Annotated in this window: 99 protein-coding genes, 2 pseudogenes and 1 riboswitch (1 of these 102 cut by a window edge); of the genes and pseudogenes, 58 read left to right on the top strand and 43 right to left on the bottom strand. The window is 72.9% G+C overall.

Features of this window, described 5'->3' with window-relative positions; translation table 11 throughout:
- A protein-coding gene (locus DCW30_RS16980) for an MDR family MFS transporter (RefSeq protein WP_079250247.1) crosses the window boundary here: on the bottom strand, window positions 1-250 show its 5' portion. 1,127 nt of this gene lie to the left of the window's left edge; only the first 250 of its 1,377 coding nucleotides appear in the window; the start codon lies at window positions 248-250; its stop codon lies off the left edge, out of view.
- 101 nt (window positions 251-351) lie between these two features.
- On the opposite strand from DCW30_RS16980, the gene DCW30_RS16975 reads away from it, so the two are divergent.
- From DCW30_RS16975 to DCW30_RS16955, 5 genes are read left to right on the top strand one after another with little or no spacing between them, the layout of a single operon-like run.
- The gene (locus tag DCW30_RS16975) at window positions 352-5,538 is read left to right on the top strand and encodes a non-ribosomal peptide synthetase (RefSeq protein ID WP_079250246.1); all 5,187 of its coding nucleotides are present in this window, start codon (window positions 352-354) and stop codon (window positions 5,536-5,538) included.
- Between the two features lie 3 nt (window positions 5,539-5,541).
- Window positions 5,542-10,593 carry a MupA/Atu3671 family FMN-dependent luciferase-like monooxygenase gene (locus tag DCW30_RS16970; RefSeq protein ID WP_079250245.1) on the top strand — a complete coding sequence of 1,684 codons (5,052 nt, stop codon included), beginning with the start codon at window positions 5,542-5,544 and terminating at the stop codon, window positions 10,591-10,593.
- A gap of 14 nt (window positions 10,594-10,607) precedes the next feature.
- Window positions 10,608-13,748, top strand: a complete 3,141-nt coding sequence (locus DCW30_RS16965; protein ID WP_205576634.1) for a type I polyketide synthase — start codon at window positions 10,608-10,610, stop codon at window positions 13,746-13,748.
- Window positions 13,745-16,363, top strand: coding sequence for a MupA/Atu3671 family FMN-dependent luciferase-like monooxygenase (locus DCW30_RS16960; RefSeq protein ID WP_076687637.1), 2,619 nt, complete (start codon window positions 13,745-13,747; stop codon window positions 16,361-16,363). Before DCW30_RS16965 ends, DCW30_RS16960 begins: the two co-directional genes overlap by 4 nt.
- Window positions 16,364-16,374: 11 nt before the next feature.
- On the top strand, window positions 16,375-21,057 hold the full coding sequence (locus tag DCW30_RS16955) for a non-ribosomal peptide synthetase (protein WP_076687636.1): 4,683 nt from the start codon (window positions 16,375-16,377) through the stop codon (window positions 21,055-21,057).
- A 55-nt stretch (window positions 21,058-21,112) separates the two neighbouring features.
- On the opposite strand, the gene DCW30_RS16950 is transcribed toward DCW30_RS16955, so the two are convergent.
- Together DCW30_RS16950 and DCW30_RS16945 are read right to left on the bottom strand one after the other, a co-directional pair.
- A complete protein-coding gene (locus tag DCW30_RS16950; RefSeq protein ID WP_062768910.1) occupies window positions 21,113-21,907 on the bottom strand; it encodes a thioesterase II family protein in 795 nt (264 codons plus the stop codon).
- Window position 21,908: 1 nt separating this feature from the next.
- Entirely contained in the window at window positions 21,909-22,112 is a 204-nt protein-coding gene (locus DCW30_RS16945; RefSeq protein ID WP_062769137.1) for an MbtH family protein, read from the bottom strand.
- Window positions 22,113-22,338: 226 nt separating this feature from the next.
- On the opposite strand from DCW30_RS16945, the gene DCW30_RS16940 reads away from it, so the two are divergent.
- From DCW30_RS16940 to DCW30_RS16915, 6 genes are all read left to right on the top strand, one after another.
- A complete protein-coding gene (locus DCW30_RS16940; RefSeq protein ID WP_076687635.1) occupies window positions 22,339-23,442 on the top strand; it encodes a DUF6421 family protein in 1,104 nt (367 codons plus the stop codon).
- Between the two features lie 3 nt (window positions 23,443-23,445).
- Window positions 23,446-23,955, top strand: a complete 510-nt coding sequence (locus DCW30_RS16935) for a flavin reductase family protein (RefSeq protein WP_241743531.1) — start codon at window positions 23,446-23,448, stop codon at window positions 23,953-23,955.
- A 70-nt stretch (window positions 23,956-24,025) separates the two neighbouring features.
- Window positions 24,026-25,246: a cytochrome P450 gene (locus DCW30_RS16930; RefSeq protein WP_079250437.1), complete on the top strand. Its 1,221-nt coding sequence runs from the start codon at window positions 24,026-24,028 to the stop codon at window positions 25,244-25,246.
- A gap of 106 nt (window positions 25,247-25,352) precedes the next feature.
- On the top strand, window positions 25,353-25,877 hold the full coding sequence (locus DCW30_RS16925; RefSeq protein ID WP_079250243.1) for a response regulator: 525 nt from the start codon (window positions 25,353-25,355) through the stop codon (window positions 25,875-25,877).
- A gap of 150 nt (window positions 25,878-26,027) precedes the next feature.
- Entirely contained in the window at window positions 26,028-27,071 is a 1,044-nt protein-coding gene (locus tag DCW30_RS16920) for an aldo/keto reductase (protein WP_076687633.1), read from the top strand.
- Window positions 27,072-27,660: 589 nt separating this feature from the next.
- Complete coding sequence (locus DCW30_RS16915; RefSeq protein WP_076687632.1) at window positions 27,661-28,335, top strand: hypothetical protein; 675 nt, start codon at window positions 27,661-27,663, stop codon at window positions 28,333-28,335.
- Window positions 28,336-28,437: 102 nt separating this feature from the next.
- On the opposite strand, the gene DCW30_RS16910 is transcribed toward DCW30_RS16915, so the two are convergent.
- The gene (locus DCW30_RS16910; protein WP_103557550.1) at window positions 28,438-28,911 is read right to left on the bottom strand and encodes a GNAT family N-acetyltransferase; all 474 of its coding nucleotides are present in this window, start codon (window positions 28,909-28,911) and stop codon (window positions 28,438-28,440) included.
- 315 nt (window positions 28,912-29,226) lie between these two features.
- Between DCW30_RS16910 and DCW30_RS16905 the strand changes: the two genes are divergently transcribed.
- Window positions 29,227-29,649 (top strand): hypothetical protein, encoded by a 423-nt coding sequence (locus tag DCW30_RS16905; RefSeq protein ID WP_076687631.1) that lies wholly within the window; start codon window positions 29,227-29,229, stop codon window positions 29,647-29,649.
- Window positions 29,650-29,654: 5 nt separating this feature from the next.
- On the opposite strand, the gene DCW30_RS16900 is transcribed toward DCW30_RS16905, so the two are convergent.
- The 3 genes from DCW30_RS16900 to DCW30_RS16890 all read right to left on the bottom strand — a co-directional run bounded on the left by DCW30_RS16900 (window position 29,655) and on the right by DCW30_RS16890 (window position 33,413).
- Window positions 29,655-31,481, bottom strand: a complete 1,827-nt coding sequence (locus DCW30_RS16900; protein WP_103557680.1) for an ATP-binding cassette domain-containing protein — start codon at window positions 31,479-31,481, stop codon at window positions 29,655-29,657.
- A 391-nt stretch (window positions 31,482-31,872) separates the two neighbouring features.
- On the bottom strand, window positions 31,873-32,157 hold the full coding sequence (gene tatA / locus DCW30_RS16895; protein ID WP_076687629.1) for a Sec-independent protein translocase subunit TatA: 285 nt from the start codon (window positions 32,155-32,157) through the stop codon (window positions 31,873-31,875).
- A 233-nt stretch (window positions 32,158-32,390) separates the two neighbouring features.
- On the bottom strand, window positions 32,391-33,413 hold the full coding sequence (locus DCW30_RS16890) for a sporulation protein (RefSeq protein WP_076689690.1): 1,023 nt from the start codon (window positions 33,411-33,413) through the stop codon (window positions 32,391-32,393).
- A 399-nt stretch (window positions 33,414-33,812) separates the two neighbouring features.
- Between DCW30_RS16890 and DCW30_RS16885 the strand changes: the two genes are divergently transcribed.
- From DCW30_RS16885 to DCW30_RS16845, 9 genes and pseudogenes are all read left to right on the top strand, one after another.
- The gene (locus DCW30_RS16885) at window positions 33,813-35,174 is read left to right on the top strand and encodes a hemolysin family protein (RefSeq protein WP_076687628.1); all 1,362 of its coding nucleotides are present in this window, start codon (window positions 33,813-33,815) and stop codon (window positions 35,172-35,174) included.
- Window positions 35,171-36,193 carry a hemolysin family protein gene (locus DCW30_RS16880; RefSeq protein ID WP_076687627.1) on the top strand — a complete coding sequence of 341 codons (1,023 nt, stop codon included), beginning with the start codon at window positions 35,171-35,173 and terminating at the stop codon, window positions 36,191-36,193. Before DCW30_RS16885 ends, DCW30_RS16880 begins: the two co-directional genes overlap by 4 nt.
- Before the next feature lie 358 nt (window positions 36,194-36,551).
- Window positions 36,552-37,721 (top strand): annotated as a pseudogene (locus tag DCW30_RS16875) (acyltransferase family protein).
- Window positions 37,718-38,161 (top strand): GNAT family N-acetyltransferase, encoded by a 444-nt coding sequence (locus DCW30_RS16870; RefSeq protein ID WP_076687626.1) that lies wholly within the window; start codon window positions 37,718-37,720, stop codon window positions 38,159-38,161. The pseudogene DCW30_RS16875 and the gene DCW30_RS16870 overlap by 4 nt, the downstream one beginning before the upstream one ends.
- A 113-nt stretch (window positions 38,162-38,274) precedes the next feature.
- The gene (locus DCW30_RS16865; RefSeq protein WP_076689688.1) at window positions 38,275-38,928 is read left to right on the top strand and encodes a hypothetical protein; all 654 of its coding nucleotides are present in this window, start codon (window positions 38,275-38,277) and stop codon (window positions 38,926-38,928) included.
- A 152-nt stretch (window positions 38,929-39,080) separates the two neighbouring features.
- The gene (locus DCW30_RS16860; protein ID WP_076687625.1) at window positions 39,081-39,980 is read left to right on the top strand and encodes an aldo/keto reductase; all 900 of its coding nucleotides are present in this window, start codon (window positions 39,081-39,083) and stop codon (window positions 39,978-39,980) included.
- A gap of 175 nt (window positions 39,981-40,155) precedes the next feature.
- The gene (locus DCW30_RS16855) at window positions 40,156-41,457 is read left to right on the top strand and encodes a PP2C family protein-serine/threonine phosphatase (RefSeq protein WP_079250242.1); all 1,302 of its coding nucleotides are present in this window, start codon (window positions 40,156-40,158) and stop codon (window positions 41,455-41,457) included.
- A 162-nt stretch (window positions 41,458-41,619) separates the two neighbouring features.
- Window positions 41,620-43,161, top strand: coding sequence for a sensor histidine kinase (locus tag DCW30_RS16850; RefSeq protein ID WP_205576688.1), 1,542 nt, complete (start codon window positions 41,620-41,622; stop codon window positions 43,159-43,161).
- Window positions 43,158-43,607, top strand: coding sequence for a response regulator (locus DCW30_RS16845; RefSeq protein WP_062768946.1), 450 nt, complete (start codon window positions 43,158-43,160; stop codon window positions 43,605-43,607). Before DCW30_RS16850 ends, DCW30_RS16845 begins: the two co-directional genes overlap by 4 nt.
- A gap of 3 nt (window positions 43,608-43,610) precedes the next feature.
- Here DCW30_RS16845 and DCW30_RS16840 read toward each other — a convergent pair whose 3' ends face one another.
- Complete coding sequence (locus DCW30_RS16840) at window positions 43,611-44,372, bottom strand: DeoR/GlpR family DNA-binding transcription regulator (RefSeq protein WP_076687624.1); 762 nt, start codon at window positions 44,370-44,372, stop codon at window positions 43,611-43,613.
- Window positions 44,373-44,645: 273 nt separating this feature from the next.
- Between DCW30_RS16840 and DCW30_RS16835 the strand changes: the two genes are divergently transcribed.
- The 8 genes from DCW30_RS16835 (at window position 44,646) to DCW30_RS16800 (ending at window position 52,917) form a co-directional block, all read left to right on the top strand.
- Window positions 44,646-45,464 (top strand): endo alpha-1,4 polygalactosaminidase, encoded by an 819-nt coding sequence (locus DCW30_RS16835; RefSeq protein WP_076687623.1) that lies wholly within the window; start codon window positions 44,646-44,648, stop codon window positions 45,462-45,464.
- A gap of 120 nt (window positions 45,465-45,584) precedes the next feature.
- Window positions 45,585-46,913, top strand: coding sequence for an ABC transporter substrate-binding protein (locus tag DCW30_RS16830; RefSeq protein WP_076687622.1), 1,329 nt, complete (start codon window positions 45,585-45,587; stop codon window positions 46,911-46,913).
- 9 nt (window positions 46,914-46,922) lie between these two features.
- Window positions 46,923-47,873: a carbohydrate ABC transporter permease gene (locus tag DCW30_RS16825; RefSeq protein WP_076687621.1), complete on the top strand. Its 951-nt coding sequence runs from the start codon at window positions 46,923-46,925 to the stop codon at window positions 47,871-47,873.
- Window positions 47,870-48,757: a carbohydrate ABC transporter permease gene (locus DCW30_RS16820; RefSeq protein ID WP_076687620.1), complete on the top strand. Its 888-nt coding sequence runs from the start codon at window positions 47,870-47,872 to the stop codon at window positions 48,755-48,757. The genes DCW30_RS16825 and DCW30_RS16820 overlap by 4 nt, the downstream gene beginning before the upstream one ends.
- A 34-nt stretch (window positions 48,758-48,791) precedes the next feature.
- Window positions 48,792-49,745: a carbohydrate kinase family protein gene (locus tag DCW30_RS16815; RefSeq protein ID WP_076687619.1), complete on the top strand. Its 954-nt coding sequence runs from the start codon at window positions 48,792-48,794 to the stop codon at window positions 49,743-49,745.
- Complete coding sequence (gene melA / locus DCW30_RS16810) at window positions 49,742-51,052, top strand: alpha-glucosidase/alpha-galactosidase (RefSeq protein ID WP_076687618.1); 1,311 nt, start codon at window positions 49,742-49,744, stop codon at window positions 51,050-51,052. The genes DCW30_RS16815 and melA overlap by 4 nt, the downstream gene beginning before the upstream one ends.
- A gap of 62 nt (window positions 51,053-51,114) precedes the next feature.
- Window positions 51,115-51,993, top strand: coding sequence for an SIS domain-containing protein (locus tag DCW30_RS16805; protein ID WP_076687617.1), 879 nt, complete (start codon window positions 51,115-51,117; stop codon window positions 51,991-51,993).
- 75 nt (window positions 51,994-52,068) lie between these two features.
- The gene (locus DCW30_RS16800) at window positions 52,069-52,917 is read left to right on the top strand and encodes a class II fructose-bisphosphate aldolase (RefSeq protein WP_076687616.1); all 849 of its coding nucleotides are present in this window, start codon (window positions 52,069-52,071) and stop codon (window positions 52,915-52,917) included.
- A gap of 4 nt (window positions 52,918-52,921) precedes the next feature.
- Here DCW30_RS16800 and DCW30_RS16795 read toward each other — a convergent pair whose 3' ends face one another.
- The 4 genes from DCW30_RS16795 to DCW30_RS16780 all read right to left on the bottom strand — a co-directional run bounded on the left by DCW30_RS16795 (window position 52,922) and on the right by DCW30_RS16780 (window position 58,466).
- Window positions 52,922-55,096 carry an iron ABC transporter permease gene (locus tag DCW30_RS16795; RefSeq protein ID WP_257788631.1) on the bottom strand — a complete coding sequence of 725 codons (2,175 nt, stop codon included), beginning with the start codon at window positions 55,094-55,096 and terminating at the stop codon, window positions 52,922-52,924.
- The gene (locus DCW30_RS16790) at window positions 55,027-56,007 is read right to left on the bottom strand and encodes an ABC transporter substrate-binding protein (RefSeq protein ID WP_062768979.1); all 981 of its coding nucleotides are present in this window, start codon (window positions 56,005-56,007) and stop codon (window positions 55,027-55,029) included. The genes DCW30_RS16795 and DCW30_RS16790 overlap by 70 nt, the downstream gene beginning before the upstream one ends.
- Entirely contained in the window at window positions 56,004-56,867 is an 864-nt protein-coding gene (locus DCW30_RS16785) for an ABC transporter ATP-binding protein (RefSeq protein ID WP_076687614.1), read from the bottom strand. The genes DCW30_RS16790 and DCW30_RS16785 overlap by 4 nt, the downstream gene beginning before the upstream one ends.
- An 81-nt stretch (window positions 56,868-56,948) precedes the next feature.
- Complete coding sequence (locus DCW30_RS16780; protein ID WP_076687613.1) at window positions 56,949-58,466, bottom strand: monooxygenase; 1,518 nt, start codon at window positions 58,464-58,466, stop codon at window positions 56,949-56,951.
- Between the two features lie 71 nt (window positions 58,467-58,537).
- On the opposite strand from DCW30_RS16780, the gene DCW30_RS16775 reads away from it, so the two are divergent.
- Window positions 58,538-59,215, top strand: coding sequence for a TetR/AcrR family transcriptional regulator (locus DCW30_RS16775; RefSeq protein ID WP_076687612.1), 678 nt, complete (start codon window positions 58,538-58,540; stop codon window positions 59,213-59,215).
- Between the two features lie 99 nt (window positions 59,216-59,314).
- Here DCW30_RS16775 and DCW30_RS16770 read toward each other — a convergent pair whose 3' ends face one another.
- Window positions 59,315-60,328: a YihY/virulence factor BrkB family protein gene (locus DCW30_RS16770; protein ID WP_062768993.1), complete on the bottom strand. Its 1,014-nt coding sequence runs from the start codon at window positions 60,326-60,328 to the stop codon at window positions 59,315-59,317.
- Window positions 60,329-60,428: 100 nt separating this feature from the next.
- Between DCW30_RS16770 and DCW30_RS16765 the strand changes: the two genes are divergently transcribed.
- Window positions 60,429-61,022, top strand: coding sequence for a helix-turn-helix domain-containing protein (locus tag DCW30_RS16765; protein ID WP_076687611.1), 594 nt, complete (start codon window positions 60,429-60,431; stop codon window positions 61,020-61,022).
- Between the two features lie 130 nt (window positions 61,023-61,152).
- Window positions 61,153-62,046 (top strand): class I SAM-dependent methyltransferase, encoded by an 894-nt coding sequence (locus DCW30_RS16760; protein WP_076687610.1) that lies wholly within the window; start codon window positions 61,153-61,155, stop codon window positions 62,044-62,046.
- A gap of 18 nt (window positions 62,047-62,064) precedes the next feature.
- Here DCW30_RS16760 and DCW30_RS16755 read toward each other — a convergent pair whose 3' ends face one another.
- Both DCW30_RS16755 and DCW30_RS16750 read right to left on the bottom strand, forming a co-directional pair.
- Window positions 62,065-62,742, bottom strand: a complete 678-nt coding sequence (locus DCW30_RS16755; RefSeq protein WP_076687609.1) for a class I SAM-dependent DNA methyltransferase — start codon at window positions 62,740-62,742, stop codon at window positions 62,065-62,067.
- A gap of 34 nt (window positions 62,743-62,776) precedes the next feature.
- Entirely contained in the window at window positions 62,777-63,085 is a 309-nt protein-coding gene (locus tag DCW30_RS16750; RefSeq protein WP_076687608.1) for a hypothetical protein, read from the bottom strand.
- Between the two features lie 735 nt (window positions 63,086-63,820).
- Here DCW30_RS16750 and DCW30_RS16745 point away from each other — a divergent pair.
- The 3 genes from DCW30_RS16745 to helR all read left to right on the top strand — a co-directional run bounded on the left by DCW30_RS16745 (window position 63,821) and on the right by helR (window position 68,548).
- A complete protein-coding gene (locus DCW30_RS16745) occupies window positions 63,821-65,059 on the top strand; it encodes a cation:proton antiporter (RefSeq protein ID WP_076687606.1) in 1,239 nt (412 codons plus the stop codon).
- A gap of 65 nt (window positions 65,060-65,124) precedes the next feature.
- Complete coding sequence (locus tag DCW30_RS16740) at window positions 65,125-66,180, top strand: PucR family transcriptional regulator (RefSeq protein WP_076687605.1); 1,056 nt, start codon at window positions 65,125-65,127, stop codon at window positions 66,178-66,180.
- Window positions 66,181-66,355: 175 nt separating this feature from the next.
- Window positions 66,356-68,548 carry an RNA polymerase recycling motor ATPase HelR gene (gene helR, locus DCW30_RS16735; protein WP_076687604.1) on the top strand — a complete coding sequence of 731 codons (2,193 nt, stop codon included), beginning with the start codon at window positions 66,356-66,358 and terminating at the stop codon, window positions 68,546-68,548.
- A gap of 21 nt (window positions 68,549-68,569) precedes the next feature.
- On the opposite strand, the gene DCW30_RS16730 is transcribed toward helR, so the two are convergent.
- From DCW30_RS16730 to DCW30_RS16705, 6 genes are all read right to left on the bottom strand, one after another.
- A complete protein-coding gene (locus DCW30_RS16730) occupies window positions 68,570-69,175 on the bottom strand; it encodes a hypothetical protein (protein ID WP_123985635.1) in 606 nt (201 codons plus the stop codon).
- A 242-nt stretch (window positions 69,176-69,417) separates the two neighbouring features.
- On the bottom strand, window positions 69,418-70,023 hold the full coding sequence (locus DCW30_RS16725; RefSeq protein ID WP_062769022.1) for a flavodoxin family protein: 606 nt from the start codon (window positions 70,021-70,023) through the stop codon (window positions 69,418-69,420).
- The gene (locus DCW30_RS16720) at window positions 70,004-70,957 is read right to left on the bottom strand and encodes a cytochrome c oxidase assembly protein (protein ID WP_079250241.1); all 954 of its coding nucleotides are present in this window, start codon (window positions 70,955-70,957) and stop codon (window positions 70,004-70,006) included. The genes DCW30_RS16725 and DCW30_RS16720 overlap by 20 nt, the downstream gene beginning before the upstream one ends.
- Window positions 70,954-71,520, bottom strand: coding sequence for a DUF2243 domain-containing protein (locus tag DCW30_RS16715; protein WP_076687602.1), 567 nt, complete (start codon window positions 71,518-71,520; stop codon window positions 70,954-70,956). The genes DCW30_RS16720 and DCW30_RS16715 overlap by 4 nt, the downstream gene beginning before the upstream one ends.
- 417 nt (window positions 71,521-71,937) lie before the next feature.
- Window positions 71,938-72,885 (bottom strand): non-homologous end joining protein Ku, encoded by a 948-nt coding sequence (gene ku, locus DCW30_RS16710; RefSeq protein ID WP_076687601.1) that lies wholly within the window; start codon window positions 72,883-72,885, stop codon window positions 71,938-71,940.
- A 93-nt stretch (window positions 72,886-72,978) separates the two neighbouring features.
- Window positions 72,979-73,983 carry an erythromycin esterase family protein gene (locus tag DCW30_RS16705; protein ID WP_076687600.1) on the bottom strand — a complete coding sequence of 335 codons (1,005 nt, stop codon included), beginning with the start codon at window positions 73,981-73,983 and terminating at the stop codon, window positions 72,979-72,981.
- Between the two features lie 69 nt (window positions 73,984-74,052).
- On the opposite strand from DCW30_RS16705, the gene DCW30_RS16700 reads away from it, so the two are divergent.
- The 4 genes from DCW30_RS16700 to thpR all read left to right on the top strand — a co-directional run bounded on the left by DCW30_RS16700 (window position 74,053) and on the right by thpR (window position 77,546).
- Window positions 74,053-74,787, top strand: a complete 735-nt coding sequence (locus DCW30_RS16700) for a TioE family transcriptional regulator (RefSeq protein WP_076687599.1) — start codon at window positions 74,053-74,055, stop codon at window positions 74,785-74,787.
- A 427-nt stretch (window positions 74,788-75,214) separates the two neighbouring features.
- Complete coding sequence (locus tag DCW30_RS16695; RefSeq protein WP_062769037.1) at window positions 75,215-75,715, top strand: transglycosylase SLT domain-containing protein; 501 nt, start codon at window positions 75,215-75,217, stop codon at window positions 75,713-75,715.
- Window positions 75,716-75,792: 77 nt separating this feature from the next.
- Window positions 75,793-76,920 (top strand): LCP family protein, encoded by a 1,128-nt coding sequence (locus tag DCW30_RS16690; RefSeq protein WP_076687598.1) that lies wholly within the window; start codon window positions 75,793-75,795, stop codon window positions 76,918-76,920.
- A gap of 26 nt (window positions 76,921-76,946) precedes the next feature.
- Entirely contained in the window at window positions 76,947-77,546 is a 600-nt protein-coding gene (gene thpR, locus DCW30_RS16685; RefSeq protein ID WP_418347324.1) for an RNA 2',3'-cyclic phosphodiesterase, read from the top strand.
- A 41-nt stretch (window positions 77,547-77,587) separates the two neighbouring features.
- Here thpR and DCW30_RS16680 read toward each other — a convergent pair whose 3' ends face one another.
- Window positions 77,588-78,550, bottom strand: a complete 963-nt coding sequence (locus tag DCW30_RS16680) for an alpha/beta hydrolase family protein (protein WP_076689682.1) — start codon at window positions 78,548-78,550, stop codon at window positions 77,588-77,590.
- 233 nt (window positions 78,551-78,783) lie between these two features.
- On the opposite strand from DCW30_RS16680, the gene DCW30_RS16675 reads away from it, so the two are divergent.
- The 9 genes and pseudogenes from DCW30_RS16675 to DCW30_RS16635 all read left to right on the top strand — a co-directional run bounded on the left by DCW30_RS16675 (window position 78,784) and on the right by DCW30_RS16635 (window position 87,018).
- Window positions 78,784-79,398 carry a TetR/AcrR family transcriptional regulator gene (locus DCW30_RS16675; protein ID WP_076687596.1) on the top strand — a complete coding sequence of 205 codons (615 nt, stop codon included), beginning with the start codon at window positions 78,784-78,786 and terminating at the stop codon, window positions 79,396-79,398.
- A gap of 207 nt (window positions 79,399-79,605) precedes the next feature.
- Window positions 79,606-80,835: an acyl-CoA dehydrogenase family protein gene (locus tag DCW30_RS16670; RefSeq protein ID WP_076687595.1), complete on the top strand. Its 1,230-nt coding sequence runs from the start codon at window positions 79,606-79,608 to the stop codon at window positions 80,833-80,835.
- Window positions 80,836-81,007: 172 nt separating this feature from the next.
- Window positions 81,008-81,999: pseudogene (locus tag DCW30_RS16665) on the top strand (zinc-binding dehydrogenase).
- A 182-nt stretch (window positions 82,000-82,181) separates the two neighbouring features.
- On the top strand, window positions 82,182-82,265 hold the full coding sequence (locus tag DCW30_RS38225) for a putative leader peptide (protein ID WP_373569081.1): 84 nt from the start codon (window positions 82,182-82,184) through the stop codon (window positions 82,263-82,265).
- 294 nt (window positions 82,266-82,559) lie between these two features.
- On the top strand, window positions 82,560-83,585 hold the full coding sequence (locus DCW30_RS16660) for an ABC transporter substrate-binding protein (RefSeq protein ID WP_076687594.1): 1,026 nt from the start codon (window positions 82,560-82,562) through the stop codon (window positions 83,583-83,585).
- A 3-nt stretch (window positions 83,586-83,588) separates the two neighbouring features.
- Window positions 83,589-84,500: an ABC transporter ATP-binding protein gene (locus DCW30_RS16655; RefSeq protein ID WP_079250240.1), complete on the top strand. Its 912-nt coding sequence runs from the start codon at window positions 83,589-83,591 to the stop codon at window positions 84,498-84,500.
- Window positions 84,497-85,471, top strand: a complete 975-nt coding sequence (locus DCW30_RS16645; protein ID WP_079250239.1) for an ABC transporter permease — start codon at window positions 84,497-84,499, stop codon at window positions 85,469-85,471. The genes DCW30_RS16655 and DCW30_RS16645 overlap by 4 nt, the downstream gene beginning before the upstream one ends.
- An 88-nt stretch (window positions 85,472-85,559) precedes the next feature.
- Window positions 85,560-86,462, top strand: a complete 903-nt coding sequence (locus tag DCW30_RS16640; protein WP_076687593.1) for a TauD/TfdA dioxygenase family protein — start codon at window positions 85,560-85,562, stop codon at window positions 86,460-86,462.
- Between the two features lie 94 nt (window positions 86,463-86,556).
- Window positions 86,557-87,018: an RrF2 family transcriptional regulator gene (locus DCW30_RS16635; protein ID WP_076687592.1), complete on the top strand. Its 462-nt coding sequence runs from the start codon at window positions 86,557-86,559 to the stop codon at window positions 87,016-87,018.
- On the opposite strand, the gene DCW30_RS16630 is transcribed toward DCW30_RS16635, so the two are convergent.
- The 3 genes from DCW30_RS16630 to DCW30_RS16620 all read right to left on the bottom strand — a co-directional run bounded on the left by DCW30_RS16630 (window position 87,008) and on the right by DCW30_RS16620 (window position 90,440).
- On the bottom strand, window positions 87,008-87,421 hold the full coding sequence (locus DCW30_RS16630; RefSeq protein WP_205576633.1) for a hypothetical protein: 414 nt from the start codon (window positions 87,419-87,421) through the stop codon (window positions 87,008-87,010). The genes DCW30_RS16635 and DCW30_RS16630 overlap by 11 nt on opposite strands.
- Before the next feature lie 181 nt (window positions 87,422-87,602).
- On the bottom strand, window positions 87,603-89,222 hold the full coding sequence (locus DCW30_RS16625) for a VWA domain-containing protein (protein ID WP_076687589.1): 1,620 nt from the start codon (window positions 89,220-89,222) through the stop codon (window positions 87,603-87,605).
- Between the two features lie 18 nt (window positions 89,223-89,240).
- On the bottom strand, window positions 89,241-90,440 hold the full coding sequence (locus tag DCW30_RS16620) for an AAA family ATPase (RefSeq protein ID WP_076687588.1): 1,200 nt from the start codon (window positions 90,438-90,440) through the stop codon (window positions 89,241-89,243).
- A 121-nt stretch (window positions 90,441-90,561) separates the two neighbouring features.
- On the opposite strand from DCW30_RS16620, the gene DCW30_RS16615 reads away from it, so the two are divergent.
- Window positions 90,562-91,608, top strand: a complete 1,047-nt coding sequence (locus DCW30_RS16615; protein ID WP_076687587.1) for an ADP-ribosylation family protein — start codon at window positions 90,562-90,564, stop codon at window positions 91,606-91,608.
- Here the strand turns inward: DCW30_RS16615 and DCW30_RS16610 are convergent.
- Complete coding sequence (locus DCW30_RS16610; protein WP_076687586.1) at window positions 91,571-92,671, bottom strand: CU044_5270 family protein; 1,101 nt, start codon at window positions 92,669-92,671, stop codon at window positions 91,571-91,573. The two genes, DCW30_RS16615 and DCW30_RS16610, sit on opposite strands and share 38 nt — an antisense overlap.
- Window positions 92,668-93,447 carry an RNA polymerase sigma factor gene (locus tag DCW30_RS16605; protein ID WP_076687585.1) on the bottom strand — a complete coding sequence of 260 codons (780 nt, stop codon included), beginning with the start codon at window positions 93,445-93,447 and terminating at the stop codon, window positions 92,668-92,670. Before DCW30_RS16605 ends, DCW30_RS16610 begins: the two co-directional genes overlap by 4 nt.
- A 204-nt stretch (window positions 93,448-93,651) precedes the next feature.
- Between DCW30_RS16605 and malX the strand changes: the two genes are divergently transcribed.
- The 6 genes from malX to DCW30_RS16575 all read left to right on the top strand — a co-directional run bounded on the left by malX (window position 93,652) and on the right by DCW30_RS16575 (window position 98,110).
- Complete coding sequence (malX, locus tag DCW30_RS16600; protein WP_076687584.1) at window positions 93,652-95,304, top strand: maltose/glucose-specific PTS transporter subunit IIBC; 1,653 nt, start codon at window positions 93,652-93,654, stop codon at window positions 95,302-95,304.
- Between the two features lie 3 nt (window positions 95,305-95,307).
- Entirely contained in the window at window positions 95,308-96,510 is a 1,203-nt protein-coding gene (locus DCW30_RS16595; protein WP_076687583.1) for a MalY/PatB family protein, read from the top strand.
- Window positions 96,511-96,655: 145 nt separating this feature from the next.
- The gene (locus tag DCW30_RS16590; RefSeq protein ID WP_079250238.1) at window positions 96,656-97,264 is read left to right on the top strand and encodes an MSMEG_1061 family FMN-dependent PPOX-type flavoprotein; all 609 of its coding nucleotides are present in this window, start codon (window positions 96,656-96,658) and stop codon (window positions 97,262-97,264) included.
- A 50-nt stretch (window positions 97,265-97,314) separates the two neighbouring features.
- A complete protein-coding gene (locus DCW30_RS16585; protein ID WP_062783887.1) occupies window positions 97,315-97,494 on the top strand; it encodes a DUF6480 family protein in 180 nt (59 codons plus the stop codon).
- 47 nt (window positions 97,495-97,541) lie between these two features.
- Window positions 97,542-97,769 carry a hypervirulence associated TUDOR domain-containing protein gene (locus DCW30_RS16580; RefSeq protein WP_076687582.1) on the top strand — a complete coding sequence of 76 codons (228 nt, stop codon included), beginning with the start codon at window positions 97,542-97,544 and terminating at the stop codon, window positions 97,767-97,769.
- Window positions 97,766-98,110, top strand: a complete 345-nt coding sequence (locus DCW30_RS16575; protein WP_076687581.1) for a DUF3140 domain-containing protein — start codon at window positions 97,766-97,768, stop codon at window positions 98,108-98,110. The genes DCW30_RS16580 and DCW30_RS16575 overlap by 4 nt, the downstream gene beginning before the upstream one ends.
- An 18-nt stretch (window positions 98,111-98,128) precedes the next feature.
- On the opposite strand, the gene DCW30_RS16570 is transcribed toward DCW30_RS16575, so the two are convergent.
- From DCW30_RS16570 to DCW30_RS16550, 5 genes are all read right to left on the bottom strand, one after another.
- Window positions 98,129-98,908, bottom strand: a complete 780-nt coding sequence (locus DCW30_RS16570; RefSeq protein WP_076687580.1) for an NAD(P)-binding domain-containing protein — start codon at window positions 98,906-98,908, stop codon at window positions 98,129-98,131.
- 146 nt (window positions 98,909-99,054) lie between these two features.
- The gene (locus DCW30_RS16565; protein ID WP_418347323.1) at window positions 99,055-100,245 is read right to left on the bottom strand and encodes a S1 family peptidase; all 1,191 of its coding nucleotides are present in this window, start codon (window positions 100,243-100,245) and stop codon (window positions 99,055-99,057) included.
- 228 nt (window positions 100,246-100,473) lie between these two features.
- On the bottom strand, window positions 100,474-100,815 hold the full coding sequence (locus DCW30_RS16560) for a peptidoglycan-binding domain-containing protein (protein WP_076687579.1): 342 nt from the start codon (window positions 100,813-100,815) through the stop codon (window positions 100,474-100,476).
- 34 nt (window positions 100,816-100,849) lie between these two features.
- Window positions 100,850-101,308, bottom strand: coding sequence for a hypothetical protein (locus DCW30_RS16555; protein ID WP_076687578.1), 459 nt, complete (start codon window positions 101,306-101,308; stop codon window positions 100,850-100,852).
- A 61-nt stretch (window positions 101,309-101,369) separates the two neighbouring features.
- Entirely contained in the window at window positions 101,370-101,807 is a 438-nt protein-coding gene (locus DCW30_RS16550) for a hypothetical protein (protein ID WP_123985634.1), read from the bottom strand.
- Window positions 101,808-102,006: 199 nt separating this feature from the next.
- Here DCW30_RS16550 and DCW30_RS16545 point away from each other — a divergent pair, with 199 nt between their 5' ends.
- Window positions 102,007-103,047 (top strand): RICIN domain-containing protein, encoded by a 1,041-nt coding sequence (locus tag DCW30_RS16545; protein ID WP_076687576.1) that lies wholly within the window; start codon window positions 102,007-102,009, stop codon window positions 103,045-103,047.
- A gap of 480 nt (window positions 103,048-103,527) precedes the next feature.
- On the opposite strand, the gene cpt is transcribed toward DCW30_RS16545, so the two are convergent.
- The 5 genes from cpt to DCW30_RS16520 form a co-directional block, all read right to left on the bottom strand.
- Window positions 103,528-104,076, bottom strand: a complete 549-nt coding sequence (gene cpt, locus DCW30_RS16540; RefSeq protein ID WP_076687575.1) for a chloramphenicol phosphotransferase CPT — start codon at window positions 104,074-104,076, stop codon at window positions 103,528-103,530.
- A gap of 54 nt (window positions 104,077-104,130) precedes the next feature.
- Window positions 104,131-104,643, bottom strand: coding sequence for a copper chaperone PCu(A)C (locus DCW30_RS16535; RefSeq protein WP_076687574.1), 513 nt, complete (start codon window positions 104,641-104,643; stop codon window positions 104,131-104,133).
- Window positions 104,640-106,913, bottom strand: coding sequence for a heavy metal translocating P-type ATPase (locus tag DCW30_RS16530; RefSeq protein ID WP_076687573.1), 2,274 nt, complete (start codon window positions 106,911-106,913; stop codon window positions 104,640-104,642). Before DCW30_RS16530 ends, DCW30_RS16535 begins: the two co-directional genes overlap by 4 nt.
- Window positions 106,910-107,113 carry a hypothetical protein gene (locus DCW30_RS16525; protein ID WP_076687572.1) on the bottom strand — a complete coding sequence of 68 codons (204 nt, stop codon included), beginning with the start codon at window positions 107,111-107,113 and terminating at the stop codon, window positions 106,910-106,912. The genes DCW30_RS16530 and DCW30_RS16525 overlap by 4 nt, the downstream gene beginning before the upstream one ends.
- A gap of 159 nt (window positions 107,114-107,272) precedes the next feature.
- Window positions 107,273-107,761, bottom strand: a complete 489-nt coding sequence (locus DCW30_RS16520) for an RrF2 family transcriptional regulator (protein WP_076687571.1) — start codon at window positions 107,759-107,761, stop codon at window positions 107,273-107,275.
- A gap of 113 nt (window positions 107,762-107,874) precedes the next feature.
- Between DCW30_RS16520 and DCW30_RS16515 the strand changes: the two genes are divergently transcribed.
- A complete protein-coding gene (locus DCW30_RS16515) occupies window positions 107,875-108,615 on the top strand; it encodes an SDR family oxidoreductase (RefSeq protein ID WP_076687570.1) in 741 nt (246 codons plus the stop codon).
- Between the two features lie 13 nt (window positions 108,616-108,628).
- On the opposite strand, the gene DCW30_RS16510 is transcribed toward DCW30_RS16515, so the two are convergent.
- From DCW30_RS16510 to DCW30_RS16485, 6 genes are all read right to left on the bottom strand, one after another.
- Window positions 108,629-109,468: an ATP-binding cassette domain-containing protein gene (locus DCW30_RS16510; RefSeq protein ID WP_129299901.1), complete on the bottom strand. Its 840-nt coding sequence runs from the start codon at window positions 109,466-109,468 to the stop codon at window positions 108,629-108,631.
- Window positions 109,465-110,214: a cobalt ECF transporter T component CbiQ gene (cbiQ, locus tag DCW30_RS16505; protein ID WP_076687568.1), complete on the bottom strand. Its 750-nt coding sequence runs from the start codon at window positions 110,212-110,214 to the stop codon at window positions 109,465-109,467. Before cbiQ ends, DCW30_RS16510 begins: the two co-directional genes overlap by 4 nt.
- A 6-nt stretch (window positions 110,215-110,220) precedes the next feature.
- On the bottom strand, window positions 110,221-110,643 hold the full coding sequence (locus DCW30_RS16500; RefSeq protein ID WP_076687567.1) for an energy-coupling factor ABC transporter substrate-binding protein: 423 nt from the start codon (window positions 110,641-110,643) through the stop codon (window positions 110,221-110,223).
- Entirely contained in the window at window positions 110,640-111,458 is an 819-nt protein-coding gene (locus DCW30_RS16495; RefSeq protein WP_237283471.1) for an energy-coupling factor ABC transporter permease, read from the bottom strand. Before DCW30_RS16495 ends, DCW30_RS16500 begins: the two co-directional genes overlap by 4 nt.
- Before the next feature lie 30 nt (window positions 111,459-111,488).
- Window positions 111,489-111,672: riboswitch (cobalamin riboswitch) on the bottom strand.
- A gap of 60 nt (window positions 111,673-111,732) precedes the next feature.
- Window positions 111,733-111,879, bottom strand: a complete 147-nt coding sequence (locus DCW30_RS37050) for a hypothetical protein (RefSeq protein WP_205576632.1) — start codon at window positions 111,877-111,879, stop codon at window positions 111,733-111,735.
- Between the two features lie 258 nt (window positions 111,880-112,137).
- A complete protein-coding gene (locus tag DCW30_RS16485; protein WP_237283470.1) occupies window positions 112,138-113,385 on the bottom strand; it encodes an FUSC family protein in 1,248 nt (415 codons plus the stop codon).
- A gap of 269 nt (window positions 113,386-113,654) precedes the next feature.
- Between DCW30_RS16485 and DCW30_RS16480 the strand changes: the two genes are divergently transcribed.
- A complete protein-coding gene (locus DCW30_RS16480) occupies window positions 113,655-113,828 on the top strand; it encodes a CsbD family protein (protein WP_076687566.1) in 174 nt (57 codons plus the stop codon).
- Window positions 113,829-113,851 lie beyond the last annotated feature (23 nt).

Below are 113,851 nucleotides of genomic sequence, written 5' to 3'. Positions count from 1 at the left end.
CCGACCAGGCAATTCCGCACAACAGTGAGGCGCCCAGGAAAAGCGCCATGGCCGTCAGCCACATGGTGCGGGCGCCAAAACGGTCGACGGCCCATCCGGTGACCGGGATAACCGTGGCGATTCCCAGTAGATATCCCGTGATAATCCACTGGATCGTGTCAATCGGAGTGTTGAATTCCGAACGAATATCGTTCAGGGCCAGCGACACGATAGTCGCGTCCAGCGCCGCCGCGAACGTACCCGCGGCCATGAGAGCGCCCAGGACAAGGAGCGGCCGGTCTAGTCGTGTTTCCTCTTGTTCGGAAGTGTCCGCACTGGTCACACGCGTCCTCCTGGGTCGGATGTACGGCAATGGAGTTGGTACTCCGCCCCGTCTCGCCCGAGATCATGCATTGTTCACGCCAGGAAGTCCAGATCTTGATCTTGCGAAGTCGCCCTGAAAACATCTGCGTTCAAACACCGGCTGCTTCATCACCCCACGATCGGACGGATGTTATGTATCGGGCTCAACTGCCCACTCTTGCGGGGCTTTTCGAGAAACACGCCGATTTCGCACCAGAACGGACGGCTCTCGCCTTCGACACCCAGGAGTGGACTTACGCGGAGCTCGATGTCCGCGCGAATCGACTGGCCGCATATCTGCTCGACCGGGGAGTCCGTGCGGGTGCTTTCGTCGGGGTCTGCACCGACCGGCGGTCCGACATGGTGATGGCCACCCTCGCCGCGCTGAAGTGCGGCGCGGTCGTCGTGCCGCTGGATGTGTCGTACCCGGCGGAGCGGCTCGCCTGGATGGCCGAGGACGCCGGGCTCGACCTCGTCGTCACCCGCCGGCCGCACGACAAGCTGCTGCCCCTGGAGAGCACCCCCGTGGTGCGCCTGGACGACGACTCCGAACAGATCGCGGCGTGCGGCGCGGAGCGGCCCGGCCTGCAGTCGGCGGCGCAGCCCGCCTGCATGATGTACACCTCCGGTTCCACGGGCCGCCCCAAGGGAGTGCTCACCACCCAGAAGGCCGTCATCAGGCTGGTCGTGGACACCTGCTACCTGCGCCTCGGCCCCGAGGACCGGGTCGGCTTCGGCGGCAACCTCTCCTTCGACGCCAGCGTCCTGGAGATCTGGATGGGGCTGCTCAACGGCGCCGCCCTGGTGGCCATCGACCGGGAGGTGATGATCTCCCCGCGCCATCTGCGGCAGTTCGTCGAGGAGCGGCGGCTCAGCACGGTGTTCGTCACCACGTCCCTGTTCAACGAGGTGATCCGCAACGAACCCGCGGCCTTCGCCACCGTGCCCCAGCTCGTGATCGGCGGCGAGGCGGCCGACCCCGGCAGCGTCCGGGCCGCCCGTGAGCACCTGCCGCCGGGCGGCCGGCTGCTCAGCGGCTACGGCCCCACCGAGGCGAGCACCTTCTCCGCCGTCTACGACACGGCCGCGCTGCCGCCCGACGCCGACGCCGTCCCCATCGGCGCCGCCATCGACCAGACGCTGCTCTACGTGCTCGACGAGCAGCTCCGGCCGGTGCCCGACGGCACGCCGGGCGAGCTGTACATCGGCGGCGCCGGTGTCTCGTACGGCTACTGGCGCCGTCCCGACCGCACCGCGGGGTCCTTCCTTCCGGACCCCTTCGCGGGCGGCGGGGCGCGGATGTACCGCAGCGGGGACCGGGTGACCCGACGCCCCGACGGCGTCATGGAGTTCGGCGGCCGTCTCGACGGCCAGGTGAAGATCCGCGGCTTCCGGATCGAGCTGGGCGAGGTCGAGGAGGCCCTGCGCGCCCACCCCGACGTGGTCGCGGCCGTCGCCGCGGTGCGCGAGGACCGGCCCGGCGACAAGCGCCTCGTGGGCTATGTGGTGCCCGCGGGCGACGCGGCCGGTCAGGGCAGTGAACTGACGTCGGGCGTACGGGAGTTCGTCCGCGACCGGCTGCCCGCCCAGCTGGTGCCGAGCGCCCTGGTCGTCCTCGACCGCGTGCCGCTGACCCCCAACGGCAAGGCCGACCGCGCCGCGCTGCCCGCCCCCGTCGGCCATGCCGCGGCGGACGGCCCGCGGGCCGAGCGCGACTCCACCGAGGACTCGATCGCCGGGATCTGGGCCGACGCCCTGGGCGTCGACGACGTCGCCACCGACCGGAACTTCTTCGACCTGGGCGGCCACTCCCTGATCGCCACCCAGGTCGTCGCGCGCATCCGCGCCGTCCACGGCGTTGACCTTCCGATGCGGCTGATGTTCGAGGGGCGTACGGTGGCCCAGCTCGCCGAGGCGGTGCGCGCGGCGGACTCCGCGCCCGGGGACCATGCCGAGTTGCCGGCCGTGCCCCGGCGGGACGATCCGACGCGGGGCCTGCCCTCCTTCGGCGAGGAGCAGTTCCTCTTCCTCGACGAGCTGAAGCCCGGCAACACCGCGTACAACAACGCTTTCGCCTACCGGCTGCGCGGCCCTTTGGACATCGAGGCGCTGCGCCGCGCGGTGACCGCCCTCGCGGCACGCCACGACGCGCTGCGCACCTCCTTCGACAGCACCGGTGAGTCGCGGCTCGCGCTCGTGGCCGAGAAGGCGGACCTCGAACTGCGGACCGCCCCCGCGCACCGCCCGGACGACGAGGCGGGGCTGCGGAGCACGCTCGACGAGGAGGCCTACCGCCCCTTCGACCTGAGCGCCGCGCCCCTGCTGCGGGTCCTGCTGGTGCCGCTGGGCGACGAGGACCACGTACTCCAGCTCACCGTGCACGAGATCATCGCCGACGCCGCGTCGCTGCGCGTCCTCTTCGAGGACCTGAGCGCGCTGTACGCCGGACGTGCACTGCCCTCCGAGCCGCCGATCGGCTACCGCGACTTCGCGCAATGGCAGCGCGGGCGACTCGATGGCGCGGGGGCCACCGAGGGGCTCACGGACCAACTCGGCTACTGGCGTACGCGGTTGGCGGGCGCTCCCGAGGTGCTGCCGCTGCCCACCGACCGGCCCCGCCCCGCGGTGCAGTCCTTCCACGGCGCCACCCACCACTTCACCCTGCCCGCCGAGCTGGTCACCGGCCTGGACGAACTGGCGAGGGAGCACGAGGCCAGCCTGTTCATGGTGCTGCTCAGCGGTGTCAAGGCGGTGCTGCACCGCTACACCGGCCTCGACGACCTGGTCATCGGCTCACCGGTGGCGGGACGGCTGCGGCCGGAGCTCGACCGGGTGGTCGGCTTCCTGGTCAACACCCTGGCGCTGCGCACCTCGCTGGCGGGCGACCCGGCCTTCACCGAACTCCTCGGCCGGGTGCGGGAGACCTCGCTGTCCGCCTTCACCCACCAGGAGGTGCCCTTCGAGCGGCTCACCGCGGAGCTCGCGCCCTCCCGCAGCTCGAGCCACAGCCCGCTGGTCCAGGTGCTCTTCTCGCTGCACACCATGCCCGGCGAGGGGCTGTCGCTGCCCGGGGTGGAGCGCGAGCCGCTGCCGTCGGACTTCTGCGCCACTCAGTTCGACCTGACGTTCACGCTGGAGCGGCGGCCCGACGGCACCATCGCGGGCTCCGTCATCTACAGCACCGACCTCTTCGACGAGGGCACCGTCGACCGGCTGACCGGACACCTGACCACCCTGGTGCGCGGCGCGGTCGCCGCACCGCAGACCCCGCTCTCCGCACTGCCGCTGCTGACCGCCCCGGAGCAGGAGGGGCTGCGGCAGCTCAACGACACCGCCGCCCGGCAGGCGCCCGACGCCCCGCGGCTGCTGCACGAGACGGTCGAGGAGCAGGCCCGGCGCACCCCCGACGCCACCGCGCTCGTCCATGAGGGCGATCGGCTGAGCTACGCCGAACTCAACGCGCGCGCCAACCGCCTCGCCCGCCATCTGCGGGAGCGCGGCGTCGGCCCTGAGCGGATCGTCGCCCTGTCGCTCGAACGCGGCCTGGACGTGCCCGTCGCGATCCTCGCCACGCTCAAGGCCGGCGGCGCCTACCTCCCGGTGGACCCCACCTACCCCGAGGAACGGCGGGAGTTCATGCTGTCGCACTCCGAGGCGGCCGTGGTGCTCTCCGGGAGGCTGCCGGACACCCGGGAGCACTCCGCCGAGGACCTGCACACCCCCGTCGACCCGCGGAACCCCGCGTACCTCATCTACACCTCGGGCTCCACGGGACGGCCCAAGGGCGTCCTCGTGCCGCACGCCGGAGTGGTCAACCTCATCACCGACCCGCACTACGACGCGCTGGTGCCCCGCGGCTGCCGGGCCGCGGTCTGGGCGAGCTTCAGCTTCGACGCCTCGGTCTACGCGATGTTCCCCGCCCTCGCCCGCGGCGCCGAGGTGCACCTGGCCCCCGAGCGGGCCCGCACCACGCCCGAGGACCATCTGGACTGGCTGGCCGAGCACCGCGTCGAGAGCACGTTCCTGGCCCCGTACATGGTCCCCGAGGCCGCCCGCCGCCCCCAGCCCGACCTGCGCGGCGTCAGCGTCGGCGCCGAGGCGGTCTCCGTCGACGCCTGCCGGCGGCTCGCCGAACGGCTCCGCGCCGACTGCCTCGTCGTCAACGCCTACGGGCCGACCGAGGCGAGCGTCAGCGCCAGCATGTACGCCGTACCCGTCCCGCTGCCGGACGAGCTGTCCGCCGCGGAGAGCCTGCCGATCGGCCGGGCCCTGCGGAACGTACGGCTGCACGTGCTCGACGCGGCGGGTTCGCCCGTGCCCGCCGGCGTCACCGGAGAGCTGTGGATCGCCGGTGACGGACTGGCCCGCGGCTACCTCGGGGACCCGGCGCAGACCGCGGACCGCTTCCGCCCCGACCCGCTGGGGCCGCCGGGGACACGGATGTACCGCACCGGCGACCTCGCCTACCGCAGGGCCGACGGGGAGCTGGTCTTCGCCGGCCGCGCCGACCAGCAGATCAAGCTGAACGGCCTGCGGGTGGAACCCGGCGAGATCGAGGCGGTGGCCGAACGCCACCGCGCGGTCAGCGCCGCCCACGTCACGGTGCGCGAAGGCGGTCTCGTCGGCTACCTGGAGGTGCCCGACGCGGACGGCTTCGACCTCGACGAGGTGCGCGCCTTTCTGACGGCCGCGCTGCCGCGGTCCCTGGTGCCCGGCCGCCTCGTGGTCCTGCCCGAGCTGCCGCTGTCGCCCAACGGCAAGCTCGACGCCGCCCGGCTGCCCGCACCCGGCGCGCCGGACACCGCCCGTGGCCGCGCCCCGCGCACCGACACCGAGCGGCTGATCGCCGACCTCCTCGGGGAACTCCTGGACATCGGCGAACTGACCGTGCGGGACAGGTTCTTCGACCTGGGCGGCGACTCCCTGAAGGCGGCCCGGCTCGCCCGCAGGCTCGCCAAGGCCCGCGCGCTGCCCGTACCCACCCTGCTCCCGCTGGTGCTGCAACAGGGCACGCTCGGCGACCTGGCGGCAGCCGTGGACGCCGCCCTGGTCGCCGCCGCCGGAGCCGTCTCCGTCACGGGGGCCCCCGCCGTCGCGGGGCCCCGAAGACCCCTTTCCGGTGCCGCGCCGCTGCGCCCCGCGGCGCGCCGCACCCTGGCCGAGCTGCTCGACGAAGACCGAGCAGAGGAGAACTGACGCATGCCGGAAACACGCAGTGCCCGAATGTCCTTCTCCCAGGAACGCTTCTGGTTCCTGGCGCGGATGGCGCCCGACGCCGCGCCCCCCTTGGTGCATGTCGCGGTCCGGCTGCGCGGCGCGCTGGACGAGGCCGCGCTGACCTCGGCGATCGCGGCCGTGGTGGCCCGCCACGAGGCGCTCCGCACCCGGTTCGCCGAGGTCTCGGGCAGCGCCTTCCAGGTGGTGGAGGACGCCGCCGACGTCACTCTGGAGCACCTGGAGTCCACCGCGGCCGAGCTGCCCGCGCTGCTGCGCGAGGTGGCCGCCCGCCCCTTCGACCTGGGCCGTGCGCCGCTGCTGCGGGCGGTGCTCGTCAGGATCGGCGCCGACGACCACGTACTGCTCATCGCCGTGCACCACATCGTCGCCGACGGCGCGTCGATGGAGCTGATCGCCGAGGAGGTGAGCACGCTCTACGGCGGCGGCCGGCTCCCCGACGAGCCCGCCCTGCACTACGCCGACTACGCGACGTGGCAGCGCGAGCAGCTCACGGACGAGGCCCTGGACGAGGGGCTCGGCTTCTGGCGCGAGCACCTCGCGGGCGTCCCCGAACTCCTCGAACTGCCCGCCGACCACACCCGCCCGGCCGTGCAGCGCTACACGGGCGCCACCCACCGCTTCGAGCTGGGCGAGGAACTGGCCTCGGCCGTCGAGCGGTTCGGCGCGGAGCGCGGGGCCACCCCGTTCATGACCATGCTCGCCGGGTTCCTCGCGTTCGTGCACCGCGCCACCGGGCGCGAGGACCTGATCGTGGGCACCCCGGTCACCGACCGGCCCGACCCGGAGCTCGAGCGGGTGGTGGGCTCCTTCACCAACACCCTGCCCCTCCGCGGCCGGGTGGACGGCGCCTGGTCGTTCGGCGAACTCGTCGAACGCGTGGGCGCGGACGCCCTCGCCTGCTACCCGTACGCCGACGTGCCCTTCGAGAAGCTGGTCGACGACCTCCAGCCGTCCCGGCAGCTCAGCCACTCCCCCATCGTCCAGCTGATGTTCGCCTGGTACGAGAGCGAGGGGCGCACCCTGCGGCTGCCCGGCCTCGACGTCGAGCAGGTGCCGCTGGACCTCGGCACGGTCCCGCTCGACCTGATCCTCACGGTGGAGCGGCACGCCGCGGGCGCCACCGGGGTCATCGAGTACAACACCGACCTGTTCGACGCCGCCACCATCGAGCGGTACGCGGACCAGCTCACCACCCTGCTGACCACCGCCGTCGAGCGGCCCGGCACGCCCATCGCCCGGCTGCCGCTGGCCACCGCCGCCGACGCCGAGGCCGTCCGGCGCCTCAACGACACCGCGCGGGACTTCCCCCGCGCCGAGCTGGTGCACGAGCGGATCGCCGAGCAGGCCCGGCGCACCCCGGACGCCACCGCCGTGGCGCACGGCGACGTCCGGCTCAGCTACGCCGAACTCGACGCCCGCGCCGACCGGCTCGCCAGGTCGCTGGCCGCCCGGGGCGCGGGACCCGAGCAGCTGGTCGCCGTCGAGATGCGGCGCACCGAGGAGCTGCCGGTCGCGCTGCTCGCGGTGCTCAAGACGGGCGCCGGCTACGTGCCGGTGGACCCCGACTACCCCGAGCGGCGCAGACAGCAGATGCTGTCCGACTCCGGGGCCGCGATCGTGCTGACCGGCGTGGCCGCGCCGGACGCGGACGACGACGCCGGGCAGGGCCCCGTGGCCTCAGCCGTGCTGCCGGAGAACCCCGCATACGTCATCTACACCTCCGGCTCCACCGGCACCCCCAAGGGCGTCACGGTGCCGCACCGCGCCCTGACCAACTTCCTGTACGCGATGGACGAGCACATCACCGCGGCCGAGGGCTCGGTGTGGCTGGCGACGACCAGCGTCTCCTTCGACATCGCCGGGCTCGAACTGCTCTGGACGCTGGCGCGCGGCGTCACCGTCGTCATCCAGGGCGAGGAGCGGGCGGCGCCGCGCCCCGCGGTGGACTTCAGCCTGTTCTACTTCGCCAGCGCGGAGGGCGAGCAGGGCCCCGAGCCCTACCGGCTGCTCCTCGAGGGCGCCAGGTTCGCCGACGAGCACGGCTTCGCCGGGGTGTGGACGCCCGAGCGGCACTTCAACCCCTTCGGCGGGCTGTACCCCAACCCGTCCGTGACCGGCGCCGCCGTCGCCGCGGTGACCTCGCGGATCGCCGTGCGCGCGGGCAGCGTGGTGCTGCCGCTCCAGGACCCGCTGCGGGTGGCCGAGGAGTGGGCGGTGGTGGACGGTGTCTCCGGCGGCCGGGCGGAGGTGTCCTTCGCCTCCGGCTGGCTGGCCGACGACTTCGTGCTCGCCCCCGACCGGCACGCCGACCGCAAGCGGCACCTCATGGAGGGCATGGAGACCGTGCGCGCCCTGTGGCGCGGCGAGAAGGTCGAGCGGGTCAACGGGGCGGGGGCCGCCATCCAGGTGGCGTCGCATCCGCGCCCGGCCCGGGGCGGACTGCCCGTCTGGCTCACCTCGTCCGGCGACGTGGCCACCTTCGAGGCGGCGGGCCGCGCGGGCGTCAACCTCCTCACGCATCTGCTCGGCCAGAGCCTGGAGGAGCTGGCCGAGAAGGTGGCCCGCTACCGCGCGGCCTGGGAGGAAGCCGGCCATCCCGGCAGGGGCCGGGTCGCGCTGATGGTGCACACGGCCGTCGGCGAGGACGCCCGAGCGGTGCGCGAGCGGGCCCAGAAGCCCTTCGTCGGCTATCTGCGCAGCTCGCTGGGGCTGGTGAAGCGGCTGCTCAGCGGCGAGGACGCGGCGGACATCGAGGCCCTCGCGCAGGAGGAGCTGGATGTGCTCCTGGAGCGCTCCTACGACCGCTTCGCCGACGAGGCGGGCCTCATCGGCTCCCCCGCGTCCTGCGGGCCGATGGTCGAGCGGATCGCGGGCTCGGGGGTCGACGAGATCGCCTGCCTCATCGACTTCGGCATCGACCCCGAGCAGGTCCTCGCCTCCCTGCCCCAGCTCGACCGGCTGCGCGCCCAGTGGGCGACCGCCGTCGGCGCGCGGGGCCCGCAGGAGGACCAGTCGGTCCTGGCCCAGCTCGCCCGGCACGGCGCCACACACCTCCAGTGCACGCCGTCCCTCGCGCTCGCGCTGGCCGAGACGGACGCGGGCCTCGCGACCCTCGGGAAGCTGGAGCAGCTGGTGATCGGCGGGGAGGCCTTCCCCGCCGCCCTCGCGGGACGGCTCACCGAGGCGCTGACGGGCCGCGTGCTCAACATGTACGGGCCCACCGAGACCACCATCTGGTCCAGCACCCACCCCGTGGCCGGGGACGGGCCGCCGCCGATCGGGCGGCCCGTGGCCAACACCCGCTTCCACCTGGTGGACACGCGGGGCGAGCCGGTGCCCGTCGGCACCCCCGGTGAACTCCTCATCGGCGGCGACAGCGTGGTGCGCGGCTACTGGGGCCGTCCGGAGCTGACCGCCGAGCGCTTCGTGCCCGACCCGTTCGGGCCGCCCGGCGGCCGCCTGTACCGCACGGGCGACCTCGCCGTGCTGCGCCCCGACGGGACCCTGGAGTACCGCGGACGCCTCGACGACCAGGTCAAGCTGCGCGGCCGGCGCATCGAACTCGGGGAGATCGAGGCGCACATCGAGGCCTTCCCCGGCGTGGACCGCGCCGTCGTCGGCGTGGTCGGCGAGGGTGACCGCGCGGCGCTCGCCGGGTGGATACGGCCCCGGGGCGCCGCGCTCACCGCCGCGGACGGCGACGACCCCGAGCTGATCCCGCTGCCGCTCGGCGGCGTGGTCGCCACCGGGGACCACCGGGCCGCCGCCGAGATCCACAAGGAGATCTTCGAGGACGGCGACTACCTCGGTGACGGCTTCCTGCGGCTGTGGGACGGCATGACCGTGCTCGACGCGGGCGCCAACGTGGGCGGCGCCACGCTGTGGGTGCACCGCAGCTGCCGCCCCGCGCGGATCGTCTCCGTCGAGCCGATCCCGCCGACCTTCGACCGGCTGAGCCGCACCGTGCGGGCCAACGGCATCGACGCCGTCCTGGTCAACGCGGGCCTCTCCGACGCCCCGGGCACCGCGGAGTTCATCTACTACCCGGCGCTGACCGGGCTCTCCGGCCGCTACGCCGCCCCCGAGGCCGACCGCAGGCGGGCGGCGGCGCTCATGCCCGGGGCCGACGCGGCGGACGTCGAGGACTTCCTCGCCGACCAGTACCGCAACGAGCGGTTCACCTGCCGGCTCACCACCCTGCACGAGGTGATCGCCGAACAGCGGCTCGCCGACGTGGACCTGCTGAAGGTCGACGTGGAGCGCGCCGAACTCGACGTGCTCGCCGGGCTCGACGACGCCGACTGGTCGCGGGTGCGGCAGGTGGCCGTGGAGATCGAGGGCGACGACCGGCGCGATGAGGTCCTCGCCGTGCTGGAGAAGAACGGCTTCGAGACCGCGTCCCGGACCATCCTCGACGAGCTGGAGGTGGGGATCGTCTACGGCCGCAGGCCCGGCCTCGCGGACAGCGGCCTGCCCGCCGCCACCCCGGTCGGCGACCCGCCCGACCCGGACCGGCTCCGCGAGCACCTGGCGCGCGCCCTGCCCGGCTACATGGTGCCCGAGCACCTCACCACCGTGACCGCCTTCCCGCTCACACCGAACGGCAAGGTGGACCGCAGGGCGCTGGCCGTTGCGCCCGCGCGGCAGGAGACCGCGCGGGAGGCCGTCGCCGAGGTGCCGCCCCGCAACGAGCTGGAGCAGCGCCTGGCCGCCGTGTGGTGTGCGGTGCTCGGCGTCGAGCGGATCGGCGTGCACGAGAACTTCTTCGACGCGGGAGGCAACTCCCTGCTGCTCATCCGGGTGCACGCGCGCCTCGCCGGTCTCGGCGCCGGGGTCACCCCGCCGCGCCTGGTGGAGCTCTTCGCGTACCCGACGATCGCCGCGCTCGCCGCCCACCTGGGCGAGGCGGGCGGGGCACAGGACGAACGCCCGGCTCCGGCGGGCGACGAGCGGGACCAGCGGCGCAGCGCGCGGAGCCGGTTCCACCGGCGCAGGAAGGGCGGGGACAGATGACTGACGGGGGAGACATGGGAGAGATGACGGACCGGGCGGACGCGGTGGGCACCGACACCACGGACGCGACGGACACCGAGGACCTGATCGCGATCGTGGGCATGGCCGGGCGCTTCCCCGGCAGTGACAGCGTCCCCGCGTTCTGGCGCCGGGCCGTGGCGGGCGCCGAGGCGCTCGTGGAGTACGGCCGCGACGAGCTGATCGCCGCGGGCGAGGACCCCGCGCTCGTCGACGACCCGGACTACGTGCGGTCGGGCATGCCGCTGGAGGGCCACGACCGGTTCGACGCCAAGGCGTTCGGCTACACGCCGCGCGAGGCCCGTCTGATGGACCCGCAGGTCCGTGTCTTCCTGGAGTGCGCCTGGGAGGCGCTGGAGGACGCGGGCTGCGACCCGGACCGCTACCGCGAGCGCGCCGCCGTGTTCGGGGCGGCGGGCATGACCCGCTACCTGTGGCTGAACGCCGTGCCCGCCCTGGGCAGTTCGCTCAACACGCTCGAAGGGCGCATCCTCAACGACAAGGACTTCCTCGCCACCGCCGCCAGTTACCGCCTCGGTCTGCGCGGGCCCGCGGTCAGCGTGCAGACCGCCTGCTCCGCGTCGCTGGTCGCCGTCCACCTGGCCGTGCAGAGCCTGCTCTCGCACGAGAGCGACATCGCGCTCGCGGGCGGCTCCACCATCGAACTGCCCCACCGCGTCGGCTATCTGTACAAGGAAGGCGGCATCGGCTCCCCCGACGGGCACTGCCGCCCCTTCGACCACCGCTCCGAGGGCACCGTCGGCGGCAGCGGCGCGGGCGCGGTGCTGCTCCAGCGCTACGACGACGCCGTGGCCGAGGGCCGCCGAGTGTACGCGGTGATCCGCGGCTCGGCCATCAACAACGACGGCGCGGCCAAGGTCGGCTTCACCGCGCCCAGCGTCGAGGGCCAGGCCGGCGCCGTCCGCGACGCGCTGGCGCTGGGCGATGTCGCGCCCCACACCGTCGGGTACGTCGAGACGCACGGCACCGGCACCCGGATCGGCGACCCGATCGAGATCGAGGCCCTGCGCAGCGCCTACGGCGTGCCCGCGGGCACGCCCGCCGACGGCGGGGTCTGGGCGGGCCGGCGGGTCGCGCTCGGCTCGGCGAAGGCCACCATCGGCCATCTGGACGCGGCGGCGGGCGTGGCCGGACTGATCCGCGCGGCGCTGGCCGTACGGGACGGCGTCATCCCGCCGAGCCCGTACTTCGAGAAGCCCAACCCGCTCCTGGAGCTGGAGGACTCCCCCTTCTACGTGCCGACCGAGAGCACGGTGTGGCCGGCCGGGGACACGCCCCGGCGGGCCGGGGTCAGCTCCTTCGGCGTCGGCGGCACCAACGCCCACGTCGTCGTCGAACAGGCCCCCGCCCCGGCCGCCGGCACCCCGACGCCGCGCGGGCGCGAGCTGCTCGTCCTCTCCGCGGTCGACGAGGACGCCCTCGAACGCTGGCGGCTGCGCGTCGCCGACGCGTTCGACGAACCGGGAGCGGCCCCCGTGCACCTGGCGGACGTGGCCCACACCCTGGCCACCGGGCGGCGGCTGCTTCCGCACCGGCTCGCCGTGGTCGCCGCCGACGCCGAGGAGGCCGGGGCGCTGTTGCGGGACGTGGACACCCGCCGCATCAGGGTGGCCGGTGAGCCGCCGTCGCCGGTGTTCCTCTTCCCCGGCCAGGGCGCGCAGCGGCCGGGCATGGCCGCGGGCCTGCACCAGGTGGCCCCGCGCTTCCACGAGGAGTTGGACACCTGCCTCGAACTGCTGCGCGGCGAGGGCGTGGAGCTGCGGGACCTGATGCTCGACCCGGCCGCCGACGCGGACGCCCTGAACAGCACCGACAAGGCCCAGCCCGCGCTGTTCGCGTTCTCCTACGCGCTGGCCCGGCAGTGGCAGGAGTGGGGCCTCACCCCGCGGGCGATGGCAGGACACAGCATCGGCGAGTACGTCGCCGCTTGCCTCGCCGGTGTCTTCGACCTGCCGGAGGCGCTGCGGCTGGTGGCCGCCCGCGGTCGGCTGATGGCCGCGCTGCCGCAGGGGAGCATGCTCGCCGTGGCGCTGCCCGAGGACGAGGCGGCGGCGCAGGCGCGGGCCGCGCACGTGGACCTCGCCGCGGTCAACGGGCCGCGCCAGTGCGTCCTCTCGGGGACGCGGGAGGCCATCGAGGAGCTGCGCGGCAACCTCGCCGCCCGGGGCGTGCAGTGCAGGCTGCTGCACACCTCGCACGCCTTCCACTCGGCGATGCTGGACCCGATGCTGGCCGCGTTCGAGCGTGAGGTGCGCGCCGTGCGCCTGCGTGAGCCCTCGCTGCCGTTCGTCTCCTGTCTGACGGGGCAGCCGATCAGCGCCGCGCAGGCGTGCGACCCGGGGTACTGGTCGGCGCAGGCGCGCGGCACGGTCCGCTTCGGCGCCGGGGTGGACCTCCTGGCCGCCCGGCAGGACACACTCTTCGTGGAGGTCGGCGCGGGCAAGGGCATGTCGGAGCTGGCCCGCAGGCATCTGCGCTCGCTGCGGCACGCGCCCATCGCCTCGCTCCCGCTGACCGGCGCCGTGTCGCCGGACGCCCAATTGCTCGGCGCGCTCGGCCAGGCGTGGGAGGCCGGCGCCGAGATCGACTGGGCCGCGTACTACGACGGGGAGCGGCGCGGCCACGCCGAACTGCCCGGCTACCCCTTCGCCAGGGACCGCTACTGGCTGGACGCGCCTGCCCGCGGGCAGGCGCCGGCCGTGGCCGCCGACACCGCGGAGGCCGCCCCGGCTCCGCTGGAGACGTCCGCGCCCGCCGGGCCCGGCAGCCGCACCGAGGAGATCGTGCGGGCCGCCTTCGTCGAGGCCTTCGGCGTCGACGACATTGCCCTCGACGACGACTTCTTCGGCCTCGGCGGCACCTCGCTGCTCGCGGCGGAACTCGTGCACCGGCTGCGCAAGCAGCTGAACAGCGACTTCCCCGTGCGCTACCTCTTCGAGGCGCCGCAGGTCTGCGAACTGGCCGCGCTCATCGACGGCGGCGGCCAGGGCGCCGCGCACGCCGGTCCCCCCGGGCCCGACGAGCTCGACGAACTGCTGGCCCAGCTGGAAGGGCTCCCGGAGGACGACCTCATCGGGCTGCTCGGCACCGGTGGCACGGAAGGAGTGACGGCATGACCCCGCCCGGACACGAGGACGCCAAGAGCGCGCTGCGGGACCGGCTCGCCGCCCTCTCCCCCGCGCAGCGGGCCGCGCTCACCGAGCGGCTGCGCACCCGTGCCGCCGCCGACGCGCCGCCCCGGCGCCCGCTGCGGTTCAGCCTCTTCTACTTCGCCAACACCGCGGGGGACAAGGAGCAGCCGTACCGCTTCCTGATGGAGACGGCCCGCCAGGCCGACCGGCTCGGCTTCGCCGCGGTGTGGACGCCCGAGCGGCACTTCCACGACTTCGGCGGCATCTACCCCAACCCCTCCGTCCTGGGCGCCGCGCTGGCGTCCGCCACACAGAACGTGCAGATCCGGGCCGGAAGCCTGGTGCTGCCGCTGCACCACCCGGTGCGGGTGGTCGAGGACTGGTCGGTCATCGACAACCTCTCCGGCGGCCGGGCCGGCATCTCCTTCGCGACCGGCTGGCACGGCACCGACTTCGTCATCGACCCGGAGAAGTACGCGGACCGCCGCCAGTACACCTGGGACACCATCCCGGTGGTGCAGAAGCTGTGGCGCGGCGAGGAGGTGTCGTTCCCGGGCCCCGAGGGCGCGGAGATCACCCCCACCCTCTATCCCCGTCCGGTGACCCGTGAACTCCCCTTCTGGATCACCGCGTCCGGCAACGCCGACACCTACGCGCAGGCGGGCAGGCTCGGCGCGAACATCCTGACCGGGCTCATCGGCACCGAGACCGAGCGACTGGCCGCCAACATCGCGCTGTACCGGAAGGAGCGCGCCGCCCACGGCCACGATCCCGACGCCGGGGTGGTCAGCGTCATGCTCCACACCTATCTGGAGGAGGACGCGACCGCCGCGCGCGAGCGCTGCCGTGAACCGCTGCGCGAGTATCTGCGGGGCTATCTGGGCCAGCAGAGCGACATGATCGGCGGTTCCGGCGCGGACGCGGGCGGCGCCGACATCGAGGCGCAGCTCGACTTCGCCTACGAGCGCTACGCCCACCAGACCGCGCTGATCGGCTCGCCGCGGACCGTGCGCCCGCTGCTCGACCGCCTCGCGGAGATCGGCGTCGACGAGGCGGCCTGCCTGGTGGACTTCGGCGTGCCGCTGGAGCGGGCGCAGCGGAGCATCGACCTGCTCGCGGGTGTGCAGGAGGCCTATGCGGGCCGGCCCGCCGCCGGCGCCGCCTCCCTCGTCGCCCCGTCCGTCACCTCCCCGGTCACCACCGCCCCGCTCGGCATCGACCAGGAGCGGATGCACCGGATGCAGAAGGCGCTGCCGCCGGGGCCCGCCAACTACGTGACCACCGGGCTGCGCATCCGCGGCCCGCTCGGTCCTGAACTGCTCGAAGAGGCGCTGCGCACGGTGGTCGCCCGGCACGAGGTGCTGCGCACCGCGTTCGGCGAGTCGCCGAGCGGTGAGCCCTTCCAGCGGATCGGGGCGCCCGGTGAGTTCCCCGTGCGCCTGGAGCGGCACGACGTCACCGATGTGCCCCCGGCCGAGCGGGTGCGCGCGGCGCGTGCCGTGCGCACCGAACTGGCCCGGCGGCCCTTCCCCGACGACCTGCCCCCGGTGCGGCTCGCGCTGATCACGCTGGGCGACGAGGAGTTCCAGCTCGCGGCGGTCAAGAACCACATGGTCACCGACTGGGTGTCGTTCACGGTCTTCCTGAAGGAGCTGTTCACCGTCTACGGGGCGCTGCTGCGAGGCCGCTCCCCCGACCTGCCGCCTCCCGTGCCCTACCGCGTCTTCGCCGAGCAGGAGCGCGCCCGGCTGCGCGACGGGCTCCTGGACGACCAACTGGCGTACTGGGACAAGCAGCTCGCGGGCGCCCCCGACCCGGCGACCTTCCCCCTGAAGAAGTCCCTCGAAGGTCGACGCCCGGCGGCGCCGACCTTCGAGGGCCACCGCGCCTGGATGCTGTTCCCCGACGAGACCACCGCCCGGCTCAACGCGCTCAGCAGGGCCGCGCGCGTCACGCCGTTCATGACGGCCTACACCGCGCTCGCCGCGTCGCTGGGCCGGACGACGGGCGAGAGCGACCTGGTGCTCGGTTCCCCGACCGCCAACCGCGACCGCACGCCGGACAACCTGCTCGGGCTGCTGCTCCGGCCGATGCTGCTGCGCACGCGGCTGCGCCCGGAGCAGACGTTCCGCGACGCCCTCGCCGACGTGCGCGGGACGGTGTCGGGCGCGCTGTCCCACGCGGAGGCGCCCTACCAGTCGCTGATCGACCGGCTGGCCCCGCACCGCGACATCTCCTGGACCCCGCTGTTCCGGCTCCGCTATCTCTTCCTGCCCTGGAACGACCCGTTCGAGATGTCCGGGCTCCAGCTCAACCCGATCGACACCGACCCGCAGACCTCCCTGTACGACAGCACGCTGACGCTGTGGGACAGCAGGCTCGGCGCGTTCGGGCGGTTCGAGTACGCCACGGACCTCTTCGACCACGAGACGGTCGTCGAGGGCATCGAGACGTTCGCCACCATGCTCGCCGCGGCCGTGGCGGACCCGGACATCCGCATCGGTGACCTCCCCATCGCCTCTTCCACCCGCTACCACGTCGACGTGGACCAGTTGGAGGCCCACCTCGGCTCCGAGGGCCCCCCGCAGGACCGTCGATGAGGAAGGACTCCATGGACACGCAGTCCACACCGTCCGGGTCCGCGCCCGGGGGCGTCGCGGAGGCGGACGTCAGGGCCGCCGCGGTCAGCGCCTGGGAGAAGGAGCTGGGCACGACCAGGCTCGCCGAGGACGCCGACTTCTTCGAGCTGGGCGGCGACTCGGTCGGCGGCGCACGGCTCATGGCCGACCTGCGCGGCAGGTTCGGCCAGGAGCTGCCGCTGACGCTGCTCTTCTTCCACCCCGAGCTGGACGAGTTCGGCGACGCCCTGGTCGAGGCCGTGGCGAAGCTGCCCGCGCCGACCGCTCACGCGGCGGAGGCGGAGGCGGAGGCCGTGCCGGAGGAACTGCCGCTCTCCCCCGAGCAGGAGGCCCAGTGGGTCGCCGAGCAGGTGACCCCGGGCAACCTCGCCTATACCGAGCTGCTCTCGCTGCGCCTGAGCGGCCCGCTGGACGCCGCACGGCTCCAGTCGGCCCTCGACCGGCTCGTGGAGCGGCACGAGGCGCTGCGCACCTGCTTCCCCGCCGGCCCCGACGGCCGCCCGTCCCAGGTGATCCGGCCCGCGGACGCGGCGCCCCCGCTGACGCTGACGCGGTGTGACGCCGGGGACGAGGACGAGGTGCGCGTCTACGCCCTCGACCGTCTCGCCGAGCCCTTCGACCTGGCCGGCGGTCCGCTGCTGCGCCCGCACCTCGTGCGGCTCTCCCCCACCGACCACGTCTTCCTGCTGTACTCCCACCACATCGTCGCCGACGGGCCGACGATGGAGGTGCTCTGCGCGGAGCTGGCCGACTTCTACGCGGACCGCGAGCCGCCCGGCGCGGCCCCTTCGTACGCGCGGTACACCCTCCAGCAGCAGAGTGTCGACCTGGACGCGCAACTCGCGTACTGGCGCGACCGGTTGGCGGGGGCCGTGGATCTGGAGCTGCCGCTCGACCGGCCGCGGACCGAGGTGCGCGACACCGCCGGGCGCAGGTTCCGCTTCTCCGTGCCGGGCGGTGTGCGGGACGGCCTCGACGCCCTGGCGCGCGAGCAGCGGGCGACGCGCTTCACCGTGCTGATGGCCGCGTTCCAGGTGCTGCTCGGCCGCTGGGCGGGGAGCGAGGACGTGGTGGTCGGCTCGCCGGTGACCTCGCGGTCGCGGCCCGGCCTCGAACGGATGGTGGGCGCGCTGGTCAACATGGTCCCCTTCCGCGGCGGCCTCGGCGGCGACCCCACCTTCCGCGAGCTGCTGGACCGCACCCGGCAGGCCGGGTTCGGCGCGATGGCGCACAGCGACGTGCCGTTCGGCCGGGTCCTCGGCGCACTGGACATCCAGCGGGACGGCTCACGGCCCCCGCTGTTCACCACCACGCTCGTCTCCCAGCCGACACCGCCCGCCATCCGCGCCGACCTGGGCGAGGTCACGGGTGTCTACTTCCCGGTGCCGCGCCGGCACGCCACGTACGACTTCAGTCTGTACGTGTGGGAGGCGCCCGACGAGCTGCTCGTGGACGTCGAGTACGCCACGGCCCTCTTCGACGAGGCGACGGTGCGCCGCTTCGCGGACCGGTTCGGCACCCTGCTCCACACGGTGGCGACCGCGCCCGACCGCGCCCTCTCCGCCCTCGACACCGTCCCCGAGGCAGAGCTGCGGCAGGTCCTGCACGACTGGAACGACACCGCGGCGGACCTCGGTCCCGACCTCTGCGTCCACGAGCTGTTCGAGGAGCAGGCCAGGGCGACACCCGACCGCACCGCCGTCATCAGCGCCGGCCGCGGGATCAGCTACGCCGAACTGGACGCCGGGGCCGAGGCGCTGGCCGCCGAGCTGCGCGACCTCGGCGCGGGCCCGGAGACCGTGGTCGCGGTCTGCCTCGAACGCTCGGCGCGGCTCCTGGTCACCCTGCTCGCCGTGCTGAAGACGGGCGGCGCCTATCTGCCGCTCGGGCCCGACTGGCCCCGGCAGCGCCGCGAGTTCATGACGTCCGACGCGGGCGCGGCGCTCCTGGTGGACAGCGCGGGCGCCCGGCGCCTCGACGGCCACCGGGCGGCGCCGGGAGAGGGCCGCCCCCGCCCCGGCAACCTCGCCTACGTCCTGTACACCTCGGGCTCCACCGGTACGCCCAAGGGCGTCATGGTCTCCCACCGCGCCGTCGTCAACCGGCTGCGCTGGATGCGGCGGGACTGCGGTCTCGACGCCTCGGACGTGGTCCTCCAGAACGCCGTGCCCACCTTCGACTACGCGGTCTGGGAGATGTTCGGTCCGCTGCACATGGGCGCGACGGTGGTGCTGCCCAGCGCGGAGGGGCACCGCGACTTCAGCGAGCTGACCCTGTTGATCACCGAACACGGTGTCACCGTGGCGCACTTCGTCCCCTCGCTGCTCCGGCACTTCGTCGAGGAGCCGGAGGCGGCGCGGTGCACCGGGCTGCGGGTGCTGTTCAGCGGCGGCGAGACGCTCGACCCGGCGCTGGCCGCGCGGGCGCAACAAGTGCTCCCGAACGCCCGGCTGTTCAACGCCTACGGGCCGACCGAGGCGGCCGTGGACGTCACGTGCTGGCCGGTGCCCCCGCGGCCCGCGTCCGTGGCCATCGGCGGGCCCGTGGCGAACACCACCTGCTACGTCCTGGACGAGCGGATGCGCCCCCAGCCGATCGGCGTCCCCGGCGAGCTGTACCTCGGCGGCGTCCAGCTGGCCCGCGGCTACCGCGGGCGGCCCGGCACGACCGCCGAGCGGTTCGTCCCCGACCCGTTCGGCGCGGCCGGCGGGCGGCTCTACCGCACCGGCGACCGGGCGCGCTGGCGGCCCGACGGCGCGCTGGAGTACGTGGACCGCGTCGACCGGCAGGTCAAGATCCGCGGCGTCCGGGTGGAGCCGGGCGAGGCGGAGACCGCGCTGCTGGCCCACCCCGCGGTCCGCGAGGCGGCGGTCGTGACGGCCGAGGGCAACGGCGGGCCGCGGCTCGTCGCCTACTACAGCGGCAGTCCGGCGGGCGGCGAGCGGGAGCTGCGGGACCATCTCGCGGCGCGGCTGCCCGAGTTCGCGGTGCCCGCCGCGTACGTGGAGCTGCCCGGCGGGCTGCCGGCGCTCCCCAGCGGCAAGCTGGACCGGAAGGCCCTGCCCGCACCGGAGCGGCCGCGCCCCGCCGCGGTGGACGCCGCGGGCGCGACACCGCCGCTCGGGGCGCGCGAGCTGATGCTCGCGGCCACCTGGGCGGAGGTGCTCGGCGTCGACCGCGTACACCGCGAGGACAGCTTCTTCGAGCTGGGCGGCGACTCCATCCTCGGCATCCAGATGGTCGCGCGGGCGCGCCGGGCGGGCGTCGAGGTGACGGTCCCCGAGCTGTTCCGGCATCCGACGCTGGCCGCGCTCGCGGCCACGGCCGCCGCCCAACAGGACGGCGGGAGCGGTCCGGCGCCCGTGCCCGCGGGCAGCCGCAGCCGCTTCCCACTGACGCCGCTGCAGCGCGAGATGCTGCGCGAGGCGGCGCTGGCCCCCGGACGCGGCGCGTACATCGTGCCCGCCGAACTGCACATCGAGGGAGACCTGGACCCGGCGGCGATGCGCACCGCCTTCCGCCGCCTGGTCGAACGCAACCCGGTGCTGCGCACCTCGGTCACACTGCACAAACTCCCCGAGCGGTGCGAGCAGACGGTGCATTCCGCGGCCGAGCCGTCCTTCCGGTACGAGGACTGGAGCGCGTACTCCGACGAGGAGCAGGAGCGCGGACGCCGCGAGCTGCTCGAAGAGGAGTGGCGCACGGGCTTTGCGCCCGAGGCGGAGCAGCTGAGCCGCATGACGGTCCTGAAGCTGGGCGAGCGCCGCTCGGCGCTGGTGTGGACCCGGCACAACGTGCTGCTCGACGGCTGGAGCTTCGCCCAGCTCTACGACGAGCTGCTGGACCTGCACGCGGCGGCGCGCGACGGCCTTCCCGAGCCGCAGGACGAGCCCCGCGAGTGCTTCAGCAGCTACGTCGACTGGCTCGCCGCCCGGCAGCGGGAGTCGGCGGAGCGCCTGTGGGAGGAGCAGCTGGGCGAGCTGTCCCCGAGGACGGTGTTCTCGCCGGAGGTGGGGCCGTCGCCGAAGCCGTACCGGGAGCTGCGCTTCCCGCTCCCGCAGCGGGCGGAGGCGTACGCGCGGGAGCGCGGCCTGACGCTCGGCACGCTGATGGAGGCGGCCTGGGCGACGGTGCTCGCACGGCGTACGGGCGCCCACGACGTCCGGTACGGCCAGGTGTTCTCCGCCCGCGAGGCCGAGGTCCACGGGGTGGAGCGGATGCTGGGCCTGATGATCAGCACGCTGCCGTCCGGGCTCCGGCTCGACCCCGGGCAGCCGGTGGCCGACTGGCTGACGGAGCTCCAGCGGCGGGGCGCCCGCAGCAAGGAGCTGTCCACGGCCGACCTGGGGGTCCTGCAGGAACGGGCCGGGGGGCCCGGCGCCCTGTGGGACACCCTGTTGATCATTCACAACTACCCGCACAAGTTCCAGGACGTGCCGGCGGGCGGGCTGCGGGTGGTCGGGACGGCCGGGTTCTCCAGGACGGGTGCCGCGCTCATCGCCTCGGTGGACGTCAAGCCGCTGCGGCTCGCCATGATCTACGACGAGGCGCGGGCGGATGAGCCGGTGGTGCGGGAGCTGGCGGCCGAACTGGCCGCGGTCCTCGACCGGTTGACCGGGAGCGAGGACCGGAAGGTGGGGGATCTCCTCGGCTAGCGCCGGGGCCGGTGGGAGGGGCTGTGCGCCTCTCCCACCGGCCGGGGCGGCCGTCTCAGGACTGCCGGGCGGCCCGCAGGTCGCTCTCGACGCCCGCGGTGATCAGCGGGAAGGACTCCGGCTCGAAGAACGCCTCCTCGCCGCTCGGCAGCATCCGCAGCCGGAACCGGTCGGTGGTGTGCTGCTTCCAGCCGGCCACGGACTCCGGCGGGACGACCTCGTCGTACTCGCCGGTGAACGCGGAGATCGGGCAGCTCACCGAGGTGTGGCTCCGCCTGGCGGCGTAGCGCTCGACGAGCCGGCAGTCCGCCCGGTAGCTCGGCAGCATCAGTTCGAGGAAGAGCGGGTCGGTCCTGAGCGGGCTGTTCTCCCGCACACGCGTCGGATCCGCGAGGAACTGCTCGTCGGTGAGCTGTTCGTCGGTGACCTCTGGAGGGACGAGAAGATGCGGGGCACTCTCCGCCGACACGAAGAGGGCGACCGGCCCGGGAAGCCCCGGTTCGGTCCGCTCCAGGTGGGCCGCCAGCTCGAAGGCGACCAGCGAACCCATGCTGTGCCCGAAGAGCGCGAACGGCGCGTCGAGGTGACCGCGGAGCGCGGTGGCGAGCTGGGTGACCAGCGCGTCGATGTCGTCCACGGCCGGTTCGGCGAGCCGGTTCTCGCGGCCCGGGGTCTGCAGCAGCACGGGCTCGACCTCGGGGCCGAAGCTGTCCGCGATCTCGCGGTACCCCGAGGCGCCCTTGCCGGCGTAGGGCAGGAAGAACAGCCGGGTGGCCGACTCGTTCCCCGTACGCCGGTAGGCGATCAGCCGGTCCTTCTTGCCCTTCTTGTCTTTCGCGGTGCCTTCCATGTCACCGGCCCTGCGTCTCCATCGCGCGGCGCAGGCTCAGCGGCCGCATATCGGACCACACCTCCGCGATATGACCGAGACATTCTTCCTTCGTGCCGGTCTTGCCCTCCGCGCGCCAGCCGTCCGGTATATCCTTGCCCTGCGGCCAGACCGAATACTGCTCCTCGTCGTTGAGCACCACGGAAAACAGATCCTGCTCGCTCATGTGAACCTCCAGGCAGTCCAGGGATTCGGCCGCCACGCGCAGCCGATCTCGGGCTAGAAGCTAACAGCGCCACTCCCGATCGGCAAGGCTCCCCGGACAGTCCGCACACATTTATGCGGGCCCTTTGAAGTGCTGTCCGAAATTCATTGAGATCGGGCCGGTCGATCCTTAGACTCACTCAGGCACTCCACCCGGCCACATCCACACACACGAGGGGACGAACGAAATGGACGAGGTATTCGCCGAGGTACACGAGATCCGGGAGACCCTCCCGGAGCGTGCGCTCCTCCGGGACGAAGCGACCCTCAAGGACCTCGCCGTGAAGCTGGAGAGCAGCCGCACCCTGCGCGGCCTTCCCGCAGTTCAGGCACTGCTGGAGGACATACGCTCCTTCAAGGAGGGCAACCGCCTCGAAGCCGTCAAGGAGCACATCAACACCCGCAGGGACAATCACGTGTTCTCGCTCTTCGACGCCTCCTACTTCCCCAGACTGAGCCTGGACTACCTGGCCTACGAAACACTGCCGACGGATCCGTATCTGGCCGACAGATACGCGAGCAACACCATGCCGGTGAACATCGCGGGGGCAACCAAGGGATTCCATTCACGGGTGGTCGTGGCACTCTTCCCCGAAAACCACATCGACGGCATCCAGAAACCGGAAGACCTCATCTTCTATTTCGTGGACAAGTTCGTCGAGCGGCACAATCGAATAACCCGCAAAATGATTGACGCGGTCATGGAACCGGGCAGTTTCCCGCGTATGCAGGGGGCTTCCGACGAAAAGGTGGAGCAGGCCGCTTCCTGGTGGGTGCGACTGCACGAATACCACCACCGGCAGGGCGACATGCCCATTCCCGACTTCCTCTCGTCGAAGAAGATGAAGCCGCTCGCGGGCCTTGAGGAGCTGCGCGTCGACGTATCGGGAATGCTCGCCTGCCTGCACGACGAGAACCTGCCACGCGAGGAGGCCATGGCTGCCTACGAGTTCATCCTCGCGGAGCGGCTCCTGCGCTACGCCGTCGAGGGAATCCCCCGCCCCAACTACGACGCGGTGGCCTCCCAGCTCCTGTTCAACTACCTCTCGGAGCACAAGGGGATCCGGCTCGCCGGCGGCCGGATCACCCTCACCGCCGACCTGCCCGTCGTGCTCGCGGCCTTCCTCAAGGAGATCCAGACCATCGAGAGCCACATCCACACCGAACCCGTGGACGCGGTGAAGAAGCGGCTCCTCGAATTCACCAACGCCTACACGGTCTTCGACACCGAGGCGGGCGACTACCAGCACATCCCGTACTTCGCCGAGATCAAGCAGCGGCTCGGTGTGTGACTCGTGACGGTGCCCGCACAGCGACGTACAGCAGTCAGCGCGCAGGACTACCGCGAGGCGATGTCCCTGCTCGCGGTGCCGGTCTGCGTCGTCACCACGCGCACGGACGGCGAGAACCGGGGGCTCACCGCGAGCACCGTGACCGGCGTGTCCCTGGACCCGCCGCTCGTGTCGGTGGCCGTGGCCAGGTCGTCGAGCTGTCACGGCGCGCTGACCCGCGCCCCGCAGTTCGTCATCAACGTCCTCGGCGACGACCAGCGCCATCTCGCCACCCGCTTCTCCACCCGGGACATCGACCGTTTCGCGGGTGAGGGGGTCTCGACGCTGCCGGGCACCGAGCTGCCGGTGATCACCGACGCGCACGCGCTGTACCGGTGCACGCTCCGGCAGGTCGTGCCGGTCGGTGACCACGACCTGCTCATCGGGGAGCTGACGGACGTCCGGCTCCGGCCGGAGGCACGTCCGCTGACCTGGTACCGCCGCGCCTTCCACCGTCCCGAACAGCACGGCTGAGCCCCGCCCGTCCCGCGGCGCCGGCGCAGCATCCCGAGCAGAGCCAGCAGAGGTAGCAGAGGTGGTCGAAGTGAGTCGAGCGAGCACAGCCCCCACCGGGTGCCCGTACCAGGGCGACGCCGGTACCACGACCGATCCATGCCGTGACTACCTCGGGCTGCGGGAGGACGAGCCGGTCCGCTGGGACGAGGACCTGGAGCTGTGGTTCGTCACCGGTTTCCGCGAGGCGACCTCGCTGCTGCACCATCCGTCGCTGTCCTCCGCGTGGCCGGAGCGGGGCAGCACCCCGCTCCACGCGGCGGCCGGCGGCGGCAGCGGTGACGGGGCGCGCACGTCGGGGCTCGTGCGCAAGTGGTTCATGTTCAACGACAATCCGTCGCACCGCAGGGCCCGGCGGCTGGTCGCGCCGCTGTTCTCGGCCGACCGCGTCACCGGGCACCGGCCCTTCATCCAGGAGGTGGTCGAGGAACTGCTGTCCAAGGACCGCGACTCCCTCGACGTCATGGGGGACCTCGCCATCCCCCTCTCCGGCCGGGTCATCTGCCGCATCCTCGGCCTGGACGCGGCCCTGGCCCCGCACCTGGAGCCGTGGGCCCTGGACGTGGCGGCCCTGCTGGTGGCGGACTACATGCCCGACGTGGTCACCCGAGGGCACGCCGCCCTCGAGGACATGACCGGCCTCATCGACCAGGCCCTCGAAGGCGATCTCCCCGAGGGTTCGGCGCTGCACCTGCTGCGCACGGCCCAGCAAGACGGCGAGATCGAGCTCCAGGACGTCTGGGCCACCGCGTCCTTCCTCGTCTACGCGGGCTTCGAGACGACGTCGTCCTTCATCGGCAAGGCGGTGCGGTCGATCCTGCACTCCGGCTCCTGGGCGGAGCTGGGCGAGGCCGACATGGGCACCGCCGTGGAGGAGCTGCTCCGCTTCGACACGTCGGTCCAGCAGGTGGCGCGGCTGGCGACGGACACGATCGAGATCGCGGGCAAGCGCATCGCGGCCGGGGACCTGGTCCTCATCATGCTCGGCACCGCCAACCGCGACCCGGAGGTCTTCGACCGCCCCGACCACCTCGACCACGGGCGCCGGATCACCCGGCATCTCGGCTTCGGCCACGGCGCCCACTACTGCCTGGGCGCGGGCCTCGCCCGCCTGGAGGCGCAGTTCGCCCTCGAAGGGCTGCGGGAGAAGTGGCCGACCCTGCGTTTCCGGGAGCCGCCCAGGACGCGGTCGCACTTCGGGATCACCGTGCTGGAGCACCTGGTGGTCGAAAGCGGGGGCCCGGCGCTCTGAGCTGGGGCGGTGTGCCGCAGGCCCCTCGGGAGTGATCGAAGCACTGTCCGAGGGGTTCCCCAACTGCCGCCTCAGTAAGATGGTTTACCGGGGAGAGGGGGGCAGCATGCGGCCGGATCCGAGGATTCTCGTCGTCGACGACCATGAGGACACCTTGTTCGCGCTGGAGAGTTCACTGGCTTCGCTCAAAGTGGACATCGCTCGGGCGACCAGCGGCGAAGAGGCCTTGAAGGAGGTTCTGCGCGGCAACGTCGGGCTGGTCCTGCTCGACCTGCGCATGCCCGGCGTCAGCGGCCTCGACGTGGTGCGTTACATGCGGCGTCTGGAGCAGATGCAGCACATCCCCATCGTTCTGATCACGGGTTTCGGTCTGATCCGCGAGGTCTCCCTGGCCGCGTTCGAACTCGGCGTGGCCGACATCGTCATGAAACCGGTCGACCCCCTCGTCCTGCGCACCAAGGTGAACTACCTCTACGCCACGCACTTGCGGCTCCTGGCGATGCAGCAGGAACTGAAGTCCCTGCGCGCCCACCTCGAGACCGAACCCCACGCCCTGGAGATGGACCGCTGGCGCATGGGCCAGCACCCCACGGAACCGCCGACGCCGACGGGCACGGCACGGGAGGCGTAGGGGGCGGGCGCGGAAGGCGCGGGGCCCGGCGGGGGGCCCGGCGCGGGCGAGACGCGGGGGGGGCGGCGTGGGGCGAAACCCCTTGCCCTGGAGTGGACTCCAGCTCGTACAGTCGGCGCGTTCGATCGGGCCACGGGTCAGGAGAGTGGGATGCGTCAGCGGGTTCTGGGTGGGACCGGGATCGAGGTCAGTCCATACTGCCTCGGCACCATGATGTTCGGGGCGGTCGGCAACGCCGACCACCAGGAGTGCGTGCGGATCATCCATGCCGCGCTGGACGAGGGGATCAACTTCGTCGACACCGCCGACATGTACTCGGCCGGTGAGTCCGAGACGATCGTCGGCAAGGCCCTGAAGGACCGCCGCGACGACGTCATCCTCGCGACCAAGGTCCATTTCCCCATGGGTGAAGGCCCCAACCGGGGAGGGAATTCGCGGCGGTGGATCGTCAAGGAGGTGGAGGAGAGCCTCCGGCGGCTCGGCACGGACTGGATCGACCTGTACCAGGTGCACCGGCCCGACCACACCACCGACATCGAGGAGACGCTGTCCGCGCTGACCGACCTCGTGCGGCAGGGCAAGATCAGGGCGTTCGGCTGCTCCACCTTCCCCGCCGAGGACATCGTCGAGGCGTACCACGTCGCCGACCGCCGCGGGCTCCAGCGGTTCCGCACCGAGCAGCCGCCCTACTCGCTGCTGGCCCGAGGCGTCGAGCGGCACGTGCTGCCCACGGCCCGGCGCCTCGGCATGGGGGTGCTGACCTGGAGCCCGCTGGCCTCGGGGTTCCTGACCGGCCGCTACCGCAAGGGGCAGGCCCTCGACCTGAGCAGCGGGCGTCCCAAGCTCAACCCGGCGCGCTTCGACCCCGCGGCGTCCCTCACCGCGGCGAAGCTCGACGTCGTCGAGCAGCTCGTCGCCGTGGCCGACGACATCGGCTGCACCCTGCCCGAGCTGGCGATCGCCTTCCCGCTCGTCCACCCCGCCGTCACCTCGGTCATCATCGGCCCGCGCACGATGGAGCAGCTCAAGAACACACTCAAGGGCGCGTCCGTGCGGCTCGACGACGCCGTCCTCGACCGGATCGACGCGATCGTGGCGCCCGGGACCGACGTCTATCCCCCCGACGGCGCATGGGCTCCGCCCGTCCTCACCACACCGGCCCTCCGGCGCCGCCCCGCCGACGCCAGGTCCTGACACCGGCCGCACCGCGGTCGTATCACCGGAGGAGCCGGGACAGTCCGGTCGTGCCCTGGGGGGTGCGGCCGGACTGATGTGCGTACGGGTGGGCATATGCGTGACCCGGGTGAGATGAGGTGTGGTTGCCCGGCAGTGGGTGTTCCGTGAAGTCTCCGGGTGATGAGGGTGACTTTTGTTCTCGCATTCCGCGACGCGCTCACCGCGTCGATCCCCCTGTTCGACGCCGCACCCTCCGGCCCACCCCTCCGCGAGCAACTCGCTTTCATTCGGGCGCAGTTAAGGGAATGCACTCCCCTCCGAACTCACCCACTCGGGCCCGCCGCGACACCCCCAGGGCAGCCCGGACACAGCCATCCGCCGCCACTCACCGGGGATTGCCATCTGTCGGTTCGGCCACCGAGAACCGCAATGAGCCTTACTATTCCCACCCTGACTCCACACACGGACAATCACCGTTGCGAGGCCAGTTGCGATTCGCCGTGGGTGAGCCGGGCAAGGGTACGGAAGCGCAGATTCCTTATCTGGGCGTACGATCCCCATCCGCCACTCGCACGCCCCCCGCGTGCGCTGACGAAAGGTCACTGCCATGTCGGAAGTTCCAGCCAACGCCGCCGGAGTACAAGGACAGTACGCCGCTCAGGTAGCCGCCGACCTCGAAGCCAACCGCAAGGAACAGGAGCGCATCAGCGCCGAGGTCGCGGCGCTGACCGAGCAGCTGCAGGTGCTGGAGAGCGACCACGCGCTGCTGGTCAACATGCAGCAGGCGCTGGGCGCCAACGGCACGGACGGCGCTCCGGCGGGCGCCGCGAAGAAGGCGGCCTCCGGTGCGAAGGCGGCCCCGAAGTCGCAGCGCGCGAAGAAGGCCGGCACTCCCCGCAAGAAGAAGTCCGCGGCCCCGGCGACGCCTCCGGCCAAGGCCGCGGGCAAGTCCGCCGCGAAGTCCACGGCGAACAAGTCCACCACCGCCAAGGCCACCCCGAAGGTGCCCGCGGCCCGCACGCCGGAGCCGACCCTGGGTGAGCTGATCCGCGACCACCTGGCCGGGCAGAGCGAGCCCCGCTCGTCCGCCGAGATCGCCTCCGCGCTCGCCGAGGCCCACCCCGACCGCACCATCAAGACCACGGTCGTCCGCACCACGGTGGAGAAGCTGGTCGCCAAGTCGCAGGTGCAGCGCACCCGGCAGGGTTCGTCCGTCTTCTACAGCGCCGCCGCGCCGTCGGAGAAGTCCGCACCGGCGCAGCCGGAACCCGCCGCAAGCTGAGGTCCGCGCCACGTGGGGCCGTACGGCGTCGACGCGTGCCGCACTGCCCCACTGGCGGGCCCCACCGGGGCCACCCCTCGGTGAGGTCACCTCGCGGCCAGGTCACCCCTCGGTGAGGTCGACCGGCCGCTCGTGGCGGAAGACGGCCATGGGGCGGTCCGGGCCGTTGTAGTCGTCGACGACCTCCACGGCGAAGCCGAGACCGCGGTGGAAGGCGATCGAGCCGGCGTTCGCGACGGAGGTGACGGCCTTCATCCGCCGCGCCCCGTGCCGCACGGCCGCCGCGGCGAACGCCGCGTACAACCTGCGTCCCAGACCGGAGCCGCGGGTGTCGTCCCGCGTGGCGATCAGATGCGCATAACCGGTGCCGTCCGGGGTGACGAACCCGAACACGTACCCGCGGATGCCGTCAGCGGCGCGGGCGACCAGGCAGGTGGGTCCGAACTCCTGCACCAGAGCCACCACGTGCAGCGACCGGAGGTCGCGGTCACCCCAGTAGCGGGGATGGTCGGCCAGGACCTGGTGGAAGTCGGCGATACGGGCGGGCTCGATGTGTATGGCCATACGGAAGATCATGGCAGCCCGCGCACTCCGGTCACGTCACTCGCACCACGGCACCACGGCCCCACGGCCCCACGGGCGAGGCGCCACCACACCACGGGCGAGTTGCGACCGCCCACGGGTGCCGGGACGACGCCGCGCCACCGCTCGACATGACGCCATCCCGGCATCAAGAACGCGTCAAGACTGCCGGAATCCGGCAATGCCCCGCACGGGCCTCCCGGGCCAGAATGGGTCCGGCAGGAACGGGGGGCCTGGTCCCGATGCCGGAGAGCGGAAGCGCTGTCCGGCATCGGGGCCTGAGCCGCCGACGCGGGCAGGGGGTGACCGATGCAGGAGATTCTGCGGGCCGCCTCGGGGTTCCCCGCCGTTCTCTTCACCTCCGCCCTGGTGGTGGCCGTCGGCTTCTGGCTGCTCGTCCTGGTCGGCGCCCTCGCGGCGGACGACTTCGACGCGGACCTCGACCTCGGCCCGGCGGGACTCGGCGCGGTGCCGGTCAGTGTGGCGCTCTCGACGGGGGTCGTGGTGGGCTGGCTCAGCACGGTCACCGGTTCCGTGCTCATCGACCACCTCGGACTGGCCCGCCTCCCCCACGCGGCGGCCGACCTCGGCCTGTTGGTCGGCTCCCTGCCGCTCGCCTGGTGCGCGACACGTGCCCTCACCTGGCCGGCCACCCGGCTCTCCGCCCGCCGCGGCGACCGGCGGGCCGCGGCCGACCGCCCTGCCCGTGGCGTCATGGACCGGGCCGGCTGAACGTGTCACCTCGCCTTGGCCAACTTCAGCAGCTCGGCGAAGAGCCCGCCCCCGGCGGCGAGATCCTCGTAGCGCCCCTGTTCGGTGATGCGGCCCTCCTCCATCACGATGACGCGGTCGGCGACCCGGGTGTTCTCCAGCTGATGGGTGACGATGACGGTGACCCGGTCCGCGGCGATGCGTTTGATCTCCTCGAAGATCCGGTGCTCACCGCGCGGGTCCATCTGGGAGGTGGGTTCGTCCAGGATCAGCAGCTCCGGTTGCCGGTAGAGCGCCCGTGAGCAGGCGAGGCGCTGCCACTGGCCGCCGGAGAGCTCCGCTCCGCCCCAGATCTCACGGGCCAGCAGGGTGTCGAGGCCGTCCGGCAGTTTCTCGATCGCCGCGCGCATGCCGACCGCGCCCACGGCGTCCCACACCGGCGCGTCGTCATGGGTCCTCGGCTGGCCGAGGGTGACGTTCTCGCGGGCGCGCAGCGGCCACTGGGCGAAGATCTGCGGCACCAGTCCCGCGCACGACCACACGGAGGCCGGGTCCACCCCCGCGAGGTCGGAGCCGTTCCACGTGACGCGGCCCTTGTCGGCGAGGTAGACGCCGGTGAGCAGCCGGGTGAGCGTGGACTTGCCCGAGCCGTTCTCGCCGACGACGGCGAGGATCTCCCCGCGGCGCAGCGTCAGCGAGACACCGTCCACGGCAGGGCGGTCCTTGCCCGGATAGCGGAAGGTGACGTCGTCGAGGCGGATCTCCTCGACGGGGGGCTCGATCTCCGCGCCGCCCCGGCGGGAGGCGCGCGCGTCGGTGTCGATGAGGAACGTCCGCATGTCGGCCAGGTACAGGCTGGTGTGGAAGCAGGCTGCGCCGTTCATGACGACCTGGGAGAGCGCGGCCAGCGCCGTCTGCACGGCGACCACGGCGGTGGCGGCCACGGCCGGCGGGACGCGCCCCGTGCCGGCCAGCCAGGCGAGCCCCGCCCAGGTGCCGACCAGGAAGACGCCGCCGATGAGGGAGGCGCCGAGGTGGATGCGCAGGGTGCGGGGGGCCGCTTCGACGGTGCGCCGGTCGATCCGCTCGGACAGGCACCGGTACCAGAACAGCAGGTAGTCGGTCATGCTGTTGGCGCGGACCTCGTCGGTGTACTTCGGTGTCGTGGCCCACCAGCGCGTCATCTGCCGCACGTTGCGGTCGGACACGTTGGCGTAGTGGATCTCGTAGTCGACCCGGGCCATCAGGACGGCTCCGATGCCCGAGGGCAGGACCGCGAGGGCCAGCAGCGGCAGCATCATCCAGTGCAGTACGGACAGCACACCGCACGCCGTGACCATCTTGATCAGGGCCGACATGAACCGCTGCGCGTCGGTGATCATGACGTGCGTACGGGCGACGCCCATCTCCGCGGCCTCCTGGCGGTCGGCGAAGCCCTCACCCGCGTAGGCGTCCGCCTCGACGCGGAGCACTCCCTCGACCAGGGCGGTGTCGGCGTCCGTGGTGACCGGTGGCGTCAGCCGCCGCTCCCCGTACTGGGCGAGCGCGGAGCTCACCCGCCCCAGCGACGCCGCGCCCGCGACCACCAGCAGCGCGGGAAGCGCCTCGCGCAGACGGTGCGACACGGCGCCGGCGCCGAGGACCGCCTGCATGGCGTGCGCGGTTCCCGTGAGCAGCACGGCCGCGACGACACCCGTGACGAGCTGGCAGGCCACGAGCAGGACGACGGACGCGCGGTCGGCCTTCCACGCCATGCGGGCGACACCCGCGAGTACGGCGGGCAGCCGCGAGCAGAGGTCCCGGAACGAGGTGTTGCCCAGCGGGTTGACGGAGTGCCGGCCGCAGAAGTTCATCTGCGCCGGGAGCGGCGGTGCGGGCGGACCGGTGGTGCTTGCGCTCGTGGCGCCGGCTGAGGTCAACTGCCTGCCTCCTACACGGTGGTTGCGGACTCACGGTCGTCGTGAGGACAACGAGGTGAGCCGCTTTTTCGAACACACGTGTTTGAGACGGAGCCGTACGACCGGCATTCCCGGGCCGGGCTTCACGGGGTCATACATCCACCCTTGGCACGCGGGCCCCGGCGCCCGGCCGGGGGGTGGCCGAAACGCCGGGGCCGATGCCCGTGCGGCGGGCGGGGTTTCCGATCCGCTGCTGTGGCGGACGGGGTTTCCGGGGATTCCGATCCGCCGCTGCTGCGGGCGAGGGTTCCGGGGTTTCCGATCCGCCGCTGTGGCGGGCGGGAGGTCAGACGCGCCGCTGGGACGATGTGTCCGTGTCCTGCGTACGCGCCTGCCGCACGGTCGGCGGAACGGCGTCCGGCGGGACGACCTCCCCGTGGAGGACCTGGGGCGGCTGCGCCGCCGCCCTCCGGGCCTCCTCCCGCTCCTTCTCCTCCCGCATGGCCTTGGCCTCGGCCTTGAGGATGCGCGCCGACTTGCCCGCCGACCGGGCCAGTTCTGGGAGCTTCTTGGCGCCGAACACGAGGATGACGACGATGAGGATGATCGCGATTTCGCTCAGTCCGAACACTGCGGTCCCTGTCTGCTACTCGGCCCGTGCCGTGTCCGGCGCGGACGTTGCGGAAATGCTGCGGCTACGGGCGATGCGCGGGCCCACCGCCCTCCGCGGACCCACGGTGAATCTACAGCACTGTAGAGCGGCGGCGCGCGTGAACTTCCGGCCACCGGGGCGGCTCAGCGCCACCCGGCGGGGTGGATCGACGCCACCCGGCGGGGTGACTCAGTGCCGCCCCGGCGGGGCGGTCAGCCCTCGTCCTCCTCCTCGTCGCCCTCGAAGAAGTCGCCCACCTCGTCGACGACCTCGGCCGCGACCATGCCGCCGACCACACCGACCGCGAGACCGGCGGCGCCCGCCGCCACCACGGTGCCCATGCCCGGACCCGAGCGCTGCCCGCCCCCCTGCCCGTGGTGGTGATCGCCGTGCCCATGGCCGTGCCCGTACCCGGAGCCGTACGGGTCACCGTGCGCGTACGGGGCCTGCGCGCCGTACGAGGCGCGGTGTTCGACCAGTTGCCCGACCCAGCCGTCGACGAGGGCGTTCCAGTCCTGGTGGGCGACACCGTCGTGGCCGACGGTGAAGCGGGTCACCGCGTCGTGTCCGGCGGACAGGAAACCGCCGCGCTTGTCCGCCTCCAGGACGACCTCCATGCCGCCCGGGTGGGCGAGGAAGGTCACCTCGATCTCGTTGACGGCGTGCGCGTACTGCGGGGCCGGGGTGAGCTCGATCTCCTGGTAGAACGGGAGTTGCTGGCCGGTGCCGCCGATGCGGCCGTACTCCAGGTCGGCCGACTTGAACCCGAAGCCCGTCTGGCCGAACGCCTCGAGGATCGCCTCCTGGACCGGCAGCGGGCGCACCGCGAGCGGGTCGAGGTCACCCTTGTCCCTGGCGCCCGCGACCGACAGCTCGGTGCGCACACCGAGCACGATGCCGAGGCCCTGGCCGTGCAGTTCGGTGATCGGCGTCTCCCACGGCAGCGCCACCGTGAAGGGCACACCGCGCTCCTCGCCCTCGGCGAGCCGGAAGCCGCCGCCGACGGTCAACCGCTCGAAGACCGCGACGCCCTCGCTCTCGCCGTGCTCGTGCTCGGCCTCCACCCGGGCGACCAGTTCGAGCGTGATGTGCTCGATGGTGTGGTCGGTGCTGCCGCCCTTGAGATGGACCTGCCCGGTCAGCGTGGAGCCGGGCAGGGCGGCGCCCGGGTCGAGAACGGTGTCGACGGTGGGTCCGCCCACGCCGAGCGAGCCGAGCAGTCGTTTGAACACCATGGTGGCGTCCACCCCTTATGTGCGTGTCCCCGCGCGTACGCAGGTACGTGTGCTGTTCGTGACGTGCGGGCGCCACGTGCCGCGCCGGACTCCGGAAAAACGTCGCGGAGACCGGGAACACCGGCGGGCACCCTCACGTTCTTCACGTGCAAGTAGCCTTCTACAAGCGCGTAGAAGCATAGAGCCTGCGTCACGGCTCATGGCCGCAAGCCCGTGGCCGCGGCGCGAAAGTCCGAAAACAGTCCCGGCCCGGGACCGCCCGGGCTCGACCGGAACACCGGCCGAGAACCGTCCGCACACCGACCGAGAAGGATCACGACCCGCAATGGGTGAGCCTCCCAGTACCAGCCGTGCCAACCCCCGCCGGCGCCCCGCCCGCGAGGGTACGGAGGCGGCGCGATGACCGAGTTGCTGCTTCTGCTCCTCGCCCTGCTCCTCACCCTGGCCTGCGCCCTGTTCGTGGCCGCCGAGTTCTCCCTGACCACGGTGGAGCGCGGCGCCCTTGAGCGGGCCGCCGAGGCCGGGGAGCGGGGCGCCGGGGGCGCCCTGCGCGCCGTGCGACGCCTCACGTTCCAGCTGTCCGGGGCGCAGCTCGGCATCACCGTCACCTCACTGGTCATCGGCATGCTCGCCGAGCCGTCCCTCGCCGCGCTGCTGCGCGGTCCGTTGGAGAGCGGCGGGCTCGGCGGCGCCGCCTCCTCGGTGGCGAGCGTCCTCGGGGTGGTGATCTCCACCGTCGTCCTGATGGTCGTCGGTGAGCTGGTCCCGAAGAACTGGGCGATATCGCGCCCGCTGGCCGTGGCGAAGGTGGTGGCCGGACCGCAGCGGGGCTTCACCGCCGCCTTCGCGCCCCTCATCCGGCATCTGAACGACACCGCGAACCGCGCCGTGCGCCGCCTCGGCCTGGAGCCCGCCGAGGAACTGGCCTCCGCGCGCGGCCCCGAGGAGCTCGTGGCGCTGGCCCGGCGGTCCGCCGCCGAGGGCGCCCTGGAGGCCGACTCCGCCGAACTGTTCGTCCGCACGCTGCACCTGGGCGAGCTGACCGCGGAGAACGTGATGACGCCGCGGGTCGACGTGCGCGCGCTGGAGACGCACGCCACGGCCGCCGACGCGGCCGACCTCACACACGCGACGGGCCTCTCCCGCTTCCCCGTCTACCGCGACAGCCTGGACGAGGTCATCGGCACGGTCCACATCCGCGACGTCCTCGCCCTGGACCCCGCGAAGCGGGCGGGCACGCCGGTCACCGACCTGGCCACCGAGCCCATCTTCATCCCCGACAGCCTCACCGCCGACCGCCTCCTGGAGCGGTTGCGCGCCGCCCGCACCATGGCGGTGATCATCGACGAGTACGGCGGCACCGCCGGGGTCGCCACCGTGGAGGACATCGTCGAGGAGGTCGTGGGCGAGGTCCGCGACGAGCACGACCCGGTGGCGGCGCCCGACCTGCTGCTCGCCGCCGTGCCCCGGCAGGGGCGCGCCACCTGGGAGGCGGACGGCGGCGTCCGCATCGACCAACTGGACGGCATAGGCCTGCGGGCGCCCGAGGGGCCGTACGAAACAGTGGCGGGACTGCTCGCCACCAGGCTGGCCCGCATACCCGCGCCGGGCGACACCGTCAGCCTCGACGACGGCTGGCGTCTTGAGGTCCTCGCGGTCGAGCACCACCGCGCGAGCCGGGTGCGCATCGCCGAACCGGCCGTGGCCGCCGATCCGTCGGCCGGACCGTCGGCCGATCCGTCGATGGAGGGTTCCCGATGACCACCGTGCAACTCGTCGTCGGAGCGCTGACCCTGCTGACCAACGCCTTCTTCGTGGGCGCGGAGTTCGCGCTGATCTCCGTGCGCCGGAGCCAGGTCGAGCCGCGTGCCGCCGAGGGCGACCGCCGTGCCCGCACCACGCTCTGGGGCATCGAGCACATCTCCGCGATGATGGCCACCGCCCAACTCGGCATCACGGTCTCCTCGTTGGTGCTCGGCGCGGTCGCGGAGCCCGCCATCGCCCATCTGATGGAGCCCCTGTTCGAGGCCGCACACGTGCCGCAGGGACTCGTCCATCCGATCGCGTTCGTCATCGCCTTGGCCGTGGCCACGTATCTGCACATGCTGATCGGCGAGATGATCCCCAAGAACATCGCGCTCGCCGCGCCGGTGCGGACCGCGCTGCTGCTCGGTCCTCCCCTGGTGGCCCTCACCCGCGCCCTCCGCCCGCTGGTGTTCGGGATCAACGCCTTCGCCAACACCCTGCTGAAGCTGTTGCGGGTGGAGCCGAAGGACGAGGTCGAGTCCGTCTTCACCGACGACCAGCTCGCCCGGATGGTGTTCGACTCCAGCGAGGCGGGGCTGCTCTCGGCCGCGGACGGGGAGCGGTTGCGTGACGCCCTGGAGCTGGGGACGCGGCCGGTCGGCGAGATACTGGTCCCCGCGGCCCGGATGCGCACCGTCGAGCACACCGTGACCCCGGCGGGCCTGGAGCAGGTGGCGGCCGCGGCGGGCTTCTCGCGGTTCCCGGTGACCGGACCGCGGGGCACACTCCTCGGTTATCTGCACATCAAGGACACCCTCGGGGTCGCCGACCGCGACGCGCCGTTCCCGCCCTCCACGCCGCACGCCGTCACCCGGGTGCGCATCGACACCCCGCTGGACGACACGCTCACCACGCTGCGGGCCATGGACAGCCACCTCGCGGCGGTCACCGGCGAGACGGGCACCGTGCTCGGCTTCGTGACCATGGAGGACGTCCTGTCGGAGCTGGTGGGCCCGGCACCGGCCGCCCCGTAACGCGACCGCGCCGCCCGTCGCCCAGCGGCGCCACTCCGGCCGCTGGGCGCCCCGACCCGCCGTACGCAGGGCAACCCCGGACCGCCGTAAGCGAAGCGCCCAGCACCATCGACCGGGGGCGGACCCGGCACCGCCCGGCGCGAGACGCCCGGCCCGTCCCGTGCCCGCCGCTTCCCTGCGCGCGCCGCCTCCGAAGGCGTCGCGCCCCACAAGCCCGGCACACTCGGACGCACCACCAGCGAAGTTTTACGCGCATGTAGAAGTGTGGCTAGGGTGCCCGGACGCACTGCGGCGGCGCGGAGTCCGTGTCCGGAGGCAGGCGCGCCCTCGGAGGTCCGGGTGCACCGCGGGAGGCATCGTGAGTGACGCGACACAGTCGTCCGGCCGCCGCCCGGCGTCCCTGCCGCCCGCGCCGGCGGCGTCCGGGCGCGCGGCGGCTCCGGGCGGCGAGGCCGCTGCGGACGGCCGGACGACGGCGCGGCCCGCCGAGCCGGGCGACGCGCACTTCGACAACGCCAAGTACCTGGCCATCGTCCTTGGTGGCCATGGGCCACGCCGAGGATCCGCTGCGCAGCGACAGCAGGGCCGCAGCCGCGCTCTACATCACCGTCTACGCCTTCCACATGCCGGCGTTCCTCGTCATCTCCGGCTACTTCTCCCGCGGCTTCGACGCGAGCCCGGCGCGCCTCAGACGGCTGGTGACCGGCATCGCCGTGCCCTACGTCCTCTTCGAGGCCGCGTACACCCTCTTCGAGCGGTGGGCGGGCGGCGACCCCACGTACCCGATCAGCCTGCTCGACCCCTGGTACCTCACCTGGTTCCTGGCCGCGCTCTTCGTCCGGCGACTGACGACCCCGCTGTGGAAGGCGGTGCGGTGGCCGCTCCCCCTGGCGCTGGCCCTCGCGGTCCTGGCGTCCGCGTCCCCCGCCATCGGGGACGACCTCGATCTCCAGCGTGTCCTTCCGTTCCTGCCCTTCTTCGTCCTCGGCCTGGTGTTGAAGCCGGCGCACTTCCAGCTGGTGCGCCGCAGCAAGGCCCGCGTCCTGGCGCTGCCGGTCCTCGCGGCGGCGCCGGCCTTCGCCTACTGGGCCGCGCCGCGGATGAACGCGGCGTGGTTCTACCGGCGCGACAGCGCACAGGAGCTGGCCGCGCCCGGCTGGACGGGCGGCGTCACGACGCCGGCGAGGTTCGGCCGCTCACTGGTCCTCGTCGCCTGCTTCCTGGCCTGGGTGCCGGGCGGAAGCTCTGGTTCACGGTGCTCGGCGCGGGCACGCTCTACGGCTATCTGCTGCACGGCTTCCTCGCCAAGGGCTCCCGCTTCTGGGACTGGTTCGAGGCCGACTGGGTACACCGACCGCTGGGCGAGATGGCCCTCACGCCGGCCGCCGGCGCGGTGATCACCCTCCTGTGCGCCCCGCCGGTCCGGCGCGCCTTCCGCTTCGCCATGGAGCCTGAGCTGAAGTGGGCCTTCACACAGGACGCGACCGCCCTCAGCCAGGGCCGCGTACGGAAGGGACGTGCCGAATGAGCGGACCCGCCAGGGCGCCCGACGTGCGTTTCGCGCACGACGCGGAGGCGCAGCCCGCCGGCCGGCAGACCCTCACCATGCTCGACGCCTGCGGCCGGTGCGTCGGCAGCCTGGTCTTCCGGGTCTGCCACCCGTGCGGATGCGGCTACATCGACAGTGTCGCCGTCGCCACGCACTGGCAGGGCCAGGGCCTCGGCCGCCACGCCCTGCACACGGCGCTCGCCACGGCCGAGGGTCACACCTGGTCGACGTCACGGCAGTCGGCGGAAGGGCGACGCTTCTTCGCCGCCATGGCGGACGAGACGGAGACCGCCTTCCCGCCGGGCGGAGCGCCGTGCCCGCACATGACGGGCCGCGCGGAGGCCTTGGCCCCGACCGGCGCCCGGGCCCCGCTGTCACCCCGGAACCGGCTGTTACCAAAGGCGGACACAAAACGGTGAACGAGGCTCGCACAGCGGCCATCTGACGGGGTGCAACGAACCGAAGACGCGGTCCGCCGCCCGTGAGGGCAGAGGGAGAAGCCGCGCACCGATGCCCTGGGGGATTACCGATGATGACCACTCGTCGCGCTCGCCGTTCCGTCCGTTCCGCCACCCTGGTGGCCGTCGCCGCCGCCGCGGTGCTCTCGATGACCGCCTGCCAGAGCGCGGGCGCCGACGCCGCCTCCGGTTCGGGGAACGCCGGCTCCGGCTCCACCGCCCGCCTCGTAGACACGGGCGACGCGCGGAGCACCGCCGAGACCGGTGGCGGCCGTTCCGCGACCGAGGTCCAGGTCGCCTCGGCCAAGACGACCTCACCCGTCCGCAAGCAGACCCTGGCGGACGGCAGCACGGCCGAGATCCGCAAGGTCGGCGCCCAGCACTACCGTGCCGAGATCGTCAGCCATGGTGACGTACTGGCCACGCTGGACGCGAACGGCAAGGACGCCGGGCTGGACGCCAACGACATGTTCGTCGTGCTCACCCTGGACGGCAAGGTCCACTCGTGGATGGGCGGCGGCCAGAGCGGACCGGGCACGTTCGAGCTGGCGGGCGGCTGGACCGCCAAGGTCACCCAGGTCGGCGACCTGCACTACCGCGCGGAGATCCTGGGCCTCGACGGCTCCGTGATGGGCACGCTGGAGGCGGACGAGCAGGACGCCGGCCTCGTGGCCAACGGCATCTACATCGTGCTCAGCGCGGGCGGCGTGATCAGCGCCCACGAGTAGGCCCGGTTCGGCGGCTCAGGCTGTGGCGGTGGACCGGCTTCCGGCGGTCCACCGCCACAGCCATGCGGAGCCGTATGCCCGTACGTCCGTAGGACCGTACGCCTATAGGCTCGTCCGCCTGTCCGCCCGCACCGATGGAGCCGAGGAAAACGATGACGTCACTCGCGAGTCCCGCGGCAGCGGCGGGCACCTGGTCGCTCGGGGATCTCACGGTCAACCGGATCGGCCTCGGAGCCATGCGGCTGACCGGCAGCGCCGCCTTCCACCAGGGCACGCCGAGCGATCGCGGTCGGGCGATCGCCGTGCTGCGCCGCGCGATGGAGCTCGGCGTGAACCACATCGACACCGCGGCCTTCTACTTCTCCCGGCTGCGCTCGGCCAACGAGCTGATCAACTCGGCGCTCGCGCCGTACGCGGACGATCTCGTCATCGCCACCAAGGTGGGCCCGGCCAGAGACGCCTCCGGCGCATGGGCCGCCTCGGCGCGGCCCGACCAACTCCGCGGCCAGGTGGAGGAGAACCTGCGCCAGCTCGGCCGCGACCACCTCGACCTGGTCAACCTGCGCCGCATGAGCCAGGACTCCATCGGCGAGCACTTCGGCGCCCTGGCCGACCTGCGCGACGCGGGGCTCGTCCGTCACCTCGGCCTCTCCAACGTCCGCCCGGAACACCTGGACGAGGCCCGGGCCATCGCGCCCGTGGTGTGCGTCCAGAACCGCCACGGCATCGGAACGCCCTGCGCGGCCGACCTGCCCCGGCTGTGCGCGGACCGGGGCATCGCGTTCGTCCCGTACTTCTCCATCGCCGGCGAGGGCCGCGAGGCCGGGGCCGTGCGGGCCGAGCACGAGGAGGTCAGCACCGTGGCCCGGGCGCACGGCGTCTCGTCCGCGCGGGTGCGCGTGGCGTGGCTCCTCGCGCAAGGACCGCACGTCCTGCCCATCCCCGGGACCGGCGACCCCGATCACCTCGCCGACAATGTGGCGGCCGGCACACTGCGGCTGACGGACGAGGAGGTCGCCCGGCTCGACGCGGTGGGCTCCGCCGCGGCCTGACACCCGGGGCATAAACCAGTGACATGTGCCTCACCGCCACGCCTCTTCGGTATGTACGGTGCACATCATGCGAAGATCCGGCGACCATCGGCCGGTCCGTTTAGGTAAGCTCACGCTGTTCCGAAGGTCTTGGTCGTTCGGCCGGGGCGGGCTACCTGACGGGAAAGGCGAGAGCATGGCGGCGGCGTCACAGCCATGGACTTCCGGCGTCCTCGCGACCGCCGCGGGCGACGTCGCCGCTGGTGACATCGGTGCGAGCGCCCCCGTCACGGGTGACGCCGCCACGGCGGTCCAGCAGTGGCCGCAGCCGTCGGTGCTGCTCATCGAGGACGACGCGGGCGACGCCCTCCTCGTCGAGGAGCTGGTGGCCGACAGCGCGCTGAAAATGCGTCTGCAGTGGGTCCGCTCCATGGCGGAGGCGCGCGAGGCGCTGGCCTTGGAGACGCCCGACTGCGTCCTGCTCGACCTTCACCTGCCGGACGCCCAGGGGCTCGAAGCCGTGTCCATGGTCAAGTCCCGTGCCGACCGGGTCGCGGTCGTCGTCCTCACCGGCCTCGCCGAGGAGGAGACCGGCCTCGCCGCCGTGGCCGCCGGCGCACAGGACTACCTGGTCAAGGGCCGCGTCGAGCCGGAGCTCTTCGGCCGGGCGGTGCGTTACGCGATCCAGCGCAAGCAGGCCGAGCAGGCCGCGGTGGCGTTGCAGGCCAGCCAGATGCAGGCACAGGAGAACGCCCGCCTCGAGCGGGGCCTGCTCCCCCGCCCGCTGCTCAGCAGCGAGAACGTGGGCGTCGTGGCCCGCTACCGGCCCGGCCGCGCCCAGGCACTGCTCGGCGGTGACTTCTACGACATCGTGCAGAGCGCCGACGGCAGCGTGCACGCGCTGATAGGCGACGTCTCGGGGCACGGCCCCGACGAAGCGGCCCTCGGCGTGGCGCTGCGCATTGCCTGGCGCACGCTGGTGCTCAGCGGCGTCACGGGACCGGAGCAGATCGGGCGGCTCGAAGAGATCATGCTGGCCGAGCGGGCCCAGCCCTATGTCTTCGCCACGCTGACCAGCCTGACCGTCCCCGCCGGGGCGCGGCACGTGCGGCTGATGCGCGCGGGCCACCCCGGGATGCTGCTCCGCACCGGGGACGGCAGGGTGGAGTGGGTGGAGACGGCGGGCGGCCCCGCCCTGGGCGTCGTGCCGGGGGTGCTCCGCTGGCCGGTCGAGGAGGTCCCGCTGCCCCCGGGGTCGGCGCTGGTGCTCTTCACCGACGGGCTCTTCGAGGGCCACGTCGGCAAGGGCCGGGCGCGCCTCGGCGAGGAGGGGCTGCTCGGTCTCGCGCGCGAGATGGCCGGCCTCGCCCCCGAGATCTTCGTCGATACGCTGATCCAGCGGGCCGAGGACCTCGCGGACAGCCAGGGCGGCCTGGCCGACGACGTGGCCGTCGTACATCTGCAGTGGGGTGTCGACGGAATCGGGGAAGACGGCTGAGGCGGGCGTGGACCGGGGCCCGTGACACATCGGAGGGACTGGGGCGCGAGAGCCGTGACGAGAGCAGCATCGGAGAAGCAAGGCGTGGGCGTGACGAAGGGCCGGGTGCGGATCGGCCGCCGGCTGACGGTGCAGGGCTGGTTCCATCTGGTCCTGGCGTTGATGGCGCTGCTGGTGGTGGTGGGCACCGTCATCGGCGCGCGGCTCCTGGGGCAGACCGCCGACGTGAGTGACCGGCTCGTCGGCCAGGTGCAGCCGGCCAGGACCGAGGCGTACCGGCTGCAGGCCGCCCTGGTGAACCAGGAGACCGGCGTCCGCGGCTACGCGATCGCCGCCGACCGCCAGTTCCTCTCCCCGTACACGCAGGGCAAGCGGGACGAGGCCCGTGCCGCGGCCCGGCTGCGCGAACTCATCGGGGACCAGCCCCGGCTGGCCGCGGACCTCGACGCGGTGCAGCGGCAGGCCGCGTCATGGCGGCGCGCCTACGCCGAGCCGCTGCTCGCCGACGTCAGCCCCGGCGAACCGCGCACCGTCGACGCGACGACCGCCGCGCGCGGCAAGGAGGTCTTCGACCGCATCCGCAAGGTGTGGGCGACGCAGAACGCCGACCTCGCCGCGGCCGTCGCCGACGGCAAGGACGAGCTGGCCCACGCCCGGACGGTCCGCACGGTCGTGCTGAGCGGCATGGTGGCGGCCTTCCTGCTGGCGGGCATCGCCCTGGCGGTCCTGGTGCGGATGCTGGTCGCCCGGCCCCTCAAGGCGCTGCGCGAATCCTCGCGCCGGGTGGCGCGCGGCGAGTTCGACCACGTGATCACGGTGGACGGGCCCACGGATCTCAGAGCGGTGGCCAAGGACGTCGAGGGCATGCGGCTGCGCATCGTGGACGAGCTCGGCGCCTCCCGCAGCCAGCAGGACGCCCTGACGCGTCAGACGGCGGATCTGGACGCCCAGGCGGTGGAGCTGCGCCGCTCCAACACCGAACTGGAGCAGTTCGCCTACGTCGCGTCCCACGATCTGCAGGAGCCGCTGCGCAAGGTCGCCTCCTTCTGCCAGCTCCTGGAGAAGCGGTACGCCGACAAGCTCGACGACCGCGGCAAGCAGTACATCGACTTCGCCGTGGACGGCGCCAAGCGCATGCAGGTCCTCATCAACGACCTGCTCACGTTCTCCCGCGTGGGGCGCCACAACGACGCCCGCGTGCCCGTCGAACTCGACCAGGCCCTCGACAAGGCGCTGGCCAACCTGGAGACCGCCGTACGGGACACCGACGCGCTCGTCGAGCGTCCCGACGCGCTGCCCGAGATCGTCGGCGATCCGACGCTGCTCACGATGCTCTGGCAGAACCTGGTGGGCAACGCCGTCAAGTTCCGCCACGCCGACCGCGCGCCGCACATCCGGATCTCCTGCGAGGAGGACGAGGCCGCCGGCGTCTGGAACGTGAGCGTCACCGACAATGGCATCGGCATCGCGGAGGAGTTCACGGAGAAGGTCTTCGTGATCTTCCAGCGGCTGCACGGCCGTGACTCCTACGGGGGCACGGGCATCGGCCTCGCGCTCTGCAAGAAGATCGTCGAGCACCACGGCGGCCGCATTTGGATCGACACCGGTTACACCGAAGGCACGCGTTTCTGCTTCACTCTGCCGTGCCGCGTCGACACCGCGGACGGCACCGCGCCCCGTACCGAGGAGAAGGCCCTGACATGACCACCCCCGATGCCACCCCGGTCGACGTGCTGCTCGTGGAGGACGACCCGGGCGACGAGCTGATGACGCGCGAGGCGTTCGAGGACAACAAGATCGGCAACACGCTGCACGTCGTCAGGGACGGCGAGGAGGCCCTCGACTTCCTCTACCGGCGCGGCGAGCACACCGGGGCCCCGCGCCCCGACCTCATCCTGCTCGACCTCAACCTGCCCAAGTACGACGGTCGGCAGGTCCTGGAGCAGATCAAGTCCGACGCGGAGCTGACCGACATCCCAGTGGTGGTGCTGACCACGTCGGCCGCGGAGGAGGACATCCTGCGCAGCTACAAACTGCACGCGAACGCGTACGTCACCAAGCCGGTCGACCTGGATCAGTTCATCGCCGCGGTACGCCAGATCGACGACTTCTTCGTGCAGGTCGTCCGGCTGCCGCGCCGCCTCGGCTGAGCCTCAGCCGGCCACGGTGACCCGCACCCCGGCGTCGCCGATCGCCGACAGCTCCGCCGTGGGGGCTTCGGGGTCGGTGATGAGGGTGTGCACGTCCGCCGTCGGGCAGATCTTGGCGAAGGTGGTCCTGCCGATCTTGGAGTGGTCGGCGACCACGACGGTCCTGCCGCTGTGCAGTGCGAAGGCGCGGTCGGTGGCGGCCTCCAGCTGGTCGTGCGTGGTGCAGCCGTGGGCGGCGCTGATGCCGTCCACGCCGAGGAAGGCGATGTCGGTGTGGTGGTCGGCGAGGGTCTTCTCGGCGATGGGGCCGACGAGTTCGTAGCTCTGGCTGCGGGCGGTGCCGCCGATCACGATGAGGGTGACGGAGGGGCGGAGCACCAGGCTCGCCGCGATGTTGACGGCGTTGGTGACGATCGTGACGGGGCCGCGGTCGGCGAGGAGACGGGCCACTTCCGTGGTGGTCGTGCCGCCGGTGAGACCGACCACCGCCCCGTCGGGCACGAGGGCCGCGGCGGCGCGGGCGATGGCCCGCTTCTGCGGGGAGCGCTGGTCGGCGCGGTGCTGGAGCGGCAGCTCGATGCTCAGCCCGCCCGCGAGCGCGCCGCCGTGCGTGCGGTCGAGCAGCCGCTGCTCGCTCAGGTGCCGCAGATCGCGCCGGACGGTGGCCTGTGAGACGCCGAGCAGCCGCGAAAGCTGCGTCACGTCGGCGCTGCCCTGCGCGGCGACGTGGTCGAGTATCCGCACATGGCGGTCGCTTTTGAGCACGCGTCGAGCATAGCCGTGACGAGCGGTTTCGCTCCTGGTTCGGGCAGCGGTCGCGCGTGCCCCTGAGCGTATTGACGGCCGTTCGGTCAAAACCGATCTCTTGACATGGCTGAACGCGCTCGATTTACTCCCTGGCAACGCCGGTGCCGAGCACTCGGCGCAGAGGTACGCCCAGCCGGTAGTTGGCCTCGGCCATGAGCCCGGACTGAGTCGCCAGGGCCCCTTCCCGGGGTTCCGAGGCGGGGACGTGCCCTCCACCGCTGGAGCTCATCGATGAGCCTCAATCGTGCTGTGCGCAGGGGTACGACGGCGGCCGCGGCCCTCTCGGCCACCGCCGCGCTCTGCCTGTTCGTCCCGTCCTCCGCGGCGGCCGGTCCCTCCGCCGTGGAACTGCCGCCGCCCGGGGCCGGGTTCGACTACCAGATAGGCGGCGCCTACACCCCGCCCCAGGGTGTGCGGATCGTCAGCCGCGACCTCGGCGCCACCCCCGCCCGCGGTCTGTACAACCTCTGCTACATCAACGCCTTCCAGGCCCAGCCCGGCGCGGAGCGGGAGTGGGACGCCGACCTGCTCCTGCGCGACGCGAGCGGTGACGTCGTCCATGACGAAGACTGGGACGAGGCGGTCCTCGACATCCGCACCGCCGCCAAGCGCGAGCGGATCGCCGCCAAGGTCAACCGGTGGATCGACTCCTGTGCCGACAAGGGCTTCCAGGCCGTCGAGCCGGACAACTACGACACCTACACCCGCTTCCCCGACCATCTGAAGGCGAGCCAGGCCAAGGCGTTCGTGTCCCTGCTCTCCGCCCACGCCCACGACAAGGGCCTGGCCATCGCGCAGAAGAACACGCCGGATCTCGCCGTCGACCGCGAGGAGACCGGGCTCGACTTCGCCGTCGCCGAGGAGTGCGGCGAGTGGGACGAGTGCGACATGTACGCGGACGCGTTCGGTGACCGCGTGCTCGTCGTCGAGTACTCCGCCAAGGGCCTGGAGAAGGCCTGCGCGGGCTGGGGCGACCGGTTGAGCGTCGTCCGCCGTGACGTCGGCGTCGCGCCCGAGGGCGCGAGCGGTCACCTCCGCCGGACCTGCTGACCCGGCAGCGGGGTCCCGCACCGCCGGGACCCCGCGCCCCGCGCGCGAGCGCCCTCTCCCCTCCCGCTTCCCCGTGAGCCCACCCGACCGGCGCCGCCGCGCGTCCCTCTGGAGGCAGTGATGACAGCAGTTCCCGAAGCGCCAGGACCGCTGTCGCGGCGCGGTGTGCTGCGGGCCGGCGGCGTCGGTGCGCTCGCGGCGGCCGGCGGCGCCCTGTCCGGCTGCGCGGCGGGCACCGCCGACGGGGTCGGCAGTGACGGACGGGTCACGATCCAGATGTGGCACGGCCAGACCGACACCGCCGCCAAGGTGCTCAAGAGCCTGGCCGCCGAGTTCGAGCGCACCCACCCCGGCATCCGCGTGGACATGGGCGGCGGTGTGCTCGCCGACGCCATGCTCCAGAAGATCACCGCCGCGCTCGCCTCCGGCGCCTACCCCGACATCGCCTACGTCTTCGGCTCCGACCTCGCGAGCGTGGCCCGCAGCCCGCAGGTGGTCGACCTGACCGAGCAGGTGCGGCGGGGGCCGACGCCGTGGCGCAACTACCACGCGCCGGCCCGCGACGCCGTCACCGTCAACGGGCGGGTCCGCGCGGTGCCCGCCCTCCTCGACGCCCTGGCCGTGGTCTGCAACAAGAAGGTGTTCGCCGAGGCCGGCGTCGACCTGCCCGAGGCGGGCTGGACCTGGCGGGAGTTCACCGACACCGCGCGCCGCCTCACCGACGCGGCGGCAGGGCGCTTCGGCACCGGCTGGCCGGGCACCGGCGACGAGGACACCGTGTGGCGGCTGTGGCCGCTGGTGTGGGACCTGGGCGGTGACGTCATCGCCGAGGACGGCCGGAGCATCGGCTTCGAGAAGCAGGGGGCACGCGCCCTGGAGGTCGTCCAGGACTTGGTGCGCGACAAGAGCCTGTACATCGATCCCAAGCCGGGCAGCGAGCAGCTGTACCAGGTCTTCCTCTCCGGCCGGATGGCCATGGTGCCGACCGCCCCCTGGCAGCTTCCGGACATCCAGCAGGCGGAGATCGACTACCACGTCGTGCCCCTGCCCAGCTTCAGCCGCCGCCCCATCACCATCTCCGGGCCCGACACCTGGACGCTGTTCGACAACGGCGGGGCCCGCGTGGAGGCCGCGCGCGCCTTCGTCACCTGGCTGACCCAGCCCGCCCAGGACAGCCGCTGGGACGTCGAGGCGGGCAGCCTGCCGCTCAGCCGCCGCAGCGAGGACCGCCCGGCCTGGCGTGAACACTCCACCCGTACGCCCGGCCTCTCCGTGTTCACCGAGGCGGTCACCTCGGCACGCGTACGTCCCGTGCACCCGGCCTATCCCCGCATATCCCGTGCCCTGGGCCAGGCCATCGTCGCCGTGCTGCTCGGCCGCGAGAGCCCCGCCGACGCGGTGCGCCGTTGCGCCGAGGAGTCCAACGCCGCCCTGCTGATCCCGCGCTGAGGACCTGACATGCCCCGACTTCCCGCACCGCTGACCCTGCCGCAGGACCGTCCCGAGCCGCGCGCCCTGCGCCGTCGGCGCCGCCGGGAGACCGCCACGGCCTGGGCGTTCGTCTCCCCCGCCGTGGTCGTCATCCTCGGCCTGAGCGTGCTGCCGGTCATCTGGTCGCTGTTGCTGTCCTTCCAGGCCGACGACCTCGTCACGCCCAGCCGCTGGGTGGGCCTGGACAACTACCACGCCCTGCGCCAGGACCCGAACTTCCACCAGGCCGTGCGCAACACCGTGCTCTACACGGTGTTGTACGTGCCGCTGAGCATCGCGATCGGGCTCGCCCTGGCCCTCGCGCTCAACCGGCGCATCCGCTTCGTCGGCCTCTACCGCACCCTGTTCTTCATCCCCTTCGTCATCTCCGCGACCGCGCAGGGCGTGCTGTTCTCCTTCATCCTCGACCCCGAGTTCGGCGCGGCCAACTCCCTCCTGCACCGGCTCGGCATCTCCCCGCAGGGCTTCCTCACCGACCCCTCGCAGGCGCTGGGCGTCCTCGTCGCCATCACCCTGTGGAGCGGCACGGGCCTGTGCACCGTCATCTATCTGGCCGCGCTCCAGGACGTCGACCACTCCCTGGTGGAGGCCGCGCGCCTGGACGGCGCGGGCCGGCCGCAGATCCTGCGGCACGTGACGCTGCCCGCGCTCACGCCGGTGACCGTGTTCCTGCTGCTCTGGCAGACCATCCAGTCCCTCCAGGTCTTCGACCTCGTCTACGTGACCACCAAGGGCGGGCCCCTCGGCTCCACCACCGTGATCGTCTACTTCATCTGGGAGCAGGCCTTCAAGGAGTTCACCGCCGGATACGGGGCCGCCGCCGCCTACGTCCTCGCGCTGGCGCTGCTGGTCGTGGCCGTCGTGCTGCGCGTGGCCCGCCGCGAGCGCGCCCCTCGTACGAAAGCAGCCGCCTCATGACCGCGACCACGACCGGGACCGCGCAGGTCCACTCCCGTCCGGCGGCGGCGCCGGCCGCGCGGCGCCGCCCGCGCATGCCGTTCAGCGCCTGGCACCTGCTGCTCGCGCCGCTGGCCGCGCTGTTCGCGGTGCCGCTGGTGTGGCTGGTGCTCAGCTCGCTGATGAGCAACGCCGAGATCAACCGCTTCCCGCCGGCGCTCTGGCCCTCGGGGATCGATTTCGGCGGGTACGGTTACGTCCTCGGCAACGCCATGTTCCCGCGCTGGCTGCTGAACTCGGCGATCGTCTCCGCGGTCGCCGTCACCTCGAACCTGGTGTTCGGCGTGCTCGGCGGCTACGCGTTCGCCCGCATGCGCTTCGCGGGATCACGGGTCCTGCTCGTGCTGATGCTGGCGACCATGGCGGTCCCCTTCCAGCTCACGATGATCCCCACGTTCCTGGTCATGAAGAAGCTCGGGCTCATCGACACGCTCGGCGCGCTGATCGTGCCCGCGCTCGTCACGCCGTTCGCGGTGTTCCTGCTGCGGCAGTTCTTCCTGTCGCTGCCCAGGGAGCTGGAGGAGGCCGCCTGGATCGACGGCTGCTCGCGGCTGCGGGTCATCTTCTCGATCGTCCTGCCGCTCGCGCGGCCCGCGCTCGCCACCGTCGCGGTCCTGACCTTCCTGACCACGTGGAACGACCTGACCTGGCCGCTGATCGCCATCAACCACGACACGCAGTACACGCTGCAACTGGGCCTGACCACCTTTCAGGGCCAGCACCACACCAAGTGGTCGGCGGTGATGGCGGGCAACGTCCTCACCGTCCTGCCGGTGCTGACCGCGTTCCTCTTCGCGCAGAAGGCCTTCATCCGCTCGGTGACCTCCAGCGGCCTCAAGGGCTGACCGCCCGCCGCACCCACCCGTTCAAAGGACAGCGATGCCCACCGCGTACGACCTGCTCGTCATCGGGGACGCCAACCCCGATGTCATCGTCGGCCCCCTGACCGAACCCCTCGCCTTCGGCCAGCGCGAACAGCTCACCGACACCGGCTCCCTCGTCATCGGCGGCTCCGCCGCCATCATGGCCTGCGGCGCGGCCCGCCTCGGCCTGCGCGTGGCCTTCGCCGGGCGCGTGGGCGACGACGACGCGGGCCGCTACATCCGCGACGCCCTCACCGCCCGCGGCGTCGACACCCACGCCCTCACCCTGGACCCGGACCGGGCGACACCGCTGACCGTCGTCCTCAACCGCGGCGAGGACCGCGCCATCCTCACCTCACCCGGCACCCTGACCACCACCGGCGGCCACGACGTGCCCGCCGGACTCCTCGCCGCCAGCAGGCACGTCCACGCGGCCTCCTACTTCCTCCAGCCCCGGCTCGCCGACGACCTGCCGGAGCTGCTGCGCACCGCCCGCGCCCACGGCGCCACGACGTCCCTCGACACCCAGGACGACCCGTCCGGACGCTGGGACGGGGCCGCCCTTGACGCGGTCCTCGCCGAGACCGACATCCTGCTGCCCAACGCCCGGGAAGCGGCCCGCCTCGCCGGCGGCGCCAACTCCCCCGCCGCGGCCGCCGCGCTCCTCGCCGCACGCGTGCCGCTGGTGGCCGTCAAGAACGGCGCCGAGGGCGCGCTGTGCCACGACGGCCGCACGCTGATGCGCGCGGAGAGCATCGCGGTGACCCCGAGGGACACGGTCGGCGCCGGGGACAGCTTCGACGCCGGTTTCATCGCCGCCACCCTCCGGCGGCAACCCCCGCACGAGGCCCTGCGGTTCGCCGCCGTGTGCGGAGCCCTGTCCACGAGGGCCCACGGCGGCACCGCGGCCCAGCCCACCCGGGACGAAGTCCTGGCCCACCTCTCCCCCACCGGAGCACCCACGTCATGACCCACCCCAAGATCGTCTTCATCGGCGCGGGCAGCGTCGTCTTCACCCAGGGGCTGCTCGCCGACCTCTTCGCCTTCCCCGAGCTGAGGAACGCGCACATCGCCCTGCACGACATCGACGCCGAACGGCTCGCCACGGCCGAGGCCGCGGCCCGCTACATCGCGCGGGAGCGGGGGGCCGATGCCCGTGTCACCGCCCACGCCGACCGCCGCGAGTCCCTGGCCGGAGCCGACTTCGTCATCAACATCGTGCAGGTCGGCATGGGTGAGTCCACCCGCACCGACTTCGACGTGCCCGCCCGCCACGGAGTGCGCCAGACCATCGGCGACACCCTCGGCATCGGTGGCGTCTTCCGCGCCCTGCGCACCTTCCCCTTCCTCAAGCGGCTCGGCGAGGACATCGCCGAACTCTGCCCCGACGCCTGGCTGCTCAACTACACCAACCCCATGGCCATGAACGTCCAGTACCTCACCGAGGCCACCGGTCTCACCAAGGTGGTGGGCCTGTGCCACTCGGTGTACTGGACCATGCGGGACCTGGCCGAACTGGTGGGCGTCCCCTACGAGGAGATCACCTACCGGGCCGCCGGGGTCAACCACCAGGCGTGGGTGCTGCGCTTCGAGCACCGGGGCGCCGACCTCTACCCCCGCCTCGACGAACTCATCGCCTCCGACGAGCAGTTGAGGCGCCGCGTCCGCGTCGACATGTACCGGCGGCTCGGCTACTACCCCACCGAGACCAGCGAGCACTCCTCGGAGTACGTGCCCTGGTACCTGCACCACGACAGCGAGATCGAGCGGCTGCGCCTCCCGGTCGGCGCCTACCTCGGCATCGTCGACGAGAACGTCGCCGAGTACCATCGCACCCGTGACGCCCTCGCCGCCGGGGATCCGCTCACCGTCGAGGGCACCATGGAGTACGCCCCCCAGATCATCCACAGCATGGTCACCGGCACCCCGCGCACCGTCTACGGCAACGTCCCGAACCGCGGCCTGATCGACAACCTCCCGGCGCACGGCGTGGTCGAGGTGCCCTGCCTGGTCGACGCGGCGGGGATACGACCCACCCGCGCCGGCGCCCTGCCGCCGCAGCTCGCCGCCCTCAACCGCACGTATCTGAGCATGAACGACCTCGTCGTGCGTGCCGCCCTCGACGACGAACCGCGGCACATCCGGCACGCGGCCATGACCGACCCCGCGACCGCCGCCACACTGACCGTGGAGCAGATCTGGCGGCTGTGCGACGACATGGTCCGTGCCCACGCGGACCTCCTCCAGCCGTCGCTGCGGGTCACCCTGGCCGACTGACCCGGCCCTCCCCCTCACTCCCTTCGGACTCTCACCCTCACCGAGAACAGGAACCCACCCTCATGTCCCTCACGAGCCAGGAGATCGCCACTCAGCCGCAGTGCTGGGAGAGCGTGCTCGGTCTGCTCCCCGACGTCGCCCCGGCGCTGCCCGCGGCGGGCGAGAGCGTCGCCGTCATCGGCTGCGGCACCTCCCTCTTCATGGCCCAGGCCTACGCCCATCTGCGCGAGGACATCGGCCATGGGCCCACCGACGCCTTCCCCGCGTCCGCCGCCCGGCTGCACCGCCGCTACGACCGCGTCATCGCCCTGACCCGTTCGGGCGCCACCACCGAGATCCTCACCGCGCTCGCCGGAGCCGACGCCGCCACCCGGGTCACCACGGTCACCGCCGTGCCCGACTCACCGGCCGCCCGCGTGGCCCACGACGTGATCGCGCTGGAGGAGGCTGACGAGCGATCCGTCGTCCAGACCCGCTACCCGACCACGCAACTGGTCCTGCTCCTGGCCCACCTGGGCCACTCCGTCGAGCGGGCGCGGGCCGACGTCGTCACCGCCCTGGCAGCACCCCTCGATCCGGGGCTGGTCGGCGCCGAGCAGATCACGTTCCTCGGCGACGGCTGGCACGCGGGGCTCGCCCACGAGGCCGCCCTGAAGGTGCGCGAGGCCGCGGCCCACTGGACCGAGTCCTACCTCGTCCCCGAGTACCGGCACGGCCCCATCGCCGTGGCGGGCCCCGGGCGGGCCGTGTGGAGCCTGTCCCCGCTGCCCGCCGAACTCGCGGAGCGGATCGAGGCGACGGGGGCGCGCCTGCGCAGGCCGAGCCTGGACCCGCTCGCGGAGCTCGTGCTCGCCCAGCGCCTGGCCGTGCGGCTCGCCGAGGACGCAGGGCGCGACCCCGACCGCCCCGCCCACCTGACCCGTTCCGTCGTCCTCACCTGACCTCACCCGCCCCTGTGACCCACCCCGGCCGACCGGCGCCGCCCGGTCGGCCGCCCGACCCCCGGAACGGACATCATGCCCCTGGTCACCCCGTACGACATGCTCCATAACACCTCGGCGGCGGTGGGCGCCTTCAACGTCGCCCTCATCGAGCAACTGGAGGCGATCCTCGTCGGGGCCGAGCGGGCGCGGCTGCCCGTGATCGTGCAGATCAGCGAGAACGCCGTCGCCCACCACGGCTCGCTCGGCCCGCTCGCGGCGGCCGCCCGCACCGCCGTCGAGGCCGCGCGCGTGCCCGCCGCCCTCCACCTGGACCACGCCACCCGCCCCGCCCTGATCGAGGAGGCGGTCGCCCTCGGCTTCACCTCCGTGATGTACGACGGCGCCGCACTGCCCTGGCAGGAGAACGTCGACCGCACCCGGCGGATCGCGCGCCACTGCCGGGAGCACGGCGTGTTCCTCGAGGCCGAGCTGGGCGAGGTCGGCGGCAAGGACGGCGCGCACGCGCCCGGGGTGCGCACGGACCCCGGCGAGGCCGCGCGGTTCGTGGCGGACACCGGTGTGGACGCCCTCGCGGTGGCGGTCGGCACCTCGCACCACATGACCGAGCGCACGGCCCATCTCGACCTGGACCTCGTACGGGAGTTGCGGGCCGCGGTGCCGGTGCCGCTGGTCCTGCACGGTTCGTCCGGGGCGGACGACACGACGCTCGCCGCGGCGGCGGCCGCCGGCATCCGCAAGGTCAACATCTCGACGCACCTCAACGCGGTCTTCACCGCGGCCGTGCGCGAGGTGCTCGACACGGGGCCGGACGTCGTCGACCCCCGGCGCTATGTGGGCCGGGGGCGCGAGGCGATGGCCGCCGAGGTGGCCAGGCTGCTGCGGCTGTTCGCCGCTCCCGTGACCGCCCCGGCGCCCGCGTAGCGGACTAGCGGCGGCTGCGCACCAGCAGGTACAGGAAGTACGGCGTGCCGATCACGGCGGTCATGAGCCCCGCGCCGAGCTGGGCCGGCGCGATCACGGTGCGGCCCACCAGGTCGGCCGTGCAGACGAGGACGGCCCCGAGGAGCACGGAGACCGGCACGACGCGGGTGTGCTGCCGGCCCACGAGGGCCCTGGCCGCGTGCGGCGCCACCAGACCGACGAAGCCGATGGTGCCCGCGGCCGCCACGGCGGTGGCACTCAGCAGGACGCTGAGGACGAGGAAGCCGAGGCGTCCGCGGCCGAGGTCGAGGCCGAGCAGCCTCGGGGTGTCCTCGTCGAGAGAGACCAGGTCGAGTTCGGTGCGCCGCGCGACCGCGACGACCAGGCCCACGGCGAGGACGATCGCGAGGGGCGCCACGTCGGGCAGGGTCCGCCCGTAGGTGGAGCCGGAGAGCCAGGTGAGGGCCTTGGTCGCGTTGAACGGGTCGGTGAGGATGATCAGCAGGCTGACCAGGGCGGTGGCGCCGGTGGCCACACCGAACCCGACGAGGACGAGCCGGTTCTGGCGGAAGCCGCCCCGCGCGGCCAGACCGAAGACGATGACGGCGCTGACCGCGGCGCCCGCGAAGGCGCCGCCGGCCATGCTCCACGTCCCGGCCAACGGCACGGTCGTCACCGTCAGGACGGCGCCCGCCGCGGCGCCGTTGGTGACGCCGAGGACGCCCGGCTCGGCCAGCGGGTTGCGGGTGACGGCCTGGATGAGCGTCCCGGCGAGCGCGAGGGCCCCGCCCGCCAGCAGGGCGGCGAGGACGCGCGGCACCCGGGTGTCGAGCACGAAGGCGGTGGTCTGACCCGCGCGCCCCTGCGCCCAGTTGAACACGTCGCCCAGGAGCAGCTTGCTGTCGCCGATGAGTACGGCGGCGATCACCAGGCCGACGAGGACGACGACGAGGACGGCCGTGGTGACGAGGAAGACGGTGCGGCTGCGGATGCGCAGCCGGTCGGCGGCGACGGCTGTGCCGGTGTCCTTGGCCCGGGCGGCCATGACGATCAGGAAGAGGGCGCCGACCAGGCTGGTGACGACGCCGGTCGGCACGGCGACCGCGGTGTCGGAGGGGGCGACGGCGCGCAGCAGCACGTCGGAGCCGAGCACCAGGCCCGCGCCGGTGAGTCCCGCGAAGGGCAGGCTGGCCCGCGACCTGGTGAAGGTCCGGAACCTGCGGGCGAGTGCGCGGACGAGCGCCGGGGCGCACAGGCCGACGAAGCCGATGGGTCCGGCGAGGGAGACGGCGGCGGTGGAGAGCAGGGCGGCGAGGACGACACCGGTCACGCGGGTGGAGCGCACGGGTACGCCGACCCCGCGGGCGGCGTCGTCGCCGAGCGCCAGGGCGTCGACCCGGCGTGCCAGGAGCAGCAGGCCGACGAGGGCGACGACGCCGATCGGCGCCATCTGCAGGACGCCGTCGAAGCCGTTCTGCGCGATGCTGCCCTGGTTCCACTTGTAGAGGCCCTCCGTCTCCTGGGGGAACAGCAGGAGCAGTCCCTCCGTGACGGCGGTGAGCCCGAGGGTGAGGGCGCTGCCGGCGAGGACGAGCCGGACGGTGCCCGCGCCGAGGCCGGAGAGGCCGAGGACGACGGCCGCCGCGGCGAGGCCGCCGATGAACGCGATGCCGGACGAGAGGAACAGCGGCAGCGTGACCCCGGTGGTGGCCACCAGGGTGAGGGCGACGTAGGAGCCGGCGTTGACGGCCAGGGTGTCGGGCGCGGCGAGGACGTTGCGGCTGATGGCCTGGAGGGCGGCGCCCGCCATGCCGAGCACGGCGCCGACGAGCAGCCCCGCGGTCATCCGGGGCAGGCGCGAGGCGATGACGACGGAGGCGTCGGTCTGGTCGGCCTGCCCGGTGAGCGCCTTCCACACCTCGGGGGCGCCGGCCGAGGCCGTGCCCTGGGTGATGTCGACGACCGCGAGGACGGCGACGAGGAGGACCAGTGCGGCCGTCACCGCGGCCGCGCCCGTGCGGGACAGGGCTGTCGGCGGACGGGTGGCGGTGGTGGGTGCGGTGACGGCCATGGCGTGGTTCCTTCGGCGCCTTACTTCTTCCGTGCCGGCTACTTCTTGAGGGCCTTGACGACGGAGTCGACGTACTGGCTCATCGACGCGGGGCCGCCGAACATCCAGATGCCGTCGGACAGCCGGTGCACGTGGTCCTTCTTCACGAACGGCAGCGAGGTCCAGACCTTGTCCTTGGCCAGGGCGCCCTCGAAGGGGTTGCTGCTCTTGTCGCGGTCGTTGCCGATGTAGGCGAACCGCACGTCGTCGCTGAGCTTGGTGAGGCCCTCGACGTCGGTGGAGGCGAGGCCGTAGCCCTTGTCGCCCTTGACCGACCAGTCGTTCTTCAGGCCGAGCTCCTCGTTGACGGCGCCGATCAGCGAGCCGCTGGTGTACGGCCGGATCGAGGTCTGGTTGCCGTTGACGTAGCCGTCGGCGAAGGCGTACTTCGCGCCGGCGAGGCCGGCGGCGGCGAGCTTCTTCTTGCCCTCGGCGAGCTTCGCCTCGAAGTCCTTCTTGACCGTCGCGGCCTGCTCGGTGGTGCCGGTGGCCTTGGCGAGGAGGTCCAGGTTCTCCATCATCTGGCCGAGGGGGTCGGAGGCGTCGGCGGGGCGCAGGTTCACCACGGGGGCGATCTTGCGCAGCTGCTTCACGGCGGCGGCCGGCAGGTCGGTGGTCGCGACGATGAGGTCGGGCTTCAGGGACGCGACGGTGTCCATGCTGGGCTCGCCGCGCGTGCCGACGTCCTTGGGGTCGTTCTTCAGCGGGGCGGCGGTGTCCCAGGTCTTGTAGCCCTTGACGTCGGCGACGCCCGTGGGCTCGACGCCGAGGGAGATGAGGGTCTCGACGGCGTTCCACTCGGTGCCGACGACCTTCTTGGCGGGGCCGTCCAGCTTCACCTTCGTGCCGGTGCCGTCGGTGAGGGTGATGGCCTTGCCGTCGCTCTTGGCGTCGTCGGCGGCGGGCTCGGTGGTTCCGCACGCAGACAGGGTGAGGGCCGCGGCAGTGGCCGCCGCCGCGGTGATCAGAAGGCGTCTCATGAGGTGGTGCTGAGCCTTTCGCTTCGCGAGTGGTGGCGGCCGATCGCGCGCGTGCGCAGCCGGCCGGTGAGCGGGTCGTTCTCGACCTCGATGCGGATTCCGTAGGTCTCGGTCAGCCGCTGGGGTGTCAGTACGTCTTCGGGGCCGCCGTGCGCGATGACGCGGCCCTTGGCGAGCAGGAAGATGCGGTCGGCTATGGCCGCCGCCTGGTCGAGGTCGTGCAGGACGGCGCCGACGGCGATGCCGTGGTCGTCCGCCAGGTCCCGCATGAGGTCGAGGAGTTCGACCTGGTAGCGCAGGTCCAGGTAGGTCGTCGGCTCGTCGAGCAGGAGCACGCCCGTCTCCTGGGCGAGGCAGCTCGCGAGCCAGACGCGCTGGAGCTGTCCTCCGGAGAGGTGTTCGGCCCCGCGTTCGGCGAGTTCGGCGACGCCGGTCATGGCGAGCGCGCGGTCCACCGCGGCCCGCCCGTCCGGGTCGGTCCTGCCCCAGCGGCCCCGGTAGGGGTAGCGGCCGAACTCCACGACGTCGCGTACGGTCAGGCCGCCGGGCGTCGGGCGGCCCTGGGTGAGCAGGGCGACGTGGCGGGAGAACTCACGGGGGCTCAGCGCGAGGCCGTCGGTGCCGCCGTCGATGACGAGTTCGGCGCTGCGGGGCCGTTGCAGCCGCGCGATCGTGCGCAGCAGTGTCGACTTGCCGCTGCCGTTCGGGCCCACGAGCACGGTCACGTCGCCTGGCCGCAGGGTCATGGAGGCGTCATGGACGACGTCGACGCCCTCGTAGGCCACGGTGACGCCCGTGGCCGAGAGTTCATGACCCTGGGGGCGGCGCGCGACCGCCGCGGTCTCTTCACCTTCTTGCACGAACTGGAGGTTAGCCTAACCTTACCCAAGTGGGAAATAGGGCCTCCGCTTTCTCACAAGGGGAAATCCGGCCAGGCTGCGTCAGACGGGATCACCTGCCCAGGCCGTCAGCGCGGCCCGCCGCTCCTCGTCGCGCGTGCGCGGGTGGGGGTGGCGCGTGGCCCAGGCGACATGCCCGTCGGGGCGTACGAGGATCTCGCGCACCCCTTCCAGGTCCGCGTGGGTGTCGTACCCGGTGAGGGCGGGGGCGGTCACGCGGCGGCCCCACCGGGCGGGGACGGTCGAGGCGGCGTCCGCCTCTCCCGTGAGATCGAGGTGCGCGAACCGGCCCTCGTGCAGCAGGTCGTAGACCCTGCCCGCCGTCGAGTCGGCCTCGCTCAACGCGATGTCGGGCATGCGTGCGCCCACCAGGGGATCGGCCCCGGGCGCCGTGGCCGGGTAGACGGTGCCGAGCGCGGAGACCTGCGCGGCGAGCCTGCGGTTGACCTCCTCCATCCGCAGCAGCCCGTCGAGCAGGGACCGCAGGGCCGCCGCCGGGCGCCGATACGTCTCCGTGAGGACCAGCTCGGCGAGGAGCGTCTGCACCTCGGTGTTCTCGGTGACGGCGCGGCCGACGGGGCGGCGCTCGGCGTCGTAGCTGTCGAGGAGCCCGGCCGGCGCCCAGCCGTGGACCTCGGCGGCCAGCTTCCAGCCGAGGTTCATGGCGTCCTGGAGCCCGGTGTTGAGGCCCTGGCCCGCCGCGGGGAAGTGGATGTGGGCGGCGTCGCCCGCCAGCAGGAGGCGTCCCGCGCGGTAACTCTCCGCGAGGCGCGTCGCGTTGCCGAAGCGGGAGAGCCAGCGGGGCCCGGCGACACCGAGGTCGGAGCCGCAGAGGCGGGTCAGCGAGGTCCGGAACTCTTCCAGGGTCACCGGCTCGGCGGCCGGCACCCGCATCCGCTCCGGGTCCAGGAACACGAGGCGGGTCACGCCGCCCTCCAGCGGCGCCACCAGTACGCCGCCCTCACGGGCGGCGGCCAGGGCCGCGGGGCCGGTGTCCATGGCCGCGAAGTCGCCGAGCACTCCGGTGAGGGTCTCGTCGGCGCCGGGGAAGCCGATGCCCGCGGCCCCGCGCACCACGCCGCGTCCGCCGTCGCAGCCGACCGCGTACCGCGCGCGGACGGTCCCGGCGCCCGCGGGGCCGCGCACCTCGGCCGTGACCCCGTCGGCGTCCTGGCTCAGCCCGGTCACCTCGCGTCCGCGCAGGATCTCCACGCCCAGCTCGTGCGCCCGTTCGGCGAGCAGCGCCTCGGTGTGGGCCTGGGCGAGGAACAGCGTGTAGTTGTGCCGCGAGTCGAGCACCGAGAAGTCCAGCTGGGTGGGGAGCTGCGCGAAATGCCAGCCGGGCACGGTCCGGCCGAGGGGCAGGAACCGGTCGAGCAGCCCCCGCTGGTCCATCAGCTCCACGCTGCGCGGGTGCAGGCTCAGCGCCCGGGAGTCCCGCTGCGGCTTCTCCCTGCGTTCGAGCACCCGGGTCCGCACACCGGCGAGCGCCAGTTCACAGCCCAGCATGAGGCCCGTCGGCCCCGCCCCCACCACGATCACATCGACATCGGCAGCCATCGTCACCCTCCCCTGATCGAAAAAATTAGTGAACAACGTTCACATGAACAGTGTTCACTATAGTGAGGCGCATGACCTCCACGTCAATCCCGGCCAGGGGCCGCCCGCCGCGCCTCAGCCGTGACCGCGCCCTGCACACCGCCCTCGACCTGCTGGACCGGTCGGGGCTCGACGCGCTGACCATGCGGCGGCTCGCCGACGCCCTCGAGGTGCGGGCAGGCGCGCTGTACCGCTACTTCGCGACCAAGCAGGACCTGCTCACGGCCATGGCGGAGCGGATGATGGAGGGCGTCACGGAAGCGGCCGCCGAGGGCGGCGAAGGCGACTGGGGCGAGCGGCTGGCCGCCCTCGCGCGGGCCATGCGCACGGCCCTGCTGGGGCACCGCGACGGGGCGCGGGTGTTCGCGGGCACCCACGCGACGGGGGCGAACATCCTCGGCTACGCGGACACCGTCGTGGGCCTCCTGCGCGAAGCGGGCTTCGCGGACGACGACGCGGCCCGGGCGCTCTACACGGTGGCCAACTTCACCGTGGGGCACACCTTGGAGGAACAGGCCGCCCTGCACCCCGGCGAGGAACGGCCGGCGGATCCGGGGCTGCTGCGGGACGCGGTGGAGGCGGGCGCCTATCCGCACCTCGGCGCCACGCTGCCGGCTCTCGCCAGCGGGGACTTCGACCGCCTCTTCGAGTTCGGGCTCGGGCTGCTCGTGGACGGGCTGCGGGCGCGCCGCCGACCGGGCGGCGAGTGAGGCGCCGCAGTGGTGGGCGCGCGCCCGAAGACGCGAACCACCGCTCGGCACGCACCGGACGACGCGAACCACCGCTCGGCGCGCGCCCGGAGGTCCGGGTTACCGCTCGGCGCCCGCCTCCCGCCGGTCCTCCTCGTCCCACGCCCGTGTGTCCCGCGGCTCGACGAACAGTCCGTCGTCGCCGTGGCCCGCGGCGGCGACCCGCTCACGGACCATCTCGGCGTTGAACTCGAGTCCCAGCAGGATCGCCAGATTGGTGATCCACAGCCAGACCAGGAAGACCACCACACCCGCGATGGCCCCGTAGGTCTTGTTGTACGAACCGAAGTTGGCGACGAAGAAGGCGAAGCCCGCCGACGCGGCCATCCAGATCAGCAGCGCGAGGACGCTGCCGGGGACGATCCAGGTCAGGCCCTTCACCTTGGCGTTGGGCGCCGCCCAGAACAGCAGCGTCACCATCAGGGTGACCAGGACGAGCAGCACCGGCCACTTGACGATGGCCCAGGCGGTCAGCGCGGCGTCGCTCATGCCGAGCGCGCCGCCCACTTGGGCGGCGATACCGCCGGTGAACACCACGATGACGGCGCTGGCGCAGACGAGCAGCATCAGCGCGACGGTCACCGCGAGCCGCAGCGGCAGGATCTTCCACACCGGGCGGCCCTCCGGCACCTCGTACACCGCGTTCGAGGTGCGGATGAACGCCGCGACATAACCGGACGCCGACCACAGGGCGCCGGCCAGACCGACGACCGCGAGGACCGAGCCCGTGCCGCCGCTGGACTGCAGGCGCTCCACCGACTGCGTCATGATGTCGCGCGCGGCGCCGGGCGCGAGATTCTCCAGGTTCTCCACCACCTGCTTGGTGGCCGACTCCCCCGCGACGCCGAGCAGCGAGACCAGGACGAGCAGCGCGGGGAAGAGCGACAGGATGCCGTAGTAGGTCAGGGCCGCGGCCCGGTCGGGCAGTTCGTCGTGGAGGAACTGCTTGACGGTCCCCCGCAGCACCGCCCACCAGGAGCGCCGGTCGAGGCCGGTCGGGTCGTCGGGGGCCGTGCGTTCGACGGACGCCCGGGGGCCGAGCTCGTGGGGTGATGTGCCGCGGTCAGAAGCCATGCGTTCCGCTTGACCCGTTCCCGCCGGACCACACGTGGTGGACGCGGACGAACTTCGCCCGGCCGGCCGCGATGAGCAGGGTTTGCGCCAGCAGCATACGATGTTGCTCATGACGCAAAGCGATGGTGAGCTGGACAGTCTGGTGCGCAAGAGGATCCGGGCGCTGCGGGTGGCGCAGGGCTGGTCCCTGGAGGAGCTGGCGTCCCGCGCGAACGTCAGTCAGTCCACGCTCTCCCGCATCGAGAACGGTCAGCGCCGCCTTGCCCTCGACCAGCTCGTCACGCTCGCGCGCGCCCTGGACACCTCGCTCGACCAGCTCGTGGAGACCGCCACGGACGACGTCGTCACCAGCCCGATGATCGACGGGGCGCACGGCCTGATGCGCTGGCCGATCAAGGCCGAGCCGGGCATGACCGTCGTACGGCAGCGCATGACCGAGCCGCCGCCCGCGAACCCCGCACGGATGCGCGCGCACCCCGGCCGCGAGTGGCTGGTGGTGCTCTCCGGCACGGCGGTCCTGCTCCTCGGCAACCGGCGGCTGCGCGTGGAGACCAATCAGGCCGCCGAGTTCCCCACGATGCTGCCGCACGCCATCGGCGCCGAGGGCGGCCCGTGCGAGATCCTCGGCATCTTCGACCGCGACGCCCGCCGCAGCCACCAGGAGCGCTCCCCGGCCCCGGACGCCGCGCACTGAGCCGCGCGGGGCTCCGGGGAACCCGGCAGGTCGGGAGGGTTCTTGCGCGTACGGCAGCTCATCGCGTCGTCGTCTTGCGCATCCGGGGAGGGGACGCCGTCTCGGCACGTCGTCGGCCTAGCGTGGCGCCATGACCCACACCTCCCCGCACACGCACCCGCATCCGCACCCGGCCCACGCCGCTCACCGCCACGCCTCGCCCCCGGCCGACGGCACGGGCGGCGACCAGGCCGAGCTGCTCGACCTGGAGGCGGAGGTCTTCGCCGAGCACATCGCGTCCGTCACCGCGTGGCTGCCGGCCGAGACCGCCCCGCGGCACATCGTCGACCTCGGCTGCGGGACCGGCGCCGGCGCCTTCGCCCTGCTCGACCGCTGGCCCGAGGCCCGCGTCACCGCCGTCGACTCCTCGGCCGAGCATGTGCGCCGCCTGCGCGAGAAGGCGTGCGCGCGAGGCGTGGAGGACCGCGTGGAAACCGTACGGGCCGACCTGGACGCGGCCTGGCCCGACCTCGGCACGCCCGAGCTGGTGTGGGCCTCGGCGTCCCTGCACCACCTGGCGGAGCCCGACCGGACGCTGCGCCGGGTCCACGAACTGCTCGCCCCCGGCGGCCTGTTCGCGGTCGTGGAGTTGGCCGGCTTCCCCCGCTTCCTGCCCGAGACCGCGCCGGAGATCCGGCCCGGCGTGGAGGAGCGCTGCCACGCCGCCCTCGCCCACCGCCACGCCGAGCACATGCCGCACCGCGGCGCCGACTGGGGCCCGAGGCTCACCGGGGCCGGTTTCACCGTGGAGGGCGAGCGCACCGACACCCTGCGCATCGAGGGCGCCGGCAACGAGGCGGTCGGCCCCTACGCCGTCAACGCCCTGCGCCGCCTGCGCGGCAGCGCCGCCGACGCGCTCCCCGCGGCGGACCTGGACGCACTCGACCAGCTCCTCGACGCCGCAGGGCCGCACAGCGTCCTGCGCCGCGCCGACCTGGCGGCCCGCACGGAACGCACCGTGTGGGCCGCGCGCCGCGGACGGTGAACGGCCGATGCGGGCGGGTCACCCACCCGCCCGCATCAGCAGATGTCCCCTGCGGAACCGCTCGCCCTCGCCCGGGTCCCGCAGCATCCGCCCGACTTCGGTGAACCCGGCGTCGCACGCCAGCGCCGCCATGCCGTCGACCGGCCACCGGTAGGCCGTGGTCACCTTGTGGTCGAAGGCGGTGAGCGGCTCACCCTCCGATTCGAAGAAGGCGAGCACGAGGTGGCCACCCGGTGCGAGGACCCGGCGGAACTCCGCGAGGTAGCGGCGCACGTCATCGGCCGGGGCGTGGATCACCGAGTACCAGGACACGACGCCGCTCAGCGAGCCGTCGGCCAGGTCGAGGGCGTCCATGGAGCCGACCTCGAAGCGCAGCTCCGGATGCCTCTTCCTGGCGATGTCGATCATCACGGGCGACAGGTCGATCCCGAAGACGTCGAGGCCCAGCTTCCGCAGGTGCGCGGTCACCGGGCCGGGGCCGCAGCCGAGCTCGGCGACCGGTCCGGGTCCCGAGATCCGCGCAAGCTCGGCGAACGCGGCGAGCACCGCACGGTCCACCGAGGGAGCGTCGATGTCGTCGCGGTCGAGCTCGGCGTAGACGTCGGCGAAGGCGTCGTAGGCAGCGGCGGTCGTCTTCAGGTGCGAAGAGGTCTGCGAAGAGGTCTGCGAAGAGCTGTGCGAAGGGGTGTCAGTCACAGGCGACGACCCTAGGCTCTGCCGTCGGCGCCCCTCAGAGATCACTGTCGATTCCGGTCACGGCCGGCGCCCCCAGCGGGCACTCGTCCGCCGTGAGCCCCGCCTTGCCGAGGGCGTCCGACACGATCCGCACGGCGCCCAGTTCGGCCTCGTACCGGTCCGCGGCGTCGACTTCGAGGCGTACGGAGAACGTGTCGTCCTCGTTGACGGTGAGCAGGTCGAGGCCCTCGCTCTCGCTCAGGTCGCCGTGACACGTGGCCAGTTCTCGCCGCAGCACCTCCCGCGCGGCATCGGTGACACCGCCGACGAACGTCCCGGGAACGGTGATGACGAAGACAGTCATACGTACTCCTCAGCGTCGGTCCTACGGGCCTTCGGTCCGTACGGGTTTCCCCTCGCCTGCCCCGCCGCGCCCCACGCCAACACAGGGTCGCCCGCACGCGTCTCCCGCGTCCGCTTCGCCGGAGATGTACTACGACGCGGCCCGAGTCCCCTTTGTCGTACGGTAAACTAACAAACCGAGCCGGGCGCTCCGCTGAGCGCCAGTCAGCTCATTTTTCAAGCGGGCGTCGATGGTCACCGGTCACCGAGTGACGTCGACCGCTGAAGCGGAAGCGACGGGGGGCAGGAAATGGATCACAGCGTCCACGCCACCGTTCCACCCCCGACCGGCTCGGCCATCTCGGCCACCCCGGCCATCTCGGCCATTCCGACCGGTATCCGTCGGGGTCCGCAGGCCTGCGCCCCGAAGACCTGCGCCCCGAGGGCCCAGCGCGTCGACAACTCCGCGCGCGACAGCGTTCCTGATACCGGCCGCACCCTCCCGGGCCGCCCGCGCCGCTGAGGGCCGGGCCCCTTCTGGCGCGCCGCGCCGCCCTGTTCGTTCCGCCGCCGCACCAGCCACCACATCATCCGGTCGCCCCGCCCTGCCCCCGCGCGGGTGACCGCCGCCCCCATCGCACCGTGCCGCCATGCCGCACGCCTCGCCACACCCCTGCGCCATCGCGCCCGGCCCGCCACGGCCGACGCCCGAAGGAGCACTGACGCCATCGCCGAGCCGCACCCGGAGGAGACGCCCGTGCACCACACCACCGCCCTGCTCATCGAGCTCGGGGCCATCATCCTGGCCCTCGGCCTCCTCGGCCGCTTCGCCGGACGGGTGGGCTTCTCGCCCATCCCCCTCTACCTCCTCGCCGGACTCGCCTTCGGGCACGGCGGCATCCTGTCGCTCGGCGCCAGCGAGGAGTTCATCGCCACCGGCGCCGAGATCGGCGTCATCCTCCTGCTGCTCCTGCTCGGCCTCGAGTACAGCGCGGGAGAACTCGTCACCAACCTCAAGACCCAGTTCCCCTCCGGGATCGTCGACTTCGTGCTCAACGCGCTGCCGGGAGCAGTAGCCGCGCTGCTCCTCGGCTGGGGCCCGGTCGCCGCCGTCGCCCTCGCCGGCGTCACCTGGATCTCCTCGTCGGGCGTCATCGCGAAGGTCCTCGGCGACCTGGGCCGCCTCGGCAACCGCGAGACTCCCGTCATCCTCGGCGTCCTGGTCATCGAGGACCTCGCCATGGCCCTCTACCTGCCTCTCCTCACCGCGCTGCTCGCCGGGGCGGGCCTGGCGGGCACCGGCCTGACGCTGCTCATCTCGCTGGGCACCGTCGGCGCCGTGCTGTACGTCGCCCTGCGCCACGGACGCCTGCTCAGCCGTGCCGTCTCCTCCAGCAACCCCGAGATGCTCCTCCTCGTCGTCCTCGGACTCACCCTGCTGGTGGCCGGTATCGCCCAGCAGCTCCATGTCTCCGCCGCCGTCGGCGCGTTCCTCGTGGGCATCGCGCTGTCCGGCAGGACGGCCGAGGGCGCCGGGGTGCTGCTCTCGCCCCTGAGGGACCTGTTCGCCGCGGTGTTCTTCGTCTTCTTCGGCCTGTCCACCGACCCCGCCGACATCCCGGCCGTCCTGGTCCCCGCCCTGCTCCTGGCCGTCGTCACCACGGGCACGAAGATCGCCACCGGCTGGTACGCGGCCGGGCGCGCCGGGGTGCGGGCCGCCGGCCGGTGGCGGACCGCGGGCGCGCTGGTGGCTCGCGGTGAGTTCTCCATCGTCATCGCCGGGCTCGCGGTCGGCGCCGAGCCCCGCATCGGCCCGCTGGCCACCGCGTACGTCCTGATCATGGTCGTGACCGGCCCGGTCGCCGCCCGCTTCACCGAGCCCGTGGCCCGCCGCCTCAGCCGCCGCGCCCCCGCCCCGGCGGCCACACCCGTGGCGGCGTCCGCGCCCGCCGCCGACGCCGAGCGCCGCGACGCGGAAGCCATGCCCGCCCCCTGACCTGTCAACGCCCGGCCCGGCAGCGCCGGGCGCGCACCGACCGTCGACCGAACGAGGGAGACCGGATGACCACCCAAGCCGTACCCGGGCGACTGCTCGACGGCTACGCCGACATCCTGACCGAGGCGACCGCGACCGGCCGCCGCCTGACCCGAGAGGAGCTGACCTCACGCCGGGCGCTCGGCGCGCAGGCCGCCGAGGCCGGGCTGGCCTGGCGGGCCCTCGTACGCGAACACCTCACCGCGACGCGCGCCCACGGCCGTGCCACCCGCGACCCCGAGCACCTGCTCGCCACGGCGGCCCAGGCCATCGACGCCTTCGCGGAGGGGTACGAGCGCGCACAGCGCATGATCGTCCGTCAGGAAGGTCACGCACGGCGGGAGTTCATCGACGACCTGCTGCACGGGCGTGCGGGCGCGGGCGACCTGGCCGCGCGGGCCGAGCGGTTCGGTCTCCGTCTCTCCCACGCGCACGCCGTGGCGGTGACGGAGGGCCCGGCGCCCTACGACGACACCGACGCCGTGCCGAGGAGTCTGGGGGACGAACTGCTGGGCCGTTTCGGCGACCGCGACATCCTGCTCGGCACCAAGGACGGGCGCCTGGTGTGCGTCGCTCCCGCGCACCAGGACGACGTCCTGGCCCACTTCGCCAAGCTGTCGCGCGCGGCGACCGACGGCGGCCGGGTGGCCCTCGGCAGACCGAGGCCGGGCCCCACGGGCATCGCCCACAGCTACGAGGAGGCCCTCAACACCCTGGAGCTCGCCGCGCGCATGGGCTTCGACGAGCCCGTGCTGCACGCCGCCGACCTCCTGGTCTTCCCCGTCCTCACCCGTGACCGGCAGGCCCTGGTCGACCTCGTGCTCAACACCCTCGGCCCACTGGAACAGGCACGCGGCGGCGCCGGGCCCCTGCTCGCAACGCTCCAGGCCTACTTCGCGACGGGCTGCGTGACCGCCCAGGCCGCGCGGCGGCTGTCCCTGAGCATCCGCGCCCTGTCGTACCGCCTCGACCGCGTCCACACCCTCACCGGCTCGGACCCGGCGGACCCGAGGGACCGCTACACCCTCCAGACGGCGGTGATCGGCGCCCGCCTCCTCGGCTGGCCGGACACCGCGCTCTGAGCCGGGGGCCCGAAAGCTCGGAACCAGGGGCACAAAAAAAGAGACAAGAGGGGGATGCCCACCTCTTGCCACTCTCAACTTATAGCGCAGTGGGGGGCTTGCGGCAAGGCCCCCACCGTCCCGCACAATCGCTCATCTCACGCCACGACCTGCGGAAACGGGAGACCAACTGCGTATGCCCCCACTGACCACCCGTGCCTTCGACCTCGCCGGCGCCCTCTCCGCCAAGGCCGACCCGCGGCTCATCGCCGACGACGAGCGGCACTTCGAGGCCATCGCGCGCAGCCTGGAGCAGGCGACCGGCGAACTGTCCGACCGCCTCGACGCCGAGCGCAGGGCACCCGGCGGCCTGGGCCGTGAGGCGCTGGAGCGGGACCTGGAGATCCACCGGCTGACCAGCCGGCTGCGCGCCCTGCGCCGCTTCGGGCTCGACCTGTGCCTCGGCCGGGTCGTCGGCGCGGACGGCTCCGAGCCCGTGTACATCGGGCGTCTCGGCCTCACCGACAGCACCGGCCGCCGGCTGCTGCTCGACTGGCGCTCCCCCGCGGCCGAGCCCTTCTTCGCCGCCACCCACGCCAACCCGATGGGCCTGGCGAGCCGCCGCAGGTACCGCTGGACCGCCGGCCGGATCAGCGACTACTGGGACGAGGTGTTCACCGCCGACGGCCTCGAAGGGCACGCCGCGCTGGACGACCAGTCGGCCTTCATCGCCGGCCTCGGCGCCAACCGCTCGCCCCGGATGCGGGACGTGCTGGCCACCATCCAGGCCGACCAGGACGCCATCGTCCGCGCCGGTTCCCGCGGCGCCCTCGTGGTCGACGGCGGCCCCGGCACCGGCAAGACGGTCGTGGCCCTGCACCGCTCCGCCTATCTGCTCTACTCCGACCCCCGCCTCGCGGGCCACCGCCGGGGCGGCGTGCTGTTCGTCGGCCCGCACCAGCCCTACCTCGCGTACGTCGCCGACGTCCTGCCCAGCCTCGGCGAGGAGGGCGTACGCACCTGCACCCTGCGCGACCTGGTCGCCGAGGGGGCGGAGGCAGGGGTCGAGAGCGACCCGGAAGTGGCCCGTCTGAAGTCGTCCGCGGACATGGTCAGGGCCATCGAGAAGGCCGTCGGGTTCTACGAGGACCCGCCCACCGAGGGCATGTCGGTCACGACGCCCTGGTCCGACGTCTGGCTGAGCGCCGACGACTGGGCCGAGGCGTTCGCGGCGGCGGAACCGGGCACCCCGCACAACGAGGCGCGCGACCAGATCTGGGAGGAGCTGGTCACGATCCTGCTGGACAAGCACGACCTGGACGACGACGCGGACGGCGACCACCCCGACGAGCACGGCGGTGGCGCGTCGGCCGAACTGCTCCGCAGGTCCTTCCTGCACAACCGGGAGCTGGTGACCGCCCTCTACCGCGCGTGGCCGCTGCTCGAAGCGGCCGACCTGGTCGGCGACCTGTGGTCCGTACCCGCGTACCTGCGCCTGTGCGCGCCCTGGCTGAGCCCCGAGGAGGTGCGCACGCTGCGGCGCGCGGACGCCCAGGCCTGGACGGTGTCCGATCTGCCGCTCCTGGACGCGGCACGGCAGCGGCTCGGCGATCCGGAGGCGTCGCTGCGCAGACGCAGGCGGGAGGCGTCGGCCGCCGTCGAACGCGAGCGCATGGCCGGAGTCATCGACAACATGGTCGCCGCCGACGCCGACGGCGAGGGCGCGGTCACCATGCTGCGCGGGCGGGACCTGCAGGACAGCCTGATCGACGAGGGCGCGCTGCCCACCGCGGACCCGGAGCCGTTCGCGGGGCCCTTCGCGCACGTCGTCGTGGACGAGGCGCAGGAACTCACCGACGCGGAGTGGCAGATGCTGCTGCTCCGCTGCCCGTCCCGCAGCTTCACGATCGTCGGGGACCGCGCCCAGGCGCGGGACGGGTTCACGGAGTCCTGGCGGGAGCGGCTCGAGCGGGTCGGCGTCGACCGGGTCGAGGTGGCGTCCCTGAGCGTCAACTACCGGACGCCCGAGGAGGTCATGGCGGAGGCCGAGCCGGTCATCCGCGGCGCGCTCCCGGACGCGAACGTGCCGACGTCCATCCGCAGCAGCGGCCTTCCTGTCGTCCACAGGTCCGTCACGGAACGGGACGCGGTGCTCGACGCGTGGCTCGCCTCGCACACGGAGGGGATCGCCTGCGTCATCGGCGACCCCACGTTCAAGGCCACCCCACGCGTCAGGTCGCTGACGCCGGAACTGGCGAAGGGGCTCGAATTCGACCTGGTCGTCCTCGTCGACCCCGGCGCGTTCGGTGACGGCGTCGGAGGGGCGGTCGACCGCTATGTCGCGATGACGCGGGCGACCCAGCAGCTCGTCGTCCTCACCAGTCCCTGACCGGGGGCGGCGCCACGAGGGTCAGCCGAGCGCCGTCAGGCCGTCCAGCGCGGCCTGGCCGTCGCCGCAGCACACCCCGCAGATCAGCCGGGGCCGCAGCGGTTCGCCGTCGACGTCGTACGCGAGGCGCTGCGCCGCCCCGCGGGTCCGCAGGTCGAAGCCGCACCGGACGCACAGCAGGCCCATCAGCTCGGCCTGTCTCACCGTCCAGGCCGGCCACTCGGCCGCGAGGCAGGACAGGCTCATCATCACGGGGCCGGTGGACCGCGCCTCGCAGTAGGCGAAGGTGAAGCCGGGCGACTCGGCGGGGAGTTCGTCGAGCAGCTGCTGGAGCAGGGGCACCCAGCGCACGAGCCTGGCCAGCTCGGGGAAGGGGACGCGGACCTCCTGGCCCTTGCGGCGTCCCGCCTCGCGGCCCCGCGGCGGACGGAAGGCGACGACGATCCGGTGCGGCACCTTGAGGGTGTCCAGATCCCGCGACAGCTCCGCGGCCGACGTCTCCCACTCCCCCGCGGGGTAGTCGCGCCACATCGCGAGGCCTTCCCCGGTCAGGACGCTCGACGTCCGCACGATCCCGCCGACGCGACGCTGCGCCGCCTGCTCGTCATCGGTCACCACTCGGGCCATGGACTTGCCTCCTTCGAGGTGGACACGACTGCGCGGACGGTCTCCGCACGCCCGCTGGAACAGCACTGGTTCTCACCGGCCGGGACGTGGGGGCGTCACCGTGGCCGTCCATCCATCATTCCTGCCCACAGCGACCGAAGGTCAGACATGGCAGACGGGGGTGTCTTCCACGGCGACGGGCACTCAGCGGTTTGGTTTCGCAGGGTGCGCGTCGGAGAGCACCGGGGTCCTGCGGGGTGAGGTCAGGAGGGCGGGGCGGGCAGGGGCATGGCTTCGAGGGCGCGTGCCGCGTGGACGAGGTTGGAGGCCATGGCCCGGCCGGTGGAGGCCGCCCAGTCGTGGCCGCGCCGGTCGTCCAGGTAGTCGGGGCCGGGCCCCGGGCCGAGGTGCCAGTAGGTCCACGACTGGCCGGGCACGGTGAAGCCGATGTCGACGAGCGCTCCGCTGATCTCGCTGATGACGTGGTGGGCGCCGTCCTCGTTGCCGGTGACCAGGACCCCCGCCACCCGGTTGTACGCGACGGGGCGCTCCTCGTCGTCCGTCTCGCCGAGCATCGCGTCGAGGCGTTCCAGGACGCGCTGGGCCACCGAGGACGGGCGGCCGAGCCAGGTGGGCGAGGCCATGACCAGGATCTGTGACGCGAGCACCTTCTCGTGGACGCCGGGCCAGTCGTCGCCCTCGCCCATGTCGGTCTCCACCCCCGGCTTGATGTCGAGGTCCACGGCCCGTACGACGTCCACCCGCACCCCGTGCCCCTTGAGCGCGGTGATGACGGTGTCGGCGAGGGCCTCCGTGTTCGAGGGCTGCGGAGAGGGCTTGAGGGTGCAGTTAATGACGAGTGCGCGCATGGAAACCACTGTTCCCCGCCTGCCGCGCCGTGAACGGCGGGGCAGGCGACGTTTCACCCGCCATACCAGAACCGGCGGAAGACGCCAGGTGAGCGCCCGTCGCGGGCAGCCGAACGGGGCGCGCCGCGGTCCCGGCGGAGCGCGCCGTGCTCCGCGCGGGGCGCCAGGTGGTCACCAGTGCCGCGGCGAGCAGGAGTTCAGCGATGTCGCCGCCGTAGTACATGGCCTCCGCACCGGCCCTGACCTGTGCCACGGGCGCGTGGATGTCGATGAGGAACCCGGCGTACATCGCTTGCGAGAGGAGCGCGTGGGCTGTGATGGCCACGCCGAGGACCACGAGCCGGGCCGGGACGCCGGGACGCGTGGGCGCGGGGTCGGGACCCGCGATCACCCAGGCGAACAGGCACCCCGACAGCAGGAAGTGCAGATGCAGCAGCCAGTGCAGCGCCTCGTCGCCCGTCGAGGCGTTGTACAGCGGGGTGAAGTAGAGCACCGGCAGCGTCCCGACGCTGAGCAGCAGCGCGGTGACCGGGTGGGCGATCAGACGGGCGGGGCGGCTGCGCAGCACTCGGGTGAGCCCGCGCGCGCGTGCCACCGGCAGGGTGCGCAGCAGCAGCGTGACCGGTGCTGCCAGCATCAGCGCGAGCGGGGCGTACATGCCGACCAGCAGGTGTTGCAGCATGTGGCCGCGGAAGTCGCCGTGCGCGGCGGTGGCCAGGGGCGGCAGCAGGGCGACGGCGAGCAGGGCCGTGCCGGTCAGGAAGAGGCCGGTGCGCCAGGGTGACCAGCCCGCCCGCGGGTTCGCGCGGCGTGCCCGGGCCGCGAGGACCACGTAGCCGGCCGCCACTGCCGTGAGGACCAGCGAGACGAGTACGGGTTCCCAGGGCAGTGCGGCGGACTGCTGGTGGTGTCCGTGCGGTCCGTGGCCGGTCATGACGGTCCGGCCCCCGGGGTGGGGCCGCCGGTCGCGGGGTCGAAGGCGCGGGCGCGGTTCTGGACCATCCAGCCGACCGCCACGAACAGGGCTCCGAGCAGCAGGAAGCCGAGGTCCCACCAGATCTGGTGGGGACCGGCGTAGACGTGGTGGATGCCCAGGACGTGGTGGTCCAGGAGGCCCTCGACGAGGTTGAACAGGCCCCAGCCGACCAGGATCCAGCCCCACAGCTTGCCCGAGGTCCACACCCGGCGTCGGCCGCGCGTCACGCGCGCGTACAGCGACGCCAGGCCGAGGAGGACCGCCAGCCAGCACACGGCGTGGAAGATCCCGTCCCACAGCGTGTTCATCTGGAGGCCCTGCACGGTGTTGGCCGGGTAGTACTTCACGCCGATCCGGTCGGTGTCGGTGCTGGTCAGCATGTGGTGCCAGCGCAGGAGCTGGTGCAGCAGGATGCCGTCGACGAAGCCGCCGAGCCCCACGCCGAGGAGGATCCCCGGCAGTCGCAGGGAGCCCGTGTCCGTGCGCGGCCCGCTGCGGGCCGCCCCTGTGGTCGTAGCCATCGCTCACTCCTCGTCCGGGCCGGCCTGTCCGTGGCGGCGCGCTCTTGCAGGTACCGCGCGCGTGCGGTCGGAAACCGGAGATCGACCGGTTCTCCCGTCCCGCGGGCGGGCCGACCGGATCTCGCCCCCCGGTTCTCCTCAGCGGCCCGGAGGCGGTGCTCTCGCCCGGGGGCGCGTCCGACCCGCGGGAGCGCATCGTCTCCGCCGCGCTCGCGGGCCACGACGTCGGCGCGGCCCGGCCCGTGGGCGGCCGAGGTCCACCTGGCCGCCGTCGGCGACCGCTGGGCGGAGTCCGCCGCGCGGGACACCTCGGCTGCTCGGGCGGGCCACGGCCGAGCCTTCCGACGGGGGAGCCCTCCGCCGTCGCGGCGCGCCCGCCGGCGAGGTGACCGCCGCGAGCCCGGCCGGGTGGAGCCGCTAGGCCCCGCGCTTCTTGGCCGTCGTCTTCTTCCCCGCGGTCGTCCGCTTCGACGTCGACTTCTTGGCCGCCGCCGTCTTCTTCGCGGCCGGCTTCTTGGCTCCGCGCTCGGTCGGCATCTCGTGGACCGTCGCGTCCTGGTCGTCTCGGCCGCCCTCGCCGCGGGAGGCCTGCGCCTGCTGCACGGACTGCTGGAGCGCCGCCATGAGGTCCACGACCTTCCCCTCGGGCTCCTCCTTCTCCGCAGCCGCGGGCGGCTGCTTCCCACCCGCCTTCGCCGCGATGACCTCCTCCAGGGCGGCGGTGTAGCGGTCGGTGGCCCACTCCTGCCCTTCGATGCCGTCGGCGGTCATCGAGTCGACGAGGAGCACGGCCCGCTCGATCTCGGCCTCGTCGAGTTCGACCTCCTTGGGCGCCAGGGTCTCCGGGCTGCGCACCTCGTCGTCCCACTTCATGGCGTGCAGGACGATCACCTCGTCCTGCACGCGGAGCAGCCCGAGCCGTTCCCTGCCGTGCCAGGCGAACTTCGCCACCGCGGCCTTGCTGCTGCGTTCGAGCGCCTTGCGCAGCAGGGTGTACGGCTTGGCGGCCACCTGGCCGTCGCCCTGGAGGTAGTAGCCCTCCCCGATCCTGACCGGGTCGATGGACTCGTAGGGCACGAACGCGGTGATCTCGATCGCCTTGGCGGTGGGCAGCGGCATGTCGTCGAGCTCCTCGTCGCTGATCTCGACGACGGTGTCCCTGTCGACCTCGAACCCCTTGCCGATCTCGGCGCTCGTGACCTCTTGGCCGTCCAGCTCGCAGATCTTCTTCGTACGCACCCGCGCCATGTCCGCCAGGTGGTACTGGTGGAAGCGGATGCTGTGCTTCTCGGTAGCGGGCAGCACCTTGATCGGGATGGTCACCAGACCGAAGCTGATCGCGCCGGACCAGACGGGGCGGGGCATAGGGGTACCTCCGTGACGGCCCCGAGGCCTCCAGGCTAGGCAAGGCCGCCCGGCCGGGCACGCCGAAGGCCCCCGTCCCGACGGTCCGGCCGCCTACTTTCCGCCGAGGCGGGCGCCCACCATCACCCCGGCGCTCCACCACGCGAGGGGCAGATCACTCATCCGCATCGCGCCCCGCCCCCGCTGGAGCGGGCGGTTGCGGGCGTACACCAGGGCCGGGCCGCGCTTGGCCAGGGCCAGGAGGTCGGCGGCCGTCATCTGGTCCCGCAGGCCCACCAGGCGTGCCGTGCGGTCCGGCGACGCGTCGGCCATCCAGTAGTGGCGGCGCAGCAGGCCGGTGGCGGTGCGCGCGTAGAGCCGCGCCCGGTCCCGGTCCTCCCCCGCGCCCGGTCCTGGGCGGCCGTCCCGCGCGCCCTGCTCCGTCGCGTGCGGCGGCCACGCGTCGAGCAGCGCCTCCATGTCATCGGCGAGCAGCCGCAGCTCCATGGCGTCGGCCGACCGCCCCACGGACCGTGCCGGGTCCGTCAGGGCGGCCGGTTCGGTCCATCGCCGGTCCGCACCGAGGAGGCGGTCGAGCCGTTCCGCCGTACAGGGGAGCAGGTCGGCGTCCACCCGGGCCGCGAGATGGCCGTGGAGGGCGGTGAGTGCCGCCCGGGGGCTCGCGGTGCCGCTGCTCTCCAGGGGGCCGCCGACGCCCGCGAGGCGCAGCCGCTCGCCTGACGGGCGGCCTTCGTTGCGGGCGCGCGTCCAGCGCACGAACTCGCGGTCGCCGTCGGGAGCGCCGGAGTCATGGCCGGGCCCGTGGCAGGGCCCGTACGCCATGCCCTTCATCGCCTCCACGGCCTCGTCCAGCGTGCCCCTGCCCCACCTGACGTAGTCGTCGACGACTGTCCCCCGTACGCCGTCACCTTCGAACGCGATCGTGCGAGGGCCTTCCCGCTCGACGAGTCGCCGGAAGAGATCCTCGCGTCGTTCGAGCGAGGGGCCGTCGGCGTGTGCGGGGTCGTCCACGGTGGTCAGCCGTGGCGGGTGAGGGAGCAGCTTCATGAGGGTCGCGGTGGCGAGGGCAGGGGGAGCGGCTTGCGTGTCGGTGGCCATGCCTCTCAACGGTATCGCTGACCCAGCGGTTGAGACTTCTGGGGAGAGGACCGCGATATCGTCGGCCTCGTGGCGAAGAACCCTCAACACACGGAACGGCTCCGACCGATCGATCTGGCGCGTGAGCACGGCCTGTCGACCCAGGCGGTCAGGAACTACGAGGAGGCCGGCATCCTCCCGGCCGCCGACCGCACCGAGCACGGCTACCGCACCTACACCCCGCTGCACGCCCGGGCCCTGGACGCGTTCCTCGCCCTGGTGCCCGGCCACGGCCACCACACGGCGGCGTCGGTGCTGCGGGCCGTCAACCAGGGCGCGGCGGACGAGGCGTTCCGCCTCATCGACGAGAGCCACGCCCGGCTCCTCGAAGACCGGCGCACGCTCCAGGCCGTGGAGCGGGCCCTGTGCGACCTCGCTCCCGGCGCGGCCGACGAGCCGGACGCGCCGGGTCCGCGTCCCCGGGGCACGTTCATCGGGCCGCTGGCGGAGAGTCTCGGGCTCCGGCCCGCGACGCTGCGGAAGTGGGAGCGCGCGGGCCTCGTACGGCCGCGCCGCGATCCGGCGACCGGCTACCGCGTGTACGACGACGCCGCCGTGCGGGACGCCCGCCTGACCCATCAGCTCCGGCGCGGCGGCTATCTCCTGGAGCAGATCACCCCGCTCATCACCCAGGTGCGTGCGGCCGGCGGCCTCGAACCCCTGGAGGCGATGCTGAGCGACTGGCGCGGCCGGCTGTCCGCCCGCGGGCGGGCCATGCTGACCGGCGCGGCGAAGCTGGAGGCCTACCTCCGCGAGCGCGGCTGAGGCGGCGGGGCCCCGGGATGCCCCGGAGCCGCTCCGGAGTGACCCGGAGCAGCGAACGCCCACCGCACGTAACGGATTTGGGCGCCGCCCGCACCGCCCGGAGCCTCTGCTGCCCGCCTGGGAAAGCCCGAAAACAGGGCGCAGGCTGTGAGCCCACCCATAGGGGCTACGTCACATGCTAAAGGCGGTAGTAGCCGTGGGGTGCGGGGCGTCGGGCCTGGGGCCGTTCGTCCCGCCGCCGGGCGAGAAGCTCTGCGTAACGGGGTAGTACGTCACACCCTTGCGCACCCCCTGGAGCGCCGCTAACTCTTGCTGAAGTTCCGGGACAGCGGGACATACCGGGCGAATTCGCCCGGGACCCGCAGCGGGTGACCCAGTCCGGGTCACCGAGCCCCACCCACGTAGCGCACCGAGGAGTAGCACTCGCATGGCCACCACCGTCACGCCGACCCGCAACGCCCGACTCCGCAAGTTCTCCGTCACGGGCATCGCCACCGCCGGCGCCGCGGCCGCGGCTCTCACGCTGATCCCCACCTCCGCCCACGCCGCCGAGCCGGCCAAGACTACCGAGGTGACCAAGGCCGTCCAGGCGGCCAAGAAGGACCACCCCGACAACCTCGACGGCTGGATCCGTGAGGCCCTCGACATCATGAAGGACAAGGGCATCCCCGGCTCCTACGAGGGTCTGCACCGCAACATCATGCGCGAGTCCTCGGGCAACCCGAACGCCCAGAACGGCTGGGACGTCAACGCGCAGAACGGCACCCCGTCCAAGGGCCTCCTCCAGGTCATCCAGCCGACCTTCGAGGCCTACCACGTCGAGGGCACCGCGAACAGCCTGACCGACCCGGTCGCCAACATCACCGCTGCCGCGAACTACGCCGCCGACAAGTACGGCTCGATCGACAACGTCGACTCCGCGTACTGAGCCGCCGGTCACAGCTGGGCCCGTGAGAAGCCACGACAAGGCCCATGAGAAGTGCCCATGAGAAGTAGGGACAGCGCATGCCGCACGACAGGCACGGGAGCGGGAACGAGGACCACCGCGGGCCCGCGGCCCCCGACCACGGACCCCCGCGGGTACGCCGCTCCCGACGCAAGCCCCGCAAGAAGGCCCCGCGCTTCGTCGCATGGGGCGCCCTGGGGGCCGTCGTCGCCGGTGGCGGTGGCGTGGCCTACGCCTGGCACCACCTCGACGGCAACATCCAGGGGACGGACGTCGACGCCGCGCTCGGGCACGACCGGCCGGCGCGGCAGCGGGACGGATCGATGAACATCCTCCTGCTGGGCTCCGACTCACGCGCGGGCACCCACGGACAGTACGGCCGCGGCGTCAGCGGCGCGCGGGCCGACACCGCGATGGTCCTGCACGTCGACAAGACCCACGAGAAGGCCTCGGTCGTCAGCATCCCGCGCGACACCATGGTCGAGCGGCCCCAGTGCGCGCAGCCGCACGGCGGCGCCGCACCGGGTGCGCGCCAGGCCATGTTCAACTCGTCCTACCAGGTGGGCGGCCCCGCCTGCACCGTGAAGACGGTCGAGAAGATGTCGGGCGTCCGCATGGACCACTACCTCGAAGTCGACTTCAAGGGCTTCCAGAAGCTCATCGACGAGCTCGGCGGCGTGGACATCACCACCCGCGAGGCCATCCACGACCCCAACAGCGGCCTGTCCCTGACCGCCGGCAAGCACACGCTGAAGGGAAAGCAGGCCCTGGCGCTCGTGCGCACCCGGCACGGTGTGGGCGACGGCAGCGACCTCGGCCGCATCCAGCTCCAGCAGGCGTTCATCAAGGCGCTGATCCACCGCGCCGAGACGGTCGACCCGCTGAGCGACCCCACGAAGTCGTACTCCCTGGCGGACACCGCGACCAAGACCATCAGCGCCGACTCCGACCTGGCCTCCGCCGACAAGCTGCTCGGCCTCGCCGAGGAGCTGCGGGGCATCGGCCCCGGGCACCTGGACATGGTGACGATGCCCGTCACCTACGACGCCCGGGACGCCGGACGCGTCAAGCCGATGGAGCAGGCGTCGAAGCGGGTCTGGTCGGCACTGCGCCAGGACCGCGCCATCCCGCGGTCGGCCACCGAGGGTTCGGTGGGCGACAGGACGGACTCGCCGGTTTCGGCCTGACGTCGCCGATGCGGTACGAAGTCCTCGTGAACGAAGAGACTCCGCTCCCGACCGCCCGCGTGTTCATCGCCCTGGCGCCGCCCGACGAGGCGAAGCGGGAGCTGGTGGGCGAACTCGGTCCCGCCTACGCCGCGCATCCGCGCATGCGGTGGAACCGCGTCGAGGACTGGCACATCACGCTGGCGTTCCTCGGCGAGGTCCCCGCCGACGTGATCCCGCTCCTGCGTTCGCCCCTCGCGGACCTGGCGACCGCCCGTCCACCCCTCACCCTGGCGCTCCGCGGCGGCGGCCACTTCGACGAGCGGGTGCTGTGGGCCGTCGTCGCGGGGGAACTCGACGCGCTCCATGAACTGGCCGCCGACGTGCGCGCCACGGTCACGGGATGCGGCATCGCTCTCCCCGACCGCCGATTCCGCCCCCATCTGACCCTCGCCCGCGCCCGCCGCGACACCCCGTCGTGCGCACCCCGGGCGGCCACCGGCCTCGCCGGTTTCGCCGGCCGCCCCTGGCAGACGGAACGTCTGCACCTGGTGGCCGGCGAAGTCGTGCGCGGTCCGGGCCCGATCCGCTACGGCGATGTCGCGGCGTGGGCTTTCGGGGGTGTGCGCGAGGTGGCCGGCGAGTAGCCGCGCAGGGTGGCGTCCGACGAACGGGGGCCCCGCGCCGCCTACTTGGATTCGACCCGGCCCAGCGCATCGGGGCCGGTCAGGAGCGCGTCGCACGCCGACTGCCACGCACCGTCCCCGGGGAAGAGCTGGGCGCGGAGGTAGGCCCAGGTGAGCCGCTGGACCGCGGACACCCGCCCGGGGTCCTCGTCCGTCGTCTCGGCGACGTCGTACCCGGAGACCCCGCCGAGTCCGTGCCCGGCGTCGAACAGGGTGACCAGGCTCTTCGGGCCCGGTGCGAGCACATAGGGGTCGGTGTGCCACTCGGGGCCGCGGTTCGTCAGATGCGTGGAGTCGTCCTTGTCACCGGCGACCACGAGGGTGGGCGCCGCCATCCGCGAGAAGTCCGGGGTGGTGAGGAAGGGGAACATCTCGGCCACGGACTCGTTGATCGCGTCGCCGCCGCGGCCGGGCGCGGCGAGCAGGACGCCCGCCTTGACGCGCGGGTCGGCCAGGCTCACCTCGGCGCCGTCGTCGGGGTCGGTGAGCATGGCGCCGAGCAGCAGGCCCGCGGTGTGGCCGCCCATCGAGTGCCCGGCCACGGCGATCTTGTCGCGGTCCAGACGCCCGCGGAGGTGCGGCGCCGCGGCCTCGATCTCGTCGAGCCGGTCGATGATGTGCCGCATGTCCTCGGCCCTCGACCGCCAGAACATGGGCGCCCCCGGGGTGGCGGGGTCCAGGCTCAGCGTCCGCGAGCTCAGGTGGGTGGGCTGGATGACGACGAAGCCGTGCGCCGCCCAGAAGTGGGCCAGGGGTGCGTAGCCGTTGAGCGAGGAGAGGTGGTTGGAGGGGCCCTGGCCGTGCGAGAGGAGGAGGACCGGCAGGTCGTCGCCGGTCACGGGGGCCGATATGCGCATCTCCAGGTCCACGGGGCGGCCGGGGACCGGCAGCGCCACCGGGGCGATGGACAGGACGGGGGCGGGCGAGGCGGGAGTGGCGTCGGTGGTGTGAGTCGATGCGCTCATGATGCGTACGTCCATTCGAAGGGCTCGGCGTCGGCCGGTGCGGCCGACGGCATGGGGAGGCAGCGAGGAGCGCCCGGGTTCGGCTAAGCTATGAACCGGAGCGACGTTCCACTTACGTCACGGACGATACGGAGCAACGTTCCGCTTTGTCAACGGACCCCTGCCCGGCTTCCGCGCACCCGACCTGAACCCGGCCGCGGAACCGACCGGACCGACAGCGAAAGGAGCGTGTGGTGCCCCCTGCCCCCGCCGCCCCCTCGGGCGAGCCACGGCCCGCCCGGAGCAAGCGGGCCGACGCCCAGCGCAATCAGCAGACGCTGCTCAAGGCCGCCGCCGCGGTGTTCGTCACCTCCGGCGTGGACGCGCCGATCCGGCAGATCGCCGCCGAAGCGGGTGTCGGGATGGGCACCATCTACCGCCACTTCCCCACCCGCGCGGACCTCGTCGTCGCCGTCTACCGCCACCAGGTCGAGGCGTGCGCGGAGGCCGGACCGCGGTTGCTGGCCGACGCGGACTCCCCCTTCGCGGCGCTCCGCGAATGGGTCGACCTCTTCGTCGACTTCCTGGTCACCAAGCACGGCCTGGCCAACGCGATGCAGTCGGACAGCGGCGGCTTCGACGCGCTGCACAGCTATTTCCTCGACCGCCTGGTGCCCGTCTGCGCGCAGTTGCTCGACGCGGCGGTGGACGCCGACGAGATCGCGCCCGACACGCAGGCCCTTGAACTGATGCGCGGCATCGGCAACCTCTGCGTCGGCCGCGACGGCGACCCCGACTACGACCCCCGCCGGATGGTCGCGCTGCTCCTCCGAGGACTACGGCAGACCGGAGCCCCATCCGGCGCCTGACAGCCGAGCACCCCTGGTGGCCGCCCTTCCCGGCCCCCTCATGTCCCCCGCGCTCCCTACTTTCCCTATCGATTTACTAGGAAAGTATTGACGCCCACCCGCCGCGTGCGGAGGATGAAGAACGTGGCCCGTACACACCGTTGGGCCCACCGGCAGCCGGACCGCCCAACGCCGCGTCCTGGGACCGAACTTGAGGAGACCTCCGCCATGGGCGTCGCCACCGCACCGGCCGTTCCCGCCCCGGAGTCCGAGCACGTCGGGCCCGGCCGAGAGCACTGGCTGCGCGTGGCCCGCGAGACGGCGGACGACCTGGCAACCGACGCGACGGCACGGGACCAGGCGGGGAAGGCGCCGTTCGACGAGGTGTCCCGGCTGCGCGAAGCCGGACTCCTGACGCTGCTCGCACCGGCCGGGGCCGGCGGGGGCGGCGCGGACTGGCCCACGGCCTACGCCGTCGTCAGGGAGATCGCCGCCGCCGACAGCTCGATCGCCCAACTGCTCGGCTCCCACTACTTCCTGTCCGGCGGCGCCCGCTTCTTCGCAGAGCCGGCGCTCGCCGACCGCGTCGAGCGGCGCACCGCGGCGGAGGGATCGTGCTGGGGCGGCGGCTTCGCCCACCGGGAGCCGCCCCTGACGCTCACCAGGTCGGGCGAGGGTTACACGGTGAGCGGACGGCAGAGTCACACCACCGGCGTCCTCGTCGCCGACCGCGTCGCCGTGCGGGCCATGCGGGGTGGCACCGGTGAACCGCTGGCCGTCGTCGTCGACACCACCCGTCCCGGCGTACGGATCGACGACGACGCCGACACCTTCGGCCAACGCCTCGCGGGAGGTGGCACGGTGGAGTTCGACGCGGTGCGGGTGACCGGCGACGACGTGCTCGGCTCGCTCTCCGCCGACGAGGACATCCTGTCGCCGCCCGCCGCCCTGGCCTCCCCCGTCGGGCGTCTCCTCGCCGTCCAGCTCCGGCTGGGCATCGCCGAAGGGGTGCTCGCCGAGGCCCGCGAGTACAGCAGGGCGGGGCACGCGGCCCGGCAGCCGGCGTGGCCCGTCGAGGCCCCCGGCGACCCGCACGCGCTCACCATGTACGGAGAGCTGACGGTCCTGACGCGCTCCGCCTCCGCGCTCGGCGCGCAGGCCCTGGACGCCGTCGGCGAAGGGCTCGCCCGGGGCGCGACGCTCTCCTACGACGAGTACGCGGAGATCTCGGTCCTCGTGGCGATGGCCGAAGCCGCCGCGGCCGACGCCGTCCGGGAGTCCACCACCCGCGCGCTCGACATCGTGGGCGCCGCCTCCGCCTCCGCCCGGCTGGGCTTCGACCGCTTCTGGCGCAACGCCCGCACCCACGCCCTGCACGCCCCCGGCGCCCACCGGCTCCGCGACGTCGGCGACTTCGTCCTCAACGGCGCGCACCCGCCCTTCGTCCTGCCCTCCTGACCCTTCAGGGCGCGGCGTCGGCGAGCCCGGGGCTGCGCGGGCGTCGGTGCGCGGGCGCACATGATCCGAGGCAAACGGCCGGTCATCGTCTCTCACTTCGGCCGGACGGACGCGCGTGCCCGTTACGGTCCGAAGGCGGCGCCTTCGCCGCCCCCGGACCCGAGGGGCTGAAATGAAAGCCGTCGTGATCAGGACGTTCGGTGACCCCGCCGGCCTGGAGGTCGTCGATGTGCCCGTGCCCGTCGTCGCGCCCGGGCAGGTGCGCGTCGCCACGGAGGCGATCGGCGTGGGCGGTGTGGACGCCATGATCCGCCGGGGAGCGCTCGCCGCCTACGGCTTCCGGGAGGGTCACCTCCTCGGCAGCGAGATCGCGGGGAGGGTCACCGAGGTGGGCGAGGGCGTGGACACCTCGTGGATCGGACGGCGGGTGTGGGCGTCCACCGGCCTGTCCGGCGGGTACGCGGAACAGGCCGTCGCCGCGGTCGACGACGTCCTTCCGCTGCCCGACGACCTGACCGACGCCGACGCGGTGACCCTCGGCAGCTCCGGCGTGGTCGCCCACTTCGCCTGGACCGGGCCCGCCTCACGCCCGGGGAGACGGTGCTCGTGCGGGGTGCGGCGGGCGGCATCGGGGTCACGGCGGTCCAGCTCGCGGCCGGGCAGGGTGCGAGCGCGGTGGCGGTCACCACCTCGTCGGCCGAACGCGGCGCCCGGCTACGGGAGCTGGGCGCGACCCATGTCCTCGACCGCACCGGCGAGGGCGGGCTCGATGGGGGCGGGTTCGGTGAGGGCGGCCCCGGCGCTCCGGCGGGCTTCGACGTGGTGATCGACATCGTGGGTGGCCCTCAGATCCCCCTCTTCCTCGACCAGGTGAACGCCAACGGGCGGTATGTGGCCGTCGGCATGGTCGGCGGGCAGCCCCCGGCGGACTTCGGCATGCGGCTCATGGACGCCTTCCGCACGTCGTTGTCGTTCGCCACGTTCAGCGCGGACACCGTGTCCGGCCCCGATCGGCGGACCGTGCGGGCCGCCCAGTTCGCCGACGCCGCGCGCGGCACCCTGCGCACAGTCGTGCACGAGGTGCTGCCTCTTGACCAGGCGGCACGGGCCCACGGCGAGATGGACGCGGGGAAGGTCTTCGGCAGGGTCGTGCTGGTGCCCTGAGTCGTACTCATGCCTTGAGTCGGGCGGCGGGGACGGCGTCCCCGGCCCAGCGCGCGAGGAGCCGGTCCGCAGGACCGGCTCATTGTGAACGCCGTGCTTCACCGCGGTTACCCGCGTTGCGGGCGACATAAGCCCTCCCTCACGGCGTTGACCCGGCCGATTTCCACTGGGACTCTCTTGGTGTGAGCAAGCACGAGGAATTCACCGCGCGCCTGCACGTCGATCTGCGACGGCAGGCCAGCGCCATCTGTGCCGCCGGACAGTAAGTCCGCCGCCGGGCACTGAATCCGCCGTCGAGCACCGCATTCCCCGCCGGGCGCTGAATCTTCCGCCGAGCACCGAATGCGCCGCCGGGCGTCGAACCTTCCGTCCGGCACCGCATTCCCCGCCGGGCGCCGAATTCAGCCGTCGGGCGCCGCATTCCCACACGCTTCAGGCAACGCCGCCCGTACGCCCCGCTTCGTTTTCCTCTCTTTCGCGACGACCGCTGCCCGCGTGCCCGCGCGGGTGATTCCGCCGGTCCCGCACCGTCCCCACCCGTTTTCGAACAGGACGCATTCATGGCCGCCAAGGCATCGACCCGACGTCAGTTCCTCTCCCTGCTCGCTCTCTCCGCGGCGGCCGTGAGCTGCGGCGCCTCGGCGACCGCCACATCCGGCGGGGGCCGGACCAAGACGCTCCGCTACCAGGGCTGGGCGGGACAGGTCACCTTGCCCGAACTCGCCGCCGACCTGGGCTATCTGGGGGACGTGAAGCTGAAGTGGGTCGGCAACACCATCAGCGGGCCCCAGGACATCCAGTCCGCGGCCACGGGCCAGACGGACTTCGGCGGCGCCTTCAACGGCGCGGTCGTCAAACTCGCCGCGAACAACGCCCCGATCAAGGCGGTCATCAGTTACTACGGAGCCGACAAACACGCCTACAACGGCTTCTACGTCCTTGCGGACAGCCCCATCCGCTCGCCCCGTGACCTGCTCGGCGCCAAGGTCGGCATGAACACCCTCGGCGCCCATTCCGAGGCCATGCTCGACATCTACCTGCAACGGGGCGGACTCTCCCGCAAGGACAGGGAGGAGGTCGAGCCGCTGGTGGTGCCGCCGGTCAACACCGAGCAGTCCCTGCGGCAGAAGCAGATAGACGTGGCCGTGCTCGGCGGCGTCCTGCGGGACAAGGCACTCGCGGCCGGCGGAATCCGTCCGCTGTTCACCGACTACGAACTCCTCGGCGCCTTCAGCGCGGGCACCTTCGTGATGACGGACCGCTTCCTGAAGGCGAATCCCGATACGGCCCGCACGTTCGTCACCGCCGTCGGGCGGGCCATCGAATGGTCCCGTGCCACCCCGCGCGCAGAGGTCATCGACCGGATGACGGAGATCGTGGAGAAGCGCGGGCGCAACGAGGACACCGCTCCCCTCAAGTACTGGAAGTCCTACGGGGTCGCCGAGAAGGGCGGCCTGATCACCGGCAAGGAACTCCAGCTCTGGATCGACTGGCTGGCCGAACGCGGTGACATCGACAAGGGCGGGGTCAGCCGGGCCGACCTCTACACCAACGAGTACAACGCCTCCGACAAGAGCGGGAACTGACCCATGCCGGAACCCACCCACTCCGTTCCCACCCACTCCGTTCCCACCCCCTTCCTGTCCACCACCCCCGCCCCTACCGCCCCTGTCACCCCCGCACCCAAGATCGTCTTCGAGGACGTGCGCAAGGAGTTCGCCGCCAAGGGACGCGCGGGAGCCCGGCGTGGCGGCGCCGTCACCGCGCTGGACGGCATCGACCTGGAGATAGCGGACGGGGAGTTCTTCGTCCTGGTCGGTCCCAGTGGCTGCGGGAAGTCGACGCTGCTCGACCTCCTCGGCGGTCTGGCCCGGCCCACCACCGGGCGCATCCTGGTGGACGGCAGACCCGTCACCGGCCCGGGTCTGGACCGCGGCATCGTGTTCCAGCAGTACGCGCTGCTGCCGTGGCGCACCGCCCAGGGCAACGTCGAGTTCGGCCTGGAGGCCACCGGCGTCCCGCGTCGGCAACGCCCGGCGCGGGCCCGGGAGTTCCTCGCTCTGGTGGGCCTCCGCGGGTTCGAGGACCGCCATCCGCACGAGCTGTCCGGCGGGATGCGGCAGCGCGTGGCGATCGCCCGCAGCCTCGCCTACGACCCCGGCGTCCTGCTGATGGACGAGCCGTTCGCCGCGCTCGACGCCCAGACCCGGGAGTCGTTGCAGGACGAGCTGCTGCGCATCTGGCAGCGCACGGGGAAGACCGTCGTCTTCATCACCCACGGCATCGACGAGGCCGTCCATCTCGGGCAGCGCGTCGCCGTCATGTCCTCGCGGCCGGGGCGCGTCAAGCGGATCGTGCCCATCGCGCTCGACTCCCGCACGGGCACGGACGACCTCCGCTCCAGCCCCGAGTTCGCGCGGCACCGGCACGAGATCTGGTCGCTCCTGCGCGACGAGGTGGCCAGGGCGCAGGAGCTGGAGAAGGAGGAGGTCTCCGCATGAGCCCGACGACCCGCACCGCCGCTCCCGATGCGGCGGCCACCGCCACCGCCGACGGGTCGGCCACCGCTGCCCCGCACAGCGCCTCCGTACCCGCGAAGGCGCCACCGCAGGCCCCCACGGAGACGACGCGGCCAGAAGCGGCACTGCCGAAACCCCAGTCAGCGACAGCCCCCGCGGCACTCCGCCGCCGAGTGGCGCATCGGCTGCCTCGGCTGCTGCTCGGCGCGGTGACCAGGTCCGTGGCCGTCGTGGCGCTCCTGCTGCTGTGGGAGGTCGCGCCGCGCCTCGGGCTCGCCGACCGGACCTTCCTGCCGCCGTTCAGCGAGGTCGCCGACGCCTGGTGGGGGCTGGCCGCCGACGGGCAGCTCGCCGACAACGCGCGGGCCAGCCTGGTGCGCTCCTTCAGCGGCTTCGGCATCGCCGTGGCCCTCGCCGTACCGCTCGGGCTTCTGATCGGCTGGTACCGGCCCGTCGCGGACCTCCTCGGGCCGCTCCTGGAAGTGTTCCGCAACACCGCCGCGCTCGCCCTGCTGCCGGTGTTCGTGCTGCTGCTCGGCATCGGCGAGACCTCGAAGATCTCCATCGTCGTGTACGCCTGCACATGGCCGATCCTGCTCAACACCATCAGCGCGGTCCGCGGCGTCGACCCGACCCTGCTCAAACTGGCCAGGTCGATGGACCTGCCGGCGCACCGGCTGTTCCAGAAGGTGATCCTGCCGGCCTCCGTGCCGACGATGTTCACCGGCATCCGGCTGGCCGGGGCGGTCTCCATCCTCGTCCTCGTCGCCGCCGAGATGATCGGCGCCAAGGCGGGGCTCGGATATCTGATCAACGCCTCGCAGTACAACTTCGCGATCCCGCAGATGTACGCGGGCATCATCACGATCTCCGCCATCGGCGTGGCCTTCAACCAGCTCCTGGTCGCCGTGGAGCGGCGGCTCAGCTCCTGGCGCGTCCCCACGGGCGGATGACCCGCACGCACACCGGCCACGACCACCCCAAGCCCCCACCCCCCTGCCCTGCCCTGCCCTGCCCTGCCCCTTGAAAGGAAACCCGCACATGAGCACCACCAGCACCGGCTTCGACATCCGCAGGATCGGCGGTCGCATCGGCGCCGAGATCCACGGCGTGGACCTCTCCGCGGACCTCGACCCCGCCATCGTCACCGAGATCAACTCCGCGCTCCTCGAACACAAGGCGCTCGTCTTCCGCGACCAGGGTCTCGACGACGCGGGCCAGCTCCGCTTCGCCTCCCTCTTCGGTGCACTGACCAACGCGCACCCGACGGTCCCCTCGGTCGACGGACAGCCCGAGATCCTGCCCGTCGACGGCGACGAGGGCATCCGCGCCAACCACTGGCACACGGACGTCACCTTCGTCCGCACGCCCCCGAAGGCGTCCACGCTGCGCAGCATCGTGGTCCCGCCGTACGGAGGCAACACGCTCATCGCCAACTCGGCCGCCGCGTACCGCGATCTGCCCGACGCGCTCCGCGATCTCGCGGACAGGCTGTGGGCCGTGCACACCAACGACTACGACTACGCCGCCCCGAGGACCGAGAAGGCCGCCGAGCACCGCAGGCGGTTCGTGTCCCGCAAGTACCGCACCGCGCACCCGGTGGTGCGGGTCCACCCCGAGACCGGGGAGCGCGGTCTCTTCATCGGCGGCTTCGCCCAGAGCATCATCGGGCTCAGCCCCTCCGAGTCCCGCGATCTGCTGCGCATCTTCCAGGCGTACGTCACCCGTCCCGAGAACATCGTGCGCGTGGTCTGGTCGCCGGGCGACCTCGTCCTGTTCGACAACCGCATCACCCAGCACTACGCCCCCGACGACTACGGCGACCTGCCGCGTCTGCTGCACCGGGTGACCGTCGCGGGTGACGCTCCCGCCGGCGTCGACGGCGCGCTCAGCCGTGTCGTCGAGGGGGACGAGGCCGCGCACTACACGCCGTCGGCTGCCTGATCCCACCCCGGCCGCCGGGCGCGCTCGCGCCCGGCGGCCACCGGGCGCCCGCCCGCGGCGGTCACCGGTCCACGTCGTACGGGATAATGCCCGTATGCGGATCTCAGCCAGGGCGGACTACGCGGTACGTGCCGCGCTGCAACTCGCCGCGTCCCCGGACGACGGGCCGCCCGTCAAGGCGGAGGCGATCGCCGGCGCCCAGGACATCCCGCACAAGTTCCTCGAAGGCATCCTGAACGACATGCGCCGGGGCGGGCTCGTGCGCAGCCGGCGCGGCGGCAACGGCGGCTACCGGCTCGCGAAGCCGGCGGAGGACATCAGCATCGCCGACGTCATCCGGACCGTCGACGGGCCGCTGGTCTCGGTGCGGGGTGTCCGGCCGCCCGAGCTGTCCTACAGCGGACCCGCCGAGTCCCTGCTCCCGCTGTGGATCGCGCTGCGGTCCCATGTGCGGGAGATCCTGGAGGGCGTGTCGCTCGCCGACGTCGCGACCGCCCGGCTCCCGCCCGCCGTCGCGGCACTGACCGACGCCCCGAGCGCCTGGGTCAACCCCTGACCACCGTCACCACGGCACTCCCCCTCATGCGCACGGCCCCTCGGTCCGAGGACGGCCGCCACGCCGGCCGGACCACCTCACCGTCACACACCACCAGCGGCTCGACCTCGCGGGATTCATGGAAACGGATCCACCCCAGGTCGACCGGCCGACGCGCGTCGCCGGCGCGGGCCGCGAGCCAGCCGAGCAGTGAGCCGGTCTCCTCGGATCGATCGGGGTGGATCTCCTGCCGACTCGTGAGCGCCCACGCACCGGGCCGGGTGTCCTGTCCGCGCAGCAGGACCGAGGCAAGCACGCCGCCCACGTCGCTCGCTTCGCCGTTCTGGCCCAGCAGGGGCTCGGGGTGGTCCTCCACGGCCGGCTCCCCGTGCTCATCCTCCACCACGACCGGGAACTCGGTCACGATGCCGAGGACCTCCGGCTGAGGACCCGGTCCGAGGTGCCAACGGAGTTCGGCGATCTCCCCTTCCGGCAGTTCGTCGCGGAGGTCCAGCGCCAGCGTGAGGTCAAAGGGTCAGCCACAGCGCACACGCTGACGCCGCGGTCTGGCGGTCCGACCGCCGCCGAGGTCCGATGACGGGCCCTCAGATCAGGCGGAAGAGGTCCGCCGCCGCGTGGACGTCCGTGAAATCCTCGACCGAGCGGAGGTTGTCGCAGAGGGCGTCGAGGACCGAGCCGGCCTCGGCGGCGGGCGGGGCGCCGATGGCGATGCCGAAGACGCGGAAGTCCAGCGCGTGCTTCGCGTCGTTCCAGGCCCGCATCCACTCCTCCGTGACGTCGCACTCGTCGTCGGTGAGCATGACGATGTCGCCCCGCGCGCGGGAGGTGTCGTCGTACTCCTCGGCGAGGAGTTCCCTGGCCGCTGTCAGAGGCGTCTGGTAGCTGGTGCCGCCGCCGAGGAAGGTCTCCGCGAAGTCGAGTACGCGGGTGATGCCGGAGGGCTCGCCGGCCGGGAAGCGGAACACCTGGAGCTTGTCGGCGGCCGAGAACAGGATGCCGACGAAGTCCCGCCCCGCGTGCCGGGCCTGGTCGAGGAGGGCCAGCGCGCACGCCTTGGCCCATGCCTCCCTGGTGACTGAGCCCGGCCCCTCCTCGTACATGGAGTGCGAGGTGTCCACGCAGGCGATGACGGCCCCCTGGCCGGTGGTCTGCTCGCCCAGGCTGTCGTAGAGCATCAGCTCCCCGGCGGCGTGGCGAGCGGCGAAGACCGCGCGCAGCTCGGGTACGCCGAGGTTGGCCAGCTCGGAGGGGATGACGCGGGAGAGGTCGTCGCCGAGTGTGACGCCGACGAGTTCGCCCGCGGTGTTCTCCACCTTGCGGGCGCGTTCCCCGTCGGCCATCTGCCGGAAGCGTCCGATCAGCTCCGCCCACCGCGCGAGGCGGCCGGTGCGCAGCCGCTCGGCGAGCCTGGCCCGCTCGTCGTACGACAGCCGTTCGAGTTCGCCGGGGCCGACGCCCCAGGCCCGCGTCAGCGCGGCCTCCTCCCGTACGGTCTCGGCGGCTTTCGCCACGGCGTGCCGGGCCGTGGCGCGCAGGGCGGGCGCCGCCTCGGGAAGGGGCCGTGCGGCGTCCTGAGCCGCCTGGCGCGCGGCGGTCCGCGCCGCCTCCGCCGCCTCGATCGCCCGCTGTACGGCGGCTGCGGCGGGCGCGGGGACCGTGCCGTCCCCGGCGGCCTCCTCGGCGGCCCGCTCCAGCGCCTCGCCCACGGCCGCCGCCGCGCTTCCGGCGTCCCGCTGGGCCGCCTCCGCCCGCTCGGCCCGCGCACGGGCGCCCCGGGAGTGCTCCAGCATCCGGCGCAGCTCCCCGGCCTGCGCGAGGACGGCCATGGCGGCGGCGTACGGGTCCCCGGCCGTCTCCCTGTGCAGTGCGGCGAAGTCCGCCGACTGCGTGAGTGCGCTGAGGATGTGGTGGTTCACCAGGCGGGAGGGGGCCATCTCGGTGGGCTCGCGCAGCCGCGGGGCGGTTCGGTAGGCCGCCAGGAACACATCGCTCAGGAGGTCGGTGGCGTGCGCGTGGCTCCGGCTCAGCTCCGCGTCCAGGCCCCGCAGCCCCGCTGACCGCGCACGGGTCTCACGCCATGCGATGCGGTCGAACGGGTCCGCGAGCACGGCCGTGGTGTGCCGCGCCGACGCCGTGGCGGACCCACCGAGCCACGCCCCGCCCCGGCTGGCCAGCTCGTCCAGCCTGCTCGGCGTGGTGTCCATGGTCCTCCTCCGGTTCCGCTACGGCTGCGCCGGCACCATGCCGGCGTCGAGGCCGAGGGCCTCGGTGAGGACGCGGGCCCTGACGGCGCGCTGCCGGCCGGTGACCCGGTCGATGGCGGCGGTGGAGCGGCCCGCGACGACCGCCTCCTCCCGCAGTTTCTCCAGTCTGATCCCCGCCCTGGCCAGTTTGTTGTGGGCGTTCTTGATGACCCAGTCGCTCAGGGCCTCGCGGGACTGCCCGGCCATGGCGTCGAGCTGCGCCTCCAGCTCGTCGAGGGTGTCGGCGAGGTCGAGGGCCTCCCCTGCGTCGGGGTTGACCAGTTGCAGGACCTCGCGCTCGACGGTCGGGCGTTCGGCGGGCGAGTCCCACAGCACGTGCGTCAGGACCGACAGGTCGGTCTCGGCGACCGCCGGGCGGCCGTCGAGGAAGGCGGACGCCTGGAGCAGGCCCACCGCCTGCCGCCAGCGGCGGTCGGACGCGATGAGTTCCTTGCGGCGCAGGGCGGCCCGCAGGGTGCACACCGCGTCCACGATCGTGTCGGGCACGTCCACGGCGGGCACGGCGTCGGTCACCGCGCGCCGCAGCGCCTCCAGCGCGACGGTGGTGCGTGCCGGTGCGGTGCGGCGGCCGACGGCCGAGCGGACGAGTGCGGCGAAGTTGGCGGGGTCGGCCAGGTAACCGACCTCGACGCGGACGAGGAGCCGGTCGTAGATCGCGGCCGATTCGGCGCCGCTGGGCAGTTCGTTGCTCGCGGTGATGGCCCCGATCAGGGGGCAGGCGAGGGGCGCGCCGCCGTTCTCGGGGTGGTAGATGCGTTCGTTGAGGAAGCCGAGGGTCTCGTTCAGCGCGGCCGTCGAGCACTTGAAGATCTCGTCGATGAACGCGATGTGCGCGGTCGTGGCGCGGCCCTCGTAGACCTGGCGGTACTCTCCGCGGGCCAGCGCGGCGACGTCGATGGGCCCGAACATCCTGGTCGGCGCGGTGAACTTGGAGAGCAGGATCTCCCAGTAGGCCGCCCCTTCGATCCTGCCGGTGAGCTCCCTGGCCATCTCGGACTTGGCCGTCCCCGGCGGGCCGAGCACCAGCGAGTGCTGCCCGGCGAGCAGGGTCACCACCAGCGTCCGCACCACTTCGTCCCGCTCGTAGAACCGCTCCGCCAGCTCGCCGCAGATCGCCCGCAGCCGCTCGGCGGTGTCCCGCGTTTCCTCTGGACCCATGTACGACTCCCCACGTCCGTGATCCCTGGGGAGGTTACCGACCCGGCACGACCCGCCCGACCCACCCGGTCGGTACGCTCGGCCCTCGCAGGAGCCACACGCAGCGCCGAGGGGACCATCGATGCACGGCGAGAACACCGAGTGCCCGTGGGCCACGACCACGCGGGGTGAGGTCGCGGCTCGCGTCCTGCGGGACTGGGGCTTCGAACTGCCCGACGCGCTCTTCCGGTTCTGGACGTTCCTGGAGTCCCTGGGGCCCGTCGAGAGCCGGGCGCTCGGTGAGATGGACGTGAGTCCGGCCGGGGTCATGGATCTGTTCGCCGATCCCGCTCGCGGGCCGCGCGCGGGCATCGACGTGCGCGTACACGGCCGGTATTACCGCGATCCGCCCGAGTTCCTCACCTTCCTGCACGGCGGTTCGGACGGCCTCCACCACGGCCTGTGGTTCGACGACGGTCGTACCCCTCGTGGGGTCGCTTCCTACCACACCCACGACGGCGGCGGTGTCGACATGAGCGCGGCCACCCCGCTGGAGGCCGTGCGCGCCCTCCTCGAACGCTGCTGGCGCGACCTCGACGACGACGAGCGGAGCGACGAGGCGGCGGCGCGGCGGGCCCGGCTCGGCCGGCTCAGGGAGCACCTGACCGCCCACGAGACGGGCGACCGCCCCGAGACGGGCCTCGCCTACTCGCGGGCGTACGACAACTCCGTCCGCCCCCGTGACCGGGTCACGACGCTGGACGGAGCCGGCGCCCTCGTGCCGGGCGAGACGGCGTTGGGGCGCCCGGCCCAGCACGCCGTGGACGAGTACCGGTTCGCGGCGCACATGCACGCCGTGTTCGAGGACCCCGCGGAGCTCGAAGCGGCCGTGGCGGAGGCCCGGCGCCGCCTCGCGGCCGGGGACCCCACGGAGGCCCTGGTGCTCGGCCGCGACCTGCACTGGGCGTCGGGCGGTGACCCCGTCCGCGAGGCGGCCGCCGCCGAACTCCTCCCGGCGGCCTACCGCGCCCTCGACCGCCCCGCCCTCGCGGCCGTCGCCGAGGCCCACCACCGCCACCGGGACCTGCCGCACGTCGACGTCCTGGAGGACGGGGTGGCCCAGCGGCCGGGGCGCCGCCGCTGCCGCCGCGTCAGCTCGGCCGGGCCGTCTCCGCGCCCCGCAGCTTGACGCGGTGGCGCGGGCCGGGCTCCTGACCCGCCTCGTCGACCACGGCCTGGGCGATGAGCGCGCTGCTGTACAGCAGGGTTCCGCGCTCGCCGTGGGCGCCGTCCTCGGTCAGGTAGCTGCGCGAGCCGAGGAACGCCAGGCCGTCGGGGTCGAAGACCCACTCGGTGCGCGTGCCGAAGGTGGCGTCGTCCCGCCTGATGCCGAGGCCCTGGCGGCCGATGGCGTCCTTGGCCTCGTCGGTCTTCTCGACGCCCGGGATCAGTGCCGCGGCCCGGTACAGGGCGCCCGCCGTGTCGGGCGGCATGACGCCGCCGAGGAGGGACCCGATCTCGTCGAACACCGCCTGGTCGCGCTCGGCGCCTGCGTGCTTGGGCGTCTTGGCGTACAGGTACTTCAGCAGGGCGTCGGGGTCGGTCGGCAGGGCGGCGAGCCAGCGGTAGGTGGGCCGGGAGAGGCCCGGTTCGGTGCCTTCGGTGTCGCCGAGCTGCGCGTTGATGTCCAGGGTCTCGCCGTCGGACCTGGAGATCCCGAGCTTCTTCTGCGGGCCCGGCTTCTGCGACGACCACGTCTCCAGGTCCCTCAGCGGGCTGACGACGGCCTTGCCGCTGGTGACGTCGGCCTCGCGGATCTTCGACCGGGTGTAGAGATACTGGTCGTCCCCGACCTTCGGCGCGTCGTCCTTGAGCGCGGCGGTGGAGATCCGGTCGAGCAGCACGGTGGCGGGCCGGCCCTGGCCGGGCTCGTGCCGCTCCGCCGCCGTGGGCCTGTTCCCGTCGCCGCCGGTGGCGACCACGCCGCCCACGACCGCGGCGGCCACGGCGAACGCCGTCACCGGCACGAGCAGCGCGGGACGCAGGAACGGTCTGCGGGGGCGGGACGCGGGGGCCCCTGCGGTCTTGGCGTTGGCGTTGTCTTCGTCGATGTGACGCATCAGCAGTTCCTTGTGGTGCAGGTACCGCTCGTCCGGGAGGTCGCAGTCGGCGGGCACGGGCAGCAGTCCGGCGATCGCTTCCGCGTCGGAGTGCCGCCGGTCCCGGGACCAGGATGTGTCGTCGTGGTTCATACGGTTCCCTCCCGCACGGGCCGAGCCGCGAGTGCGGCGTCACCCTTCATCTCTCCGCGAGCCGACCGGAGTTCCGTCTTCTCCCGGCTTTTGTTGATTTCTCGGGATTTCATGCCGATCCGGGATCTCGTGGTCTCCCGGGGCCCTGGAAGGCCTCCGGGATCCGTGGGCTCCCCGGCCCCGGTGAGGCCTCCGGGACCCGTGAGGTCCCCGGTTCCATGCCCCTCCGATGCCTCTTCGGTCAACCGGGAGAGCTTCCCGCGGGCCCGCGACAGGCGTGAGCGGACCGTGCCGACGGGGATGTCCAGGGCCTGTGCCGCCTGCTGGTAGTCGAGGCCCGACCACACGCACAGCGCGAGCACCTCACGTTCCTGGCGCTTGAGCCGATCGAGGGCGACCTGCACCGCCCGCAGACGCCGCGCGTCGTCGATCCGCCCCGCCACCTCGGAGGCGAAGTCCGCCACCGTCGTCTGCTGGGTGCCCCGGGCCAGGAAGGCACGCCGCCTGCGCAGTCCGCGCCGCGCGTTCTCCGCCTTGTGGGTGGCGATGCCCAGGAGCCACGGCGTCAGCGAACCCCCGGTCGCGTCCAGCCTCTCCCGGGACCGCCAGGCGGCCAGGAACGTCTCCGACATCACTTCCTCCGCCGTGGACCAGTCGCCGGTCAGCCGCAGTGCGTGGTGGTACACCGTGCGCGCGCCTCGCTCGTAGAGCTCGGCGAACGCCTCGCGTTCACCGGCCCTTACCCGCCATCGCAGGTCGTCCTCTGAATCCCTCACGTCCCGTACCTCTCCGCGACCGCAGCACGGTTCCTGAGACGTGCGTCACTGTGGGCGCCTCCGGCGACCCCGGGGCCGGCGCCGATCCCGCACCCCAACGCCCATGGACAGCCGCCGATCTGGCGTGATCTGATCGCCACGGCTCCCGCACCGCCCCGGTGAGCGCGGGACCGAGTCCTCCCCCGGCAGAAAAGTTCCTCGCACATGCAGAAGACCAAGGCCGCGCTCTGGGAGTTCCTCCAGGGCCTCGGCAAGACGTTCATGCTCCCGGTAGCGCTGCTCGCCTTCTGCGGCATCATGCTGGGCATCGGCTCCTCGCTCTCCAGTGAGGCGGTGACCGACAACCTGCCGTTCCTCAAGGCCGAGGTGTTCCACCTCGTCTTCACGTGGATGGCGAGCACGGGGCTGGTCGCCTTCAATTTCCTGCCGGTCCTCTTCGCGATGGCGATCCCGCTGGGGCTCGCGCGCGAGGACAAGGGGGTGGCCGCCTTCTCCGGTTTCGTCGGGTACGCGGCGATGAACCTCGCGGTGAACTTCTACCTCACGGCCAAGGACGTCGACTTCGAGGACGAGAAGACCGTCGCCCACTACGGCATCGCCGACGTCCTCGGCGTGCAGTCCATCGATACGGGACTGCTCGGAGCCGTGGCCGTTGGCATCGTTGTCAGCGTCCTCCACCGGCGCTTTCGTGCCCAGCGCATGCCCGACGCGCTGGCCTTCTTCGGCGGTCTGCGCTTCGTCCCGATCATCTCCGCCCTGGTCCTGAGCGTGCTCGGGCTGCTCATCCCGCTGGTGTGGCCCACGTTCAACGGCTGGATCACCTCGGTGGGCCGCGGCATCGGCCACACCGGTGTCTTCGGCCCGTTCTTCTTCGGCATGGGCGAGGTCCTGCTCCGCCCGATCGGGCTGCACCACATCCTCGTCGCCATGTTCCGCTTCACCGACGTCGGCGGCTCGGGAGCCGTCTGCGGTGACAACGTTTCCGGCGCGCTGAGCATGTTCTACGCGCACCTGGACTGCTCGGGCCCGCCCTCGCAGGCCGTCACCGAGGCCACCCACTTCCTCTCCCAGGGCAAGATGGCCGCCTACCTCGGCGGGCTGCCCGGCGCCGCGCTCGCGATGTACCACTGCGCGCGGCGGGAGATGCGTCCGGAGGTCAAGGCGCTGCTCGTCTCGGGCGTCGTGGCCTGTGTGGTGGGCGGCATCACCGAGCCGCTGGAGTTCCTGTTCCTGTTCATCGCGCCCTGGCTCTACGTCATCCACGCCGTCCTGGTGGGACTCGGCTTCCTGACGGCCGCCGTCCTCGGCGTCTTCATCGGCAACACCGACGGCAACGTCATCGACTGGCTGGTCTTCGGCGTCCTCCAGGGCACCACCACGAAGTGGTACCTGGTCCCGGTGATCGCCGCGGTGTGGTTCGCGGCGTACTACTTCCTCTTCCGGTGGGCGATCACCCGCTTCGACCTGAAGACCCCGGGGCGCGAGGAGCCCGAACCGCCGGACGCCGTCGGGACGGACGAGGCCCCGAGCGAGGAGACCGGCGCCGACGGGAGCGGCGACGAGGCCGCCGCCCCGCGCGAACCGGTCGCCGCCGAGCGCGAACTGGTCGGCGGCAAGTACGACGCCGAGGCGATGCTCGACGCGATCGGCGGGGCCGGGAACATACAGTCCCTGGACAACTGCATCACCCGCCTGCGGATGACGGTCCAGGACGCGGCCCTGGTCGACGAGGCGCGGCTGAAGAAGCTGGGCGCCGTCGGCGTCATGAAGCTCGACGCGCACAACGTCCAGGTCGTCATCGGCCCGCAGGTGCAGTCGGTGAAGGACGCGATCGCCACGATGCTCCCGGTGGGCTGACCGATGACCTCACCGCTCCCTGACGCGCCGGGCTCCGGCGCGCCCGTTCCGCTCCCGTACGACTTCGACACGCCCGTCGACCGGCGCGGCACCTGGTGCACGCAGTGGGACTACGTCGAGGACCGCTTCGGCGTGCCGGACCTGCTGCCCTTCACCATCTCCGACATGGACTTCGAGACGGCTCCGGAGGTCATGGCCGCGCTCCGCGCCCGCCTGGACCACGGCGTCCTCGGTTACTCGCGCTGGCGGCAGGACGACTTCCTGTCGGCCGTCGCGCACTGGTACGCGACCCGGCACGCCACGCGGGTGGACACCGGCTCGATCGTCTACGGCCCTTCCGTCATCTACCAGCTGTCGGCCCTGCTGCGGCTGTGGTCCCGGCCCGGCGACGGGGTGGTGACGCACACCCCGACGTACGACGCGTTCCCGAAGACCGTCGCGGCGGCCGGGCGCGAGCTGCGCGGCTGTCCGCTCGGCGACCGGGCAGGCCTGGAGGAACTGCTCGCCCTCCCGGACACCTCCGTCCTCCTGCTCTGCTCACCGCACAACCCGACCGGCCACGTGTGGACCGCGGAGGAGCTGGACCGCATGGCGGAGCTGTGCGACCGGCACGGGGTGGCCGTCATCAGCGACGAGATCCACGCCGATCTGGCCCACGCGCCGCACGTCCACCGACCGTGGGCGCGGCACGCGCGGCCGGACGGCCGCTGGGCGATGGTGACCTCGGCGTCGAAGTCGTTCAACATCCCGGCGCTGACGGGCAGTTACGGCGTCATCGGCGACGCGCCGTCCCGCGAGGCCTATCTGCGCCGGCTCAAGGAGGCCGACGGGCTCTCCTCCCCCGCCGTGCTCTCCCTGGTCGGGCACATCGCCGCGTACCGCGAGGGAGCTCCCTGGCTGGACGCCCTGCGGGACTACGTGGCGGGCAATCTCGCCCTGGTCGCCGAGCGTCTGAACGGGGCGTTCCCCGGGCTCGGCTGGCAGCCGCCGCAGGCGGGCTATCTGGCCTGGATCGACCTGCGGCCGCTGGGCGTGGACGACGACGCGCTGCAGAGGGAACTCATCGAGGTCGAGAAGGTCGCCGTCATGCCGGGCAGCATCTACGGCGCGCCCGGCAGGGTCCGGCTCAACGTCGGCTGTCCGCGTGCGAAGGCGGAGGCGGGCGTGCGGGCCCTGGTCGACGCGCTGAGCCGGCTGACGCCATGAGCGCAGGGCGTTCGATCTCGGCGCGGGGCCCCTCTCACCTGCTGGTTCCGCTCCAGTAAGGTGAGCCTTACGTCAGTTGTCGGCCAGTGCGTGCCGGTCACTGGCCTTTCCACCATGTACCGGCCAGCCACTCCGAGGACGTCCTGTGCCCGACGCCGTGATATCCGCCACCGCCCCCGCTCCCGGCGGCCGGGCCCCCGCCGCCGGCCCCGTCCCGGGGCCCCGTCCGGCGGGCTGGCGGGAGCTCGGCTCGGACGCGGAGCTCACCGAGCTGCTCGGTGAGCCCCACCCGATCGTCATCGACAAGGTGCACGACGAACTCACCGAGGACGACCTGGGCATACTCGCCCTCTCCCCCTTCTGCGTGCTGTCCACGTCGGACGCGGAAGGCAACTGCGACTCCTCCCCGCGAGGCGACACCATGGGCTTCGTCCACGTCCTGGACGCCCGCACGGTGGCCCTCCCCGACCGCCCCGGCAACCGGCGCGGCGACAGCCTCCGCAACATCCTCGCCAACCCCCGCGTGGGGCTGCTGCACCTCGTGCCCGGCGGCGCCGACGTGCTGCGCGTCAACGGCCGGGCACGGATCCTCACCGACGCCCCGTTCTTCGACGCGATGAGCGTCGGGGGCCGCCGCCCGCAGCTCGCCGTCGTGGTCGAGATCGACGAGATATTCCGCCACTGCCCGGCGTCGCTGCGGCGGGCCGGCCTGTGGCAGCCGGAGACGTGGCCGAAGGACGCGCCGCGCGGCTGAGGGACGCCCCTGCGGATGCGGGGACGGCCGTCAGGCGGGAGCCTGGGAGCATGAGTGATCCACTCGTACCTCCCGAAGAGACCCCGCCGGCCGAGGGTTCCACCGCCGAGGCCCACGAGGAACGCGCGGACGGCTCCTTCTGGGAGCACCCGGGCGTCTGGGTATGGGTGATCGTCGCGGGCGCCGCGATCGTCGCCGCGTACTTCGTCGCCCGCCTCGTGGCGCTGTGACCCGATGACGCCAGGCAGGCAGTCCGACGAGAACGGAGCCAGACCCCATGCCGAAGAAGGACGACCTCAGCAAGGGTGACAAGGTCACCTGGAACAGCCACGGCCAGAAGGTGCCCGGCACGGTGAAGAGGAAGATCACCGACCGCACCGAGGCGGCGGGCCGCACGGTCGACGCGTCGAAGGACGAGCCGCAGTACGAGGTGGAGAGCGACAAGTCCGGCCGCTCCGCCGTGCACAAGCCCGGCTCCCTGCGCAAGAAGGGCCGCAGCTCTTGACGGCCGCCGGGCGGGGCGCCGACCGGGACGAGACGGTCGACGCCTTCGCGGAGGCGGTCAACATGACCGCGGGCCGCCTGGAGAAGTGGCTGGAGACCGACGAGTCGAAGAGCGTCGGACAGAGCGACGGCGGCGAGAGCGTCGGCCACGCCTCCGGTCGGCGCATCGTCCGGCTTCTGCACACCAACAAGGCCGACCTCACCGACGACGATCTCGCCCATATGCGCAAGGTGACCGGCTATGTCCACCGCCATCTGAAGCAGCGCCCCGACGGCGACGTCACCGACACCCGCTGGCGCTACTCCCTCATGAACTGGGGCCACGACCCCATGAAGCGGTGAGGCGGACCGAGCCGGTGGTCAGTAGCCGCGCTTGAGGTCGACGAGCAGGGCGTCGAGGGCGCGCTCCAGTGGCTCCCGGTGGGGCTCGTACCAGGTCGTGCGGATGCGTTCGTTGATGCCGCCCGGGGTCTCGTGGCCCGCCGCGATCCGCGGCAGCGTCTTCGACGCGTCGGTCAGCGCGTGCGCGGCGTTCTCGAACAGGCCGCGCACGTACCGGTCCGCGGCCTCGCCGTCGATGCCCTGCCGGGTCCCCCAGTCGGCGAGCGTGGCCAGGTACGCGTAGTACGAGGTGAAGGTCGACGTCAGCGCGGAGAACACGTCGAAGGCCTCCTCCGCGGGCGCCACGAGCGCCCCTCCGAGGCGGTCGAACAGGGCCTCGGCGACCGGGTGCGCGGGATAAGTGACGGTGATCGACGACCTGCGGCTCACGGCGGGCAGCGGGATGACGCGGACCACCGGGCCGTCGTGACCGAGGAGCTCGCCGACGTCGGCGACGCTCGTCCCCGCGACGGCGCTGATGACGAGCGTGCCGGGCCGCACCGTGAGCGGGGCCAGGGCCTCCGCGCGCTGCTGCGGTCGCACGGCCAGGATGAGGACGTCGGCCGCGTCGGCCACGGCCTGGTTGTCCGGGCACACGCGGACGTTCTCGTGGCGTTCCGCGAGTTCGGCGGCGGTCCTGGCGCCCCGGGGAGACAGGGCGATCGCGGGCGGCACGTCCGTGCCGTCGCACAGGCCGCTCACGATGGCGTGCGCGATCTCCCCCACACCGATGATCCCGAGTGTCCGCTCCGCTTCCATACGCCCTCCATGATCGATGGTGGGTTCGGACCCTACCCGCATCGTGGGCGGCCGGAGCCGTTTCCGGCCCGGGGAAGGGCCCGCCACGGCAAGGGGAGGAAGGCGCGTCGGCGCCTCCGCCGCGGCGGGCCCCGAAAGGGGGCGGATCAGGCCGTGTGCAGGGTCAGGCCGTAGCGGTTGAGGATCTCGTTGACCGGCTGGTGCCAGGTCTCGCCGCCGCCGGAGCAGTTGCCCCAGCCGCCCGAGGTGACGCCCTGCGCCTGGTCGCCGCTGATGAAGGAGCCGCCGGAGTCACCGGGTTCGGCGCAGACGCTGGTCTTGGTCATCTCGTGGACCGCGCCCTGGCTGTAGTTGACGGTCTCGTTGGTGGCGAGCACCCTGCCGCAGTGCCAGTGCGTCGTGGAGCCCGACCGGCAGACGGAGGCGCCGATGGGCGCGACGGCGGAGCCGCGCACCAGCTGGTCGGAGACCGTGCCCCAGCCGAGCACGACGGGCACCGTCCACCAGCCGTTGCCGACGTCGACCCAGGAGTAGTCGTTGCCGGGGAAGGACGAGCCGCGGAAGTTGCCGATGGTCGAGTTGTCCCAGCCGCGGACCTGCGCGCCGGTCCGGCCGCAGTGCCCGGCGGAGACGAACCCGCCGTGGACGGAGAAGCCGATGGAGCAGCGGACGTTGCCGGTGTAGTAGGGGTCGCCGCCGACCGTGCCGGCGGCGAAGGTGCGCGGCGCCTCGCGCACTTCCCTGACGGTGACGGGACCGGCTTTCCCGGCCCGCTCGACGAACGTGCGGACATCGTTGTCAGCCTTGCGGGACGCGACGACGTTCACGACGACACTGTTCGCGCGCGGGTCGACGTGCCAACTGCTCACGCCCTTGGGCGCCTTGAGCGCGTCGATCTTCTTCTTGACGCCGTCGAGCCGCCGCGCGGAGTGCGCGACCGTCGTGACGTCGGCGCCCGCCGTCCGTACCTCGTCGGCCTTTGCCCTGTCCGTGAGGGCGACGGTCAGCCGGCCCGTGGAGGCGTCGAACCAGGAGCCTCCGTAGGCGGACCCGGCGGCCTCACGCGCCTCGCTCTCGACGGAGGTCGCCTTCTTCTCGGCCGCGAGCCGCCGCACGGCTTCGCTCTTCGTCAGGCCGAGGTCCTTCTGCATCGCCGACAGGATGGCGGCCGACGCCGGCGCCGCGGCCTCGGGCGACGAGGAGCCGGCCGCGGAGGCCGAGGGGGAGCCGAGTGTCGCGGCGGCGCCCAGGAACAGGGCGCAGACTCCCGCGGCGAGGGCGGTCCTGCGGCGTCCGGCGATGGCGGTGGTGGGGTGGGGGTGCGTCAGGTGTCTCAAGGCGGATGGCCCTTCTGTCGTTCCAGCGCGGTGGGGGTGGAACAGGAGACGAGAACCGAGAGCGCCGCAGAGAGCGCTCTCAGGGGGTTCGGGTCGGAGCGTAACGAGCCGATGTGGCCAGGTCCATGCCAAGAGAGGAGGGAGTGTGAAGTGGCCGGAAACCGTACGTCGTGCGCACGGAGGGCCGGGGGCGGGCGACGCCGCTCACGTCACCCGCCCCGGCACGCCCTAGGGGTGCAGCACGCCCCACGTCACGGCGTCCACGACACCGGTGGAGGGCTTGGAGAACTGCAATTGCAGATGCGCGACGGAAGCCCTGGTCACCTCTTCGAAGACGCCGCTCTGCGGGACGTTCTGGTAGCGGTAGACCTCGTTGAGGATGCACTGGAGGTGCCGCACGGCCTCTCCCGAGCTGCCCGTCTGCAGGGTGGGGTGCGACCCCAGGTACATGCACAGCCGCCACTCGGCGCCCGTGGGGCCCGCCGCCGCGGTGCCCGCGGAGCCCACCGTCAGGACGGCGGTGGCCAGAACCGTCGCGGCGGCCGTGCGGATCGTGCGTCCGGTCTTCATCGCAGCTCCTTCTCGCTTCGCTGACAGGGGGCTCTCAGTACCAGGGGCAGCGCGGCAGCCCGGCGGCCGGGTGCGGCATGCCGGCGGGGAGCTGGACCATCTCGGCCGGGACGTTCCCCCAGCCCTTGATGTAGGGCAGGTCGCCCACGCGGTCGCCCTGGGTGTAGTACCAGACGTCGTTGCCCTTGGTGTCCTTCGGGCCGATGCTGTAGCAGGTGAACCAGGAGGGCGACAGCAGCAGCCACCCCGTGACCGGCGCGCTGAACGTGGGCCTGCCGTACAGGTCCGCCGGGAGGTTGTCGCAGTAGAGCGCCTTGGTGAACGTGTTGCCGATGGTGTCGCGCAGAACGATGCCGTCCTGCAGCTCGCAGGTGGCCCGCGCGCCGGCGTGCGCGGGGGCGGTCGCGAGGGCCGGGCCCAGCAGCGCGCCGATCGAGACGGCGACGGCGGCGGCACGGCCGGCGAGGAGCGGGCGGAGCGGTCTGCGTCTCACGGCGTACTCCTGACGGGGCGGCACATGCCGTACGGGGCGGGGGCGGACGCGCGGTCGCCGCTCATGACCAGGAGCACTTGGTCAGCCCGGGGAAGGGGTGCTGGGGCGCCTCGACCATGTCGGCGGGCAGGTAGCCCCACGCCTTGACCTTGGGGGACGTCACGATCTGATCGCCCTGGGTGTAGTACCAGATGTTGTTGCCCAGGTAGTCGGAGCCCTCCTTCCAGCACACGAACCAGTGCGGGCTGAACCGCATGATGCCGATGACCGGGCTGGTGGAGCGCGACTGGATGCGCACGGAGCCGGGGGTGAGCTCGCACCACAGGTCCCCGGTGAATCCCATCCCGGTCCAGTCCACGTGCGGCTCGCCAGGGCGTAGCCGGCACTCCCCCTCGGCGGACGCCGCGGATGCGGGCGCCGTGAGCGCCGCGCACAGCAGTGCGGAGGCTGCCAGCGGTCCCGCGACGCCACGCAGCCGCCGCCCGGTTCTTCCGCTCATCGTGAGTACACCCCTCGTCTGGTCGACAGAATCCGGCCGTTCCCAGCGGTACGGGGCCGATGGTGGCCGTCCTGGCTGACACGCCCCTGACGAACTCGCCCCGCACCAGCCAGAGTTGGCGGGTCAGAAACGTGTCAGAGCCCTGTGCGACTCTCCGCGCCCAAGGCTCCGGCACACCGGGCACACCCGAGGGGGAACCATGCGAAGACCGGATCATGAACAGCGGAGACGTCGTTCCGGAGGCCTCACACGGCACGGACGTCCCGCGCGGGCCGGGCGCGGCCACGCCGCCCTGCTCGCCGTCACCGCCCTGCTGCTCACGCTGACGGGTCTGGGCGGCACGGCGGGCGACGCGCGGGCGGCCACGTCGGACATCAACATCGTCGCCGAGCACAGCGGCATGTGCCTCGAAGCCGCTACCGCGGCCGAGGGCGAGGTGATCACCCAGCGTCGGTGCGCCGGGCGCAAGAACGCCCTGTGGACGCTGCGGACCTCCTCCCTCGGCGGGAACTCGTACCAGCTCGTCAACGCCTACAGCGGCAAGTGCATGGCCGTCGAGAACTCGAGCACCACGGCGGGCGCCCTCGTACGGCAGCAGGCCTGCGGCAGCCAGCCGGGCGCCAGCTTCACCTTCGGCGAGACCGACGGCGGGGTCTGGATACAGCCCAGGTCCGCACCCTCGCTCTGCCTGGAGGTCACCGGCTCCTCCGTCGCCGACGGCGCCCGGCTCCGCCAGTGGAGCTGCGACCGGCAGCCGGGGTCCGTCTTCTCGCAGGAGCGGTACGCGGGTCCCGTCCTCGGCTGGGCGAGGATCCGGCCCGCCGGCGCGCCCACCCTCTGCGTCACCGAGGGCCGCGACCGCAAGGGCCTCTACCAGAGCGCCGTCGCCGTCCAGCGGGACTGCGCCCAGGCCACACCGCCGCGCACCTACCTCGAAGAGGTCGGCGCCGGCCGCTACCGCATCCAGTGGCACCACCCCGAGTTCGGCATCGGCTGCCTGACCGTCATGGACGGAGGTCCGGTGCCCGGCATGCTCGAACCGTGGGACGCCTGCGCCGCCGCCACCGTCTTCCTCGTCGAAGCGGTCGAGTCCCCGGTCCCGGGCGGCTTCCGCATCCGCGAGGAAGCCACGGGCCAGTGCGTCGGCATGGCGGGCGGGGGCACGACGGCCGGCGTGGAGGTGACGCGCCAGGCGTGCACGTCGGCGGTGTCGCAGGAGTTCTTCGTGGACCCGGAGTGAACCGGTGCGCCAGGGCCGGCACGGCGCGACTCCACCGGCCCGAACGCCCGCGTCCCGCCTACCTGAACGGACGCACCCGGATTCGTACCGCTGCCGGATACCGCCCGGCCCCCCACGGGTCTAGCGTGGTGGTGGCAGCATGACGGCCGCATCGCGGCGGCCCTGGCCACGGTCCCCGGTCCCCGGACGCGTCCTCGGCCCTCCATCCCCGGGAGGTGGACGCGTTTCGGCACTCTCTCCGGCGGACCGGTCTCCGGCTTCATCCGCCTTCCCTGCCCACCCGGGCCTGCCCGGCCGGGCCCGTGCGCCGACGACACGGGCCCGGCCGTCCGGCCCTTCCGAGCTGTTGTCCCGGGGCTCACTCCCGCGCGCCCCGACGACGGAAGGGTCACCGCGACGCCGCCGTGGAGGGGAGCCACGGCGGCGCCGCGGGATGTCCGCGCACCGTCGCGGCCCGGGCTCCCCCGCCCAGCGGCCGCCTCATCGCTCCGGCGGCCGGCTCACCCGGGCCGCGATGGTGCGCGCGCACGCCATGGACTCGGCGTGGGTCGTGTCGACCTCCAGGTCGTAGGCCACGCCGTCGTGCACCAGGTCGGCCTGCGAGGCCGCCATGCCCTTGGCCCGGTCGCCGCGCGCGACCCCGCGGTCCTCGGCGACGGCGCTCTCGCACCGCACGCCGACCCACAGCACCTCGACCCCGTCCAGCCGCTTCAGCCACCGCCGCTGCGACGTGGCTCCGCCGAGGAAGACGTCGTCGACGATGATCCTGGCGCCCGCGCGGGCCATGGTGACGATGCCTTCCGTCCAGGCCTCCTCCAGCGTCCGGAAGTCCTCGCCGACGCTCACCACGCCGTCCGCCGCGATCTCGATGCCCTCCTGCGACGCCTGCATCCTCGCGGGCATCGAGTCGACGAAGGAGTCGCAGCCGAACGCCAGCCACGGTTCCGGCAGCACGTCTTGCAGACACCGTACGATGCCGGTCTTCCCCGAGCTCGAACCACCGTTGAGAATGATCATTTGCGTCGCCATTCCCTCACAGTAGGCCGTGCGTGCTCCGCGCACCGGCCTGTCATAGCGGTCCGTTCACCCGGCGCCGGGGCGGACCACGACGGCCGACACCCTGACCGGCCCGCTCCGCCGGAAGTGCAGCACGAACGGCACCCGGTCCCCCGCGCGCACCGGTTCGCGCAGCGTCAGCATCACGTCCAGGCCCCGCGGTGACATCTCCAGCGTGCCGCCCGCCGCGACGGTGACCGGACCGGCCCCGCGCATGGTCGCGGCGTTGCCGTCGGTCGCCGTGTTGCGGCCGAGCATGACGCCGGAGGCGGCGGGCGAGGTGACGCCGGTCAACTGGTCGTGATGGCCCCCGGAGTTGGCAACGCGGAAGAAGGCCGCGGACTCCCTGCTCCCGCCGAACGGCAGGTACATCCGCCCGGCGGACACCTCGATGCGCGCGGGGCTGCCCGCCGCCCCCGACGCGGTCCACGCGGCGAGGCCGCCGAGCGCGAGCGCGCAGGCCGCCACCGGCGCCAGCGCGGCACGCGCCGCTTCGGTGAGCCGTCGACGGGTGGGCCGCGCCGCGGCCGTGCCCGTCATCGCAGGCCGCCGCGCGGCGCGGGCCGCCAGGTGCGCAGGCGCAGGCTGTTGCCGACGACGAGCAGGGAGCTCGCCGACATCGCGGCGGCGGCGAGCATGGGCGTCAGCAGACCCACCGCGGCGAGCGGCACGGTCACCGCGTTGTACCCGAACGCCCAGATGAGGTTGGCGCGGATCGTGGCGAGGGTGCGACGGGCCAGGCGGACGGCGTCCGCGACCGCCTCGATGTCGTCGCGGACGAGGGTGACGTCCGCCGCCCCGGTGGCCACGTCCGTGCCGGCGCCCATCGCGATGCCGAGGTCGGCGCCGGCGAGCGCGGCGGCGTCGTTGACGCCGTCCCCGATCACCGCCACGCGACGCCCTTCGGCCCGCAGCCCGCGCACCAGCTCCGCCTTCTCCTCGGGCGAGCACCGCGCCCGTACGTCGGCGATGCCGAGCTCCGCGGCGACGGCGCGGGCGGTGGCCTCGCGGTCGCCGGTGGCGAGCACGGGCCGCACGCCCAGCCGCTTCAACTGGTCGACGGCGCGGTAGCTGCCCGGCCGTACGACGTCCCCGACCGCGAACAGCGCCTCGGGCGAGCCGTCCACGTGGACGAGGACCGGGGTCCGCCGCGCGCTCTCGCACGCGTCCAGGGCGCGGGCCAGCGGCTCGGGCAACTCCCCTTGGGGTGACCGGACTTCGACGAAGCGACCCTCGACGTGTCCGCTGACCCCGGTTCCCGGCAGCGCCCTGAACCCGGTCACCTCGGGCAGCGGCCGTCCCGCGTACGCGACGAGCGCGCGGCCCAGCGGATGCTCCGAGCCCTGTTCCACCGCACCGGCCAGCCGCACCGCGGCCTGCTCGCCGATGCCGCCGGGCAGCGCCGTGACCCGTGCGACGCTCATCCGCCCCGCGGTCAGCGTTCCCGTCTTGTCCAGGACGACGGTGTCGACGTGCCGCAGGCCTTCGAGCGCCCGCGCTCCGCCGACGAGGACGCCGAGCCGTGCCCCGCGCCCGGTGGCGGCCAGCAGCGCCGTCGGTGTCGCGAGCCCCAGCGCGCACGGGCACGCGACGACGAGAACCGCCACGCACGCGGTGACGGCCGCCTGCGGGTCGGCGCCGGCGCCGAGCCAGAAGCCGAGCACCGTGACGGCGACGGTCAGGACCACCGGCACGAACACGCCCGCCACCGAGTCGGCGAGCCGCTGGGCGCGCGCCTTGCCCAGCTGAGCGTCCGTCACCAGCCGTGTGATGTGCGCCAGGCGGGTGTCCGCGCCGACCGCCGTGGCACGGACCAGGAGCAGGCCGCCCACGTTGACGGCGCCGCCGACCACGGACGAGCCCGCGCGCGCCTCGACCGGTTCACTCTCGCCCGTGACCAGCGACAGATCGACAGCGGAGCTGCCCTCGACCACCTCGCCGTCGGTCGCGACCCGCTCGCCCGGCCGGGTGACGAAGACCTGCCCGACCCGCAACTCCGCGAGCGTGACGCGGCGTTCACCTGCTCCTTCGCGGACGGCGACGTCCTTGACGCCGAGTGCGGCGAGCGACCGCAGCGCCTGCCCCGTGCCGTGCCTGGCCCGCGCTTCGAGCAGACGCCCCGCGAGCACGAACAGCGGTACGGCGACGACGGCCTCCAGATAGATCTCCGCGGCGCCGCCGCCCGCCCCGGACGAGGGCAGCAGGCTGAACGGCATCCGCATGCCGGGGGCGCCCGCGCCGCCGAGGAAGAGCGCGTACGCCGACCAGCCGAAGGAGGCCGCGACGCCGAGCGAGACCAGTGTGTCCATCGTCGCCGTGTGGTGCCGCAGGCCGCGCAGCGCCCGTACGTGGAAGGGGCCCGCACCCCATACCGCGACCGGCGCGGCGAGCACGAAGCACAGCCACTGCCAGTTGCGGAACTGCCAAGCGGGCGCCATGGACAGGACGAGCACCGGCAGCGAGAGCAGTGCCACCACGAGCAGCCGGTCCCGCTCCCCGTGCCGGGCCGGCGCGGGCTCCTCGCGCCCGGCAGGCTCCTGTCGCGCGCGCGGCGGCTCGGACGGTTCCGCCGTGTATCCGGCGCTCTCGACGGCCGCGACGAGGTCGGCGGGCGTGACGTGGTCCGGGTGGCTGACGCGGGCGCGCCCGGTGGCCAGGTTGACCGCCGCGCTCACGCCGTCCAGCCTGGCCAGCCTCTTCTCGACCCGCCGTACGCAGGCCGCGCAGGTCATGCCCCCGACGGTCAGATCGGTGACGGCGAGGACGGCCGCCGCGCCGGGGGCGGTCGTCCGCGCCTCGGAGGCGGTCATCCGTGCATCCCGCCCATGCCGGGCATGTCCTCTGCGTCGTCACCGGCCGGCCGCGAGCCGCCGTCGCCGGTGGCCGTGCGGGGGCCGTGCATGCCGGGGGCGACGGGGCCCGCCCAGGAACCGACGGCGTACGACACGGCGAACACCGCCGCCAGCAGCAGGAGGAAGGCATGGAGGGTGAAGCGGCGGGGGTCGTCCATCAGCGGTCTCCCGGTACGGATCAGGTACGGGACTCGCGCCCCGCGGCGGCCTGTCGCGGCCGTGCCGGTACAGGAGTCGGGGCGGCGGGGGGACGAGTTCCCGCACGCGGGAGTGATCCGGCTCACCCGCCGGGGGCCGCTCGCCCTCGCCGGGGCGGTTCAGCCAGCCGCAGCCGCTGAGTTCAGCCACGCCCCGATGGTGGGGAGCGCGTCGGGGCCGCTGGTCCGCTCCACCGTGGCGGCGAGGTCGCCTATGGAGACCGCCTGGAGCGACGCCCGCCAGGCGGCGTCCGCCGCCGACATCACGCGGGCGATGGGGCACGGCTCCGCGCACTTCTCGGGGGGCGTGCCGAAGGGCCCGCGCTGACGGATCTCGGTGCACGTGAACGCCGGGCTCGCCCCGTCCACCGCCTGCACCACGTCCAGGACCGTGATTTCCGTGCCGCCCCTGGTCAGCACGTACCCGCCGGTCTTGCCCTGGACGGACCTGACGAGGCCCGCACGGGACAGCGCCTGCATCTGCTTGGCCAGGTAGCTCGGCGAGACGTCGTGCAGCTGGGCGAGGCGCGCGGCGGGGACCGGTTCGGCCGCCGCGGTCAGCACCACGCAGCAGTGCAGCGCCCATTCCACGCCACCCGACAGTTTCATGCCTTCTTCCGTCCCTCCGTTTGACTCGGACACAGACTATCCGAGTACTATCTCGGACATCAGATATCCGAGTTTGCCGCCCCGGCGGCACTCGCCCACGGAAGGGCAGGCTCATGAAGATCACGGTCATCGGCGGCACCGGACTCATCGGCTCCCAGCTCGTCACCCGGCTCCGCGACGCCGGCCACGAGGTGGTCGCGGCCTCCCTGTCGACGGGGGTCGACCTCCTGAAGGGCACGGGGCTCGACGAGGCGCTCGAAGGCGCGGAGACGGTCGTCAACGTGACGAACTCCCCCACCTTCGACGAGGCGTCCCCCGAGTTCTTCCGCACCACCATGGGGCACCTGCTGGCGGCCGGTGAGCGCGCGGGCGTGCGCCACCAGGTCATCCTCTCCATCGTCGGCGTCGACCAGGTGCCGCAGCTCGACTACTACCGCGCCAAGACGCTCCAGGAGGAGCTGCTGCGGAACGGGCCCACCCCGTACTCGATCGTGCGGGCCACCCAGTTCTTCGAGTTCATGGACGCCGTCATGTCCTGGACCGCCGACGACGACACCGTCCGGCTGCCCTCCACCCGCGTCCAGCCCATCGCCACGGCCGAGGTCGTCGAAGCGCTCGCCGACGTCACGACCGGCGCACCGCTCGGCGGCGTCCTGGACGTCGCGGGCCCCGACGTCCTCCCCCTCGACGAGCTCGGCCGTCTCACGCTCGCGGCCCGCAAGGACCCGCGCAGGGTGGTCGTCGACGAGCAGGCGGGCATGTTCGGCGTCGTCGAGGGCGACGCCCTCGTCGCGGGGCCCGGCGCGCGGCTGGCCCCCACGCACTACCGGGACTGGCTGGAGTCCGCCCTCTGAGGCCGTCCGCGGCTCACGGGGCCGCCCGTGCCGTGAGGGCCGTCAGCTCCTCCGGTGTGCGCGGCCCCTCGTCCGCCTCCCCCAGCAGGCCGCGCGTGCGCAGGTGCTCCGTGACGGCTGTCGCCCACGGCAGGTTCAGGCCCGCCAGGGCCAGCAGCCCACGGTCGGCCAGGGTCGCCGCGGCCGGGCCCGTGCGGACGCCGGAGGGGGTGAGCAGCGCCGCGTCGTCGGCCCAGCGCAGGGCCAGGTCCACGTCGTGGGTGGCCATCACCACGGTCGTCCCGGCGTCCCGCAGTCGGCGCAGGGTGGCGAGGAGGCGTTCCTGGCCGTCGGGGTCGAGGCCCGCGGTCGGCTCGTCGAGGATCAGCACGCGCGGGCGCATCGCCACGGCGCCCGCGATGGCGGTGCGCTTGCGCTGGCCGTAGGAGAGCAGGTGGGTGGGCCGGTCAGCGAGTACGGCGATGTCGAGGGCGGCCAGCGACTCGGCGACGCGCGCGCGGACCTCGGCGACGGGCAGCCCCAGGTTGAGCGGGCCGAAGGACACGTCCTGTTCGACCGAGGCGGCGAACAACTGGTCGTCGGGGTCCTGCACGACGAGCTGCACGGTGGTGCGCAGCCGGGTGAGGCCCTTGCGGTCGTACGTCACCGGGGACCCGCCGAGCAGCAACTCGCCCGCGTCGGGCCGGAGTCCGCCGCTGAGCAGCCGCATGAGGGTGGTCTTGCCGCTGCCGTTGCGCCCGAGCAGGGCGAGCGCGCGCCCCTCGGAGACACCGAAGTCCAGGCCGCTCAGCACGGCAGGCCCCTCGTCGTACGCGTAGGACGCAGCGCGCAGCGCCACCAGGGGCTCGCTCATGGAAGAACCTTCTTCAGTACGAGGGTGAGGGCGATCAGGCTCAGGAGGAGGACCACGGCGGCGGCCACGAACGGCCGGGAGACCTTCGCCTCGGGCACGAGCACCCGCAGGGTTCCGTCGTAGCCGCGCCCGGCGAGCCCGGCCTGCAGCCGCCCCGCCCGGTCGAAGGCGCGCACGAACGCCGTCGCCCCGAGCCCCGCGAGCGACCGCCACGTGGCCGCCCTGGTGGTGTGCCCGAGCCGCGCGGCCTGCGCCTGGCGGATGCGCCCCATTGAGTCCAGGAGCAGGAAGCTCATCCGGTACGTCACGAGGGCGACGTCCACCACGGCCACCGGCACCCCCGCCCTCACCAGGCGGGGCAGCAGGTCCGACAGCGGCGTGGTGAAGGCGAACAGGAGCACCCCGAGCGAGGCGGCCGAGGTCCGGAGAAGCAGCCCCCCGGCGCGCGCGGGGCCGCCTTCGGCGAGCGTGACGAACCCGTCCGGGCCGCCGATCTGGACGAGCAGGGTCAGGGCTCCGGTGACGCAGAAGCCGAGCGGCACGCGGTAGGCGCGCCACAGCTTGCGGGCCGGCACGCCCGCCGGGCCGAGCAGCACGACGAGCGCGGTGAGCAGGACGAGGGCCGCGCCCGGCCAGGGCGGCAGCGAGACGGCGAGGGCGGTGAGGCCGAGTCCGAGCACGGCCTTGTCCACGGGGTGGCGGCGGCGCCAGCGACTGCTGTGCGCCGCCGCGTCGATGGGCAGCACTGCGGGTCAGGCCTGCCCGGCCCCGGTGCGGCTTTCGCCGTCCGCGGTGAGGCCGGACGCCGCACCGGGCACGTCACCGGACGGTTCGGCTGTCGGCCCGGCGTGCCCGTCGAGTGCCCGTTCACGCTCGCGCTCGACGCCCTGGCGGCGTCCCCTGCGCAGCCCGAAGTAGTAGGCGAGGACGCCCGCGCCGAGCGCCGCCTGAAGGGCGAAGAGCGCCGACTCGACCTCCCCGGAGGGCGGTTCGTACAGCGGCGAGAACCAGGGCTCGTAGTCCGGCTCGATCTCGGTGATCGCCGTCTCGGCCTGGGCGTCGGCGCCCGCGAACGGCTCCTCCTTGTGGTCGCCGAGTCCGAGGACGAGCGGCAGGACCGCGAGGGCGGCGACGAGGACGATCAGCAGGGTGTTGATCTTCGCGTTGCGGCTCATCGCGCGCGGGCCTCCGTCTCGGTCCTGGCGTCGCCCGTGTCCTGGTCCGTGGCCTTGATCTTGGCCTCGGTCTTGGCGGTGGTCGTGTCCATGGTCGGGCCTGGGGCCCTGTCCGTGGCCGGGGTCGCGCCCGGGGCCGTGGCCGGACGCGCGCGCTGGAGCAGGACGCCGAGCCGGGTGAGTTCTCCCCTGCTGGACTGCACGAGGAGCCGCATCACCAGGACGGTGAGCAGTCCCTCGCTGACCGCCAGCGGTATCTGGGTGACGGCGAAGATGCCGCCGAACTTGCCGAGCGCCCCGAGGAATCCGCTGCCGGGGTCGGGGAACGCCAGGGCGAGCTGGACGCTGGTGACGCAGTACGTCGACAGGTCGGCGACGAAGGCGCCGCAGAAGACCGCCGCCATCAGCGGCACGTCGTACCGCTTCAGGAGCCGGTAGACGGCGTACCCGGCCCAGGGCCCGGCGATCGCCATGGAGAAGACGTTGGCGCCGAGCGTGGTGAGCCCGCCGTGGGCGAGCAGCAGGGCCTGGAAGAGGAGCGTGATCGTGCCGAGCACCGCCATGACCGGAGGGCGGAACAGGATCGCGCCGAGGCCGGTGCCCGTCGGATGCGAGCAGCTTCCGGTGACCGACGGGATCTTCAGGGCGGACAGGACGAAGGTGAAGGCTCCGGACGCACCCAGAAGCAGTGTGCTCTCCGGGTGTTCCTTCACCTCACGCGTAAGGGAGCGGACTCCGTGGACGACGAACGGCGCGGACGCTACGCCCCAGGCGATCGCGTGCGCCGGCGGGAGGAAACCCTCGGCGATATGCATGGCTCAGCAGACCCTCTCCAGCACCTCGTGGATGGACAACGCGCCTTGGCCGGTCTCCTGGCTGACGGGTCGTACCGTCCGGTCTCCGCCTTCCCGGGCGCGTGTGCGCCCAGTGGCTGCCGCGAGGGCTGGAGCCGGACATCCCGATCACAGTGGCGAGGGCCGCACCGGCATCACACCGGATTTCCCGAGCACCAAGGCGTGGTGACAGTAGTGTGCGAGCCGGAGACATGACAACTTTCCGCAGGTGCCCCGGTGTCCTGGCGGCCGCTGTTCAGCGGGTGTCCGTCTCACCGCCCGTCACGGCGAGGTCCTCGCCCACGATGAAGCCGGAGTCGCCGCCGGTGATCAGCGCGACCTTGTCGAGGAGCTCGTCGGCGGCCTTGTACCGCGATGCCTGGTAGCGGGGCCTCGGCGACATGTCACCCTCGACGCCGGGCGGCGGGCCGTGCTTGTCCCCGGGAACGGAGGCGTGGGCTCGGACGTGCCCTGCGGGCCGCTCGTGCGGGCTCGTGCCGGCCCTCGTGCACGAGGAGGCCTCCTGCGGAAGTCGGGCATGGGCGGTGGCGTGCCGCGCACCGCCCGAGGTCGGTGACCTGGGTCGGGCGCCCAGACCCCACGAGGGACCTACGGGTGAAAACGGCACCTGGAGGGTTCCCGGTCTTTCGCCGGCGACTCCTCAGCAGGTGTCCCGCAGCACGTCGCAGGTGTGCCGGAACTCCTCCATGAGGCGGTTCGCCTCGACCACGAGCACTCCGTACGGCCGGGTCGGATCGGCGAGCGGCAGGCCGGACCTGGCCGCCTCCTCAGAGACCTCGCGCACACGCTCCTGGGCGTCGTCGGCCAGTCCGTCCAGGCGTCGGGACTGCTCGGTGAGGGAATCCTCGTCCAGCTCGGCGAGCACGTCGGTGATCTTCGAGACGCTTTCGAGGAAGTCGGCGTAGCTGCGGAAGAACGCGCCGTCGTCGAGTCTGGCCTCCTGCTCGGTCCACTGGTCCAGGCTGCGGGTCAGGGACGACACCTGGTACAGGGCGCGCACCAGCGCTTCGAGCACCGCCCCGTACCCCTCGAACGAGACGGCGCCGCCGCGTCGTCTGCGCAGCAGGAGCCGGGGGTTGTAGTAGAGGCTCTCCTCCGCCGTGCGGAAACTGTCCCGCGCCTGCGTGATCATGCCGCCGGTCTGCTCGGCCCTGCTGTGCCACTGGCCGCAGTGGTCGGCGTCGATCTCGTTGTCGCGCAGCACCGGGTACATGTCGCTCACCAGGTCGCCGAGGGCCGCGGCGAGCGTGTGGAGGCCGTACTCGGCGCTGCGGTACCGCATCGGCGGGGCCACCGTGAGGTTGACGATGACGCCGATGCCGCAGCCAATGAGCACGAGCAGGATGATCTGTCCGAGCTGGGTGATCTTCTGGCTATCGGTGGAGGCGAGGGCGTAGGTGGAGAAGGCGAAGAACGCTCCCGTGGCGACCTGGGAGCCCTGGGAGCCGAGCGCGGGCCAGCGCCCGATGGTCAGGCCGACCACCGCCACAAGCACGAACGTCAGCAGATCCGAGCCGATCATGAAGCCCACGCCCGCCACCATGCTCACGCCTACCGTCACGGCCGCCAAGTAGCGCAGCGCCTGCAGCAGCGACCGGTAGACCGTCACCTGCATGATCAGCACCGCGGAGAACGGCGCGAAGGCCGGTGACGGCGTGTTCAGCACGTCGTAGGAGAGGAACCAGGCCAGGGTCGCGGCCAACGTGCTCTTGAAGATCAGCAGCACGGTGTGCCGCTCGTAGCCCGGTGTCTCCAGGGCCCGCTGCCACCACTCCCACGCCCGGCCGGACCAGCGCCGCACAGCGCCCGGCGTCCGCCGCCCCTCGTCCTCGACGACCATCGCCGTGCTCCATCCCGATGTGTTCCATATCTGTTCCGTCGCGGCCACGCCCAGGAGAATCGCCGAGTTCATCCTGCGGTCCGGTCCGGAAGCCCGCATGCGGGGTTCCCCGCCGGCCGAACGGTCACGCCGCCCAGCCGTCAGCCACCGGATGCCCGGACCGGCGCGCCGCACGCGCGCGAGAATCCGGGTTTTCCTCCCGCATTCCGGGGGACGCCGGGTCACCGGAATTTCTCGGCGAGAGCGCGTTTATGTCATCGATGAGCGGCCAGGCGTAATCACGGCACACAAACCCGAACCGATGGAGGGTGAGCGACATGGCCGCCAACGAGAAGAACCGGGCGAAGACCGAGCAGATCACCGGCAAGGTCAAGGAGACCGCCGGACGCGCCGTGGGCAACGAACGCCTCACCGCCGAGGGGCGTGCCGAACAGGCCAAGGGCGACGCCCGGCAGGCCAAGGAGAAGATCAAGGACACCGGCAAGCACTGAGCCGGCAGCACCGCGCGGCGGGG

It is taken from the genome of Streptomyces alfalfae (assembly GCF_004127445.1).
Taxonomy (GTDB): Bacteria; Actinomycetota; Actinomycetes; order Streptomycetales; family Streptomycetaceae; genus Streptomyces; species Streptomyces alfalfae.
Note: the sequence above shows the minus strand (reverse complement) of the source record. Positions and strands in the feature narration are given on the sequence as shown.

Bases quoted from the DNA above. Each gene is read 5' to 3' on its own strand.
- DCW30_RS16645 (WP_079250239.1), top strand. From the start codon at position 84,497: ATGAGCCCGACGACCCGCACCGCCGCTCCCGATGCGGCGGCCACCGCC.
- DCW30_RS16850 (WP_205576688.1), top strand. From the start codon at position 41,620: ATGGCGCTGCTGGTGGTGGTGGGCACCGTCATCGGCGCGCGGCTCCTG.
- DCW30_RS16715 (WP_076687602.1), bottom strand. From the start codon at position 71,520: ATGGCTACGACCACAGGGGCGGCCCGCAGCGGGCCGCGCACGGACACG.
- DCW30_RS16825 (WP_076687621.1), top strand. From the start codon at position 46,923: ATGCCCCGACTTCCCGCACCGCTGACCCTGCCGCAGGACCGTCCCGAG.
- DCW30_RS16705 (WP_076687600.1), bottom strand. From the start codon at position 73,983: ATGGCCACCGACACGCAAGCCGCTCCCCCTGCCCTCGCCACCGCGACC.
- DCW30_RS16940 (WP_076687635.1), top strand. From the start codon at position 22,339: ATGGACGAGGTATTCGCCGAGGTACACGAGATCCGGGAGACCCTCCCG.
- DCW30_RS16560 (WP_076687579.1), bottom strand. From the start codon at position 100,815: ATGAAGACCGGACGCACGATCCGCACGGCCGCCGCGACGGTTCTGGCC.
- DCW30_RS16830 (WP_076687622.1), top strand. From the start codon at position 45,585: ATGACAGCAGTTCCCGAAGCGCCAGGACCGCTGTCGCGGCGCGGTGTG.
- DCW30_RS16550 (WP_123985634.1), bottom strand. From the start codon at position 101,807: ATGAGCGGAAGAACCGGGCGGCGGCTGCGTGGCGTCGCGGGACCGCTG.
- DCW30_RS16885 (WP_076687628.1), top strand. From the start codon at position 33,813: ATGACCGAGTTGCTGCTTCTGCTCCTCGCCCTGCTCCTCACCCTGGCC.
- DCW30_RS16720 (WP_079250241.1), bottom strand. From the start codon at position 70,957: ATGACCGGCCACGGACCGCACGGACACCACCAGCAGTCCGCCGCACTG.
- DCW30_RS16635 (WP_076687592.1), top strand. From the start codon at position 86,557: ATGCGGATCTCAGCCAGGGCGGACTACGCGGTACGTGCCGCGCTGCAA.
- DCW30_RS16960 (WP_076687637.1), top strand. From the start codon at position 13,745: ATGACCCCGCCCGGACACGAGGACGCCAAGAGCGCGCTGCGGGACCGG.
- DCW30_RS37050 (WP_205576632.1), bottom strand. From the start codon at position 111,879: ATGTCGCCGAGGCCCCGCTACCAGGCATCGCGGTACAAGGCCGCCGAC.
- DCW30_RS16520 (WP_076687571.1), bottom strand. From the start codon at position 107,761: ATGAAACTGTCGGGTGGCGTGGAATGGGCGCTGCACTGCTGCGTGGTG.
- melA (WP_076687618.1), top strand. From the start codon at position 49,742: ATGACCCACCCCAAGATCGTCTTCATCGGCGCGGGCAGCGTCGTCTTC.
- DCW30_RS16860 (WP_076687625.1), top strand. From the start codon at position 39,081: ATGACGTCACTCGCGAGTCCCGCGGCAGCGGCGGGCACCTGGTCGCTC.
- DCW30_RS16920 (WP_076687633.1), top strand. From the start codon at position 26,028: ATGCGTCAGCGGGTTCTGGGTGGGACCGGGATCGAGGTCAGTCCATAC.
- DCW30_RS16500 (WP_076687567.1), bottom strand. From the start codon at position 110,643: ATGAGCCGCAACGCGAAGATCAACACCCTGCTGATCGTCCTCGTCGCC.
- DCW30_RS16480 (WP_076687566.1), top strand. From the start codon at position 113,655: ATGGCCGCCAACGAGAAGAACCGGGCGAAGACCGAGCAGATCACCGGC.
- DCW30_RS16730 (WP_123985635.1), bottom strand. From the start codon at position 69,175: ATGGCCCGAGTGGTGACCGATGACGAGCAGGCGGCGCAGCGTCGCGTC.
- DCW30_RS16820 (WP_076687620.1), top strand. From the start codon at position 47,870: ATGACCGCGACCACGACCGGGACCGCGCAGGTCCACTCCCGTCCGGCG.
- DCW30_RS16765 (WP_076687611.1), top strand. From the start codon at position 60,429: ATGTTGCTCATGACGCAAAGCGATGGTGAGCTGGACAGTCTGGTGCGC.
- DCW30_RS16725 (WP_062769022.1), bottom strand. From the start codon at position 70,023: ATGCGCGCACTCGTCATTAACTGCACCCTCAAGCCCTCTCCGCAGCCC.
- DCW30_RS16955 (WP_076687636.1), top strand. From the start codon at position 16,375: ATGGACACGCAGTCCACACCGTCCGGGTCCGCGCCCGGGGGCGTCGCG.
- DCW30_RS16835 (WP_076687623.1), top strand. From the start codon at position 44,646: ATGAGCCTCAATCGTGCTGTGCGCAGGGGTACGACGGCGGCCGCGGCC.
- ku (WP_076687601.1), bottom strand. From the start codon at position 72,885: ATGCCCCGCCCCGTCTGGTCCGGCGCGATCAGCTTCGGTCTGGTGACC.
- DCW30_RS16945 (WP_062769137.1), bottom strand. From the start codon at position 22,112: ATGAGCGAGCAGGATCTGTTTTCCGTGGTGCTCAACGACGAGGAGCAG.
- DCW30_RS16620 (WP_076687588.1), bottom strand. From the start codon at position 90,440: ATGGGTCCAGAGGAAACGCGGGACACCGCCGAGCGGCTGCGGGCGATC.
- malX (WP_076687584.1), top strand. From the start codon at position 93,652: ATGCAGAAGACCAAGGCCGCGCTCTGGGAGTTCCTCCAGGGCCTCGGC.
- helR (WP_076687604.1), top strand. From the start codon at position 66,356: ATGCCCCCACTGACCACCCGTGCCTTCGACCTCGCCGGCGCCCTCTCC.
- DCW30_RS16915 (WP_076687632.1), top strand. From the start codon at position 27,661: ATGTCGGAAGTTCCAGCCAACGCCGCCGGAGTACAAGGACAGTACGCC.
- DCW30_RS16950 (WP_062768910.1), bottom strand. From the start codon at position 21,907: ATGGAAGGCACCGCGAAAGACAAGAAGGGCAAGAAGGACCGGCTGATC.
- DCW30_RS16880 (WP_076687627.1), top strand. From the start codon at position 35,171: ATGACCACCGTGCAACTCGTCGTCGGAGCGCTGACCCTGCTGACCAAC.
- cpt (WP_076687575.1), bottom strand. From the start codon at position 104,076: ATGGCGACGCAAATGATCATTCTCAACGGTGGTTCGAGCTCGGGGAAG.
- DCW30_RS16790 (WP_062768979.1), bottom strand. From the start codon at position 56,007: ATGAGACGCCTTCTGATCACCGCGGCGGCGGCCACTGCCGCGGCCCTC.
- DCW30_RS16865 (WP_076689688.1), top strand. From the start codon at position 38,275: ATGACCACTCGTCGCGCTCGCCGTTCCGTCCGTTCCGCCACCCTGGTG.
- DCW30_RS16640 (WP_076687593.1), top strand. From the start codon at position 85,560: ATGAGCACCACCAGCACCGGCTTCGACATCCGCAGGATCGGCGGTCGC.
- DCW30_RS16870 (WP_076687626.1), top strand. From the start codon at position 37,718: ATGAGCGGACCCGCCAGGGCGCCCGACGTGCGTTTCGCGCACGACGCG.
- DCW30_RS16740 (WP_076687605.1), top strand. From the start codon at position 65,125: ATGACCACCCAAGCCGTACCCGGGCGACTGCTCGACGGCTACGCCGAC.
- DCW30_RS16770 (WP_062768993.1), bottom strand. From the start codon at position 60,328: ATGGCTTCTGACCGCGGCACATCACCCCACGAGCTCGGCCCCCGGGCG.
- DCW30_RS16800 (WP_076687616.1), top strand. From the start codon at position 52,069: ATGCCCCTGGTCACCCCGTACGACATGCTCCATAACACCTCGGCGGCG.
- DCW30_RS16900 (WP_103557680.1), bottom strand. From the start codon at position 31,481: ATGAACTTCTGCGGCCGGCACTCCGTCAACCCGCTGGGCAACACCTCG.
- DCW30_RS16570 (WP_076687580.1), bottom strand. From the start codon at position 98,908: ATGGAAGCGGAGCGGACACTCGGGATCATCGGTGTGGGGGAGATCGCG.
- DCW30_RS16610 (WP_076687586.1), bottom strand. From the start codon at position 92,671: ATGAACCACGACGACACATCCTGGTCCCGGGACCGGCGGCACTCCGAC.
- DCW30_RS16595 (WP_076687583.1), top strand. From the start codon at position 95,308: ATGACCTCACCGCTCCCTGACGCGCCGGGCTCCGGCGCGCCCGTTCCG.
- DCW30_RS16910 (WP_103557550.1), bottom strand. From the start codon at position 28,911: ATGATCTTCCGTATGGCCATACACATCGAGCCCGCCCGTATCGCCGAC.
- DCW30_RS16495 (WP_237283471.1), bottom strand. From the start codon at position 111,458: ATGCATATCGCCGAGGGTTTCCTCCCGCCGGCGCACGCGATCGCCTGG.
- DCW30_RS16750 (WP_076687608.1), bottom strand. From the start codon at position 63,085: ATGACTGTCTTCGTCATCACCGTTCCCGGGACGTTCGTCGGCGGTGTC.
- DCW30_RS16530 (WP_076687573.1), bottom strand. From the start codon at position 106,913: ATGACCGCCTCCGAGGCGCGGACGACCGCCCCCGGCGCGGCGGCCGTC.
- DCW30_RS16670 (WP_076687595.1), top strand. From the start codon at position 79,606: ATGGGCGTCGCCACCGCACCGGCCGTTCCCGCCCCGGAGTCCGAGCAC.
- DCW30_RS16615 (WP_076687587.1), top strand. From the start codon at position 90,562: ATGCACGGCGAGAACACCGAGTGCCCGTGGGCCACGACCACGCGGGGT.
- DCW30_RS16845 (WP_062768946.1), top strand. From the start codon at position 43,158: ATGACCACCCCCGATGCCACCCCGGTCGACGTGCTGCTCGTGGAGGAC.
- DCW30_RS16695 (WP_062769037.1), top strand. From the start codon at position 75,215: ATGGCCACCACCGTCACGCCGACCCGCAACGCCCGACTCCGCAAGTTC.
- DCW30_RS16780 (WP_076687613.1), bottom strand. From the start codon at position 58,466: ATGGCTGCCGATGTCGATGTGATCGTGGTGGGGGCGGGGCCGACGGGC.
- DCW30_RS16815 (WP_076687619.1), top strand. From the start codon at position 48,792: ATGCCCACCGCGTACGACCTGCTCGTCATCGGGGACGCCAACCCCGAT.
- DCW30_RS16975 (WP_079250246.1), top strand. From the start codon at position 352: ATGGAGTTGGTACTCCGCCCCGTCTCGCCCGAGATCATGCATTGTTCA.
- DCW30_RS16855 (WP_079250242.1), top strand. From the start codon at position 40,156: ATGGCGGCGGCGTCACAGCCATGGACTTCCGGCGTCCTCGCGACCGCC.
- DCW30_RS16890 (WP_076689690.1), bottom strand. From the start codon at position 33,413: ATGGTGTTCAAACGACTGCTCGGCTCGCTCGGCGTGGGCGGACCCACC.
- DCW30_RS16690 (WP_076687598.1), top strand. From the start codon at position 75,793: ATGCCGCACGACAGGCACGGGAGCGGGAACGAGGACCACCGCGGGCCC.
- DCW30_RS16970 (WP_079250245.1), top strand. From the start codon at position 5,542: ATGCCGGAAACACGCAGTGCCCGAATGTCCTTCTCCCAGGAACGCTTC.
- DCW30_RS16965 (WP_205576634.1), top strand. From the start codon at position 10,608: ATGGGAGAGATGACGGACCGGGCGGACGCGGTGGGCACCGACACCACG.
- DCW30_RS16625 (WP_076687589.1), bottom strand. From the start codon at position 89,222: ATGGACACCACGCCGAGCAGGCTGGACGAGCTGGCCAGCCGGGGCGGG.
- DCW30_RS16580 (WP_076687582.1), top strand. From the start codon at position 97,542: ATGCCGAAGAAGGACGACCTCAGCAAGGGTGACAAGGTCACCTGGAAC.
- DCW30_RS16905 (WP_076687631.1), top strand. From the start codon at position 29,227: ATGCAGGAGATTCTGCGGGCCGCCTCGGGGTTCCCCGCCGTTCTCTTC.
- DCW30_RS16660 (WP_076687594.1), top strand. From the start codon at position 82,560: ATGGCCGCCAAGGCATCGACCCGACGTCAGTTCCTCTCCCTGCTCGCT.
- DCW30_RS16525 (WP_076687572.1), bottom strand. From the start codon at position 107,113: ATGGACGACCCCCGCCGCTTCACCCTCCATGCCTTCCTCCTGCTGCTG.
- DCW30_RS16805 (WP_076687617.1), top strand. From the start codon at position 51,115: ATGTCCCTCACGAGCCAGGAGATCGCCACTCAGCCGCAGTGCTGGGAG.
- DCW30_RS16775 (WP_076687612.1), top strand. From the start codon at position 58,538: ATGACCTCCACGTCAATCCCGGCCAGGGGCCGCCCGCCGCGCCTCAGC.
- DCW30_RS16535 (WP_076687574.1), bottom strand. From the start codon at position 104,643: ATGACGGGCACGGCCGCGGCGCGGCCCACCCGTCGACGGCTCACCGAA.
- DCW30_RS16585 (WP_062783887.1), top strand. From the start codon at position 97,315: ATGAGTGATCCACTCGTACCTCCCGAAGAGACCCCGCCGGCCGAGGGT.
- DCW30_RS16515 (WP_076687570.1), top strand. From the start codon at position 107,875: ATGAAGATCACGGTCATCGGCGGCACCGGACTCATCGGCTCCCAGCTC.
- DCW30_RS16655 (WP_079250240.1), top strand. From the start codon at position 83,589: ATGCCGGAACCCACCCACTCCGTTCCCACCCACTCCGTTCCCACCCCC.
- DCW30_RS16680 (WP_076689682.1), bottom strand. From the start codon at position 78,550: ATGAGCGCATCGACTCACACCACCGACGCCACTCCCGCCTCGCCCGCC.
- DCW30_RS16510 (WP_129299901.1), bottom strand. From the start codon at position 109,468: ATGAGCGAGCCCCTGGTGGCGCTGCGCGCTGCGTCCTACGCGTACGAC.
- DCW30_RS16545 (WP_076687576.1), top strand. From the start codon at position 102,007: ATGCGAAGACCGGATCATGAACAGCGGAGACGTCGTTCCGGAGGCCTC.
- DCW30_RS16760 (WP_076687610.1), top strand. From the start codon at position 61,153: ATGACCCACACCTCCCCGCACACGCACCCGCATCCGCACCCGGCCCAC.
- DCW30_RS16925 (WP_079250243.1), top strand. From the start codon at position 25,353: ATGCGGCCGGATCCGAGGATTCTCGTCGTCGACGACCATGAGGACACC.